Here is an 82,289-nt window from a genome sequence, read left to right on the forward strand (position 1 = left end):
AACTTGTTGTCGAAACGCCTGGGCTGACGTTGAAAGTGTTCTTTTGCTGAAAGAGGCGGAGGAGTCCGCCCCTTGTTCATTTTCTACAGGAGATAAAGCCATAATTTCTGACCTCCAAATAACACAATTGAATTACACAGATTGTGCAGAACTTTCAGGGGTAGAATCCTCGGCTGTCGATGTTGCCGTCAAATCGCCATCAACCAACAACTTACCTGGGTTCATTTGCTTATTCTGGTCAAAATACTCTGCAGCGTGACGAATCAAACCGGTCGACACTTCACCTTTCTCAATCGCCATATACGGGGCATGATCAAGACCCACGCCATGCTGGTGACTGATGGTGCCTCTGTTATTGACGATCAGCTCAGACGTAGAATATTTAAGCTTCTTCCAACGATTCAAAGTCTCTTCGTAGCTGTCGCCAGTACGATAAACGTAGGTTGTGTAGATACTACAGCCTTGGTTATAGAAATGAGACAAGTGAGTAAACACATGAACCTTCTCACCCTCATCGCCTAACGCAGATCTCAGGTTGTTCTCTATTTCACTCAATAAATAATCGACATTATCCCAATCGGTTGCAGTTTCAAGGGTATCGACTGCGTATCCACGCTCCCAAAGCGTTTCACGAAGATATGGGAATAAGAAACGTTTTTCCTTCCAACGACTTCCTAGCATGGTGCCTGTATACACACCATCAAAGCGGGAAATAATTTTCTTAACCTGAGACAAAGAAAGATTGTTCTGGGATTTATTGTGTGTCAGACCAAAGGTCAACATGCACTTCCCTTCACCAGCCCCACGGAATTTAAGGAATTTTTCAAGAAGCTTAATTTGCCCTTCATGGCCTGCTAACGCTAACTGAGTTTCAGTTTCTACGGCATTACTCAAGCGCATCATGGACATTGGAATGCCAGCCTGAACCATATTGCGAACACAGTTCAACGCATTTACCCAGCTCGGAAGGAAAGCCACAAAGAATTTTTCTTGCTCCGCGATGGGAGTCACACGAATCTTAGCTTCTGTAATGATGCCGAAACGACCTTCAGACCCCATGAACCACTCACGGATATCAGGACCGGCCGACGACGCTGGATACGTCGGAATATCAAAGGTTCCATCAAGAGTCTCAATCTTACCGCCAGCAAACATCTGTTCAATTCGGCCATATTTTAGTGACTGCTGACCGCTTGAACGGCTCGCGATCCAACCACCCAAGGTCGACAACTCAAAGGATTGAGGAAAATGGCCAAGGGTATACCCCTTGGCCTGAAGTTGCGATTCCAGTAACGGACCAGGGACACCCGCACCAAACGTCGCAATTCGGCTTTGTTCGTCTAAGTCCAATAGACGACACATCCGCCCCATATCTACCGTGATAATAGGACGTTCATCTTTTAATGGGTTGATATGCCCCACTACGCTGGTGCCACCACCGTAAGGGATCACCACCCAATTATTCGCTTTTGCCTGATCTAACAGACGGCGCACATCGTCGGTAGATTCCGGGTAACTAACCGCATCCGGGAAAACACCAATTTCGCCGCTCTTCATGGCAAGCCAGTCAGGAAGACTTTGTCCACGGGAATGCAAGATACGATCTTTTTTATCCGTGGTGTACAGATCAGATTCTTCCAAGCGAGAAGCAGGCACATTGGCTTCCACTTGTTCATAGCTAGCATTCTCCAGAGGAGAAGCAGAACCTACCTTCTCTTCAAGAAACGACTGGCCGTTATCCGGTAGTTCCAAATATGTAGCTTCATCACCCCAACCATTCCAACGACGCATAGTCACTTCTCCTGCTAGCTTATAACTTCCTGAGTTATTCTTTTGATAGAAACCAAAATATGATTTGGTTCAAAGTATGGTGGCACAGTCTAACCATGTTAAACTATTTTTAAACTGACCTATCTGGACAGGCTATATTCAAATTAGGTCACGATAAAATTACAAAAACTAAAATTGACAGACATCAATGCCCATCGACAAAGTTAGCGAACAAAACAAGCCAGAATCAGCGCCACATAATCTCGGAACTGCCTCTGTACCCCCTATTCTTCAATACCTAGACTGCTCCAAAGCAATGGGAATTGATATCAAATCTGCGTTAATTAACAGTCGTTTCCCGGCTCATTTACTGGAAGATGACACCGCTAGAATTCAGGGTACAGACTTCCAGGCACTGCTTCTTGAACTGATTCGAACCTGTAAATCTGAGAACTTCGGATTGAGCACATCCCAGTATGTTCAGCCTGCGTCCTACGTCGTGCTGGGTTATATTTCGATGAATTGCCGCACAGTTAAAGAAGCGCTGGAAAAGGCCATGCCTTACGAGAAGTTGGTCGGCGATATGGGCGTCACTGAATTCGAAGATATCGATATCGGCGGTAAAACCGGCATCAAGATGACCTGGAAATGCAACTACACACATCCGGAAGTCATCCCTCATATGGTTGATAATGTCCTGGCCTCATGGGTGACTTATTGTCGTTGGTTGAGTAATCGCCCCGAACAAGCTCCTGAAGAAATCTGGCTTACTCGTGAAAAGCCTTCAAATCAGGAAACCGAACAGCAGTACAGGGAGATATTCCGCTGCCCGATCAAATTTGGGCAACCGTCTAATTCCTTATTTATTTCCCAGCAACAGTTGGAAATGCCTTTACGGCGCGCAGACCCACTACTCTTGCAAACGCTTGAACAACATGCTCAGACACAACTGAATGAACTGACATCAGATCAGGACATTGTGATTAAAGCGACCCGCGCTCTTAAAGAGATCATGAAGTCAGAGCCCCCTAGAAAAGAGCGTTTAGCTGAAACACTCGGTATTTCAGGTCGAACCTTGCAGAGGAAGCTACAAGCGGCCGACAGCAGCTATCAAGAGCTATTGGATCAGGTAAGGAAGGAAAGCGCCGAATATTATCTGGCATATACCCAGCTCTCGATGGGAGACATCGCCTCTCATCTAGGCTTTTCAGACACTCGCTCATTCCACAGAAGTTTTAAATTGTGGTCGAACACCACGCCTGGTGAGTTCAGACAGTTAAAACAAGGAAGCTAGGATAAAAGGATACATATCTTTTTATCTGAAGAAGCTCAGACTTGATCCGTTAGCGACTTACTACATCAAACCATTTGGCAAAGGTTGGTGAGTCGAAAGGCCAGTCGATTTCTCTATCACTGGCCAGATGCTTAACCACAGGCAGTCGCGTTCCGTAGTCTTCAATCAGCTGATCAGCTTCGGGCTCTTCCGCAATATCCACAAGTTCCACATAGACCTGCTCCAGATCGATGGCATTAGCAATGACTTGCGATGCTATATCACATAAATGACAGCCGTCAGTCGTAAACAGGATTAAATCTGGTTCGTTATGATTCATTAAATTAGTCCGTTGTGCAGTTTGGCTAGTTTAAGCATTGGCAGGCATAAAAAAGAGCGCCGGAGCGCTCTTTTTCAATACAACACAGTTTATACATCGCCCACTAGATCTTCAACGGAGCTTCCTTGTTGAGGCTCTTCAGCAACGGGTTCATCGAAGCTCGAAGGTAAAATCTCTTCGAACAAGGACTTAGCAAACTCTTGAATACGTTCGCTTGGACTGGTGTCAGAGTTTTCTGCACGATCAGCAATGAACTGTTCTAGCAGATCTAACAAGCCAGTTGCTGAGTTTTGGAAAAGACTGGCTTTATCCACCACGCTTTTGACCTCATCCGCAAACTCTTTAAGCGGCTGAACGATGTTGGGAAGAGACGCCAAGCCGCGTGCACCCTCACCAAGGTCTTGTACATTTTGATAGGTTCGCGTACTTGCCTGGATTTCAGAATAAGCAAAGTCCAAAGAGAAGCTTGCCAATTCAGAGGTGTCATAGTCTAACGCCATCGCTTGCTCTAATGCGCTGTCTAAATCACCACTAAAGAAAGACTGGGCCAAACTATCAACCTGACCAAGAAAATCATTCAGAGCGTTTAACTCACCTTCATCCAACTCACCATCTACAGACACACTAAATTGTGAGCCAGAGTATGAGGTATAACCAAAGGAAGAGCTGTCCTGGCTTTGCTGATAGTAAGCACTAGAGTAATCAACACTCGCCAAACTGATGCTGATGGTGTCGCCATCATTGGTTTGAATTTCTACAACACCGGATTGTTCGCGATAGTTAAAGCCAGAGGCTGAAACCAGATTTTCCGGACGGAATAAATCAGTACGAGGGCCATCCGTTGTGGATGGTGCAGTAGCCTCTTCCTCATCGTCTTGAGGAGACACTACCTGATCAATTCGATCGTAAATCAGAGCTTCTGACGTATCGATATCTTCTGCCAGCTCGTCCGTCATGATACCCGCATCAGAAATAATATCCCGAGCTTCTCCAAAGCCTTGTTCAACGCCTTGGCGAGCCGCATTCGCCAATTCCTGAATACGTTCTTCAGAAGCGCCCGCTGCTCGTTCACGTTCAATGAAACCAGCAACAAATCCTGAGACGGTATCAACCACCTGATCGATATCGAAAAAGCCAGTAGCAGATTCTGTTTCTTGTGGTTTTTCAAACCCCACATTCGCCAGTTTATTACCAACGATTCGGCTTAATAAATCACCGGGGGACGTTAATGAAACCTTTTTAGGTTTATCAACTGCCTCACCGGCCTGCTCTGATGCCGTCTGAGGAAGTTTATCTGATTTTGCCTGCCCACCGAAAACTGACTGATAAGCATCTAATGCGCCTGTAAAATTAGTGCTAAAGCCGACCATTGTAAATTCCACCCAACCGTTTAAATTAGACCAACCTATCTCTGTTATCGGTCAAACCTTGAACAGCTTTAATTAAATTTTGTATTTATTTTGTACATCGGATGAATGGCAAATAAACCAGCATTGATGGATATTTTTACGGCGTTCAAAGTCTTTTGGAATGGTTCGTTGAGAAACATCTTTAATAGCAAAATCCGATAGCTCATCGCTCGCAAGTTTAAAGCTTCGTAAGTTGTTGGAGAAAATCAACACGCCTTCAGGGCTTAACAGTTTCATTGCGTGCTGAATCAATGAAACGTGATCCCTTTGAATGTCCAACACCCCTTCCATCTTCTTCGAATTAGAGAAACTCGGAGGGTCCATAAAGATAATATCAAACTGGCCTGTGGCGTTTTCCAACCACTCTACACAGTTGTCTCGGACAAACTGGTACTGATTGCCACGAAGTTCGTTCAACTGAAAATTATCTGACGCCCAATTTAGGTAAGTGGAAGACATATCAACACTGGTCACTGACGCAGCATTACCCAGTGCGGCTTGAACTGAGGCCACCCCCGTGTAACAGAATAAGTTCAGGACACGCTGACCATCAGCTTGTTTGGCAATCCACTTTCTGATTGGTCGGTGATCCAGGAACAAGCCGGTATCCAAGTAATCAGTAAGATTAACCTTAAGCTCCGCCTGATCTTCTTTTACGTTGAAATACCCGTCTTTGGTATCGAATCGCTCATATTGGTTTTTACCAGACTGCTTTGCTCGTTGTTTTAAGGCAATCGCTGAACGCTCAACCTCAAAGACCTCTTCAACAGCATCCAAAATTTCCGCTAAACGCTGCTGAGATTTATGAATCGGCACCGTTTTTGGTGGTGCATACTCCTGAACGTGAAGACGGCCTTCGTAATAGTCGATAGCCGCCGAGTATTCCGGTAAATCGGCATCATAGACGCGATAACAGGTGACATTGGATTGTTTAGCCCAGGACTTCAACTTTTTCAGATTTTTCCGAATACGGTTGGCCAGCATGGCAGCACCCTCGGTTAACTGCCCTTCTTCTTTGATGAGTCCCTTGATTGCGGATTCGCGAGTTAGCTTGAACAATAACAATCGAGTGTCGATAGTGCCGTTCTGCAATTTGTATTGTTTAAACGGTACCCAAGGTAAACCTTTTGCCAATTCCCAGTTACCGGCATAAATAGCCGCCTGATAGCCCTCAAAATGCTCCAGAAAGGCTTTACCCAACTCACGATAGATAATCGCTACATCGTGTTTCTCTTCTAGTCGCTCGCCATACGGTGGGTTGGTCACAACCAAACCCTTCTCACAAGGCACTGGAGACACTTCCTGGAAAGAACGCGCGGTAAATTGGATGTATTCACCAACACCAGCGCGTTGCGCATTTTCTTTCGCCTTATTAACCACCTTGGCATCCTGATCCGAACCAAAGTACATACGGCTTAAGGTTTTTGTTCCATCCGTTCTCAGTTGACGCGCTTCTGTCACCAGCTCTTGCCAAAGTTTCGTGTCATGGCCCTTCCAAAACTCAAAGCCGAAGCGTCTTCGCGTTAGCCCGGGCGCAATATTGGCTCTCATCATGGCCGCTTCAATAAGCAATGTGCCACTGCCACACATTGGATCAACCAGCTGATCGAAATCTGCATCCGGTTTATTCCAACCAGCACGCATCAATACCGCCGCCGCCAGGTTCTCTTTCATTGGTGCCATGCCTGCAGCCGGACGGTAACCCCGCATATGAAGACTTTCACCTGAAATATTGATAAATGCCTGGAAACGGCCTTTCTTAAAGAAGCCATAGACTCGAATATCAGGGGTTTCTTTATCTACCGAAGGACGCTGACCGCCAATCTCGGTAAAGGTATCGACAATTGCATCTTTGATCCGAAGGGCACCAAACTGAGAGTTCGTTATGGAACGATTCGTCCCCATGAAATCAATTCGGAAGGTATTGGATGCCGAAAAATGATCTTGCCAACGTACCGAACGGGCAATTTTATAAACATCATCACCGTCATTGGCTTCGCCTTCTGCTATTTCCAGCAAGACACGACTGGCCAGACGCGACCATAAACAAATCTTGTACGCTTGTTCTAAGGTAGCTTCCAGGAACACCGCTCTAGGCGATTCCTTAGCCTTCACTCCAATCAAAGCCTGTAATTCATCAATCAACAGACTTTCTACCCCTGGAGGGCAACTAACAACGAGTTTATACATGTGCATTGGAGAACCTTTCGGAAGAAACCTAGTAATAGAATAGATGCTTAGATCAAGCCGGTGCGAATGATACCTGAGCCTAAGGAGATTGAACAGCAAGCCAACACTGACACAAGCGCTATCCTTTGATTAGAAACAGATAACAGAGAGATTTGAGGGGTCTCAGGAATAACACGAGAATTATAGGGGCATAGATGCGTTTAGGAGCAACCATTAGCCAAACGCTGAATGACATAATGATTGCTTCCAAAAGAAATAGACTAGGCGTTAGTCAGCAAATCTAAACTGGCGATTTGGTTCGTTAGAGCCGTTTTGATCATTGTTTCCACGCTGGGAATTACGGTCAGGACGCTGACCTTTATTTCTGCGTTGAGGCTGATTGGCTTCCACTAATTTGTCATAGGCGTCCAGTTGCTCAGCGGTCAGGACAGAGCTCAGTTTGTCACGGGTTTCAGCCTGGTTCTTTTCCATGAATGCATGCACTTTTTCCATCTGAGCTCTCATGATGTCGTGGAAATCATTCCTTTGGGAGAAGCTCAAATCCAATGCTTGTTCAATGTCCTCCGGATGCAATCGATTATCCGGGCCCGATCTTTGTCCCTGAGGGCTGTTTCTATCAGCGTTTCTATCAGAATTAGGCGACGGAGGATTAGCACTTGCCAGACTGATGAAAGACAAGGCAAGGACGGTTATAAGAATTTGACGTATGTTCATAATCATTCCCGATAAGTTCTTTGGCTTAACGTGTTTTCTTGATTAGAGAAGCGTTAAAAAGCCTGTTAACAATACATTCCTTATACAGCCGGTGGCTCATATTTGTAGCCAGCGCCGTACACAGACTGAATAATTTCTTCGGTATCAAATGCCACAGAAATTTTCTTTCTAAGCTTCTTCACGTGACTGTCAATGGTTCTATCACTCACCACACGGTGGTCACTGTAGATGGTATCCATCAATTGCTGACGACTGAAGATTCGACCTGGCTCTTTAAACATGGAAAAGAACACCTGAAACTCTAATGTAGTCAGGTCAAGCTGCGTACCATTGATCACAACCTGCATTTTTTGCTCATCAACACTGACCTTTTCAGTGCCCGCAGGCGCAATAGGCGCATTCATCATCTCAACACGTCTGAAGATGGCCTTTACGCGAGCTACGATTTCCTTAGGACTGAACGGCTTACAAACATAGTCATCGGCACCAAGCTCTAATCCAAGCAGACGATCAACCTCCTCTACTTTGGCAGTAACCATGATGATAGGCACATTTGAGAAGAGTCTGGTTTCCCTAGCGATAGAGATACCATCCATCGAAGGTAACATTAAATCCAACAGAACCAAGTCAGGCGTATTTTGTTTAATGGCATTGAATGCCAATTGACCATCATGAAACGATTGTGTCAGGTAGCCCGCAGCGATGAGATAATCTTCCAGAAGACGAGCTAACTTAATTTCGTCTTCAACGATGTAAACGAGTTTCTTTTGTTCTGTCATATTTCTTCCATAAAGCGTTCGTAGTGCTGTGCAACCCCTTCTATTGAAGCACATTACCCACTAAAACGAACCTTAATCTTTAAAGGTTATGGTTACCTTTAAGCCGCCCAACGCTGAGTGGCTGCAACAAATTGTGCCGTCATGAGCTTCCACAATATTTTTACAAATCGCCATGCCCAAACCTGAACCACCGGTACTTCGACTACGGCTTTTATCGACACGATAGAGTCGCTCAAATAACAATGGCAATGATTCCGTCGGAACGCCTGGCGCACCATCTTCTACCGTAATCGTCTGTAAGTTGTTTTGAATGTCTAGACTGACCACCACTTCCGAAGGCGCATCGGTGTACTTCAAACTATTCGAAAGTAAGTTATTAATGAGCTGCTTTAACCGTGCTCGATCACCATGAACAGAGCGAGACTTCCCTCTTAACGTGTATTTAAGAGTCAACCCGGCTTTGCTAAATAGAGGCTCCATTGCAGATACGGTTTGGCGAAGAATCGAGCTAAGATCAACCGCTTCCATGTGATAATCCAAAGCCCCTGCATCCGACAGAGTCAACAATCTGAGATCGGCGATCATCTTCTCTAGCATATCGACTTCTTCTCTGAGGCTATCCACAGACTCCATAGACAATGGACGAACACCATCCACAATGGCTTCAATCTCACCCTTCAAAACCGCCACGGGCGTTCTCAATTCATGAGCGATGTCCGAGCTCCAATTGAGACGAGATTCTTCATTCTTTTCGAGGACTTTGGATAAATAGTTAAAGTCTTTTACAAGCCGACCTATTTCGTCTTTCAGTTTGGATTCTGAATTTGTAAGCTCAACGTTAATCCCATAGTTACCGGAAGACAGTTGTCGCGCCCCTTTAGCAACCAACATCACAGGATGAGAAATCCGGTTTGCGAGTTGCCAGGAGATGTATACACAAACCATTAGTGCAACCAGTGATATCAGAAGATAACCGATCACCTGATGTCGTATAAATTCTTCTTCCTGCTTTGCAAACACAGACTTAGCAGGTTTGTGAGCCACATACGCAGTTAGTTTGTCGCCTTTATAAATTGGATAGTAGTTAACGCCCTCTTCAGGGAGTATTTCCCCAAAGACAGGTACCTTATCTAAATCCGTAAGAGCAATATTTTTGGCTAACGCCGCTGGAGGTGGAGGTATTCTTGGTTGTCTCCCCGACGAGTCTTTGTAGTTTCGTTTTCTTTGCTCCTGACGCAAAATTTCATTTCGTTCATCTTCATCCCCCACTGACAACAATGAATCCTTTATTGCGTCATTCCAGTCTCGCGGAGAGATTCTTCGAAGTTTTATCTCTTCCTGAGTCACCCGTGTCGTCATCAGTTCAGCTACTTTCTTTACCGCAGTGATTTCCTTTTCCTTCACATATTCCAATAAGCCCTGGTAAAAGGAATAGACGTTAAAGGCCAGAATCACAGCAATCAAAATCACTGAGAATCCAGCAAAAACAACTAACAACCGTGATCGTAAAGTTTTGAAGTGATACATCGAAGAGAATAAATCCAGCCTGTTTTATTAGAACTTATCACAAAATGTGACTCAGGTTTGAATGTGAGCTGAAGTTCCTCAATCCTTGCATGTTTATTGATTAAATGTGCAAGAAATGAGGACACATTCATGATAGGAGCATTAGTGCTTTGCGTATTCGCGGTTTAAATAAGCAAGAATCTTTTTGGAATGGAACAGTTCCTGCCCTGTATTTGGATCAATAAGGAAAGGCACCATCACGTCATTGTACTTCGCAAGAAAGGCTTCACGTTTAGAGCCCTTAACAGGCACATAAGGGCCTGTATGCATACGGAAGCCGGCAGGCCCCATATCAGCTCGTTGTTGTTTACCAAGATTGACTAACTTGTAAGGTATTTCAAGCTCACAAAGACGCTCACGAACAGGTCTTGAGAAAGGGCTGGATTCAAAGCTGTACAATATCAGAGGTTGCTCAGGTAGATTTGAAAGCTTAGCTGATTTACCTTTCTTCAATCTTAATGCTTCGATTGAGAACTCAACTACAGGTTCAAGCAACCCATTAAAGCGTTGGCTTGTGTATTTCTCAGGAACCTCTTTTTGCCCGTATTCTTTAAACAGATATTCCAGAATAGCATCTTTCCCGACCAACTTTTGCCCTGAATTTTTATCAAAAAGGAACGGCAATTGAATAGAACCTGACAGTTCCTCAAGAAGAGACTTGAAGCGATCGCCCTCTTCTGGGCACGGGTACACCATAACATCCAGATTTAATTCCGTAACTGCCTGGCGTACAGTTCGACATTCAGGACATAGCTCACGGTCAAAAAGCACAATGTCATCGGCTGGCAGTTCAGTTTTTCGCGAGCCAGATGTCCCTTTCCAACCAGTTAATGTGGAGACCAGAGTGGACGTATAGATATCTACCAAATGTTCAAACATAGTTCCCTTTTGCTCCTATCCTATAATTTAGCGCCACAGTCGTAGCAATATCTTGCTCCTACTCTGTGATCTCGAAGACCACAACCAGAGCACTTTAATTCCAAAGCTTTTTCACCGCGTAACGTATTGGCAAGCTCCGCAGTGAAGATACCAGTAGGCACTGCGATAATACTGTACCCCATAATCATCACTACCGAAGCAATAGCCTGACCAATCGACGTGTGCGGAGAAATATCGCCATAGCCGACGGTAGTCATAGTCACGATTGCCCAGTAGATGCTTTTCGGAATGCTGGTAAAACCATTATCCGGCCCCTCAATCACATACATGACCGCACCAAAAATCGTCGCCAAAGTGAGAACAAAAAACAGAAAAACCGTGATTTTTTGTCGACTTGCATTCAGGGCAGATAACAAGAAATTAGCTTGATGAATATAGGTTGATAACCTGAGTACCCGAAAAATTCGCAACACCCGAAGTAATCGGATCACTAGAAACTCATTGGTTCCGGGTATCATCAAAGCCAAGTAAGTCGGAACAATAGAAAGCAGATCGACAAGACCATAAAAGCTGAAAATGTATTTAAATGGTCTAGGATTAACCCAGATTCTGGTAACGTACTCGATGGTAAACACAATGGTAAAAAACCACTCGACTCCAGTAAGCCAATAACCATGACGAACATTAATTCGCTCAATACTATCGAGCATTACCGCGCCAACACTGAGTAAAATCGATAAGATTAATAAAACATCGAATGCTTTGCCGGCTTTCGTATCTGTTTTGTAAATAATATCAAAGACTTGATCTCGCCAATCATTAAATCGAGTCATTGAAATCAGGCTCCTTTTTTCTTAGCCTTAGTGAAGTATTAACTGCTGTAATTTTTGAGGGTCTATCATGTCGAAAGGTTTAGATAAGCACAAGCACCGAAGTGAAAGTCTGTCGTATTTTGGTAAAGATTTGGTTCGACGTTCCGGCTCTCATTGTGAGCTTTGCAATGCAAGCGGCACAAAGTTGTCGATTTTCGAAGTGCCTCCCGTTCCAAAGGAACCGGACTTTGAACACTGCATTTTTATCTGCGACACCTGTAAAGAACAAATTGAAAAGCCAAAAACCTTAACTCTCGATCATTGGCGCTGCTTAAACACCTCGGCCTGGAGTACTGTGCCCGCAGTTCAAGTCATGTCGGTTCTGATGATTGATCAACTCATTAACTCTGTGAAAGAAAATGAGTGGCTGCAAGACTTAAAAGAGCAACTCTATTTAACGGAAGAAATTCAAGAGTGGGTAACCTCTGCTCAGAGCGCTAAATAGTACCTTTTAGAATGACCCCATCGAAATCAAAAGACAGATAATTTACGTTAAATAAATACCCTAACTAATTAATTTATAAAAAGATCTACAAATGGGTATAGAGATAGCCCTAACACAAAGAGCACAGCAAGAATTACAAGTGTGAACCTGACCGGCTTTTTCCAAAAGCTGGCCCATAGTGACGAAGCCAGGCTTTGTTGCATTAAGTGATGTTGTTCCTGGTTGAAACGTTGAAATCGCTCAGCCTGATAGTTTTGTAATAGCGCTTTCGCCTCTGAAGATTGTTCCTCATCAGGCAACCATATGCCCGGCATAGAAACACCCCAACGCCCAGCTGTGGTCTCGTAATAATGAATAGAGTGAGTATCCAGCAAGGCGCGTACTTCATCTGCCTCTTCTTCAGAGACACCGTTCAATCTAAATAGCAAAACAGGCATTAATGTGTTCCAACATCACGTTAGGGTCAGAGTAATCTAAAGGGATCGCATAATACTTGGAATCAGGATTGAAAACCAAGGAAGGAAAACCTGAGCTTGTAAGTTTTCGACTCATCGAAATTTCTTCCAACAACTTTACGTGTGTGGAATGATCTCGAAAGATCTCAACAAATAGCTTTATATACTCATCCGACAAGCCAAGTGTATGAATCAGCTCATCAAATAAAAGAACCAAGATAGAATTCTCGGATGGGTTTAGCGCCCTGAGGTAATAGCCTCGCTGAATTGAATCAATCATCCTATCTTCGAGGCTGGAAGCTAATCCGAGTGAATGACTGATTTGATATTTCTGATCAAGTAATCGAGCAGCTAACACCGCACGACATGCAGGATAAGTGGAACGTCGAGGCGTATTGATCAGCCAAAAATCGAAATTAAATTCCGTACCTAGTTGCTCGTTAATACGATACCAATGAGCCTGAATTTGCTGCTGTAATTCTATCGGCATCGGCTGATCCGTATCTGGTGCAAGGCCACCTAACAGGTTCACAGTAGTAATACCCTGTTCAGCCAGCAACACCTTAACCTTGTCCCATGTTGGTCGAAATCCCCAACACCAGGAACACATAGGGTCATGAATATAGTAAAGCCGCGCCGTCAATGTGGATGCTCCAAGCTCGCAGGTTGTATTCAGATCAATGAGAAACCCAATAGATGGGAATCCAGTGATTAACAGATCGATGCCATTTAACCAAATAAAGCGGCATCCATAAACAAGGTTATCGACTGTTCGAATTTGTGTTTGGCATAAAAAAGGCACCTACCAGGATTGGTAGGTGCCTTTTAAGATCTAACGATCTAAGAGGAAGTTAAGTCGAAACTTACGCTTCTTCTTTTTTACGAGTGCGGCGAGTTGTTTTCTTCGCTGCTGGCTTCTTTGCTTCTTCAGCTTCTTCTGTCGCTACCGCTTCTTTTACTTCTTCAGCGATTTCAGCCACAGTTTCTTTCGCTTCTTCAGCCGCTTCCTCAACCGCTTCTTTCACTTCTTCAACAACGTCATCAACGTCTTTTTGAAGTTTAGCCAAAAGCTTGTTTACGAACTCGCTAGCGCTCTTGTTTAGTTCGCGAACATTTTCAAATGCAGAAGCAACTTTTTCGTTATGCTTTACACGAACGTCATCAGTCGTAATTGACTTAGCTTTTTCTTCAAAAGTTTCAACAACGTCGAATGTCTTACCAGACACATTTGAGTAGTACTCTTCGATTTTGTTGATACCTTGTTCGATTGATGATTCAACTTTTGTTTGGATGTCTTTTAATTTGCTCATAGCTATTTCCACCTGGTTATTTCAACGAGAATTTAAAACTGATCTCACTGAGGGTATTCCGCGTTATACAACGCCCCTGAATCTCAATTGAAAATTAACAAGCGAAATTAGACTGCTCACCCTAATCTAAAAGAAATCAACGAATTAAAAATCTCAGGTCACAGAAATCAGATGTCAAAAGCACAAATCTAAGAATTTATTCCTAGATCAAACATTCATTGAGTCTGGATGCTTCATTACATCCTAAGAACCAATAAGAAGCGCGTGAAGGACGAATTGAACTATTAGTGGACGGAATGCAAAGAACAAAGAAATCAGTAGCAGAAAAAGGATGAGGAGCCTTCATCACACTGACAAAGGCTCCATCGCTGAAAATTACGGACGTTCCAGAATCGCTGTAACGCCTTGACCGCCAGCAGCACAAATGGAGATCAGTCCTCGACCAGAACCCTTCTCTTCCAACATTTTAGCCAAGGTAGCAATAATACGACCGCCAGTTGCCGCGAATGGGTGACCCACTGCAATTGAGCTACCCTTCACATTCAGTTTAGAACGATCAATGGTTCCATACTTCTTATCACGACCTAAACGCGTCTTACAGAATTCCTCGTCATCCAAAGCCGCAAGTGTCGTCAATACAACACCGGCGAATGCTTCATGAATTTCATAGAAATCAAAATCCTGAAGCGTTAGACCAGCACGATCCAGCATATTCGCAATGGCATAGGTAGGCGCCATCAACAGACCTTCTTTGTAATCATGGTCTTTGCCAATAAAGTCTACAGCCGCCGTTTCATAGAAGGTCAAATAGGCTTGAACAGGTAAACCACGTTCTTTCGCCCACTCTTCACTGGCAAGTAATACAGCTGACGCACCATCCGTCAGTGCCGAACTGTTTCCGGCAGTTAAAGTACCTTTTCCGCTTTTCTTATCAAAAGCAGGTTTAAGCGAACCCAGCTTTTCAAGAGAAACATCGGCACGCAACAAGTTGTCTTTCTCCAAACCTTTAAACGGAACGATCAGATCATTGAAGAAACCATCTTCATAAGCTTTGGCAAGGTTTTGATGAGAGTTAAAGGCAATCTCATCCTGTGCTTCTCTGCTTGTGCCCCACTCCTTCACAGTCACTTCGCAATGGTCACCCATAGACATCTTAGTGCGTGGTTCGCCATTTGCCGGAATAAGAGGCAATAGATGCTTCGGACGGATTCGAGATGCGACTTTCAGTTTGTCCATGTTGGTTTTAGCACGATTTAAATCTAATAAGATTTTACGTAACCCTTCAGACACCCCGATTGGAGCATCCGACGTGGTATCAGAACCACCTGCGATACCAGCGTCAATTTGCCCCAAAGCAATTTTGTTTGCCACTTGCATCATAGCCTGCAGACCAGTACCGCATGCTTGCTGAATATCTGTACAAGGCGTAGTTGCATCCAATGCAGTACTCAGTACCGATTCACGAGTAAGGTTAAAATCGCGGCTGTGCTTAACAACAGCGCCCGCAACGACCTCACCTAAACGCTCACCCTGAAGATTAAATTTATTCACCACACCATTTAAGGCCGCAGTCAACATTTCCTGATTACTTGCATGTGAATATGCGGTGTTCGAACGAGCAAAAGGAATACGTGCTCCGCCGATAATGGCAACTTTTTTAACTTGCTGTGTCATACGGTGTACCTTGTAAATAAATTCATGAAAACCAAGACCTTAACAGTAGAGCCACCTAACATTCTAAACATTAACAAATGTTATCTACTGATCAAAAGAGACAACTTTTCTGGGAAATTAAACCATCTCCAAGCACGCTGTACTATGGCCTATAGAGACATAAATGAGGCTTCAACAACCTCAAGATCAGCAAGTGTATGCATTTCAACCTCTAACTCATTGGCTGAAAAGACAAGCATTCGGTTCACAACAGTCAATCTATTTCCTTTAGCATCATGATCTAATTGATGATCTTAAGCTTTGGGTTGTTTTTCTGCTTTTATCTTCGCCAAAGCATAGTTATCCATTTGGAATAATTTTTTCATTTACAGTCACGTTAGGAAGATCTCATGGGCGACTTTTATCAAAAGATGCTTCAAAACGACGCAGGTCGAAAGCTGCTTAAAACAGTTGGCTTGCCAACACCTATTGAACTTAATCGTCATCACGGACAAGCCGTCTTCTTTAGCGGTCGATTATTGGCCGGAAGCGCGCCCAAAGGGCAAATGTTAGAGCAACTTGCCGAGTCCATCAGCAACGCCGACGCGCAGATCATGTTTCCGGCAAATGCAACAACTGCAAGCGACATCAAAAACACCTTTGAAGCGAAAGGAAATGCACTAACGCCTATTCAATGTGAAAAAGGTGCCGTATCCGAAACCTTTAAAGCGCTGGTCTTTGATGCAACAGGCTTAACCTCAACCAAAGAGTTAAAGCACTTGTATGCCTTCTTTAGCCCGGTTATTCGTAACCTGGAACAAAATGGCCGTATCTTAATCCTTGGCCGACCACACATGGCATCAGCATCTGGTGAACAAGCTGCTGCCATGCGCGCGTTGGAAGGCTTTAGCCGTTCCCTTTCCAAAGAAATCGGTAAGAAAGGGGCAACCTCTCAGGTAGTTTATGTCGATAAAGGTGCTGAACACCTTGCTAAACCAGCTATTGAATTTTTCTTGTCTGCTAAATCAGCCTATGTAAACGGCCAAACAGTGACTGTGTCAAAACCAGGGCCGGCAAAGAACGTAGTTGAACTACCAACGGTTGATTGGCGATTACCACTTGAGGGTAAAACTGTACTGGTTACGGGGGGTTCCCGAGGTATTGGTGAAGCAATTGCAGAAACCCTAGCCAGAGATGGCGCCAAAGTGTTTGTTTTGGATATCGACGCTGCACAAGCCGACTTGCAAGCGGTTGCGGACCGAATCGGTGGTGAGGCGATTGTGGCAGACATTACAGCCAAAGAAACACCACAACTTATCGCAGACGCAGTGAAAGAGTCAGGGCTCGACATCATCGTTCACAACGCAGGTGTAACCCGCGATAAAATGCTGGCAAACATGCCTGAGCATTTCTGGGACATGACACTGAATATCAACCTCACTGCAGAAGAAGAAATTAATGACTATCTTCTGGAACACAATGTCATTAATGAAGACGGCCGCATCATTTGTGTATCGTCAATGAACGGCATTGCCGGTCAGGTGGGTCAATCCAACTATGCAGCCTCTAAAGCCGGTGTTATTGGATATGTCGAATACATGGCAAAACCTTTGGCCAAGAAAAACATCACGATCAATGCCGTAGCACCAGGCTTCATTGAAACTGCGATGACAGACGCAATCCCATTCATGACACGAGAAATTGGTCGCCGCATGAATTCTTTGAGTCAGGGAGGAAAACCCGTCGATGTAGCAGAAACCATCAGTTTCTTCGCATCACCTGAGTCCAAAGGTATTTCAGGTAATATTTTGCGCGTTTGTGGTCAATGTTTGATCGGTGCTTAATAAGCGCTCTTAAACAAACACCAATAAGTCAGACACACAAAAAGCCGGAAGCGTTAATGACGTGTTCCGGCTTTTTGCTTTCTGTACTCAACTGGCGTTAAGCCTGTCCAGCGTTTGAAAGCACGATAAAATGTACTGGGTTCAGAAAAACCGGTCAGGTAAACGATCTCGTCGATAGACTCATCGGTACAGACCAACAAGCGTTTCGCGAAGCGACATCGATAATCCGCCAACAGTTGATTAAAGCTTGCATCCGCCTGAGATAAAGATGAACGTAGCTGTCTTGCGCTCAGCCCCATGCGCTCTGCCACTGACTCCAACGTTACCTGGCTGGTTTCTAGCGACTCACCAATGACTTTACGTACTTCATGAACCACATCCTGCTTTTCCAGCTTTGCGACGTGTTGATCCGCTAATTGTTCATGAAGCTGAAGTAATTCAGATTCAGCATGAAATGAAGGCAGTTCAAGGAGCTTGCGATCAAAATAAATGCGATTACTGCTCTGTCCAAAATCCACAGGACAATCAAAAATCCGTTGATATTCTGATATGTCGTCTGGCTCTGGAAAGCTAAAGCACAACTTACTTGGTCGAAATATTTCTTCGGTGACGTATCGGAAGAATTTAATTAACCCAACCGCAGTACAATCATTAAAGTGTCGTAATTGCCTGGTTGCTTGAAGCTGTGTATCAGTGATCAGGCACGCCAACTCATCTTCAGCACCATCTTCAATTTCTAACCGGGCTTGGGCAGCATCGGTCAAAAGGCGTTGATAATTAATGGCACGCTGTAAGCCTTCCCCGAAGGTTGGGCTACTAAGAAATAAATACTCCAGAACTTGCCCACGAAACACCGGCATATGTTCGCCAAAGTGTAACCCCACGTTAGGATCTTGAGTGACTTCTTCAGCAACATCCCAGAATATCAGGTTAGCTTGGTGAGGCGTTCGTAAGTCTTGATCTTGTAGAAGTTGAGGCTGAATACCACATCGACGATAAATGGCGTTTACATCAACGCTCATATTCAACATAGCCTTATTAATGAGTCGCATAAGAATACCTGCATCTCTCAATTCGGCCATAAACAACTTCCTGTTCCGTTAACGATGATCAAACACGATGACTTTGACTAGGGCTCTTAGCCTTGCGATCTTTAAGAGATAACAATCTTTAAAGAACAATAACTCTTGCGATGCAATTAGCCTTCACGTGAGCGAGGCTACAATTTAATGCTTCATTGGCAAGTCTACAAGTCTGTATTGACTGAGATGACAACCAGAACAAACTCAAAAGCCAATCAATCTGTCCTACACTCAAACTAAGATAAAGGGGTCATAAACGTTAAAAGTACTCGATATGTCACATACATACACTGCGAATGAATGCCATATTCACCACCTTACCAAGATGCCCTCCACGCTTACGCTTTATCGCTTGGCTGTCATGCCGAAAAAGCATCATGCAAAGAAAGCAGAAGAGATTCCACACATGGCGGTTGAAATAAACTCAATCAGTTTCAATGCCAAAAAGGTAGCTGATTATGCTGAGCTGTGTGGGTTCCAGTTTAACGGTAAGACAGTACCTATTACCTACCCTCACATTCTTGCTTTTAATCTGCACATGGAACTGATGGTGAACCCTTCTTTTCCTGTTCCTCTTCTGGGATTGGTTCACGTCCGGAATAGTATTCGCAGTTATCGAAGCATTGGTCTCAATGAGTCCATAGACATACACGTGTCGTTAAGCGAAGCACGTGATACCGATAAAGGTATAGAGTTTGACCTGACAACGCAGGTGTACAGTCAAGGCGAACGGGTTTGGGAGTCAGTCAGTACAAATCTATATCGCAAATCCCAGAAGGCCATCAAATCGCCTTATCAACCAAAAGCGCTTAAAGACTATCGATTTGCTGAATTCTGGACTTTGAAAGAAAATACGGGCCGAAAATACGCTAAGGTCTCTGGTGATTCGAATCCAATTCATCTGCATAAATGGACGGCAAAAGCCTTTGGCTTTAAACAAGCGATCATTCATGGCATGTGGACTAAGGCCAGGACTCTCGCTGCCTTACAGCCGCTTCTGAAAAGCGATGCGATTTGCATTGAAACAGAGTTCAAGCAACCTATCTTTCTCCCCAGTAAAGTGGGGCTACATTATGATGAAAACAGTGATGGAATAGCCTTTGAAGTCAGAAATAAAGGCAATGACAAGGTTCACATGAAAGGGCGTGTTAGCTGTATTAGTTCAATCTAAGCCTGGCAAACTCACACATCAACCCAACACTGAAAGATTATGTCATCTCATCTTGGTTTAACGCACTGAGATGAGATTGATACAGGTTCAAATCACTCTCTGAAAAACAACAGAAGATCACGTGTTCAAGATCGTGCACAGAAGACCCAAGAAAAGTACTGACGGTAGTAATTGCGATATCAACCGCTTGCTCTATTGGGTAGCCATAAACACCAGTACTGATCGATGGAAAGGCAAGGCGTTTAAACTTGTACTTGGCGGCCAGTTTAAGAGATTCCCGATAACAAGACGCTAATAGCTCAGCTTCATTATTTCCCCCGCCACGCCAAACAGGTCCTACCGTATGAATAATGAACTTAGCCGGAAGTTTGTAGCCTTGAGTTATTTTGGCTTGTCCTGTAGAGCAACCACTTAACGCCCTGCACTCCGACAATAAACCCGGGCCAGCAGCTCTGTGTATTGCGCCATCGACACCACCGCCACCCAGCAGACTTTCATTAGCAGCATTCACGATCGCATCAACTTCAAGTTTGGTGATATCACCCAACTCTGCAACCAGCCTTGTCATACTGCAAACCTCAATCAGTATTCTTTCGACGACAAAAACGTTTAGCGTCTACTTAGAGCTTATCGTAGTTCTGGTAGATTTCCATCAGGGCCTCTACTTGGGTCTGTAAAACGAGCTTTTCATCAATCGTGATGTCTTGCCAATGGATATTTCTCAACCCGGCCTCCATTGCATACAGAAAGTTCAGACTGATCCCTTTCTGATAATGGCGCTTGAGCAGTACATACGCCTCAACAGCCCCAACCTGCCTTAACTCTTCCGCAGACTTGATTCCAACCGTTAAAAGTTGTTCTGCAGATTTCTCTCCTAAATTTTTAAGCGATGAAATAGCGACCATGGTACGCTTGCTTATCCCTTTGTTACATTCCTAAACCGTCATTCACAGCAGAGATCAAACCTTCATGTTGTTGAATTGAATGTCTTGAATCGCTCTATGTTTAAGTTTAAATCGCTGCCAAACCTTAACGTTAAGAATGAGCAGAAAAGCACTGATAAGCAACAAAATAGCGCCGGCAATGCGAGAGACCATGGTTCCCAAAGGCGCAGATACCAAAACGGGTAACAGAACAAGATATCCGTAGAACAACAGGCGGCCCTGCTTGGCTGAGATAAATTCAGACATTGAAGGCATCATGCTGATGGTATCCATAGATTTCATCGCCAGTTGCTGCAAATTTAAAAATGCCAGGAACGGAACAATCTTCAATAACATTCCAAGAATAATCGATACCACAAAACCGAATACGAACATTAGCAAGGCTAAAATATGCATGTAAGGTTCAACACTGCTCTCCACCACAAAGGAAAGATCAAAGACCAGTATAGAGAGGAGCAACATAATCAAGCCTAAGCGCCAGAAATTAATGGTGGTATCCGCAACTTTTCTTCGACGTTGCGTTAATAAATACAACGCCGTACCGGCATACCCCACCAACGAAAGATGAAGGAAGAAAAATGCAGCCCAAATAAATGGTCGATGCTCATTAATCAGCCCTGCCGCCAACATAAGTAAGGCCAGAAAATGAAACATGGGAAGCCCACGCTTCAACCAATCAGGAAATTCTGGCGTAACATGAAACATCGGAATGACCTGAAAACTCACTCCGATAATGGTTAAAGAAACCCATCCCAACAAACCGAACACAAAGTGGATGTTTGTCAGTACTTTTCCAACCGATGATATTTCCAACCAATGATAACTGCCCAGTTGCCATAAGCCAGTGAGAACAGTCCCTACCAAACACAACCCGGCAAGCTTAATCGAAAATATCGACACATTAGACTTACTATTAAAGAAGACGGTCACAATGCCTGACACCATCAACAGCAATGGAATTGCAATCAGACAGGTCGTAAGTAAAACAATGACTTTGGATGGATACAGAAAGTTAATTGGGAAAAGAACTAGCCCGGTGGTGAGTAAGGCATGAAAAACAGTGGCCGAATGATCAACATAGGGAAACCCTCTACCACTTAACACCGGAAGCACCTGAGTAAGCGCCCCACACATAATCATCAAGATGAAGCCCAAGGTGAACACATGCGTAAGCGCGATAAGATCAGGCTGCCAACGACTTAACCAGATATTGGGAAGGCATAATACAATAGCGCCCAAAGTGCTAAACACGGGGGCGGTAATAAAAAATCGCATCGGCGTCTGGAACGAAGGAATATTGTCAAAAGACAATCCGGAAAGATTCATAATTTAAGAGCCCCTCACATTACTTGCTTGGTTCACGTTGTCTGGACTGCCAAATATGTATCTGGTATCGCGCCTCTGTTTGTTGAATGGTTTTGAAATCAAAGCCAAGAGAAGCCAATTTTTGATAGAGCGGAAATGGTTCCCGTCGATGATGAACACACAGCACTTCGCCTGGGCTTAGTTTTGGTAATGCCTCTAATATACAGACCATAGGTTCTGGCGGTTCAAGCTCACTCACATCCAGATGAATTGTTTTTAAACCACCAATATCCGTAGCTTGATCAAGCGTTAGATCATTACTAATAGCTGAATCAAGCACACGCAGCAGACTTCATATCTGCAATCACGGCTTCCGCCTGGATAAGAGCACGATCAACCATCGGATAAAGCATCTGCTCTTCTTTCATGTTGTGCTGCTGAATAAATACCATTAATGAATCCGACAGCCCAAGAAACGCCTCTTTATCTTCTGACATCAATGCAGATTCCAGATTTGAACAAATTGAGCGCATTTGTTGATGCTCCATTCTCATCACCATGGTCGGCCCTTGGGTCATCCCGGTCGCTTCTTCAAACTGAGGAAACAACACGTTTTCCTCCATAACCAAATGGTCTTCCAAATCTGCTTTAAATAGGTGCCATTTTTGTTTGGCGTCAGACCATTGCTCAGCCACCACCGAATTTTCAGCGTCTGAAAATAATTGATCGCACTCACGGTGTTTGTGAGTCATGAATTCACTGATGGACATATCGCTCTCCCTAAATTGGTTCTTAATAGGGTTTAATTTAGTCTCATATTGGTGAATAAACATTGACCAAGATTAATAAAATACGAGATAGCAAAATTCGCCAAAACGAGTTCGACTCGTTAGAATTTCTCCGAGATTCACAATTAACCGGATGCAGTATGAAGATAGGGATTGATTTAGGCGGTACTAAAATAGAATGCGTTGTTATTTCGCAGGACAATCACATCATCTTTCGGGAGCGATTACCTACACCCAAAGGGGATTATCTCGGCATTTTAGATAGCATAGAAAGTCTGGTTAATAAGACTCTTCCTTATGCCCCGCACAATACTCCTATCGGTATTGGCATTCCCGGCACCTTATCCTCAGATACCGGCACGATAAAAAATGCCAATACTACCTGTCTGATTGGTGAACCTCTGGATCAAGACCTGGCTGTCATGTTGAATAGACCGATCAAGCTTGCCAATGACGCTAATTGTTTTATTTGGTCTGAATTCTGTGACGGTGCGGCCAAGGGTAAAACGAATGCATTTGGTGTCATTATCGGCACCGGTGTTGGTGGTGGTTTGGTGGTAAACCATCAGTTGGTAAACGGCTTGAATGGCATTGCGGGAGAATGGGGGCACAACCCTCTCCCCCATTTCGGTTTAGAACAACGTCCTTGTTACTGCTCGAAAGAAGACTGTGTAGAGACCTACTTATCCGGCCCGGCGTTTGAAAAAAGCTTTTTAGATGCCTCTCCTCAAACCACAGCAACATCGGTAGGCTCTGAAGAAATCGTCAGTTTGGCACGGATTGGCGACCCATTAGCCAAACAACATCTCGATAATTACGCAAAAATGCTAGCAGCCAGCCTGACCAGCGTCATCAATATAGTAGACCCTGACATCATCGTGCTTGGTGGCGGCATGTCCAACATCGATGAACTCTATGAATTAGTACCTAAATACCTGCAGGAATATGTGTTCTCAGACACCATTCATACACCCATCGTTAAAGCCAAGCACGGAGACTCCAGCGGTGTTCGCGGTGCGGCATGGCTTTGGAACGAATAAGTTAATCTTTCTGGAAGACTAAGAGCCGGTTATTGGCAGGCATGGCGTGATCAGATCTACACGTCATGCCGACCTCACCAAAGGCTTCAGCCACATCACTGAACTGCCTTACCCCAGATTCTGGATTCCGGTTTTTTAACCACGCATCAAACTCTAAATTACTCACCACAGGCGGTTGGTCGTTATAAAAAAATGGACCATAGATCGCACAGACGCCCCCCTTACCTAACACTTCTGACACTAATTTCATAAAAGCCTGACAACCTTGCCAGCTCATGATATGGAGACTGTTCGAAGTGTATACACAATCAAAAGGAGACAATGTTTGAATCTCTGCCACATCACGACCATCCAGAACATCCAGGGTTTTGATGGGGGGAAACGTCACTGCACCTAATTCGTTGAGGTTGATTTGAAGGGCATTCCGTTCTGACGACATTTCCGTACACTGCCAGATCAACTCAGGATTTTGTTGAGTAAAATACAAGGCGTGTTGGCCAGAGCCAGAAGCAATCTCCAAAACCTTTTGATTTGAAGGCAGGTACGTTTTCAGTACCTGCCAAATTGGGCCTTTGTTCCTATCTGCCGCAGGCGCGTAATTCAGATAAGTTGTCTGATCATTGATAACGATAACCGTCTCCTAGTGACTTGGTACGAAACGGTGAGAAGAACAAATGAACCTCTTCAACCGGTGAATATACATCCAACGATTTGGCATCTGCGATCTTCACGAGTTCCCTGTCTTTTTTAGTTCTCACAATCATGCTGTTTCTTTCACGATTGGACTTATCCTGAATCTGTTCTAACGAATCAAAAAGTTCAACATCAAGGTTTTCAGAGGTAATAACAAAATCCAATAACAAAGACTTTCCGTTCTCAAACGTCGCCATAGCTGTAACCGGTTTGATTAACTTCTGTCCGTCCCAACGGCTCGGTTGCTCTGTCACCACGGAGGTTTCAGTAACCGAATTTCCCTTACCGACGATACCAAACAGCCAATCAAAGTTTTGCTGAATGACTTGATCAAAGGCTTTTTCGGTATTTACACGATGAAGCTGATCGTTATAGCGTTTCTCAGAGGTAGGTGTCCAAACGAGCGGTTTTTCAACAACAGGGTATGTCTTGTTTTTTATAAAGCCATCTTCCTGATGAGCATACCGAATGGCCTGAGCCAATTGTTTCGGAAGTTCCTTCGCTATACGTTGGGACTCGGAGTCGAAGTATACCTGTGCGGCCGATAAAAACGCCTGATTTGAATCATAAACTTGTTGATCATGAGAAAGATTACCAGCGACTGCTCTTGGGTTTTCGTATTGGTTTTCACCAAAAGCAGGTCGGCCTGTAATCACCGCGTATTGATCCATCGTTTTATCCCAAGCTGGGTCATCCGGCATCAGTTTGGTAACGGTAAGATTCCTTCGAGTTTGAGCAGGTAATGAGTTAACGTCTTTGACAATGCAAAGATCGATTTTCATTTTAGTCTTGTCAGTGACTCCGTTCGTTAATAATCCCCGTTTCATTACATAATCAGGCTGCCCCTCCAATGGCGCAAACGTATAGGAATAATTCCCATACTTACTGCCAAAGTAGTAAGTACCCGTTTCAATGGTTTTGGAATTGGTATACACGCCTGACGGTTTCAAACTACGAGGGTTTTTAAAATCGCCACAAACCACCCCATGAATGAAAATGGTTTGTTCTCGATCTAAAAAGTAATCAGGATAGCCCTCTACCGCTTGTGCAGTGGACACAACACAGGAGGCCGCCACACTACAAAAGGCTAAAACAGAAAGAGAAAAATACTTGGGTATTAAAGGCACAAAATATGTTTTGCGGATGGACACGGGAGCCTCCTTGATCCAACGGGTTTGCTTTTTATGATTATTCCTAAAAAGCTAATACAACACTGGAGAAATACAAGAAGACTCTGAAACTGATATTTCAAAAAATTAATTTACTCTCTTACACCCAGAATAACATTTTGAAGATCAGTGGTATCCTCACATAATTCACTTCCTGAATCAGTGCGCATAATAGATATCATAGTCGTGAATGCATCTCTTTGATCTTGTCTAGCCATTGAGGCCCCAAGTTTTTCAAAATTTGAGAATGCGGAAATGGCTTCTCTTGATCCGTAAAGGCAAATTCGTGACTTGGCATCGCCAGTTCTTGAAAACAACTCTTGCTGCTCTTTACTTCCTAATTTAGGTCTAAACTGTGCCTGCTCACAAACACACTTTAAATAATCCATATAAGCTTGAGAACGTAAATCACGAAGATGTCTTTGATTTTCTATATGCTTAGTAAAAAAATACTGTAGAGAAGCACCAATAACTACACCTAAGAATGAAATTAAAGCTGTTAACAAACTAATTACTCCTTTATCTGATATCTAGCTTTCCAACTCAGGGACGATTAAATCCAGTTTGCCATTTTCTACTTCAGGCACGGACTCATTCGGTTCTGGTAATGACTTGGAGACTTTGACAGAAAGGTCTTTAAACTTAGCGACTTTCGGATACAAGCCTTGCTGCCCCGCCATCGCAGTCACAGCGCCGTTATAGGCATTCGTTGCGGTTTTTAATCCATTACCGACTTTATTCAAACGATCCGCCATCACACATAACTGGTTATAAACATCCGCCGCCTGATCAGCAATCTGACGCGCTTGCTCATTGCTTCGTTCCATCACCCACAAATTCGCGACGGTGCGAACAATTGGCAATAAGGTTGTTGGCGTCACTAATACCACGTTTCGCTCAAAGCCATAATTAAACAAGGTTCTGTCATGCTCTACGGCGGCTAGAAAGGCAGGTTCAATCGGCATAAACATCAAGACAAAGTCCGGCGAGTTCATTCCGATCAAATTGGTGTAATCTTTTGACGACAAGCCATCAATGTGAGTTCTGATAGAAGCAACGTGGGCGTCTAAATACTGCTTCTTGCTGGCCTCATCTTCGGCTTCTACCGAATTAACATAGGCCACCAACGACACCTTACTATCAATAATGACAGACTTGTTGCCAGGCAACTTCACAATCAAATCCGGGCGTTTATTCTTACCCTCTTCATCTTTGAAGTTGGCTTCACGCTCAAATTCCTGACCTTTACTTAAGCCAGAGCTTTCCAGAATCATTTCTGCTTGAAGTTCGCCCCACGAACCTTGTTGCTTATTATCCCCTTTCAAAGCTTTTGTCAGATTGCTGGCTTCATCGGTAATCTGCTGATTCAGTTTACGAAGGTGCTCTAGCTCTTGTGACAGGCTGGCTTTGGCTTTGGTGTCTTCTGTATGAATGGCCTCAACACGCGCTTTAAAGTCTGACATCTGTTCTTTGAACGGCGTCAGCATCGCATCAATGGATTGTTTGCTGGTTTCGGTGAAACTCTTACCTTTTTCTTCGAAAATTTTATTGGCCAGATTCTCAAAATCTTTTGCCAACTGAGCGCGATTATCTTCTAAAAGCTGCAGTTGCTCTTTGTGCTTATTGTCGCGTTCATCTAAAGAGGTTTTTAATTCTGCATAATCTGCTTTGAGTTGAGATTGAGCTAAATGCAGCTGCTGAAGATCACTTTCCCTGTCTGCTAACTTGCCTTTGAGTTCATCTAACTGAGCCGTCAGCTGATTGGCTTGAGTAAGGTGTTTCGAGGCATCGGCTTTAACGTTTGAAAGCTCATTGGTTAAGTGATGTGACTTCTCTTGTTCTTTCTCAATCTGAACCTGTTTTGCTTCTTCCCGCTCTTTTGACTGAGTTAACTGTAATTGTTCAGATTCAAGCTGAGTGGACAGACGCCCGACTACTTGCTCAATTGAGTGCTTTGCTTCGTTAAGGTCTGAATACGCTACTACTTGCTGCTCAAGCTTTTGTTGACACTGTTCAAATTGAAGTTTGGTACTCGCCAGTAGTTGTTGAAGATTAATCGTCTCAGACTCTAAACGGGTTTTCTCCAAAACCTCTTGCTCTAATTGCTTTTTCATCTTTGAAACAGCCAAAAGATAGCTCGTTATTGAGGCGAGAATGATTCCGAGCACACCAAAAACAGCTACTAAAACAGTTTGATCCATGCGTAAAGTTACCTTTGAAAGACTGAGCAATTAAGAGAGAAGCTAAAGTACCACGGCTTTAAGGGCTCATAAAGAGAGAGCTGGTTCACACATCAAAAAATATGTAACTGGCGTAAGGGCAAATCAAACCCCACCTACCCGTTTGGATAGTGGGCATACATGCAGGCTTTGATGATGATGGTTTAACAACCTAGAAAACATTCGCTCTATAAAGATAAAAACAAGGAAAAGCGATGAATATCATAAAAGCACTAGCACTTGGTGGCTGTGTGGCTTTGACCACTGGCTGCGTTGACAAAACCTCTATCACTCATATCGGCGATGCCGAAAATATTCTGTTCACTACCGATGGACGCCTGATTGTTTCCGGTGGCGACAACATCTATCAAGTTACAGGCTCAAACGGCAACTACAGTAAACGTGCGCTGTATCTGAACAATGATGGCCATGAGATTGAATGTAACTTCACAGGCATCGCGCAAAAAGATAATTGGGTAATCAGCTCTTGCGTAGAAACCAAGTGGGTCATCTTTACAAACAATCATTTGGTAGCCGCTAATCTGGATGATCAAAACATCCAGTTCAAACGCATTACACCAAACACAAACGATCCATATGACTCATTATTCTTACCAAATGGTATTGCTTTCGGGCCTAGCGGTGACTTATTGGTCGCGGACTACAACATGTTCTCTGCTTCAGGTATTGCTAAGGTCGAACTGGATTTCTCTGGAGATCTACCAAACGTCGTTTCCGTTGAAAAAGACTTTGTTGGCATTAACCACGGCATTTCATCACCAAATGGCGTCAGAGTAGATGGTGATTATCTGTTTGTATCGGATGGAAACGCTGTAAAACGTTTCCAGTTTGACGAAGCCGGTAATGTTCCAACGCACATTGAAAAGAACGGTCTGACTGAAGCCAACGAAACGTTGGTATGGCAAGGCGGATTGGCAACGATAGTCGACGACATCATGCCGTACTGTGGCGGTGTTGCTTTGACCAGTTTTCTGGGCGGTAAAATCATTTATGTTGAGCGCGAAGTGGATTCGCAAGGCAATGAATCATTCCACGAACTAACAGACACTGGTGCTCTGGCTTTCAGCTCGCCTAGCTCCTTGGCGGTTGGTCAACCACCATTGTTCAGTGGCTATCAGGTATTGGTTACAGAAAAAGGGTTACTTCAAGAAACCGGTTCTGACTTCGGGAATCGCTTGTCAGCAATGGAAATGCCATTTGATCTAAACAGTGACAATGCCTGCAACATTGTTTCTTCTCTAGATGACTAAGAGTACACAAATTTAAAGCTCCATATCCTAATCTTTCCTTTAGGCAGTTTGCCGCATTACTACCTCACGTAATGCGGCCTTTTTTTATCTTACGTTGCTCTCCCTTCTTTCTACCCTCTCTTTCTGTCGAGAAAAACTAATTGACATCTCAAGTAATTCAATTGAAAGTTTGGAGCTAGACTAATAACTCTAAAAAGCCATCTGAATAAGGGAAGCAGTTCATGAGTGCACAAACCTATGACTTGATCGTCTTTGGCGCAACCAGCTTTGTGGGTGAGATTCTAACTCACTATCTTAACGATACGTTTAATGGTCCAGACCAGGAATCACTGAACTGGGCGATTGCAGGACGATCGAAATCCAAATTGGAATCCTTAAAGTCATCGTTGGGAAACAAAGCCTCTGAGCTTGCCATAGTCGTTGCCGATGCTGCTGATCAAGACCAACTTCATCAACTTTGCCAACAAACTCGCACCGTTGTTTCTACCGTCGGTCCCTATGCACTCTATGGTGAACCTTTAGTCAAAGTCTGTTGTGAAACAGGCACGGATTACTGTGATCTGACAGGTGAAGTTCAGTGGATCAACCGAATGATCCGAAAATACGAAGCCAAAGCCAAAGAAACGGGCGCACGTATTGTGCATTGCTGTGGATTTGATTCTATTCCGTCCGATATGGGCGTGTACTTCCTTCAGCAACAAGCAGAAGCAACACTGGGTTCAACGTGTAATAACATCAAGATGCGTGTCAAAGCCGCTAAAGGCGGGGCTTCCGGTGGTACGGTTGCCAGTATGGTGAACATCACCAAAGAAGCCACTGCCAATCCTCAACTTCGTAAAGAACTAGCAAACCCATATTCAATTTGCCCGGAAGGTCATCCGTTCAAAACTCGTCAACACAATGTAAACTCCGCCGAGTTCGATAACGACTTCAACAAATGGTCGGCACCTTTTGTGATGGCAGCGATTAATACACGAGTCGTACACCGATCAAATGGTTTGCTAGATGCCAAATATGGAGAGAACCTCAAATACGACGAAGCCATGCTGGTTGGCAATGGGCTGAAAGGTCGTCTCATGGCCAATGCCATTGTTGCCGGTCTTGCAGGTTTCTTGGTGGGTGCGGCACTTCCCCCTACCCGCTGGTTGCTTGAACGTTTTGTACTGCCTAAGCCAGGTGAAGGCCCTAGCCCGGAAGAACAAGTCAATGGCTATTTCGATCTCCGATTTGTTGGCAAGAATGACAACGGGCAAGAGATCAAAGTAAAAGTAACCGGCCAAGGTGATCCTGGCTATGGATCTACATCCAAAATGCTAGGTCAAGCCGCCGCGTGCCTATCTCTGGACATCAGCAAAGAAGACAAAGCCGGTGGTTTCTGGACACCTTCGACTATTCTGGGTGATAAACTGCTTACTCGCCTGACTGAAAAGTCTGATATGACATTCGAAGTAATTTAGTCTTTTAAATGGTTTCAATATGCGGTGGTTCAGGTCACCGCATTTTCTAATCCTGTCTATGAGAGGAAAGGTCAGAGAGATTTAAAAAGTTAAGAATATATAGAAGGAAATGTATTGGTTTTATTGGCTTTTTCTATCTCTTTTTGAAGTCTTGACCATAGAGGTTTCAGTTGTTTTCTAATTGCACTACTTCCCATAATCTTAGCAGCTCTATGTCCATACGTAATAAAGTTTCTGTTACTAAGATGGGAATAGCGTTTGTAAAGCTTTTTTCTATAAATATCTTGAATAGGAATTCCTTGTTCCAACCGTAACAGGTTTTCTTTATTTCTTTTCTTCATTGCTTGCCTTACACCAGATTTCATTTTTCCTGAGTATCTGGCTAGAGCAGCGGACCTTAAGAGCTTACTGCGCCCATCAAATGTAAAACCGAGGTATTGCAGAGGTTTATTACTGAACTGTGTTGTACCTTTTGTCCAAAATTTTCTAATTTCAGTTTTATCCGGATTGATTGATAATCGTAGGTCTTGGATTCTTAGACTCGCCCGAGATTCTATTTCTTTAGAGACCTCTTCAGGAACTATAAAAAGGATGTCATCACAGTAGCGATAGTAATGACCACTACATAGGTTTATGACTTCTTTTGCCCATTTATCAAATTCCAGCATGTATATATTCGATAGTAATGCACTTAGAGGGGAGCCTTGAGGTATACCCTTACTTTGAGAGTTTGTTTTGATTATTCCAGAGCCTCTAATTAGATTTCTAAATGTAGCTGCATCACATAATTTAAAACGCCCTTTTTTAGAATTATGTTTAGATATACCTAACTTACAGTACACTTCATCTAATGCAACCTCAGAAAATTCAGTAAGACTTTTAAATACATTAAAGTGGTCATCGGGTAAATAGCTGCAGTCAATAACATTTGCCCATGCTTGTTTCAAAATTAGATGATCTAAGTTGTCAAAGAAGCCAGTTACATCGAGGGCAACGGCGACACAGTTCATTTGCTTCTTAATATCTTCAAATGCTTGATTGGCAAACTCAATATTCCCCTTCCCCAGTGATCTAAACGCTAGAATACTTTCATTTAGGCCATATTCAGTGATTTTAGTTTCATAGCTCTTAGAGAGTTGATATGTGTAATAAGCATAAATGTGAGAGTCTATATGAGCAGCGTATTTGATAGGCCTGATCTTTGGCTTTTTTCGTATTGAACCTGTTTCATCTTTTGAAATTTTTACAGTTTCTATCTCGTAGCTAATTAAAGGATAAAAAGCATGCATGGATACACGCTTTTGACTCATAACGATGCTTTGTGCCTTGGAGTATCTGACAGGAGAGTCAAAGTGAAGGTATCGTCTGGTTTTAAACCATTTCGGGATGTTTTTAGGCATGAAAAATCCATTTCTGCAAAACCTGAAGAGTAAGGATTGTGGCCATCCAATTTCTCTTCAGGCTTAGTTAACGTATTACTACGTCATCAGATAACTAAGTTACCCAGCCACACTAAGTCAGATATGATTTATAATATCGTTATCACAGGAGTTACTAGTATGAGTCTGATAGACCTATACAGAACAATTATCTGTGTCTGTTCAAGTGTCAACCATTGGTTAATACTTGACAGCATGTGATACCCCTTGCTCCCCACTTCGAAACAAGCAATTTCAATCTAGCTTAAGAATATCACTATTTCAATACTCTTTTGACTTGATACTCTGCCATAAATAGCGGCGTCTCTTTAGGTGTTTAAGTTTATTGCAGTCTATCGATAGCTAAATAAGTTTTCGATAAGCCTTTCACTTACAGATATTTCCCCTAAAAGTTCGTGCTAAGCCGTTTGAATTCAGAACTCTTACAATTGTGATCTTTCCAAAAAACCAATAATAGCCATTACCTATCACTTCCATAACAACTATCAATTTTTAATATAACCCTGTTTGAACAACAATAGATTTGTCGATTCAAGAGATGGGCAACCAGCCCAAATCACACACAGATATATCCGAACAGAGGAAATTATTATGACTGCTAAAGTGAACTCAAAAATTCTTCCATTCAACGCAACTGCTTTCCGTCAAGGTGAATTCGTTGAAGTAAGCGAAGCTGATGTACTAGGTAAATGGGCTATTTTCTTCTTCTATCCTGCTGACTTCACTTTCGTATGTCCTACGGAACTAGGTGACTTGGCAGAACATTACGAAGAGCTTCAAAAGCTAGGTGTTGAAGTTTACTCAGTATCAACTGACACACACTTCACTCACAAAGCATGGCACGACAGCTCAGACACCATCGGCAAGATCAACTACTTCATGCTAGGTGACCAAACCGGAACCATCACCAACAACTTCGGTGTAATGCGTGAAGGTCAAGGTCTTGCAGATCGCGCAACCTTCTTGGTTGATCCTGAAGGTGTAATCCAGGCGATGGAAGTAACTGCAGAAGGCATCGGTCGTGATGCTGAAGATCTGCTTCGCAAAGTGAAAGCTGCTCAGTACGTTGCAGCGCACCCAGGTGAAGTTTGCCCTGCTAAGTGGAAAGAAGGTGAAGAAACATTGGCTCCTTCTCTGGATCTAGTAGGCAAAATCTAATTTGCCCTTGCTGATTAGATAAGAACATGTAGGAGTCTCATGACTCCTACATAACTTCCCCTTTCAACCGTAAGTACTTTCACCCGTTAGCACATGTGAAAAGTACAAACAAAGACAACAAATCAGCTCTCACAAGGAGCACACATAATTAATTGCGTTTCCACATTACGAGAAACGCCAAGCGAATAGAAAGGTATCACCATGTTAGATCAAGCAATGAAGCAACAGCTTAAAGCCTACTTAGAAAATTTGAAGAACGACATCCAATTGGTACTAAGCCTTGATGACAGTGATACTGCTCGAAAATTGAAAGGTTTAGCAGACGACATTGCCAGTTTGAACGCCAAAGTCAGTGTCGTGGATGATCCATCTGCCAGTGATCGTAAACCGATCATGCAAGTGATCAATCGAGAAAAGAACACCGCCATTGGTTTTGCAGGCTTACCAATGGGTCATGAATTCACCTCATTAGTGTTGGCTTTGTTGCACTCCGGCGGCCACCCAATGAAGTTAGATCAAGCGACCATTGATCAAATCGCGGGCCTTTGCCCAGAAGAAAGCGATCGTTTGAATGTTGAGATTTATATTTCGTTGTCTTGTCAGAACTGCCCGGACGTCGTTCAAGCATTCAACATGATGTCAGCCATCAACCCTCGCATCCGAGCAACCATGATTGATGGCGCGTCGTTCCAGGACGAAGTAAAAGAGCGAGAAATCATGGCCGTTCCTACCGTATTTGTTAACGGTGAAGTATTCAGTCAAGGTCGCAGCTCATTACAAGAGATTTTGAACAAACTAGATTCCGGTGCGGTAAAACGCCAAGCATCTGAAATCAACGAAAAAGCACCTTACGACATGCTAGTTGTAGGTGGAGGCCCTGCAGGTGCGGCAGCGTCTATCTACTCGGCACGTAAAGGCATTCGTACTGGCATCGTTGCAGAACGCTTCGGCGGCCAAGTGATGGACACCATAGCCATTGAGAACTTTATCTCAGTCAAAGCCACCGAAGGGCCAAAACTTGCTGCAAGCCTAGAGGAGCACGTTAAAGAATACGAAGTTGACTTAATGACTGAACAACGTGCCACTAAGTTGATCAGTGCAGATAAAACCGATGACGGTTTAGTCCATATCGAACTTGCCAGCGGAGCAACCGTTAAAAGTAAAAGCGTGGTATTAAGCACAGGTGCACGTTGGAGAGAAATGAATGTGCCAGGTGAACAAGAATATCGCAATAAAGGCGTCGCTTACTGTCCGCACTGTGATGGCCCCTTATTCAAAGGTAAGAAAACAGCCGTCATCGGCGGTGGTAACTCGGGTATAGAAGCCGCCATTGATTTGGCTGGTATCGTAGAACACGTCACGGTACTTGAGTTTGCTGATACCCTTAGAGCAGACCAGGTGTTGATCGATAAAGCAAACAGTTTGCCAAATATCGAGATCATCAAAATGGCTCAAACTACGGAAGTCATTGGCGATGGAACTCGTGTGACAGGCCTTAGATACAAAGACCGCAATACGGATGAGATCAAAGAGATTGAAGTCGCCGGCATTTTCGTTCAAATCGGTTTGGTGCCTAACACTGAGTGGCTTAAAGATTCAGACGTGGCCTTGAGTAAGCACGGTGAAATCGAAATAGGTTCTCACGGTGAGACCAATGTCAAAGGTGTATTCGCAGCTGGTGATGTAACAACAGTACCATTCAAACAAATCATCATTGCGATGGGTGAAGGTGCAAAAGCAAGCCTGGGGGCATTTGATTACTTGATCAGAAACGGTCAGTAAATTAATAACTTCAGGATCAAATCTAACTCAAAAAATTAAAGGGCCCCTGGTGGCCCTTTTCTTTTGTTGGACTATTTAGTCACTGGCAACTCAATTTCGTATAAGGCATCTTCAATGTTCAGGACATGCTGATCAATGATGGTTTTTGCATCCGCCAATCCCTTATTGAAAAAATACGGCCCGATTTCTTCTGCGAAGAAATCGAGTAAGAACTCCGCATCAAACTGACCGATCTCTTGATCCAATTCTTCTCTAAAGTACATTTTCACTTTCTGAATGATGATGTCTTTTTCTTGCCGGGTGAACTTAATTTCAGCCATGCCTAGGCACTTCTCCTACTTATCTTTTTAGTTTAACTATAAATACTAACTATCTAATTTCGTTAAATAATATCTTATTACTGAATGGATCAATGACAGTAAAATTCCGATCACCCCAAGGCGCAATATCAATACAAGGGCGATTGTAAGAATGATTTTTTTCATCCATCTCTGCATACAAAGCTTCAAGATCAGAGACATGGATAAACAATTTAGCACCCGGCGAACAATCACCATAATGCTGGGTTAAATGAAACACCAGAGGCCCTCTGGAAACTTGCATGTAGACAGGAGAGTGATCGTCAAACTTATGCTCCCAATCCAGGCTCATCCCAAGGTAATCAAGGTAGAATGCTTTGGCTTCTGCAATGTCGAAAATGCGTAATACTGGAATTGATTTAAAATCCATATCATCCTCCGTTGATCTAACGTATTAGCCTTTAAGCCAGGATTTGAACTCGGGATCAGAATCCTTCATATCTTCGTACAGCCATACCATACGATCCACAAACCAAGCTTTAGGCAACATCACCAGGGCGTTTCCAAGAAGAATCCAGCCTATTCCATTAATATAAAGCGCATAGATCAGAATTGGCATGCCAACAAACGTTAGAGCCAGTAGGACATTAGCCATTCTGAGATGATGATCAGGAAGCTTTAGTTGCTTCTTACGCAGATAAATACGCTCTCCAAAGGTCCCTTTTGATGCCCAATTGTTCGTAGTTTTAGGCGCTTTGAACGCTCTTGGGTTATACCAAATCCAAAACACCACTAACGACATCGGGATTAAAGCCCCCCATCCTAACCATTCACGCGAGTAAAGCGCAAAAGACAGCAGCGGAAGAATAGTAAAACGAGAATAGACACTCCATGGGTTTGCATGTCGCGCCCATGTTGCTTCATCCATCGTCATCAACTTTTGAGAAAACTCTAATAAAGCCATAAAAAACCAAACTATATCATTTACTATCAAATAGTTAGATAAAATACTTAATGTGTAATCAAACTTGTTTCCGATATTGAGAGGGCGTACAACCTACCTGTTTTCTGAACGCCGTATTAAACGTAGATTTTGAATTGAAGCCTACGTCATAACATATTTTTCCGACAGGTTCGGTCGTGTTTTTCAGTGCGTCTTTCGCGGCTTCAACTCTAAAAGAATTAATCCACTCATAAAAATTGCACTGGGCACAATAGTTAATCGCTTCGGACGCTTGATGTGTACTCAACTCTGCCCGTTGTGATAACACAGTCAGTGAGATGTCATTTTCCTGATAAGCGCCGTCCTCTATAAGAGACTTTAATCGATCGAAATAGTGCCAACGAATGTCATTTGCATCCAATTCCTCATTGAATAGTCGCTCTTCAGAGGGGCTATTTTGTAACGCCTCCTCTTCCTCCTTAATTCTTCTAGGAGCAGCTTTTCGAACCGTTTGAGGAATGTGACTATTACTCAAAAAAAGATACACAAGGTAAGCAGATACTGGCGCCATAAAAAACACCGCAGAGAAATACCAGCCGAAGACTTCACTCAACAAGATCCTAATGAACAGCAACACAGCAACGGCCAGCTGCACCATCTGTAATTGGTCAATCCATTGGTTTAATTTACCTTTTCGATTTGGATACCCAAGTCTACGTTGATACCACCAATAAAATAATCCAAGCGTCGCAATGATGGCCAAATATACATTTCCAAAAGGAGCGTAGGATCGCCACAAAGTTTCGTTCTCATAAATAACGGAAGCCATCATTTCTATCTTTTCTTCAGACGGCAAACTCCAATAACTGACATCTAAAAGCGCAACAACTATTGCAGGAGAAAAGTGCTTTAACAGATCTAGCTTACTAGCAATGATATTTTTTCCTGATAACGCCTGAATGTACCCATACAGACAAAACGGCATCAGAATAACCAGAGGGTCAACCAGTTTAAGAAAAAACGGCCAGCGGTAATGAAGGTCGTTCGCGTGATAGAGATACTCTAACGACTGAAGCACCACAAGCGACGCCAACCCCACTAGCCAGGCAGTTGTTAATCGGGTATGTGTATGTGTAACCAACCAATTCAATGCTGCCAACCACAGAATACCGCTTAGGCAAAGAGCCACCAGGGCTGTTGTACCAACTCCGTAATACATTAAAACCTCGTAAAAACTTCAATCTCGATGAAAAAAGTTCGACTCGATCGAATCAAACCTTTAACTACTTGATAAATAATTACTTTTTAAACTTTATCGGTTCCATCGAAACAGACGACTCAACCGTTATTTCCTCGTTTAATAGTTCACGCTAACAAACAAAAATAAGAAGGAAATAATACAATGCGCACACGTACAGTTATGTGCTTGCTCGGTTACAGTCTGTTATTAGGTTGCAGCAACGACGATGGGGATGCAACTACAGATTACCAAGCCACGATTCGATACACAGATCACAATGTGCCCCATATCACCGCCAAAGATTACAAAGGATTGGGCTACGGAATTGGATACGCTCAAGCTGAAGACAATCTCTGTACTCTCTCTGAACAGATCTTGAAATTAAAGGGGGAAAAATCAAAATATCTGGGTGCTGGTGATCAACAATCTAATCTTTTGACCGACTTAGGTTATAAGGGGCTCGATTATCTATCACAAGCCGAAACCCTCTACTCAGGGCTTAAAGATACCACCAGAGAAGTGATTGAAGGTTATGTCGCAGGTTTCAACCGTTCGTTAACGGAACGAGCATCGCCAACAGACTACCCTAGCCCTTGTCGTGATGCAGAATGGGTTCAACCCATCACAACAACTGAACTGCTTGCCTATCATCTGGATCTTGCCGGTTTAGCCAGTGCACGAAACTTTCTGAAGGCCATGCCTGCAGCGCAACCTCCACAAGCAGTGGCCGCATCATCAAACAATCTAAGTCAAAAAGTCGCGCCAGCTCTACAACTGTCAGTTCAATTGGATGCTCAAGAAACCTTTACCTCTGAAGGCATCGGCAGTAACGGCTGGGCGCTTGGACAAGATAAAGTGGAGTCAGGTGCAAGCGCACTATTAGCTAATCCGCACTTTCCTTGGGACGGCGAGCTGAGATTCTATGAACAACATCTGACGATTCCTGGTGAGCTGGATGTAACCGGTGTGGGAATGATCGGTTTACCAGCTGTAGTCATCGGCTTCAATAAACACTTGGGTTGGACTCACACAGTTTCCCAATCCAAACGCTTCACCTTATATCAGCTGGAATTAGATCCTACGAACCCTCTTCGTTATCGCTACGGTTCTGAATACAGGGACATGACCACGAAAACCGTCAGTGTCGATGTGAAACAAGCCGATGGCAGCGTTCAAGCCATGCCGTATAGCCTTTACTTCAGCCATTACGGGCCAATCGTTAATCTCTCTTCACTATCACCGGCACTTGGTTGGAACACGCAAACAGCCATCACGTATCGTGATGCTAACGCAGGCAACACTCGCATGTTGGCGCAGTGGATGGCAATGGGGAAAGCTGAATCTCGTGATGAATTCTTCGAAGCCTTTAACACGCATCAAGGCATCCCTTGGGTGAATACCCTAATGATTGATGAAGATGGCGGTGCCTCTTATCTCGATGGTACTCAGGTTCCTCAACTATCGCCACAAGCAGAGGCCTATTGGGCAGCAGCCTCACAATCTCCGCAGTTAGCCCCGATCTGGCAAGACGGTGCAGGCAGTGTACTCCTTCCTGGCATTGAAGAAGTGTATGAGTGGGTGGATACCAATAATGCAGGCGCACCTGGTTTAGTGCCGTTCAAGAACGCGCCACAAATGACGACCAACGATTACGCCTTTAATGCCAACAGCAGTCATTGGCTCACCAACTTAGCCACTCCGCTTGAAGGCTATAGCATGATGTACGGCCCGGAACATACCATTCGCAGCACGCGCACACGTTATAACGCGCAACTGATCACCGGCAATGAAATCTCTGGCGATGATGGCAAGTTCAGTACCCAAGAACTAAAGAACGTGTTTACTCATAACGGTTCTCTATTTAGTCAGAGCTTCCGAAACGATTTGGTTGCTCGTTGCACTCAATACCCAACGGTAAATTTGGACGGAGCGCCTTATGGACTTTCAGAAGCCTGTAACGCACTCAGAAGCTGGGATGGCAGTTATAACCTGGACAGTCGTGGCGCCCATCTAATGCGTGAATTTCTCGCTAACTTCCGAGTTTCTGCACACAGAAGCCTTTCAGACAGTTTGTTTGAAGTGCCATTTGATCCAGAAAATGCCGCAACGACTCCGTCAGGGTTGGCAAGTATTGATACCAATCAGCCAGAGGAAGATCCTATTTTACAAGCTCTGGCAAAAGCAGCGTCATTGCTAACAGAATCTGGCATTGCATTAGATGCACCACTACAAGATGTTCAGTACACCATAAAAGCAGAAGGCTTAGAGCCAATTCCTGTGCCTGGTGGTTATTCCTATGAAGGTATGTTCAACATGTCTGAAACAAAAGTACCTTCCAGAAGTACTTCAAACTTTGCCAACGCTCTTACAGGCGCGTTCATAGAAGAGAACTCCCCTCTGCTTGCATTGGATGAAGATAATGACGGGAACGATGAATATGCTTACCGAATCAATTACGGTTCAAGCATTATTATGGCACTGAGATTTGATGAAGAAGGCCCACACGCGGAAATGTTCCTAACGTATGGACAGTCGCATGATCCAGAGTCAGAATATTTTATCAACCAAACGAAGAATTACAGTGAATTATCATGGCGACCTATGATGTTCGATGACTCATCAATTAAAGAACGGACTACTCGAACACAGGTTATTACGGACAGATAACAGAACCTTCTACTATGGCAGGGCACCCTTATTGAGGGCGCCCTTCAAATTAACCTCATTGATGTGCAATCCACTTTTCTCAGAAGACATTAATTCGCAGAGTCAGACTGAGTTGGTGACTCCTTTACTTCAACAGGTACCGGTTCAGTAGGTTTATTTGACAGCTTTACAACTGCTTTTTGAAGAATCAAGGAGTTCGGATAAGTAATCAAATCCTCCCCTCTTCGAATTAACACATGAAAGAGCGCAATCTCTTCAACTGTACCACTGATGTCATCGTCTTTATCAATAATCTTAATTCGATCTCCGACACGGTAAGGAAACCCGAAGAAAATAATCAGACTGGCCGTAATATTGCTCAGGATGGACCACTGAGCAAAGAGAGCCACACCTAACACCGCAAAGATAGACGACAAAAAGATAGTGACCTGAGAATACTCGATTCCCAAGACGGTAAAACCTAAGACCGCATAAAAAACAATAAGCACTAACGTCAGGGTTTTATTGATGTACTTTGTTCGATAGCTACTGACCGACTTAGATTGACCAAGACTAATGACGGCTTTATTCAAAAACCGAATCGTTAGAACAGCCGCAACGAGTATTAGCGAAAGAAGTAAAAGCTTCATTTGTCTTTCAGAGCCTCATCAATCATATTTAACTTATCGTGAAGCCGCATGATCTCTAGTTCGAGCTTCAGGTTGATTTCATACGTGGCTTCTTGTTTGACCCGATCTTTTGCCGCCTGCCGATTCTGCGACATCATGATAATAGGTGCTTGAAACGCAGCAAGCGTCGACAAGCCCAAATTCAGAAGAATAAATGGGTAAGGATCAAAGGGCGTTTCAGAGACCAGAAACAACGTATTAATAAGAATCCAGACAAGAATAAATCCGAAAAACAAGCCAATAAAAGCCCAGGACCCACCAAACTTTGCAACCTTATCTGCGACCCTCTGCCCGAACGTCAGGCTCTCACGAAATGTTTCGTTTGTATTTTCAGAGACCGTTGTATGCTCTGCAATACTTCCAATAACACGCTTCTCAGCCTCGTCCAAATCTTTAAAAGATTGACCAAGCAAGGCTTTGGCTAGGTTTTCAAAATATTTCTTCACAGATATCTCCATTGCATACTGACAATCATAAACGGCAGTCTATCCCACTCATCCTAAGTGTAAACCTTACTGTTTGTTCCACCTGTATTCCTGATAACACCTCTTAACTGAATTCAGGCACTCACTATTTTGAATTAACTCTAAACCGTTCACCTAGCAACTTAATCAGCATCACGGTTCATTTAATCTCTACTAATCAGCGCCTGATTTTTTAATTCTAAATCATTAGGAACAACCTGACTCATTGCTAAAACATCTCAGAAGTATTAATTCTGAACCAAGTAATCAAACTTTAATAATCACTATTGATCATAATCTCAAAAAACAATATTTCTCATCCCAAAACGCACCACCTAGGTGCAACACACAGTTGCAATTAATAATTATTTACACAAAAATGTCGCCTTAGGATATTTTCATATAAGGATATAACAAAAATGAAATTCACTTTTATCTCGCACGTACTTTCACCAGCGCTACTGGGAAGTCTTATTCTGACTGGATGCGGAGGCGGTGGTGGCAGTTCTTCCAGTTCACCCAACCCTACCCCAGCAGAACCTGACACCTTTCTCTCATCAATAACCCCTAACGGCAATGCAACGGGTGTAGCACTCGGCGCAACAGTCAAAGCAGAGTTTTCTAAATCACTACTTGCAAGCTCTATCAATCAACAAAGCTTGACCTTACGGTTAAATGATCAACTTTTGACCACAAATCTAACAATTGATGCAACTGGTAAAGCGATTGAGGCAGAGAGCCTTACCGAGATGGGACTACTCTGCGAATACACTGCAACCATCAGTGGGAACGTCAGTGATCAGGAAGGTAACACATTAGGAAATGATTTTACCTGGCGCTTCACAACACGGGATGGTCAATGGCAAACAGCTCAAACCCTGGATGACCAAGATAATGTATTTCAGACCTATCTAAATCAGCTAGACCTTTATGATAACGGTGAAGCCTTTGCTCTATGGTCTAACGAAGTTGGTGTATTACAAGGAAATGCCTACTTCAAGCGCTACGAGAATGGACAATGGCAAGAAAATCCTCAACAGATCAACACCCCGGGAACTGACTTAAATGGGGGTGAAGTTGCCTCGAACAGCCAGGGAGATATCATCATTGTTTGGCGAGAACAGAATAATTCGGAGTATCAAATTTACGCCCGATATTATGATGCCACCAATGACCAATGGAGCACCGTGGATCAACTACCAAGCAGTAATAATGATGTGGATTCACGCTTTGACGTGGCTATTTCAGAAGACGGCATCGCTTATGCCGCCTGGTCACAAGAGAAAACTAACGGCGATTTCGATCTATATGTTTCGAAGTATCTTCCGGGACTGGGCTGGCAAGCACCAGATATTGCTCTGACAGAGGCAGAAAATGATGACTATGCCCCTCGCATCGCCATTGATCAAAACAATGATCTTTTATTAATCTGGATGAACATATCCCCTGACGACCCAACACAAGCCGATATTTATGCTCGTCGCTTTCTTAACGAAACTGGTGACTGGCAAGATGTCGTAGCGTTTGACGTTGATGCTTCAAATAATGTCTCTCATTCTCTAACGATGAACGCGAATGGCCAAGCTATTGTTACCTGGAATCAGGTGGATGACGTGCAATTCTCCGACAGCCTTTATGCCAGATATTTTAATCCGGACGTAGCTGAAAATAGTGGCTGGGGAACAATTCAAACAGTCGAAAAAGAATCGGGTAAACCAGGCCGTGCCTTTGTGACTCTGGACGACGATGGGAATGCCCTTTTAACCTGGCAACAAGAAAGCGATTCTAATGAAACTGCATCGACCGAGCTGTTTGCCAACTTCTACAATGTAGCCACATCTACATGGCTTACCACCCCCGTCGAACTTGGTACAGTAACTAACATCAGAGACAGATATATCACGAACAGCTATCTCTCAAGAAACGCTAACGGCAATGCCATAGCAACCTGGTCCACTCCAGAAAATGACACATATATACTTCACAGCAAATATTTTAATGCCACAACGAAACAGTGGGAACAAACCCAAACAATTGAAACCACAGGCTACAAGTTGGGTACAGTTAAAGCAGTTGTAGACCATCAAAATCATGCGCTCGCTGTTTGGACACAACGAGTCAATGACATGGATAACGTATATGCCAGCCGATTCAATGTTTATACAAAAGCCTGGACAGACTCAACCTTACTGAGCCAAAGTCCTCCGGTGATTCGTGACTCCGCAATTACCCTAAACAACAAAGGGGAAGGCATGTTGCTTTGGGAGCAAGGATCAGGATCTGAAAGTACAATTATGGCAAGAAGCTTCCAATAAGCTTATTGGTATAAAACGTTATGAAGAACTAAGTTATACCTACAGCGACCCTGACAAGTTTGGGGTCGCGTCTTATCTAAGCCGCAAAAACTTCGCCCTCATTTCTACCCTAAAATAACGAAAACATACTGTTTTCCAACTTGAGCAGCTTCTGTTTAAGGGGAATCCCACCACCATAACCTATAAGCTCTCCGTTGCTGCCAATTATTCGATGACACGGGATGATTAACGCAATGGCATTAGCACCATTGGCACTGGCAACTGCCCTCACAGCGTTTTCCTTACCGATTCTTCTGGCCAACTCCAAATAAGTAGATGTTTCTCCATAAGGAACTTCCCGTAGAGCATCCCAAACACGCTCTTGGAATTCAGAGCCTACAGTCAGTAAAGGCAAATCAAACTCAGTTCGCTGCCCCAAAAGATACTCATCTATTTGGCTTCTGGTTTCTGCTAACAAAAGATCATCTTGCTCTACAAACTTTGCCTTCAAGCCCCGCTGTACACGCACATCCACAACGCTTCTCATCTTTCGATATCTAAAATCCAAAAGACAAAGGCGCTCACTGTAAGAACCCAAAATAAACTCTGCTTGAGGTGTCTTGTAGTATTGGATATTGATGGTACTCAACGCTTAAATCCCTTAAACCGTGGTACGTAAGAAAAGGTTACTATTGGATATGAAAGCAACTACGTGCTTTCGTTTTAGATCTGAATTGCTTCAAGATAGCAATATAATGCGCCCAAACATAAATTACAGGCATAAAAAAAGGCAAGCTTAATGCCTGCCTCTTTTTTTATCGTAGACTTTAAGAATTAAAGTACAACGATGTCCTCTGCTTGAGGACCTTTCTGGCCTTGAGTTACTTTGAACTCAACAGCTTGGCCTTCAGCCAAAGTTTTGAAGCCAGAACCAGTGATTGCGCTGAAGTGAGCGAATACGTCTGGACCAGACTCTTGAGCGATAAAACCGAAGCCTTTAGTTTCGTTGAACCACTTAACGGTTCCTTTAACTGTATTAGACATAATAAACATCCTGAATTTTGATAAGTTTCACCAATAAAATTGGCATTTGTTTGAAATTGACACCTAGAAACTGCAGGACGATGTGTTACGAAGAATACAGCGAAATGTAGATTTTTACTTAGGGTACTTTATTTCACAGAACTGAACTATACAGAGCTGAATTCCGTACGTCTACCTTTTTGCCAAAATATTTTTAATTAATTTTAAAAGCCATAAACCGGATTACAAAACGCCCCCTACTGTTCGCAACATAATTACAACCAATTCAATAAGTTATAACATTTACAACTACCTTAACCAGAGCACCCTACACATGAAATAAAATAGAAAACACAAGACAAAAGCGACTTAATACCACATCAATGACGATAAATAATTGGTTGATTTAGTCATCTAAACCCCAGTCACAATAAACCCATCCGGTTTGCTCGCCATCTGTCAGAACATCACGTAAAGGGCCCTGACAATCTCTATATCCACTTTGAATTCCGAACAGGCCAAACCATTTTTTTCGCGACAGTCTTACGATTCACATCGATCAATTCCCAGGCATTAATCTCGTCTAATTTATCCAACAGCGCATCACTTGGTACATACAACCTGGGAAGCAACATACCTATGCTATGAACTCTTACAACTGATTAACTTCCCAATATTTTCATGGGCAAACCAAGAATAGGACTTTGTGAGTCAGCAAAGCTATAGATCACTAAAATGTGTCCTGCCGAAACAAGAAAATACCAAACCGCCGAGAATAACTGTCCATAGGTATCAAGTGGAACCAAGTGCGAATACTGTCGTTGCCGCCATTCAAAGACAATTTCCAGCGACCCCACAATCAAGAAGAAGACCAACAGAGCTAATCCAAAAGTGTAGGACAACCATAACCCCAGCCCAATGCCCGCCATACATACAGAAAGACCTACCCACGAGCGCATGGAAAAACTGATACTTTTTAATATGTGTCCACCATCCAGGGGCAAAATTGGCAATAAGTTAAATAGATTTAACAACGAACCAAGCACTGCAGCACCCGCAAACAATTCAAGGCCGGTAATAGCGAATAACAACCAACAACCCAGTGACATAAATAAGCCAAAACATGGGCCCATGATAGATATCACTACATCCTGCCATCGGGTATTTATTTTATCGTCAGAAACCGCCAAACCACCCACAAAAGGTATCAAATAAATGCCTTTCGTCTTTATGCCAAAGTATTTCATGGCTCTAACATGGCCGTATTCGTGGGCGACTAAACAAGCGATCAGCACCAGCGCAAACTCAATAGAGAATAACCACGCATAACCCGCAACCGAAGCCCCAGCCAACGCTGCTTTGACCACTTTCGCACTTTTTAATAATTTAAACGCCAGTGCTGCCAGCCCGATGAGACTGGTGTGCTTTTTCTCTTTTACCAAATGTCCATCGCTGGGCAACGGGCACTGACCACTTTCTTGTTGTCGTTCCCCTACCCATAACTGATAGCAGAGTGTGTTGTCTTGTGCTTGTAAATTCAAGCTGATAGATACGGTTGAATCAGGCTGGCCTTCAGGTTTAACCTGCAATTGAAAACGGTGCACAATTTCATTGATTTGTACGTTTGCCAGTTCTGCGCAGCTCACCTGTTGCTCGCCCCAATATAGGCGTTGAACTGCTTCATTGTCAGTGGTCAATCGTAATGGTTTGCCCATTAACTCCAGCTTTAATAGCTCTGCTGCTTCTGGGGTGGGTAAATCGGTTCGGCTTTCTTCTAAGTTAGACAAGTGAAATAACTCTCGGTGAAAATAATCAAGCAAGTGTACTGAAATTCATCATCGATTTTAAACGTCTAAGTGGATTCGCTCTGATCCTATGAAGATATAACTCTTTGCTTCAATCACATCTAAACCTCAGTCACAATAAAACTGTCTGGTTCGCTGATCATCTGTCGGAACATAACGTAAAGCACTGCCAAAAATATAAGACTGAATAGGACAAAGCCAATAATCATAAAGATATGAATGGTAGGGATAATTACCGCACTTTCAGGATCATCAGGGTCATAGTGTACTGGAATAACTTTCGTGCTCGGAAACTCTGCCACTAAGGCTTGCGCTTCTTCCTCGGAGTAACCAGGGATGGCACCGGTAATGTCTCGTTTATTTTTTTTGTGATAAAAGTCATCACCCACGGCATAGACGTACTCTATCCCTACTTCGTAATGAGGATCAGCACTGCTTCCTTGAGTATAAATTTCTTCAATCCAGGTTTTAACAACCATGCCCTTGGTAGTAGGCCAATCAAAGGACGCATGGGCCTGCCACAACACATAACCGGACACCAACACACTGAGTAAAAACAGAGAGAACATGAACCAAATAAAGTACGAAACTTGCGAGATTTTAAAGGATTTCATAACCACCTTATTATTGAAAATAACTAGCTATACAGGAGAGAACCTACGCTTAAAAGAAAGTCAACACGATAACCGCCGCACTACATATCAGACCTTCATTAACGTATCGCCAAAACAGCCAAGATACATTTTGGGGCGGATCTTTACGAACATACTTAAGACGATCTTGTAAGGTTCCAGAACGCCAGATACTGAAACCTATCACCAATGCAAGCATCACGAGAGATGCAAAAAAACCTGACCACGACCGAGTACAAAAATAATAGAAAGATCTAATCGCAAAAAGGCTAGCCATGATTAGAGTTTTAGAATGAACCAATGGCACTGCAAAAGCCCTACCGTTGCTTCATAAACGCGACAGCCAAGCCGGAAGAAACAAACGTCACCCCTGCTCCAACATTTAAGCCAGACACAAGCTTAGGTCGGTTTCTCAACCAGTCTGATAGTTGAAATGAAAATACCCCCATCAAGCTGAAACCGATGGCCGTTAATAGCGCAAACCATACACCATAGCCAATCATCTGACCTGTCACGGAACCTAAACTCGGATCAACAAATTGAGGAACAAAGGCGAGCACGAACATCCCTGGTTTTGGGTTCAGTGCAGCCGAAAGAAAGCCTGTTGAGAAGATAGTTTTCAACGGCTGTTTTTTCGCAGGCTCCAATGAGAACAAGTTCTTCGAGCGAAGGACTTTAACACCCAACCAGATCAGATACGCAGCGCCAATAATCTTCACCACGTAAAAGGCTATTTCAGACGTTTGGATCAACAGAGTTAGTCCAAAGGTGGCTGCCATCACGTGAAACAGAATGCCAGCACCTGACGAAAGGCCAGAAACGGTCGCAGCCAATCGACCTTGGCTTAACCCTCGCCCTACCGCAAGTAAGTTGTCCGGCCCTGGTGAAATAACTAACAGTAAACAGGCAAGCGTGTAGGTGATGAATACTTCAAGCGGGAACATAAAAAACCTCCTTGTTATGTTGGCTTGGCAGTTATGCTTAAACGCAGTTCCATTGCTGCCTGCAGACACTTATAAAGAAAGGAAGTAATTAGAACACAAGGCAATACCTAGACGCATTCAATATTTAACTAGAAGGACAAGAAATAACTTCTTACTTCACCTGCCAAGAGTAATCTCCATTAGGTTCTATCAAATAAGCTTGGATTACGAAATCTATCACAAATATGCTTTTTAACCTCCACCGGCTCCCCCCAAATGTCATTTAGAGAAAATAACCGTTCAAATATAGTGATCCCCAAACCTTCTGCAGTACATTCACCTTTATTTTCTGGAGAAGTTATCACAGCAAGCGTCATTCCACTTAAGTAGCCTGATGGAAGATTCCAATGATCATTACCAATCGACATACCACCATTCTGATTGAAGGTTAGTCGTGGATCTAATTCACCTTCATGCGCTATAGGTGTTCGCCCAAATTTATAAAGCGCCTCTTCAAATGTCATACCATCAAATTTGCACCCTTTAAAAACGTTCCCAGTTCCTACAGCCGAAATCAAAACCTCTTCATCTTTCAGAAAACTCTTGATTCTCTGCCCGACACCAGCTTTTGGCCGTCGTTTTTTAGCAGTTCTATCAATTGCAGGAAATAGATTTATCAATGCTCCTTCATAGTCATTTTCTTGCAGATGTTTTATGCACTGCTCAATTCTTCGGCTTATACCTGTGGGTTGGCTCATAAATTAACCTAACAGCAAACTTGGCGTACAAAACGCATCTCAATTAAAGTATCTTCTGATCGATTAGTTCATTGGATACCACTGAATCAATAACATTAAGTATCTTAGTGCAGACTTAGAGTTTTGCCAGTCAGAGTCGGGATTTTGCTTCTTTAAATGTGTTCTCAAAGACTCATGAAATAGTTTTCTGGACTTAGGAAAGGACGACCTATCCCAGAAAACTTGAAGAGAAAAGAAGAAAGGTAAAACCTACAGAACCCTACACCACCGCCATGCCCGCAATCCTGTTCCAGTACCCATTACAGTGTTGTTCTTTGAGCGGCAGCACTTGGTTCTCCCCTGCTTCCATAGCCTGTTTTAAGTCCGCGACTATCTCCAACACTTGGTCATGTTCCGGCACGATTCTGAGATGGGTTGCGCCTTTGGCGACAAGGTCTTGCCATTGGTTGAGCAGGTTCAGGCATTTGCCCGATTGAGTTTGGATGCCATTAAGAGTGAAGATTTCCAGCCCATCCTGACTTTTAGCTTTGATTCCTTGCGGGTGTTCGAGGCAGATGAATTTACATTGGTCTTTCGGGTAATCGTAGTGGCGTGCAGTGTAGCATCGCGCTGAGTACGCAAGAGTCATGTGGCCGTAGGCCATGATTTCTGTTTCGATGGTCTTTAATTGCGATGCTTTATAATCTGCCACAATAGCAGCAACCTGATCACCGGCCATTTCCAGTTGTGGCAACCAACGAATCGCGCCGGATTCCGCCAGCACGGCAAGCGAGTCAGCGTTGTAGATGTTCATCGCAGGGCCGATCACGAAGAACGCATTGAGATCAGAAAGATACTTCACCGCAGCCATGTCATTGGCTTCCACCAAATAGCCGTCTTCTGCCGCACGCGTACAGAGTTGTTTGAGAGAATGCAGTTCGGATTCAGCTTCAATCAAGGCCAAGGTGGATAACACCACTTCTTTGCCATGTTCGACAAGGTGTCCAGCGATTTCAAACCAGTCGTCCAATCTTAGTTCACGGCGTTTGGAGCAGACGGTTTCGCCAAGATAGACCACATCCACATCCGATTTTGCTACTTCTTGATAGAATGCAAGAACACGATCTTTTGGCCAGAAATACGGTAAAGGAGCAAGAGAGATTTTTGTTGGTTGAGCTTGAGTCATAATCAATTCCCTCTCTATTGCCACGGACGTGAGTAGGCGCCAAGCGTAGTTTGCGCGCCTTCGGATAAGGTTTGTAAAGTGCTGAACCACTGGGCTTCGGTTTTAAAATCCGCCGGGTTTGCCATCAATCGATCAATGGCTTCTCGCCAAATGCCGACTACCTGCCCCACATAGGCAGGGCTTCGCTGACGCCCTTCAATTTTAATGGCCTTAACCCCGGCCTTATGAAGCTCAGGAAGGATGTTTAATGTGTTCAAACTGGTAGGCTCTTCCAATACATGATAGGTCTTGCCTTCAGCCTCAAAACGGCCTTTGCACAGGGTTGGATAACCTGCCTTCTCACCTGGTCCGTAACGGTCGATGACCACATCATTTAAGCGAGATTCCAACACATCGCCCTGTTCTTTCCATTCCACATATTTGGCAGGCGAACACACGCCTTGAGTATTTGGAGATTCCCCTGTCATGTAGGAAGACAGATAACACCGCCCTTCCGCCATGATGCATAAGCTACCAAAGCCAAAGACTTCTACATCCACTTTGTTGGATTCAGCCACCTGTTTCACTTGTTTCAGCGATAACACGCGAGGAAGAACGGCCCGACGAATATTGAAACGATCCACATAGAATTCCAATGCCGCATAGTTAGTGGCTGAACCTTGTACGGACAAGTGAATTGGAATGTTCGGGTACTTAGAGGTGGCGTAATCCATGACACTAAGATCCGCAGCGATCAGAGCATCAGCGCCAATATCCGCGACACGGTCAACGGCCGTTCGCCATTGTTGGATATTGTCTTGCTGCGCATAGGTGTTAATCGCAACAAAGAGCTTGGTGCCGTTGTCTTGAGCGTATTTAATCGCTCTCAGAGCTTTCTTGTCATTAAAATTCAACCCAGAAAAATGTCGGGCGTTGGTATTGTCTTTAAAGCCTATATAAACGGCGTCCGCCCCTTTATCGACGGCAAGCTGAAAGGTGGGTAAATTCCCGGCGGGACACACTAATTCCATGGAAGCTGAGTCCATATATTCTACTCCTCAAGGCACTGTTGATTTACTCAAAACCCAGCACCCAATCCTGACTAATTTAATCGGATAACAGGCGCACTCTACTCTGCACAGCGAATTTGGCCTTGATGTATATCAACACAGACAAAGAACAGATGCGTTCTAATAGTCACGTTTTATCAGGAACCTTACAGGAGTTTTAAACGATGCTTCCGGTCAAAACGTCACTTGCTAAAAGCCTGATCAGTCGTCTTCCGACGCCGTTGGACATCGTCCGTCGCCCTGCGTATTACGCGGCATTGCCGGTTCGTAGAAGCCCCGAACTAATTCAACAGAAAATCATTCAGAAACTAATGAGTGACGCACTGAAAACCCCCATTGAAGACGGAGACTTTGATTGCCTGATTGATCGGAAGGTAAAAATCAATGTTGTGGATGCGGATTATCAATTTTGTATTGGTTTGAATGCCGGTAAGGAACTCCAGGTCACAACCAACCAGTTATCAAATCTGGAACCTGATACCGAAATTAAGCTGGACAGCGATGCCATCATTAAAATTCTGACCAAGCAAGTGGACCCCGACACCCTCTTCTTCCAAAGACGGTTATTGATTCTCGGGGATATGGATTTAGGCCATGAAGTGAAGAACACACTGGATGCTATTGAGCATGAATCACTGCCCAAATTGGCTCAATGGATCATGAATAATTTAATGCCGAGAGTGGCGCAAGTGAAAACCTGGGGACAGGATTTGGCGGAAGCCATTCAGTATCGGGAGTCGCTGCAAGGAAATCGCTAACCAAGCATAGTTGAGTGTATGAACGCACTAGTAAGAAATAACTGGGGAGAAATCAATCTCCCCCGCCGCCATCACCACCGTCGCCGCCACCAAAATCATCACCACCCCAATAGCCACCGTCACTTGATCCACCACTTCCGCCAGGGCCGTTGCCACCGATCATCTTCACTAACCCAATCAATACAAACAGTGTACAGGCGATTGGGGATACCAAATTAAAAAAGACCTGTTCAGAGTCTAAGTCTGTTAGCATCGCAAAACCTATGACGCCCGCTACAATAACAAACCAGGGCATAGCCACCTCCTAATCTCTCATTATCAATGCGACTCACTCGCTATCGCGAACGTACTTACTATCATGTACCTACTTATTATCATGTACCTATTTGCTATCGATATTTCGTGATAACACGATATTTAGCCACCAAATAAAGCATCCCCCAACAAAATACATTCACGTAAATAACGCAACCCTAATAACCAACTGTTTTAGTCAGGTATGGCACAGTTTCTGCCTCAACTCTCAGTACAACAACCTATGAAACACAACGATCTATTAAGCACAGTATTAACTAAGCATAGTAGAGACTAGGACTTAAATGGATTTAGAGGTACCAGCCATGACAATAAACACTGCATCCATCGATTCGTATGTAGATGCCCCACCAACACAGCCCACGTTTGATCCAAAACGCATTCCGGGAAACCCGGCAATTTGGGTCGGTATCTTTTCCGAACTCAGTGAGTTCGCCATTTTCTTCGTCATCTATTTCATTGCCCGAGCGCATTATCCAGAGGAGTTTCTTCAGGGGCCTTCAGAGCTTCATACCACCGCAGGCACTATCAATACATTAGTGTTGATCAGCAGCAGTTATTTTGTGGTGAAAGGTATTTTTGCACTAAGGAATAGCCAGCCCGAATCTGCAATCCGTTGGCTTTGGATGACGGTCGGGTGTGGGCTCATATATCTGGCGTTGAAGTACTGGGAATATCAATGGAATCTGGATCGAGGCATTGAAACTAACACCAACAACTTTTTTGCGATTTATTACTACACCACCTTCAATCACATGCTGCATGTTGGCTGGGGAAGCGGCGGTATTATCTGGGCGATCTTTAGAATTAAATCCGGCGCATTTGACGCAGATAATCATGGTGGATTGATTGCAGCTGCCTGTTACTGGCACATGATTGATCTGGCCTGGATTCTGATTTTTCCGCTTCTATACGTTCTACGTTAGACCCAGAATCAAAAAAGGAAACTTAACGAGGTACTTATGAATACACCTACTCGGCCAGTCCTTTCCAGCAAACATCTGGATCGCCTTTGGTTAGCCATGATCGCTATGACTTTATTAAATGCTTTCATTGCAGAAAAAGCCGAACCAAGTGCGCTGATCGCTGTTGTTATCTGCAGCATGATTGTTATCAAAGCGCGCCTGGTGATCGACTATTTCATGGAATTAAAAGAGGCGTCCCCTTACATCTACTACTTAATGAACGCCTACTTTTATATCTTTCCCTTTATTGCACTTCTGGTCTGGCTGTATCCGGAACCGCTTGCGGAATTAACGCGCCTCAGCCGATTTTAAATATCAACCAGGACATTAAAGCCACCAAAAATCATCCGCTGCCCATCGAACGGCAGTGGATTTTCTTCCATGTTACAAATCGGATCTTTCATAAATTTAGCCATGCCCTCATCTCGCACTTCCTTTGACGGCCAGATTATCCATGAAAGCACTACTGTCTCATTCTCCTTACACTTAACCGCCATAGGAAACGACGTTAATTTTCCCTCAGGAATGTCATCCCCCCATGCGTCAACGACACGTTCGGCGCCAAACGATTTAAAAACCTGAGCGGCTTTCTCAGCATGAATACGATATGCCTCACGACTATCATTCGGTACAGCACACACAAAACTGTCCAGATACCCCATGATTATTCTCCTATGCCACTTTAACCCCGATGAACAGGCGCTTAATAACCTATATTATTTTCGTCCTGAAGCTCACGAACCGGCCGAATCTCAATGCAGCCAAAACGTGCGGGTGGAATTTTGCTGGCTGCCTGAATGGCCTCGTTCAAGTCACGAACGTCCAATAGATAGAAGCCCGCTAATTGCTCTTTGGTCTCCGCAAATGGGCCGTCGGTAATGTCTACCTTGCCATTGCGAACACGAAGCGTTGTCGCTGTTTCTGTTGAGAGTAACGGTTCGCCGCCAATCATATGGTTTTGAGCTCGCAAAGACTCTCCGCAATCAATGCATTCACGATTCAAGGCATCCCATTCGACCTGGCTCAGTTCTTTCATTTTTGATTCGTCGTAGTACACCAATGCAATATATTTCATTTTCTAACCTCATCCCTTACCTTTTTTACTCGACTGCTGGTGGCAACATCACCATCCAACCCATACCAAATTTATCAGTAACCTGTCCGTAAAGAGGTGACCAGAACGTTTTCTCTAGTGGCATACGTACCGAACCGCCGTCGGCCAAAGCAGAGAAAACTCGCTGCGCTTCATCTTCTGAAGATAAGGTCAAAGCCAGATTAAAACCGCTGAATGAATCCGCATCGTTACAGCCATCAGAAGCAAGAATTCTCATATCACCAATGGAAAATTCACAGTGCATTACCTTGTCTTCAAAGCCTGCCTGCAATAATTCTTCAGGCAGCGGATCAGGGCTTTCATTGAAGCGCATCAACAGTTCCACATTGGCTCCTAGATGCTTCTGATAATACTCAAGCGCCTCATCACAACGCCCAGAGAAGAATAGATAGGTGTTTATTTTGGCTTTTTGCATGGAAAGGTTTTGTCGAAGCGCGCCTTCCTGCTCTTTAACCTTGCCGTCTGTGTCTACGTCTTCAAAATCTGCCATTTCAAATAACGGACGAATTTCAATATCAGAATCGTCTTCCATTGGGTTCGGGCACTGTTTAACCCACTCAACGGCTTCATCCAACGACTGCACATTCCATATCCAATACCCCGCCACTAACTCGTTGGTCTCCGCAAATGGGCCTTTGGTAATAGAGCGATCCTTACCACTGAACCGAATTCGGACACCATTACTGCTCGGTTTTAACCCTTCGCCCAGCTCCATAATACCTGCGTCAACCAGTCGCTCATTGAATTCACCCATCGCCATCAGTAATTCCTGACTCGGCATTTTCCCTGCTTCTGAGCTTTCCGTTGCTTTCACCATAACCATGACTTTCATTGTCTTTCTCCTTGCTATTGTTAGATCGAAAACTGATAGATAAAAACTACTAAATTAAAAAAGAGCACTGAACTTGTGTTCTCTACAAGGTAGTCGAATGAGCTTTCAATAAATCGACAATCCGTGAAAAAAATTTTTTATTTTTTTAATAATTTTCAATAAAGGGACAAGATCACGAGCACAGATGTTCTATTTTTCGTCGAAGAATTCGTTGTTCCGGTGTTTGTTTAGCAAGATGTAACGCCTGCTCAAAGGCACCGACCGCCTCGGTTTTTCGCCCTGCCCGTTGAAGAAACTCACCATAAGTAGCATAGGTCAGATGGTAGTTGCTCAAGACCGGGTTAGATAACAAACCTTCAACCAGTTCAATACCGGCCTCCGGGCCATCCCGCATTCCCACAGCAACGGCCCGGTTTAATTCGATCACAGGAGACGGTGCGACTTGCAACAACAAAGAATAGAGAGAGACGATCTGATGCCAATCAGTTTCGGAGGCATCTTTAGCTTCTGCATGAACAGCAGCAATAGCCGCTTGCAAGGTGTAGAAACCAATATCGCGGGTCGCAATAGCCTCTTGAACCAAGAGCGAGCCTTCTTTGATCAGTTCATCATCCCACAGCCTGCGGTCCTGATCTTCCAGCAAGATAATGTCGCCCTGATCATCGGTTCTGGCTATACGCCGGGATTCGTTCAATAGCATCAATGCGAGCAGACCCGTGACCTCCGAATCAGGCAGTAACGACCGAACTAAGCACGCTAAACGAATGGCCTCGAGGGTTAACTCAGATCGGATTAGTACATCACCAGAGGACGCAGAATACCCCTCGTTATACACCAGGTAGATCACTGACAGAACCGACTCTAAACGGTCAGAGAGCTGATCCGACTCCGGCAGTTCAAAGGGTACCTTTGCGTCTCGAATTTTGCTCTTACCTCGCACAATGCGCTGAGCCATTGTCGATGGCGAAACCAGAAAGGCGCTGGCCACTTCTTCCGTAGTAAGACCGCACACTTCCCTCAAGGTCAGCGCCACTTGCACCTTCTGATCGATGGAGGGATGGCAACAGGTGAAAATCAACCGAAGCTGATCGTCCTCTAACACATCCTCTTCAATCAAGGATGTCAGCTCTGGAGACGCCATCGGTTCTTCCTGCACGGAAGACGCCAACATCTCAGAGACAATTTCCCCATGACGTTGTTGACGACGAATTTGATCAATGGCTTTGAAACGCCCAGTAGATACTAACCAAGCTCTCGGGTTATCAGGAATGCCGTCGTTCTGCCATTGAGTTAAGGCAGAACTGAACGCTTCGTGCATTGCCTCCTCAGCGAGATTGAAGTCCCCTAACAGTCGGATCAAGGTTGCATAAATCCGGCGCGCTTCGGTTCGATACAGTTCATCCAGTGTCGATTGAATCAATGCATGAGTTGGCATGGGAAGGCACACGTTTAGGTTTGGTCAACTAGACTAACCTAGCTTAAAGCGCGTGTGCAATCCGTGAATCACTTGGCGAGTTAAACGCTGTTAAGACAGAGCTGATCATCACCGAATACGGTCCTTAATAACCCCTGCATAGACAGAAATCGGATACGAGTAATGAACTACACCATTTTCCGTTCTGTAGGGTCTGAAGCCTGATTGATTTACATCGACATCAGAAATCAATAACTCCCTGATCTTGTCATCATCACCAGGCTCAGGGAAAGACACCGCCAGTTGCTTTTCCAATTCGACGACAACCCGATAGCTATACTGTTTAACCTCACTAAACACCGATTGACCAAACATGCGCTGATAGTCTGCATGTTCCATTGCTCGTGTATGAGATGGGTCCCGCAAACGCTCGATCCGATTGTATAACTCGCTTTGATCCGGGTGAATTTCCACATCAGCGACAACAACGGTGCCTCCCGGCTTACAAACCCGAACCATTTCAGACAGCACCTGATCGGGCTGTTCAAAGTGGTGAAAGCTGTAGCGGGTCACCACCACATCAAAACTGGCGTCGTCATAAGGCAGGTGATTTGCATCGCCCTGACGAAACGTAGCATTGCTTAAACCATGCTGTTTTACCTGTTTTTCGGCCTGTTCCAACATAGCCGGGGTAAGATCAATGCCTTCCACTTGCTGAGCAACGGCAGCAAATGCAGTTACGACCAATCCGGGGCCACAAGCTACATCAAGCACACGGCTCGATGACGTCGCACCTGAGATACGTACAAGGTCTTCAATAGCATCTGAATGCCCAGGCAATTTGGTAAACGGCACCGCCTGCTTACTGAACTGGGCAATAATCTGTTGTTCATGATCGGAAGGGGTCGCTTCCTGATGGCTTGGTGTTTGAGATCCGGTCATTGTTTTAATCCTTGCTTGATCTGTAATTGACCCTCCCATTATGATGCTCAGAACCCTGTCTTTCTTAATACAAACTGACAATGAATATCGACAAACTGACACAGATACCCGTTGCAAAAGTAGGTCACTTAAACGATGTGACAAAACCCGTATTACCCTATTGGAACGAAGTGAAAGACGCCATGTGCTCTGAGCCCCACAGCCATCCCCGTGGTCAGTTGGTGTATTCCATCAAAGGGGTTACACGCGTCATCACTAATGAGGGAATACACTTAATCCCCAGTTCCCAAGCCTTTTGGTGTCCCCCCCATCATCAACACACTTTGATGTTTCCCGGTGCAGTGGAAGTGGCTAATCTCTTTATCGATGAAAAATGGGCGAAAGAATTACCAAACACCCAACAAGTGTTGAATGTCTCTTTATTGATGAAAGGATTGATTGGAAAAGCATTGGAAATTGAGCACGACTATCAAGAAGGTACAACAGAACATCGTCTAATGGTGGTGATCATTGATCAGCTAAAAGAGCTATCCCCTGCACCACTTACCTTGCCTTGGTCGAATAATAAGAAACTAGAGACGATTATGAAGGCACTCATTGCTGACCCTGCTAATACAGAGTCCATCGATCATTGGGCAGAACAGGTGCATTGCACACCCAGAACACTGGCCCGATTGTTCAACAAGGAAGTCAACATGACATTTACTCAATGGCGAATGCAGGCCAAGTTTTTCCATGCGATTGAGCAACTGAATCAAAAGCACTCGGTCACCGCAATCGCGTTGGACTTAGGCTACAGCTCACCCAGTGCATTCATTAGCGCATTCCGAAAAACACTGGGCAAAACACCTACTGAGTACGTAGAAGCACTTTTCTAAAAAACCTGCTGAACAATCTCTTGAACAACGGGAATCACAGACACCACCAGAAGTAACGACATGGTGTAATTAAACCATTTGCGGTGCGCATCGGATTTCAGCACTTTCTTGAGGATCGAACCAAACATCAGCCAGACACCCACACATGGGAAAGACACCACCAAGAAAGTCAACGCAATGGTTAAGTTCTGACTGTAGTAACTGGCACCCAAGGTTGTGAACGCAGCAATCGCGCCGGTTGCTACCACCCAGGCTTTGGCATTAACCCATTGAAACAAAGCCCCCTTCATAAAGCCCAAAGGTTCGCCCTGCTCGTCTCCTTGAGAAATTTCACCGGAACGGGCAATCAACCAGGCAAGGTACAGCAAGTACGCGGTACCTAAGCATTTAATGAATAAGTGAAGAGAAGGAAAAAGCTCAAAAAGCTGGCCGAAACCAAGGCCCACTAGTAACAACATTAATGCAAAACCGACACAAATACCGGTTAGAAGAGGAACGCTTTTCTTAACACCAAAGTTAACCCCAGAGGTCATCACCATAATGTTATTAGGACCAGGCGTAACTGAGGAAGATATGGCGAAGAGTATCACCGCATACATGTAGTCCATTTGAGCATCCCTACTGTTGCCAATTTAATTGAATTCGAACTCAATTAAATTGGGTCAACAGCAGGGATTTCAAGAGAAATAACTAACCATTTGATTAGTTTTAAAGCATTGCCTCTAATTCACTCTCGCGTTCATTATCCTTATGCATGGTCTTCTTACCTGGGTAGCTGGTGTAGAAATCCATATGAGCCGCTTTCGAGAAAGTATCCTGTCGTTGCTCATAGTCTTTGATCCACGCCAGCAACATACTCAGATTCGCATCCTGCGCTTCTTTCGATTCGTATTTGTGAGGTTCCCACGGTCTCTTCTTAGCATTCTCAATGCAGAGTTCCACAGGCAGATTGAGATATATGATTTCTTCTGAAAGCGGCGCGGCTATCTCCATCAAGTCGATGTAACAACCTTCAATCACCCAACCATTATTGGTCGCTGCAAACGCTTGAATGGCCGTTCCCGATTCTTCCAATGGAGCACGTTCAGGAGGGGAAGTTTGCATCCAGGCCAGCTCATCCAAATCCAGATGAGATAAGTTGTGTTCGGCACACAACTCTTTCGCCAATGTACTCTTACCTGAGCCAGAATTACCAAAAATTATTATTTTTCTCATGTAATCTCTCCATAATACTAAAGGTTGTCATCCGTTCTCTGTGATGATCGTCAAAACCGAGCTCTTTAAGTCAGTTCAAAGCTAGAAGTTCCTGGCCATCCAATGATTCATCCTCAGCAATCATAAGAAGAAAACGCTCAGACAAATCCAAAAACCTGAGCAATGTTCTACATATAAACTTTAATCAATATGCAACTAGCATTGGCTGATTTCACTGTCATTTGGGGTCATAAAAGCACGAGCTATTCTGCTTTGTCTTCCTTAGCCTAGCGTCCCTGTCAAACTACCCAGACAAATTAGCTTATTTTAATGAATAGGTATTAGTGAATAGCGCTATAGCAGAGAGAGTGCATACTTATCGCACCAGCCACTTATGAACACCTTCAGAAATTAGGATACCAACACAAGCAGCTATCAGTGCGGCAATGACACCAAAAACGAAACTTGAGTATTCGAGTTGCACGAACAACCCTGCAACAACGCCAAACAGAACGGCCAGGGAATATTCAAGCCAGGGATGAATAGGAACATCCCGAAGATATCTATCTCGCCAAACTAAAAGAAGACTAATCATTAAATACGTACTTATCGCACCAATGGTCTCAATCATGTTGCTTTACCGACGACTGATACTTCCTTGCATTAATTAAAGAGAAACGAGTAATCACAGGTCCGAACAATTCAAAAATAACTGTGGTTCCCACTAATAAGGATAGAATCTCTGAGGAATATTCGGGATATTTTTCTGTAGCCATAAGCGCCAAGCCCAAGGCAACACCTGCTTGTGGCAATAAACACCACCCAATGTACTTCTTAACGACAGGATCAGCGCCACCAAGGTTAGCACCAATATAACCACCCATGATTAAGCCAAATGAACGAGCCAAAATATAAGCTCCGCCAATGAAGCCAATAGTATGGAGTTGAGTGATGTCAAACTGGAAGCCAGCCATCAAGAAGAAAATAATCAATAGCGGCGTACTGATGCCTTCAATGGCATGGAACGGACGTTGATGGTGGGACGCAAAATTTGCCACCATTGCCCCTAACACGATGCTCGCAAGAAGATATGAAGAACCAGAGAGCTCGGCAATGCCTCCGGTCAGAAGCACAAAGCCCAAAGCTTCAATCAACAAGGGTTCCCCTTTAGACAAACGCCCCGTTAATTTTGCCATTGGCCAACCAATCACACAGCCGATCAGCACTGCCCCGCCGATCTCCCAGAAAGAGTGAAGTAACTCGTCGTAGAAGTTTGACGTTCCACCCAGAAACTCAACGATAGAAATGCATAAAGCAAAGATCAGAATCCCAAAGAAATCATCAATGGCAACCACCCGCAGTAACACCTTTGGCAGATCACCCGAGACGTGGGTTTCTTTTACCACATCAATGGTCGCAGCAGGCGCACTGGCCGGTGCAATTCCAGCCAGAAGAATGGCTACAACAATAGGAACATCCAATAGATAGAGCACCGTAAAAACAACCAGTGCCGCCCCAAGTGATTCAGACACAGTAATAGCCCAAACCACCTTGCCAGACTTCATCAAGGTTCTATATACGAACTGCTCTCCCAGTAAAAAACCGACCATGCACAAGGCAATTTGGCTCACAAACGGGAACCAGCTGTGCATGATTGGTGGAACAAGATCCAGGGCATTAGGGCTTGCCAGAGCCCCTGTTAACAACAGAATGGTGACTCTGGGAATACCCGTCCGTTTACCCAGTTCATGAGCAACTAAGCCAACCAAAAAGATCGCGCCAAGCGTGAACAGTATTACACCGCCCAAACTGATGTTATTAGAAAATTCCTGAATATGATCCATAAGGTGACTACATATACCTTAACAACTACGTTTCACTTAATGATGATTTAGCATTGATCTATTAATTGATCTGTTAAACGGTTACTCAATTCCAGAGCGTTCAAGAATCTCGGTATCAAAGCCATCAATACTCTTTTGATTCTTCTTAACCCAATACTGCTCTATTCCATCTTTGCCCTGACGCTCAGACCACTTGGTTAACTCATCCCTATCCCCCTGATAATCGAAATACGGCACAGCCATTCCGCAAGACGCTTGAACAAGGTTGATATCCAATACAAAGATCTGGCGATTCGCATCACTCTGAGGAAAGAGTTTTGAATAGTCTTCCCATTCGCTGTTTCCCCGATGCAACACGCTTGCAGAACCATAAGTTCTAAGAATTAACGGGCTTCCCTCAAAGGCGCAAAACATAAGAGTCATTCGAGGATTCTGTAACACATGGGAAGCGGATTCATTGCCACTGCCAGTTAAATTCAACCACGCAATTTTCTTAGAGTTAATGACTCTGAGAGAGTCACCGCCTTTAGGCGATAAGTTGACGGAGCCTGTTTCTGCTGCCGTCCCGACGAAATAGATTTTTTGCTCTTTTATAAAGTCGATGTGCTTATCCGAAAGCACTTCATATTGTGTTCCCATTGCACCAGTCCTTTTTATGCCGAGTTAAGCAAACAAAATAGCGATTAAAGCTCATTAAAGAAGGTAGAGATAGAAGTACCCAAGGTTTCAAGACATTGAGTTGACGCATCAACCTCAGCTCGTTTTCTTGTCTCTGAGATATCAGTATCTTTATCAGATAGCTCGATTAGAAGCTTCTTAGTCACCACATCCGTAAAAGGAAATATGCCTGTTTTAGTATCCAGCACAGCCGCCTCACATGTAGAGAACGCTTTGACCTGATCTTTACTAAACAAACGATACTCTTGAAAAATATCACTGTGAATATTGTAGATAACAAGCAGATGAGCCTGCATTCTGACCGCTGCTTCTCTCATCTGAGAAAGATTTAATTTTTCACTGGCGATGAAAGAAGGCAGTGCTACAACATTGTTTACTTGTTTGGCTGATAACAAGTTTTTAGTTAGCACATCCACGTACTGTTGCTGTAAATCGAAATAGCCTTCTGACCGCCAATAATTATAGCCGTAGTATCTGACTCCAAGGCTGGATGACCGAAGTTTGAGTAATGCCGCCCTCGCGTTTAAAGGTATTTCGAGTTTACCGTTTAAAATGGTATCCGCCGCTTCATTAGAAATATTCGCGCTGTCATTTTCAAACAGAGACGCTTTGATGGTTTCTCGTTCTTGATAGGCAGGCTCCGCGTAATAGTTTGGTTGTGAAACATCACGGCGAGCAACGGGTACAGCACAACCGGTTAAATAGCTAACAATGATTAAAGAAATAAAAATCCTCAAGACAAACTCCTTTTCCAACAGATAATGTTTAAGACAATCAACAACTAAAGGTTACCGACAGTGACGATGACCGGCAACAAATCCTATACCTCAACTTTGTACCCCAAAACCAGTTCATCACCCGGTAGCCCTCGAATTCCCCAGTTCTCTTTAGGGGTTTCAAATAGGGTTATTTCTAGATCCTGATGGCTGATTCCGGTGGCGTCGTTTATGTTTTTGAACAGCTCTCTAATCAAAGATTTCTTGGCATCCGTTGAACGCCCTTCAAACATAGAAATCTCAATGATCAGATAGTGCTCGGATCGATCATCCGGATAGATAAAAGAGTCTGTATCAAGGGAGATAAAGCGATGAAATTTCTTTTCTTTGGGATAATCGAGCGAAGACATTACAGCGCTATGAATGGCGTTAGAGATCGCCTCACGGTTTTGCTCAAGGTTAGCCTGTAATCCATATATTTTGATCTGAGCCATACAATCCATTGTTCCTAATAGTTTTTATAGCTAGTCCACCATACCAGCCTGTACTCTCTCTTCCTATATCTCAGACTGAAAATTGTCATTCATACATATAAAAAAATCCGGAGCCAAAACCTTAGCACCGGATTCTTCAACACGTTAATTCATTGTGCAATCAACGCATTAATTCATCAATCATCCATTACTCTAGCGAAGCATCCAGAACTTGCGCCATGCTCTTGCTCGATGCGTTTTGAATGTAAATGTACTTGTTCAGGAAGATATCCCAGTAATTTACTTTCTCAAAGTCGATATCCAGGTCATCCACAAAATTACCGTTATCTGCCAGCGGCGTCATGTAGTTACCAGTGTCATCCCACTGATGACCATTGTGGCGAAGGCTTTCGCTTTGAATGAATGGATAATGGTGGTTGTAATAAGAAGACGGCGCATCTGCAAACCAGGTAGTTTCGCCATCAATTTTTCTGTTCCAAACACATGAGTCATAGCTTTGAGGCTCAGATGAACCACACGAACTATGTAGAGGCACTACACTGTCGTCGTGACCTTTGATAAACAGATGAGTGATAAAGCCATACGGTTCATCACCTGCAGACGCAACTCGTAAATGAGGTATACCATCAGGGTTGCCCAAACCAGTGTTTCGAGCCTGATCAGGCTGCAAGTTATAAAGCACACCGGATTGGAAATGCTTCCCTGGCGCAAAGTATTCAACATCTTCTGTTCCCAGGAAGAAGTTAATCCAGCCATTAGCGTCATCCACTTCGTCTTGTTTTTCAGAAGAAAGCACAGTGTTTGATGCCAAATCATCCAGGAAGTTTGCCAAGTGATATAGCAAGCCCGCACCTTCAGTACCGCCTCGTGCACCCGCCAAATCCACATACGCTGTTACATCAAATGCACTTCTAGTGTTTGCATCCAACAATGAGTATTTGTTTTCTTCAACGTACTGCATCACCAGATCACCCGTTGAATGGGTAATCACCAAGCAGCCGTTGGTGCGAGAACAAAACGTTGGATCTTCTGCAAACAAATCCGAGATTTGTTGAGCGATGGTTGCCCCAATGCCTTCACCGTTAGCTTCTTCCAAGCGATAGGTTGAATCGAAATGCAAGATTTTTGCATTGTCATCGGAGTAATAAACCGCTTCTTTCGACGTGTCGTAGATATTGAAGGTATCTCCGTTCGCGTCCTTCAGCATAGGTAGGTTTTGGTCAAGCAACGTAATGCCCGTTGGATTACCTACGCTCACAGCTCCATTGCCATTATTGTAAAGATCAAAGCGATTCCAGTAGTTATAGCCAAAGCGTTTACCATCATCTTCTGTGCGTGAGACAAACACGTGTTGTAACTGGAAGCCCTGAACCAGAATGATATTTTTACCAGCTAACTGATTAGCTGAGGCATGAGTTGCACCTGCCATCAAGGCAGACAGAGCAAGTGATTTCCAAAGTTTCACGATATTCTCCTGTTTCTTTTTTGCTTATTTTTATCGTTTAGAACAAGAACTGCTTACGACCCTAATCGTCGTAACTCGTTAGCGATGCGTTGAGCCTTTTCATTAACGTAAGGCTTATCGAGGTATTCAGAAAAGTTGTAGCCTTCAACGTCATAGGCGTCTTGGTCAACTCTTCCAAATTCGGTGATGAAATCCGGTTTTGAAGGCAGTCGTTGCAGTGAAATATCCTTCAGTTCATAAGGGCCTTCAGAACCAGCTTCCTTGAGTGCCGCGATGTGCGCTTTCAGTATCAGCACACCACTACGCCCATTAACTTGTTCTTCTGCTCTTAAATTCACCAAAGGCCGACCGGTTTCGGACTCATATAAATTGGCTCTCAAACGGTGATAGCCAGGCTTTTCCGTAGAGATATAAACAGGAATGTGCAGGTATTCATCGTGTATTTCAGAAGGCGCTACCTGCTCAACTTGTGCAACGGTTGCAAGGTACTCAATACTGGTACCTCTTTGATAAGTCTCACCCAAAAATTGAAACTCTGTATCAATAGTTAATTCACGCTTCCATTCCACATCGTCAAATCTCAGTTCACTGAAATCCAACTGGTACTGATGTGCGCCATCTTCTTTCGCAATCACTGTGGCGTGTGCCAACGTTTCTCCATTACTAACTAAGCGAGCTGAAACCGCACTGTTTTCGTCCTCGGATAGCCCAGAAATCTCAGCGTCTACAACCAAATGATCGCCGTAGAAAAAGCGAAGCTGATTAGGTTTGATCGACAAAGTTGGGCTGTTCGGGTCTGTCAGTTTGGCAGGTAATTCATTCGCAATTGGGATATCCGGGAGATACTTACTGGCTAATTCGTCAGGATTAATCGGTGTAGAGAAACTTGGGTACTGAGCTTGTGCATCATACGCTTCGCTTATTTTTTGCAGCTTCATTTTCATTTCATCATCAAACTTGAAGCCTTCTTCCGTTTTTTCAACACCAGGCAACAGCTGAGGAGACGTTGTTTGAGCACTGGCAGTTTCCTGCAATTGCTTAGGTTGAGTTTGTTCTACAAGAACCTCTTCAGCCAAGGGCACGGTGTGATTTTCATTAATGACAAATGAACTGATAATTCCTATGCCACAAATACCCAGCACAGAAATCGCGCCTAACTTAATCGGATTAAGCGAATTACTCATGAGCGACCTTTTTATTGTTATTTTTATAAAAGAATAAGTGATCTGAGAGATGGGTCTACTCCCCAAATGGGGGAGGTAAGTTGTTCAAGCAAGGAAAACGAGGAAGATAAGAAAACAAAAAAGCTATTAAGAAGAGATCTGTTTTTGACTCTGAAAACGGCCCAGGATAACCATTAAAATCCCCCCCAGAACCATCAGTGTAGCGATCACAAACCGAAGCGTTATCTCTTCACCAGAGAAGACAAAACCTCCGATTGTGGCAATGATAGGCACCAATAATTGTAGGACGGCCGCTTGAATAGCAGATAGCCCTTCTAATGCCATATACCAGATGGTGTAGCCAATGCCTGACGCGAGCCCACCCGACAACATTGCCAGTACAATGCCATATAAGGTCATCTGGCTGTTCGAGATGGTTAATACGATTAAAAGCACGACGAGAGGTAAAGTGCGTACAAAATTAAAGGCAGTATCGGATAACGGATGTCTGGACCCTTTGCCTGCCAGGGTATAAAAACCCCATGCGACACCTGCAGCAGCCATAAACACAAAGCCCAATAGAGATGGAGCTTCTACCCCTGGCAACATCAAATAGGTAAACCCGGCAAAGGCAAGCAAGACACCTAACCACTCAATGACAGTAAGCCTATTACCCGTGACCAGGCCAACCGCAATCATAGTAATTTGAACCGCGCCAAACAAAATCAACGCACCGGTTCCGGTTTCCAAAGACACATAAGCATAAGAAAAGCCGATGGCATAAATGAACAACATTAAAGCGGCCCGCCAACTCCCTCGGGTCGGTTGAGTCTGGTGTTCGTCAGCCCCCTGTACCTGGCCGTTTCGTACTTTCACTCTGTATGGAGACAATGCCAATACAGCCAAAAGCACAGCAATGCCTGTCAGTAACCGAATAGAGGTAAAACTCGCTGCATCAATTCTCTCCTCACCTAAAGCCAGTCGGCAAAAAATGGAGTTACCAGCGAAAGCAATTAAGGCAACGCTGGTGAGAAGAAAAACCTTCATTGATTTGTTTAGATGCATCGAATCTATTTCACCCAATGGTTATTGCCAAACCTTTGTGTACACATTCTATACCCGCTCACACTATAGAAATTCACCACCGCATCTGTCTCCAGACAAGCGCAGTTAACAAGAAGCGTTAACAAGCGCCATGAACAAAAACAATGAACACGAGCGATGAATATAACCGCAGTATAGAACTTGAATCTCTGTAAGAGTGTTATAAGAACCAAAGGTTCGGCAAACTAATTAGATGACGTTGAGTCAATGACACATAACCCTTGGTTTGTATTGGCATTTTTACTATCACAGCGAACCAATACCTGCCCGCCTTCATTCAACACTTCACCCTGCCATTGTCCTTGCTCTTTCAGCGACATCAGCAGATAACCAAACTCATCCAACTGATTTACCTGCGCGGCCTTACCATCGATGGTGCCTTGATAATTCCCTGTTGTAGATTTATTCAAGCTAACACCGCTGTTGCCTATGACAATCTGCGGTGGTCTGGTACTGCCAGGAAAACTGATGTCTTGATACAAATGCATATGACCTGAAAGCAGCAACTGTACTTGTGACGCAAAGGCTGCCCCTTCACTCTGTTTAAGAGCTGTCTGCAGCATCACATTCAGACTACTCACCGCAGTAGGAGTTGATTGAGAGGTATCAATCTCAGCCCCCCAAGTTGGCCGATGGGTTAACATCCAAACAGGCTTATCGTTAGAAGGTAACTGGGCTTGTAACTGCTCAAACTGCTGAGTGAATTCAGAGGTTAACGGGTTATCTGAGCTTGCATCACAGGCGTTGGCACTGTCCATGACCCACAAATCAAGCGGCTCCAAAGACACCACATAAGGTTGAATCATATTGATCGAATTCACTGCGTTATAGGCTGGCCGTGCAATCGATCCTTGATTAGGACAAACCAATTGCGAAATCCCCCCTTCTAGCGAAGACCCCGGACCGAAGAAATAAAACCAGCCTACGCCTGCACGACTGCAAAGCTCGTGATTGCCTCGGGCAAATACCCAAGGTGCAGTGGTCAATAATTCCTGAGCTGGCAGGAAGAAATCTTCATACCAGTACTGCCATTGATCCGGCTTAGAGCTATCGCTGGCGTTCTGACTGTAATACGGGGTGCCAACATAGCCACAAGATGCGCCATCGTAACCACCATCCCCAGCATCATACGCATAGATTTTCTCCGGTTTCTTTTTCAGGCTGCCGGACGTCCCACGGTAGTTGTAATCGCCCATATGCAGGATCAATTCTGCACCACGCGTTGCCCCCGCCTTGGCAAGCTTAGAAAACGGGCTGGCCGCCTCCCCCGGTTTACAAACAGATGCTTTGCACCCCGTATCCCCATAGACCAACACTTCAGAAGGAGCCAAAGTCGCAGCCGCAAGCTCAAACTCACTATTAGATACTCGATAGCTAACACCGACAGAAATCATGGCTTCGCAGACAGTAACGGGGAAGTTCGTCCGGTCAGGATGAAACCCTCGCTCCGACATCTTCACCGTCGATTGATCACTGCCCGTTAAGATCGGGCAAGCTGCGCCTAGGGAATTCAAAACCGCCCTGGCATACAACACAGGTTCACCGTTTTCATTGCCGCCATTACTGGCCGGAGCAAACAAGCTATATACGGCAACGACATCAGCGGGTTGTTTTGTTTTATTCCACAAACCACATGCCGATAAACACACAGAAATAATAAGAAAAATCGAGATTTTTAATGCATTAGAGAGCTGAATGGACAAGCGCCCATCCCATGACGAAATATTCATAGTCCTTTCCACCTATCCTTGGTTTAACGAAGTGAGAACACAATCGACTGTTACATAGCCGACATCATTTCAGCCATTTAGAACAGATGTGTTTGATGTTTGGTTCACTAGTGCGTTCAATGAGTATAGACAGGCGTTTAAAAACGCCAATGAAAGAATGGCATTTGCTTTAGCTTTTTTAGTGCAACCAAGAGAACAACCTTAGTTACGCTTTTGTGTTAAAGGACTGGTGATACTCAACCTCTCCCTGAGGGAAGTCCCCTTGAAACAAGATCGCCTGAAAGTACTCTGGCGGAACATTCGGAAGTATCAGCCCATCAACAGGACAAAAGCCAAACCTGCTGTAGTATTCTGGATCACCCAGCAAAACACAGCCATTGGCCTGCATCTCTTTCAGTTCGTCCAAAGCGGCATTCATCAATAGAGAACCAATGCCTTTGCCTTGTTGACCCGGCTCGACAGATATAGGCCCCAAGCCATACCAACTGTCAGCGCCGTTGGATACCGAAACAGGTGAAACGGCCACATGCCCAACCACCTTGCCTTCCGTCTCCGCCACCAATGAAATACTTAATACGCCAGACTCTCGCAGTGCCTTAACGATAAACTGCTCGGTATGATCGGTATGCGGTGCATTAAGAAACGCAGCAACGGTGACCTCATGGATCTGATCAACATCACTGGGGGTTTCTTTTCGAATGGTGATGCTCAAGTTTGCTCTCCTAGCAGCTTTCGAAGCTGGTTAATCTCAAAAGTTTAAAACAATAATGACTCAATGCGTATCTTCTAGCACAGTAAAAATCGCCTTACCTATGCGTGTAATCGCTTGGTTACGATCATCAAACGATGCCTCTGTTTGAGCAATATAAATGCTAATAATTAGCGGAGCCCGATTTTCACTCCACACAACAGCCGTAATGCTTCTGGAGCCATAACCACCTGCGCCTGAGCGGTCCCCTATTTTCCAGCCTTGAGGTAACACAGGGCGTAACAAATTGCCGGTAACTTGGTTATCAACCATCCATTCCATGAGTTGAGCTCGGCTCTCTTCAGAAAGCACTGAGCCAAACAACAAGGACTTCAAGGTGTGAGACATGGTATTAGGCGTGGTTGTATCACGTAAGTCACCCGGTTTTCCTTCATTCAATTCCGTTTCGAATCGATCTAACCGAGTAATGTCATCCCCTACTTCGCCAACGAACTTCGTCACTTCCGAAGGCCCGCCGATTACCTCTAACACCTTATTTGCAGCGGTGTTGTCACTTGTCAGCATGGTGGCAGAACACGCCTCATAGAGCGTCATCGTTTTGCCAACGTATTTTTCTGTCACAGGAGAATAAGTCACCAAGTCGTTCTCAACTATAACCACCGAATTGGAAGGTAGAATACGTTCCTGATCTACGTCGAAGAGAAGCTTGGCACACGCCAGTGTTTTGAAAGTGCTTGTCAGCGGGACACGTTCATCCCCTTTATAGTCCCACTGCTGATTGGTTGCTGTATCCAGAATGGAAACACCAATGTATGCCGATAAGTGTTTCTCAGCCAGTGAGATTACTTGTTCCACTGAGCTAAAATTTACCTCCTCAGACTGAACTGAAAGCGGCATGAGAAGAGTAATGAACGTAAATACAAGAACACGAGATTTCGATATTTTCATAAGATCTGAATGAGAAATTTAGCAGCAATCCCAGTAGAACCAAGCGTTTTCAAACTTTCTTGCTTCCAAGTCTCCGAGCCTAATGAACAAGTGACCGACACTACTATCTCCAAACATAATATAATCATCAACATCTATTTGAAGGAGTTGAATGTCATTCTTTTGATTAGGTCGATAGTCACGAGGATCACTTTGAGTAAAGTCGCCGTAACCACCAATTTTATGGCCTGTACTTGAAAAATACTCATCAAATTCCTTTTGTTCCTCCTCGTTAAGATCATCTTCAAAATCCCAATAATCCTTTGTGCCGAACATAATTGAAAACTGGGAATCCTCGCTACAACCAGTATCGATTGCTTTCTTAAAGCTTAACTTATGTATGCTTGAAACTGGGAGTTCATCATATAGCCCGGCATCAATGAATGAAAAATCAAAAATCGGCGTCTTTTTTAAATCTTCTTCACTATGATATATGACCTTCTCGCTCCCCATATCCCACCACTCATCAGCAGGAAAGAAGAGTTGAAGAACACCGCCAGATGGAAAGAAAGGCAACCCTAGAAATTTACTCTGTGTTAGCTTTAATGGATCATCGGTACGTTTACAATCCAACGGTTCTGCTTCGATGGATACATATTCTCGTTGAGCTTCAACTAACTCAGCTTCAAAAGCTTTTAATACGTTAGGAACAGCAACCTGCTCTTTCCTTGATTTCATTTAGTTTTCCTTAATTATCCAGAGGTCGCATACGTTTCAAGCTGCGGAGTGCTGCATCAGTAACCTTGACTAATTAAGGCTGCACTTTGTTCAGCCAAATTGTCATTTCTTCCTTCACGGCATCATCAAAATACCTTGTAGTACCATCAACCAACTCTACTTCAAGAACTGATACATCAAAATCACGACTAAATGCTGAGGAAAAGGACGGATCGACCATCAAATCGCTTCAGCCGCCAAAATCAGTTCACTTTCAATCTGATCCCAGTTCATGGGTTCCGAGGTAATAACCTCTATCCGGCTGTCATGGCTTACATTGGTTTCTTTGAGGGTGACCATACCTTGCTCTGAGTTGATGATCAGGGATTGATTCTCGGAAATCTTGAATACCCCTTTCACGCGGTCTACTTGCAAACCGAAAAACAAAGCTTGCAGTTTCATGGCATCAAAGGTTAGTTCCTGCCGAAAGATCCAACCACAGCTCACATGCCCACTGCCGGTATTTTCTTTTCTGATAAAGAGTTGATCGTCCGGAACCGCCAGCGATGCATTATCCAGCACATGTCCGTGATCGTGATCGTGATCGTGATCGTGATCGTGATCGTGATCGTGATCGTGATGATCAGACTGATCTGCGGATGAATGGCCATCAAGCCATTCCAGGTCAATCCGCCCGAAGCTGGTCCATTTCGTTTGGCAATCTGGTCGAATTCGCCCTTGGTGTTTTAATTCCCTAACCCACTCATCAAAGTCCGTTTGATATGGGCCGTCGTATAAATCGCCTTTGGTCGCAACGAGGTAATCCGCCACCGCCAGTTGGGTACGATAAATATCGTGTGTTTGATACTTTTCAATACGGATCTTGCTTGGATCAACCAGGGTGATGGTGTTTTGAAGTTCAACCACCGTTTTGTAATTATCACCGGTCAACATCTGGATGATTTCATTTGGATGCCCTAGCCCTGTGGGTTCAATCAACAGTCGGTCCGGATTTTGGGCAAGTAACGCATTCAGCCCAACCTGAGTAGGTAACCCATTGACACAACACATGCAGCCGCCGGGAATTTCTTTGATTAGAAGATCTGAGTTGCCTTCTGATGTCTGGCGATCAGCTTGTTGTGCTTTGAGAATGGCACCGTCGATTCCTACCTCACCAAATTCGTTCACCAACACCGCCCAACGTTCATTGGCGGGTTTATGTTTCAGAAGATGAAGAATCGCCGTGGTTTTCCCGACACCGAGAAAGCCGGTAATGATGTTAACAGGAATGGCGTGTATGTGTGGCGAGGAAGGCATGATTCAGAGCACCCAAAAAGGCTAAGGGTACTCTGTCTCAGGAGGAAATGAAAAGGGCTTATTTAAAACGGCCAAGCGCTTCCATTTTATCAGCAACCGCTTTGAACTCTGGTTTGTTTTCCAGAATCTCTTCTTTGGTTAGGCCTTCTAATTCGTGCGGGAACACCAACCACTCATTGGTTTCATGAACATAGAAGTCAGGGGTGTTTTCTGTCTTGTTGTTCGCAGGCTTGAAGTAAGGCGTTGCAATACGGATCTCAGGTGTATTCTTCTTACAGGCTTTCTTAATATCATATACAGTTTGCTGGATGCTCAACCCTGAATCATGAACATCATCGACGATCAGTAATGAATCTTCTGATTCCAGACGTTTGATCAAATAGGTCAGACCATGTACTTTCACATGACGGCTTCGCTCACCAATGCCCGTATAAGATGACGTACGAATTGCAATGTGGTCACAGTCCACGCCTAGACAATCCATCACTTCCTGAACGGCAATCCCGACCGGGGCACCACCACGCCAAACGCCCACAATGTAATTTGGACGAAAACCACTCTCGTATATCTGCAAAGCCATTTGCGTAGAATCTTCAAGAAGCTGCTGTGCACTGATATAAACTTTATCCATGAAAAACCTCTAATTTAAAAGGTGGTCTCACCTTATCAAATGCCCACTGAACATGCTGCATGGAGCTATCCAAAGCCCTAGAAGATTCTAGCAGCAATTAAAGGCGCGACAATGACTCAGGGCAGTAAATGGATTCTGACATTGAAGAATGCCAAACATTCCAAAAATCTGTGCGCCCCAGTTATTCTCTTTTCAAACACAGTCAAACCTATACGACAGGTCACCGAAACGCTCAATCGCATAGCGACGAACATAAATATCAAACGACCGTTTAAAAAGAAGGCCGGCGATTATATGTTGATCAAACGGTCAAATAAAGTGTTTTTGCCCAGAAGCTGACAACTAGCCGTATTTATTCTCTGAAAAAGTGGCTTGAATTAGCTCAATTTCGGGCATGTGAGACTTGAAGGCGTCCACGCAATCCCGATCGAACTTGGTGCCGGAAAACTCTTCCAACAATGCGAGTGCACGCTCGTTAGTCCAAGCTTGTTTATAGGGGCGACTGCTGGTCAAGGCGTCAAACACATCCGCCACGGCAACGATTCTCGCTTCAAGAGGGATCTCTGTCCCCTTCAAACCACAAGGATACCCAGACCCATCCACCGCTTCATGATGATAAAGCGCAATGTTCCTGAGCATGTCGATGTTTTCGAAGCGTTCAAAACCATGATTGTGAATCAGCTTATCAATCAGGTATTTGCCGTCTTCAGGGTGATGACGCATGACTTCCTGTTCTTCCTTATTGAGCGGGCCTTTCTTTAGTAATACCCGATCTGGAACTTTAATTTTGCCCACATCATGCAATGGCGCAAACTGAAAAAGCTGCTCAATATAGCGATCATTCAAATCGTACTTCTCAGCTAACGCACGAGCAATTTCACGCGCATAACGAGACATTCGTTCTAAATGCCCTCCCGTTTCAGGGTCTCGTGAATGCGTCATGTCTAGAACGGTTCGAATGGTTGCGACCAGTGTTTGAATGCTACTGAGTTCACTGAAGACCATCAGCGCAATCATTTGCCCAACCATATCCAGTTCAGTGACAAGAAACTCATCAAATTGTAAGGGCCGCTTGGAATTAAAAAAGATAAACCCAAGGAAGTGATCATCGTAAACCATCGGGTAGGTATAACTGGACCGGAACCCCGCTTTCAGAAGCGCTTGAATGTGCTCTTTCTGAACCTGCTCTAACTGTGAAAGATCAGGAATTATTCGAGGCACATGCGTTTGTGCGATCTCGCTAAGCGATTGAGACTTGGATAAGGGGTATTGGTATTGTTCCAGCGGCGTCTCTTCATCACTGCTGTAGATGAAGGTTTTCAGTAAATCGGTGTGCGTGTCGTATAAGGCAACGGCGATGCGATCAATATACGCATGGTGTTGATTGATTAACTTTCTGACCCAACACAGCTTTTCAGCAAGCGGCTGACCATCCTGTATCGGGTTAGTATGTGGAGTTGTCATAATTCAGGTCGTCTTGAAATTCCTTTTCATTACAGTTTAGTCGGTTTCCCCCTTCCCACCATGCGCATTCATTAATCCATGTCAGCACAAGGCTCTATAACGCAGGATTCTTTAACTTCCCAAGCCAATAAGGCAGATTTCCTATCCAGCCCCCAACGATAACCACCCAGCTCACCCGTACCACGCAACACGCGATGACAAGGAATCAGATAAGCCAACGGGTTCGCACCAATGGCCGAAGCCACAGCCCTCACCGCTTTGGGTTTACCGATGGCATCGGCAATGCGTTGGTAACTGGTTACGGCGCCGTATGGCAAATTGAGCAGGGCCTTCCATACCTGAATTTGAAAGTTCGTGCCTTTGGCCAACAACACCATTTGAATGGGCGAGGTACCTTGTGCGGCTGTTGATGGCTCAAATAAGGCATCAGCAGTAAAGCGGGTTTTCGGTTCGTCATGAATCAAACGCGCCTTTGCCCAGTTGCTTTCCAACTGAAGAAGCCCAGTGCCATCCTGTTCATCTTCCAGAAACGTTAATTGGCAAATCCCTCGCTCTGTCTGAGCGACAAAGACAAAGCCGAAGGCTGTAGGATGAACACCGTAATAGATCTCCAACCCCTCACCCAATTGAGCGTATTGTCCTGGCGTCACTGCTTCCATCGTAATGAACAAATCATGTAAACGGCCGGAGCCCGACAAGCCAACATCCAGTGCGGTATCAATCAGCGATTTGTTATCAGCCAGATGTTGCTTTGCAGATTCCAACGTCAGGTGTTTGCTGAATTGCTTTGGCGTCACCCCAGCCCACTCCTTAAACATCTTTTGGAAATGGTATTCACTGAGGTGAACGTGTGCAGCCACCTCTTCCAAACTGGGTTGAGCAGAGACATTAGCTTTAAGATAAGCGATGGCTTTCTCAACGCGTTGATAGTTTTTAGCACGGGATAGTCTGTTATTTTCAATTAATTGGAATTCAGCAATCATAAGCTCAGTCTAACGTCAGTATTATGATCAATCGGTAGTAATAGGATCAGTCACAGGTTATAAGATGAGTCTAACCGTTCTGAGCCAGTAAGCGACCCGATTCTTGCGCTCTTGTACCAGATCGTCAAAGCAAAAAACAAACGGATCGAATGAAGCGAATGCGCTAACGCATTAGAGCAACCGTTTTTGATATTGCAACGGAGTCTCATCAAACCATTGCTTGAAAGCCCGACTAAATGCGCTCTGTTCCGAATAACCAAGCATCAACGCAACCTCCGGCAAGGTTAACTTCCTGTCTTTGAGATATTGTTTTGCCAGCAACATCCGGGTGTCTTTCAGTAATTCACGGAACACCACTCCTTCTTCATGAAGACGACGATGTAAGCTGCGAGTAGACAAGTGAAACTGCTCAGCCACAGCTTCTACCGTAGGCTCCCCTTCCTGCAATGCACGCACTAACACCTTTCTGACCTTGATTAAGAAATTGTCTTTGTCGTCATCGGCATTGGGGGCTTTTTCAAGCAAATTCTCCGCTTGCATGCTCATCAGCTGATGTAGCTGTTGATCGCTGCCCTGAATAGGCAAAGAGAAATAAGACGCAGGAAAGGTGACACTCAAATTGGGTTGCCCAAAGTTCACCTCACAATCAAAATAGTCGCGATAGATGACTTCATTGTCAGTCGCGACTTTGTTCGTGAAGTTAATGCTAATCGGCTTGATGGAATCGTCCGCCAGCATTTCTCTCGCCAGACTCACCAAGGCTGAGATCAAAAGTTCGTCGGAAAGCTGATTTGAATAACCGTAATCTGCCTCCCAAATCAGCTTAGCCAAAAAGCGCCCTTGGGAATCACTTTCAAAAGTCAGCGCCGCGCGATTACCATCGTATAGTAAGCGTTGGAAACGTTCGAAACAGCGAAGAGCCTGTTCCAAATCCTGACTGGTTTTAAGCAAATAGCCCAAGCACCCGAAGTACTCAACCTTAACGAACTCCCCTATCTTCAGCCCAAGTGCTGGCTGCCCTAATGCGTGCTGCAAGCTTTCCAACAAAGTCCACCACTGTTCGAATGAAAGATGCTGAACGTTTGATACCAACGCCAATTGCTCTTTGAGCGCTTCCGGTGGATTACTCAAAATATCCGGACTCAGTTCCGTCATGTAGTGCTTAACGAAGTCGGATATCAGATTGGATACGTCAGACGTAATAAACAGGTTGTTGAGCATGACTAAGTATTCGTATTAACCATCAAAGATCTAATTAAAATGCATATTGGCTCAGATTGTCAAAAACAAGACTCAGTTAGTCAATAATGTCTTGCGTTTCAATTCTACTATTTAAGCCTGAGAGAACAGTTAACGCATGAGTCGTTCAACACAACTATAACTACAAAGATCGCTTAACAGATCGACAAAATTAGTGAGGCGTAGAATGCAAGATTTACTGCATGCAATTGGCTTTATCATCACCTTCGGGGTGTTTTTTGTGGGGATTATCATTGCGGAAGCCTACTACTGGCACCGTAAAGGCCGCACCGACATTTATGATTTTAAAGAAACCATCGCCAGCATCACCACGGGTGCCATGTATAAAATCACCGACGGTATATTGATTGCCGTTGTTATTACAGGGCTGTACGACTACATCTATCAATTTGGCCTACAGTACATTCCAAACGACGGCATCTGGAGCGTATTACTGATCTTCTTCGCAGTAGACTTCGTGTTCTACTGGTATCACAGAGCCATGCATAACATTCGCTGGTTATGGACAGGCCACGTAACGCACCACTCCTCTACACGCATGAATTTCTCAACAGCGCTACGCCAGAACTTTTTGTATGACCTGAACTTCGGCTGGCTTATCTGGTGGCTTCCTATTGCCCTCATCGGTTTTGACAAAGACTGGGCCATCATCGCCATTGAATTAAACCTTGCGTATCAGTTCTTCATTCATACTGAAATGGTGAACAAGCTTGGTTGGTGGGAGAAATTCTTCAACACGCCATCACACCACCGCGTACATCACGGCAGCAACCCGGAGCAAATCGACACCAACTTCGGTGGTGTACTGATCATCTGGGACAAAATCTTCGGCACCTTTGTCGATGAAAAAGACGCTGGAATCATCAAATACGGGTTAACCACACGTCAACCAACGACCTTAAATCCGATTCGTCTATGTACCGATGAATTCGTATGCATGGTGAAAGACATTCTTCGCCACAAAGATCCACGCATACTTTGGAAAGGCCCGAACTGGGTAGAGAAAACCTATGGGCGAGAGGAAGAACAAACGGCTTCAACTGCTTCGTCAAATACGGTGAGTAATTGATGGTGGGCTCCGAAAGGAGCCCTTTTACTTTTGGTTATGAACCTACTCACCAACCAACTTTGTGCTTTGACAAGTGCCATTAACTTTAGAAAAATAATACATCAGCAAACCGTACTCACTATTTTCTGATCCTGGACTCCAAATTAAATAGCTATTACTTTCCTCGAATACCGAAAACTTGTAAGGCTTGCCCCAAGCATCAACCAAAGCAGACTTATCTTTACAAAAAAAGAAATTCCTATCCTACACTTTCTAAGATGCGTACCACCTTCAAGGTACTTATGATTCGAAATAAGAATCACTCATTAACATCAGACTTGGGAGAATCATATCAGTCAGGAAGCCCCAGCATAGGGTCAAAATTTTCATGGAAGGATTTGAATTAGAGTGGAATTACTGAAAAAAGTAATGTACGTGATTACACAAACTACGACCAAAGTGTCTGCATGAGAATTATATCGTTATTCATATCTTTAATATTTTTAAATATACCCACTGCTTACTCCCAGATTGTGTCCGTGGCCGGAGTGCCCGAAACCAAAATCGCTTATGAATCCATGCTGGCGCAAAAAGGTAAAAATCCACTGGCAATAAACGACTACCGCTCTGAGTATTCCAGCAGGCCAGTGATATCCTTGATTATCATCCAACAGGCTCTACATGCATGAGGCATAAACGCCACAATCGACTTTGTACCCTTCCCAAATCTCGCAAAAAGCATCAGAGAAGTAAAAAACGGAAGAGTTACCATTTTAGCTTCAGACATGTGGGAATCTGATTTCGATGAATCTGTCTACAAATCAGCTCCCTTTATTCGAAAGGGAGAGTTTGAAAAGGGAATATACACCACTGCCGACTCAGATCTGCATAAGGGAACATGCGATCTTGCAATACTACAAAAATTAGCGCCTTTAACGGAAAACTCCTGGGGAACCGATATAGAGGTCCTCAATCATATGCAGTTCAAGACCATTCATACAGCTTCGCGATATAACCTTCTTTTCAAAATGTTGAATAAAAAACGAGCTGACTTCATTTTGCTGGAATTCAGCAGTGAGTCCACTACTCTCGCCCATCGAGATCCGTCAGGAGATCTTTACCCTGTTGAAGGGATAAAGGTAGTTTTTCCTTTCAGCAGGCATTTCATGGTTTCAAAAAAGCATTCTCACGGCCAAAGAATTTATAATGCTTTGCAAAAGGGTCTGAAAATCCTACGTAAAAACGGAACCATTGAAAAAGCGCTCTATCAATCAAAATTAAAGCTGGAAAGGGTTAAAGACTGGAAAGTCATTTACCCTCAGCAGGACAACTAGTTAATTGAGGGTAAAAGCAAGGACCTCCAACAAGATCCAAGTCAACAGCCACTAAAAAGCCAGTTTTTATTAGCCCTGACCCAATTGACTCTAACAACACCATACCTTGGGATAATCTAAACATCTGCAGCAAAACAGCGAAAAACGCCTTCTTCATGTATAAGTCGTTCGATCTTCATCTTAAACCGCTTTGACGAACTGCTGCTGAAAAATCAACCAAAAATGAAGTGATTGATGACTCAATCTCGGGCACACGCAGTAACTCTCCGATTTCATTTGGAGACTTTCCAATGAGTGGTACACGCAAAAATAGGTGCTCAAGAAAATTTGAGCTCACCGTCGAAAGTACTAACCTTAGCGAAAGTAGCATATCTTCGCCCCGATGAGATGCATGGACTAAAGCTATGGGCTTGTCGATAATTTCATCACGAGAAACCATCCAATCGATGGCATTTTTTAGACCACCGGGTATGGCTCTAACATATTCAGGACTTGAGATTATAATCCCATCAGTATTAGAAACCGCTTTCATAAATTCACGTACTTCGGCCGGAGTAGCATCGCCCTCTAAGTCTGGAGAAAAAACGGGAAGCATATTGAGACTTTGAAAGACCGACAGCTCAATACCAGCTGGAGCAAGATCTTTCATGCCTACCAATAAAGCAGTATTCGTAGACTCTTTTCGTGCACTACCGGAGATGGCTAGTAATTTCATACCGTCCTTGTTTTGGCTTAAAGCCCGCATAATAGGCGGGAATGCATGGCTACAGCTAAAATTAGCGAGGAACGATCGCCAGCCGAGCTTCATACGTCCATTCATTAATTCGTTTGTTATGTTTTTAAACCACGTTCTATTGCGGATACCTAATGCAAAATACCTAACACGAAGATCGTTTGTTGAATGGTTACGAACTCACGGCTGGTTACTACTAAAACCTAGCACCATCACAATAAACGAATACTTGATCAGTGATTTTCTTAAAATGACTACCGCTTTCAGGTTTATTTCTTATATTTAATGGCCCAGGATGATTAACCTTAATAACTACGCTATCACGCCCTCGCCCATATTCGATAGTTTCAATATTTTCGGTAGACAATAGCTCTTCGTATTTTCCAGCTACTTTAACCAAACGAAGATGAGCATGCTTTGGATCAAGTCCAACTGTCTCCCAATCTGGGGATGAAATATAGGAGATCTCACCATTAAATATGGCAACAGTATGTTGATCATTGCTCCATACTTTTTGATATTTATTGGCTAAAGCTACATCATTAACCCAATGCTTGATATATTCGATATTACTTTCGTTTTCTGCCGTAGAGGCCAAGTACTCACATTGTTCCTTTAAAAAGCTGTCAGTACGCCAACCGACATAAGCGAACCCACCAACCAGAAATATCAAGATAATTCCAAATATTTTAAACAGTGTGCGCATATGTATATGTGCTCGCTAAGAGTTGAAATCAATTGAATATTAGTAACTGTATTCAAGAACAAACCCTGTATCGCTCATACCCATTTTCATAAGAAGATCTTTCAACTCTTTCGCGAATATAATTTTCACACTTTCATCTAAACTAGACACATCGAGATTATGTTCTTTCTTACATTTAGTGACGATTACATACTTGTCTATTAAAACCAGGCCTTCATTTTTCCAATATTCATCTGCCTTCGATATCTGCTCAACAGCATATCCAGACATATAACCAGAGTAGTCTTTAACCTGTATAGCTATTGCATACTGGAAATCAACTAATCCCGGAAACTTGATTAAAATATCAGTCCCATGTTGTTTTTCTAAAACACCACTTGTTCGTTCTACAACAATAGGAGACGGATATATTTTTTTGAAGCCTTCGACTAAAGCGTACTCCCACTCTTCATTTGATAAGTTCTCGTTTAAACGGTCATATAGCTCATTAGAGAATTTTTCTGTATCAAAGCTACGATTAAGGCTATCACTAAGTATATTGTGAAACCTATTTGTAAAGCTGAGTTCACTTCTTAACTCTTTATCTTCCTGCTGAATTATTTTCTCAATAGCATTACTGCAATGACCAATACTCCAGAATCTAGATATGTTCTTTAGAGTCGACCGTATATCTCCTGTTACTGACTTATTTCTTCTAACAAATTGTTTCACTAATTTTGCGGGGAAAATATGGCCATAATCACCAAGAGCTGGCTCTATTTCAAATTTGTAGCCTGTATCGAAATCTTCGGTCGCTTCAACTACAGCAACTTCATCCCAAGTAGGAAGACGAGGAATAAGTAAAATATCGCCTTTCTTTACTTTATTAAAGATAGGTAGGTTTCGCTTGGCACCACTATCCATAGTCAAGTTAGTTAAGCATTGTTTCTCATCCCAGCCCCAACCTTGACGCAGGCGCCCTTGCTCTAACTCTGAGCGAAAAAAGTCAATCTTGTTCTTGTTTATTCGATAACCCCAATAATTCCTAGTCATTTTATCTATCCATTAAAACAGAGTATTAAGAATCGAGCTCTGACCTTGGAGGGGCCTTCAGGTTTTTGCGCCTTGACAATCCCCGGTCATATAGATGTTAGCCATATTTATGCGATTTGTTCAATTCTGCATTTTTGGCACAGAGGATAGTTATTCACTAACTCCGATATCTGTGATTTCATTTGAGCAAAGGAAGTACCGTACAAATAAAAAGCCGTTTCGGTTGGGCCTTGCCAGTAACTGTAAACTTTGCCATTACCTTGCGTAAGCCGATCAAGCTCACTGTAGACATGGTTGGAGTCACTTCTTGCATATACCTCGGAGTCCAAATCGGTACCATTTAAGTAAATTGCTAACCCTTCTAAAGTGCCAAACTCAATTTCGGAATCAGTGGCTTCTACTTTGATTTTTGACCCTTTTGGCACACCTATTTGTTCAAGTGATGATCTGATTAAATCGACAGTATCATTGCTTGAATTGCCAACTTGAATTTCTACATCACAATATTCGATTTCACCAGATTGGGATTGAAGAGTGCCACCACCTGATACTTCACCGATTGAGTTTTTCGAAAGAATTTCATCGAGAGGATCTTCGTATATTTCGCCTCTGTGCATAGGCTGAATACGAGCATTAATCGTGACCACAATAAATTCTGGTTCAATTTCTACCTTATTTTCCTTTTTCTTGAATAATCCGAACAATGTTCGATCTCCTTTTTTGTGGCTAACGAACCTGTAGAAAAACCTTCTACAGTCCTTGTTTTTGTTATCGAACATCCTACCCGACTCACTGTTTTTATTGAATATTGTTTATTCGCATTAGGCCCACATAACTTCTTATTCTGCGCTTAACAGGACTATTTCTTAGCCAAC

Annotated in this window: 85 protein-coding genes (1 of these 85 only partly in view); 17 read left to right on the forward strand and 68 right to left on the reverse strand. The window is 43.9% G+C overall.

From position 1 onward, the window contains the following. Positions 1-102: the beginning of a glycerol-3-phosphate dehydrogenase/oxidase gene (locus QQL66_RS12150; protein WP_284381711.1), read on the reverse strand. The gene continues 1,641 nt to the left of window position 1, outside the view; only the first 102 of its 1,743 coding nucleotides appear in the window; it begins with the start codon at positions 100-102; the stop codon falls past the left edge of the window. 30 nt (positions 103-132) lie between these two features. Continuing rightward, positions 133-1,791: an FAD-binding oxidoreductase gene (locus tag QQL66_RS12155; RefSeq protein ID WP_284381713.1), complete on the reverse strand. Its 1,659-nt coding sequence runs from the start codon at positions 1,789-1,791 to the stop codon at positions 133-135. Positions 1,792-1,978: 187 nt separating this feature from the next. Here QQL66_RS12155 and QQL66_RS12160 point away from each other — a divergent pair, with 187 nt between their 5' ends. After that, positions 1,979-3,064 carry an AraC family transcriptional regulator gene (locus tag QQL66_RS12160; RefSeq protein WP_284381714.1) on the forward strand — a complete coding sequence of 362 codons (1,086 nt, stop codon included), beginning with the start codon at positions 1,979-1,981 and terminating at the stop codon, positions 3,062-3,064. A gap of 49 nt (positions 3,065-3,113) precedes the next feature. Here the strand turns inward: QQL66_RS12160 and QQL66_RS12165 are convergent, their stop codons facing one another. From QQL66_RS12165 to QQL66_RS12200, 8 genes are all read right to left on the reverse strand, one after another. Continuing rightward, entirely contained in the window at positions 3,114-3,383 is a 270-nt protein-coding gene (locus tag QQL66_RS12165) for a glutaredoxin family protein (protein ID WP_284381715.1), read from the reverse strand. An 89-nt stretch (positions 3,384-3,472) separates the two neighbouring features. Continuing rightward, entirely contained in the window at positions 3,473-4,753 is a 1,281-nt protein-coding gene (locus tag QQL66_RS12170) for a DUF5610 domain-containing protein (protein WP_284381716.1), read from the reverse strand. 72 nt (positions 4,754-4,825) lie between these two features. Beyond that, entirely contained in the window at positions 4,826-6,982 is a 2,157-nt protein-coding gene (rlmKL, locus tag QQL66_RS12175; protein ID WP_284381717.1) for a bifunctional 23S rRNA (guanine(2069)-N(7))-methyltransferase RlmK/23S rRNA (guanine(2445)-N(2))-methyltransferase RlmL, read from the reverse strand. Positions 6,983-7,249: 267 nt separating this feature from the next. Continuing rightward, complete coding sequence (locus tag QQL66_RS12180; protein WP_284381719.1) at positions 7,250-7,696, reverse strand: hypothetical protein; 447 nt, start codon at positions 7,694-7,696, stop codon at positions 7,250-7,252. 80 nt (positions 7,697-7,776) lie between these two features. Next, positions 7,777-8,475 carry a response regulator gene (locus tag QQL66_RS12185; protein WP_284381720.1) on the reverse strand — a complete coding sequence of 233 codons (699 nt, stop codon included), beginning with the start codon at positions 8,473-8,475 and terminating at the stop codon, positions 7,777-7,779. 72 nt (positions 8,476-8,547) lie between these two features. Continuing rightward, positions 8,548-10,002, reverse strand: coding sequence for an ATP-binding protein (locus tag QQL66_RS12190; RefSeq protein WP_489146133.1), 1,455 nt, complete (start codon positions 10,000-10,002; stop codon positions 8,548-8,550). Positions 10,003-10,143: 141 nt separating this feature from the next. Then, entirely contained in the window at positions 10,144-10,920 is a 777-nt protein-coding gene (locus QQL66_RS12195) for a glutathione S-transferase N-terminal domain-containing protein (protein WP_284381722.1), read from the reverse strand. A gap of 20 nt (positions 10,921-10,940) precedes the next feature. Continuing rightward, positions 10,941-11,753: an ion transporter gene (locus QQL66_RS12200; RefSeq protein ID WP_284381723.1), complete on the reverse strand. Its 813-nt coding sequence runs from the start codon at positions 11,751-11,753 to the stop codon at positions 10,941-10,943. A gap of 67 nt (positions 11,754-11,820) precedes the next feature. Here QQL66_RS12200 and QQL66_RS12205 point away from each other — a divergent pair, with 67 nt between their 5' ends. Then, positions 11,821-12,237 carry a phnA protein gene (locus QQL66_RS12205; RefSeq protein ID WP_284381724.1) on the forward strand — a complete coding sequence of 139 codons (417 nt, stop codon included), beginning with the start codon at positions 11,821-11,823 and terminating at the stop codon, positions 12,235-12,237. Positions 12,238-12,305: 68 nt separating this feature from the next. Here the strand turns inward: QQL66_RS12205 and QQL66_RS12210 are convergent, their stop codons facing one another. The 4 genes from QQL66_RS12210 to QQL66_RS12225 form a co-directional block, all read right to left on the reverse strand. Continuing rightward, on the reverse strand, positions 12,306-12,674 hold the full coding sequence (locus tag QQL66_RS12210) for a DUF6164 family protein (protein WP_284381725.1): 369 nt from the start codon (positions 12,672-12,674) through the stop codon (positions 12,306-12,308). Beyond that, positions 12,655-13,254, reverse strand: a complete 600-nt coding sequence (locus tag QQL66_RS12215) for a DsbA family protein (protein ID WP_284381726.1) — start codon at positions 13,252-13,254, stop codon at positions 12,655-12,657. Before QQL66_RS12215 ends, QQL66_RS12210 begins: the two co-directional genes overlap by 20 nt. Positions 13,255-13,555: 301 nt before the next feature. Beyond that, positions 13,556-14,002: a hypothetical protein gene (locus tag QQL66_RS12220; protein WP_284381728.1), complete on the reverse strand. Its 447-nt coding sequence runs from the start codon at positions 14,000-14,002 to the stop codon at positions 13,556-13,558. A gap of 375 nt (positions 14,003-14,377) precedes the next feature. After that, positions 14,378-15,676 (reverse strand): acetyl-CoA C-acetyltransferase, encoded by a 1,299-nt coding sequence (locus QQL66_RS12225; protein WP_284381729.1) that lies wholly within the window; start codon positions 15,674-15,676, stop codon positions 14,378-14,380. Between the two features lie 389 nt (positions 15,677-16,065). Here QQL66_RS12225 and QQL66_RS12230 point away from each other — a divergent pair, with 389 nt between their 5' ends. Next, positions 16,066-17,499 carry a 3-oxoacyl-ACP reductase gene (locus tag QQL66_RS12230; protein ID WP_284381730.1) on the forward strand — a complete coding sequence of 478 codons (1,434 nt, stop codon included), beginning with the start codon at positions 16,066-16,068 and terminating at the stop codon, positions 17,497-17,499. Between the two features lie 53 nt (positions 17,500-17,552). Here the strand turns inward: QQL66_RS12230 and QQL66_RS12235 are convergent, their stop codons facing one another. Next, complete coding sequence (locus tag QQL66_RS12235; protein WP_284381732.1) at positions 17,553-18,581, reverse strand: AraC family transcriptional regulator; 1,029 nt, start codon at positions 18,579-18,581, stop codon at positions 17,553-17,555. Between the two features lie 274 nt (positions 18,582-18,855). Between QQL66_RS12235 and QQL66_RS12240 the strand changes: the two genes are divergently transcribed. After that, positions 18,856-19,752, forward strand: a complete 897-nt coding sequence (locus QQL66_RS12240) for a MaoC family dehydratase (RefSeq protein ID WP_284381733.1) — start codon at positions 18,856-18,858, stop codon at positions 19,750-19,752. A gap of 37 nt (positions 19,753-19,789) precedes the next feature. Here QQL66_RS12240 and QQL66_RS12245 read toward each other — a convergent pair whose 3' ends face one another. Genes QQL66_RS12245 through QQL66_RS12265 form a run of 5 tightly spaced genes read right to left on the reverse strand, consistent with a single transcriptional unit; the run spans position 19,790 to position 22,771 of the window. Next, complete coding sequence (locus tag QQL66_RS12245; protein ID WP_284381734.1) at positions 19,790-20,320, reverse strand: O-acetyl-ADP-ribose deacetylase; 531 nt, start codon at positions 20,318-20,320, stop codon at positions 19,790-19,792. 52 nt (positions 20,321-20,372) lie between these two features. Next, positions 20,373-20,657, reverse strand: a complete 285-nt coding sequence (locus QQL66_RS12250; RefSeq protein WP_284381735.1) for a TfoX/Sxy family DNA transformation protein — start codon at positions 20,655-20,657, stop codon at positions 20,373-20,375. A gap of 54 nt (positions 20,658-20,711) precedes the next feature. Then, on the reverse strand, positions 20,712-22,022 hold the full coding sequence (locus tag QQL66_RS12255; RefSeq protein ID WP_284381736.1) for a hypothetical protein: 1,311 nt from the start codon (positions 22,020-22,022) through the stop codon (positions 20,712-20,714). A gap of 19 nt (positions 22,023-22,041) precedes the next feature. After that, complete coding sequence (locus tag QQL66_RS12260) at positions 22,042-22,341, reverse strand: DUF2249 domain-containing protein (RefSeq protein WP_284381737.1); 300 nt, start codon at positions 22,339-22,341, stop codon at positions 22,042-22,044. Beyond that, positions 22,334-22,771 carry a hemerythrin domain-containing protein gene (locus QQL66_RS12265; protein ID WP_284381738.1) on the reverse strand — a complete coding sequence of 146 codons (438 nt, stop codon included), beginning with the start codon at positions 22,769-22,771 and terminating at the stop codon, positions 22,334-22,336. The genes QQL66_RS12260 and QQL66_RS12265 overlap by 8 nt, the downstream gene beginning before the upstream one ends. A gap of 158 nt (positions 22,772-22,929) precedes the next feature. Here QQL66_RS12265 and QQL66_RS12270 point away from each other — a divergent pair, with 158 nt between their 5' ends. Continuing rightward, positions 22,930-23,829 carry an ROK family protein gene (locus QQL66_RS12270; protein WP_284381739.1) on the forward strand — a complete coding sequence of 300 codons (900 nt, stop codon included), beginning with the start codon at positions 22,930-22,932 and terminating at the stop codon, positions 23,827-23,829. Position 23,830: 1 nt separating this feature from the next. Here QQL66_RS12270 and QQL66_RS12275 read toward each other — a convergent pair whose 3' ends face one another. From QQL66_RS12275 to QQL66_RS12290, 4 genes are all read right to left on the reverse strand, one after another. Further along, complete coding sequence (locus tag QQL66_RS12275; protein ID WP_348524843.1) at positions 23,831-24,460, reverse strand: DUF938 domain-containing protein; 630 nt, start codon at positions 24,458-24,460, stop codon at positions 23,831-23,833. Next, positions 24,447-25,673: a hypothetical protein gene (locus QQL66_RS12280; RefSeq protein ID WP_284381740.1), complete on the reverse strand. Its 1,227-nt coding sequence runs from the start codon at positions 25,671-25,673 to the stop codon at positions 24,447-24,449. Before QQL66_RS12280 ends, QQL66_RS12275 begins: the two co-directional genes overlap by 14 nt. Positions 25,674-25,783: 110 nt before the next feature. Further along, entirely contained in the window at positions 25,784-26,197 is a 414-nt protein-coding gene (locus QQL66_RS12285; RefSeq protein WP_284381741.1) for a hypothetical protein, read from the reverse strand. Between the two features lie 24 nt (positions 26,198-26,221). Next, entirely contained in the window at positions 26,222-27,892 is a 1,671-nt protein-coding gene (locus QQL66_RS12290; protein ID WP_284381742.1) for a DNA recombination protein RmuC, read from the reverse strand. A gap of 233 nt (positions 27,893-28,125) precedes the next feature. Here QQL66_RS12290 and QQL66_RS12295 point away from each other — a divergent pair, with 233 nt between their 5' ends. Beyond that, entirely contained in the window at positions 28,126-29,181 is a 1,056-nt protein-coding gene (locus QQL66_RS12295) for an NHL repeat-containing protein (protein ID WP_284381743.1), read from the forward strand. Positions 29,182-29,402: 221 nt separating this feature from the next. Continuing rightward, positions 29,403-30,638: a saccharopine dehydrogenase family protein gene (locus QQL66_RS12300; protein WP_284381745.1), complete on the forward strand. Its 1,236-nt coding sequence runs from the start codon at positions 29,403-29,405 to the stop codon at positions 30,636-30,638. Positions 30,639-30,727: 89 nt separating this feature from the next. Here the strand turns inward: QQL66_RS12300 and drt2 are convergent, their stop codons facing one another. After that, the gene (gene drt2, locus QQL66_RS12305) at positions 30,728-32,038 is read right to left on the reverse strand and encodes an antiviral reverse transcriptase Drt2 (RefSeq protein WP_284381748.1); all 1,311 of its coding nucleotides are present in this window, start codon (positions 32,036-32,038) and stop codon (positions 30,728-30,730) included. A gap of 630 nt (positions 32,039-32,668) precedes the next feature. On the opposite strand from drt2, the gene ahpC reads away from it, so the two are divergent. Both ahpC and ahpF read left to right on the forward strand, forming a co-directional pair. Beyond that, a complete protein-coding gene (gene ahpC, locus QQL66_RS12310; RefSeq protein ID WP_284381750.1) occupies positions 32,669-33,235 on the forward strand; it encodes an alkyl hydroperoxide reductase subunit C in 567 nt (188 codons plus the stop codon). 201 nt (positions 33,236-33,436) lie between these two features. Beyond that, entirely contained in the window at positions 33,437-35,017 is a 1,581-nt protein-coding gene (gene ahpF, locus QQL66_RS12315; RefSeq protein WP_284381752.1) for an alkyl hydroperoxide reductase subunit F, read from the forward strand. Between the two features lie 71 nt (positions 35,018-35,088). Here the strand turns inward: ahpF and QQL66_RS12320 are convergent, their stop codons facing one another. From QQL66_RS12320 to QQL66_RS12335, 4 genes are all read right to left on the reverse strand, one after another. After that, positions 35,089-35,337 carry a DUF2164 domain-containing protein gene (locus QQL66_RS12320; RefSeq protein WP_284381753.1) on the reverse strand — a complete coding sequence of 83 codons (249 nt, stop codon included), beginning with the start codon at positions 35,335-35,337 and terminating at the stop codon, positions 35,089-35,091. A 49-nt stretch (positions 35,338-35,386) separates the two neighbouring features. Next, positions 35,387-35,746, reverse strand: coding sequence for a glyoxalase superfamily protein (locus QQL66_RS12325; protein WP_284381754.1), 360 nt, complete (start codon positions 35,744-35,746; stop codon positions 35,387-35,389). 24 nt (positions 35,747-35,770) lie between these two features. Beyond that, on the reverse strand, positions 35,771-36,244 hold the full coding sequence (locus QQL66_RS12330; protein WP_284381755.1) for a DUF6653 family protein: 474 nt from the start codon (positions 36,242-36,244) through the stop codon (positions 35,771-35,773). Positions 36,245-36,338: 94 nt separating this feature from the next. Next, positions 36,339-37,478: a helix-turn-helix domain-containing protein gene (locus QQL66_RS12335; RefSeq protein ID WP_284381756.1), complete on the reverse strand. Its 1,140-nt coding sequence runs from the start codon at positions 37,476-37,478 to the stop codon at positions 36,339-36,341. 183 nt (positions 37,479-37,661) lie between these two features. Here QQL66_RS12335 and QQL66_RS12340 point away from each other — a divergent pair, with 183 nt between their 5' ends. Next, positions 37,662-40,166 carry a penicillin acylase family protein gene (locus tag QQL66_RS12340; protein ID WP_284381757.1) on the forward strand — a complete coding sequence of 835 codons (2,505 nt, stop codon included), beginning with the start codon at positions 37,662-37,664 and terminating at the stop codon, positions 40,164-40,166. A gap of 89 nt (positions 40,167-40,255) precedes the next feature. On the opposite strand, the gene QQL66_RS12345 is transcribed toward QQL66_RS12340, so the two are convergent. Next, positions 40,256-40,795 (reverse strand): mechanosensitive ion channel domain-containing protein, encoded by a 540-nt coding sequence (locus QQL66_RS12345; RefSeq protein WP_284381758.1) that lies wholly within the window; start codon positions 40,793-40,795, stop codon positions 40,256-40,258. Then, positions 40,792-41,280, reverse strand: coding sequence for a DUF1003 domain-containing protein (locus tag QQL66_RS12350; protein WP_284381759.1), 489 nt, complete (start codon positions 41,278-41,280; stop codon positions 40,792-40,794). Before QQL66_RS12350 ends, QQL66_RS12345 begins: the two co-directional genes overlap by 4 nt. Before the next feature lie 437 nt (positions 41,281-41,717). On the opposite strand from QQL66_RS12350, the gene QQL66_RS12355 reads away from it, so the two are divergent. Beyond that, entirely contained in the window at positions 41,718-43,613 is a 1,896-nt protein-coding gene (locus QQL66_RS12355) for an Ig-like domain-containing domain (RefSeq protein ID WP_284381760.1), read from the forward strand. A gap of 109 nt (positions 43,614-43,722) precedes the next feature. Here the strand turns inward: QQL66_RS12355 and QQL66_RS12360 are convergent, their stop codons facing one another. The 8 genes from QQL66_RS12360 to ubiU form a co-directional block, all read right to left on the reverse strand. Then, positions 43,723-44,241: a methylated-DNA--[protein]-cysteine S-methyltransferase gene (locus QQL66_RS12360; RefSeq protein WP_284381761.1), complete on the reverse strand. Its 519-nt coding sequence runs from the start codon at positions 44,239-44,241 to the stop codon at positions 43,723-43,725. A gap of 185 nt (positions 44,242-44,426) precedes the next feature. Next, a complete protein-coding gene (locus QQL66_RS12365; RefSeq protein ID WP_284381762.1) occupies positions 44,427-44,636 on the reverse strand; it encodes a cold-shock protein in 210 nt (69 codons plus the stop codon). 641 nt (positions 44,637-45,277) lie between these two features. Continuing rightward, complete coding sequence (locus QQL66_RS12370; RefSeq protein WP_284381763.1) at positions 45,278-46,402, reverse strand: site-2 protease family protein; 1,125 nt, start codon at positions 46,400-46,402, stop codon at positions 45,278-45,280. Between the two features lie 119 nt (positions 46,403-46,521). Next, a complete protein-coding gene (locus QQL66_RS12375) occupies positions 46,522-47,034 on the reverse strand; it encodes a DUF3592 domain-containing protein (RefSeq protein ID WP_284381764.1) in 513 nt (170 codons plus the stop codon). Between the two features lie 335 nt (positions 47,035-47,369). Next, positions 47,370-47,996, reverse strand: a complete 627-nt coding sequence (locus QQL66_RS12380) for a LysE family translocator (protein ID WP_284381765.1) — start codon at positions 47,994-47,996, stop codon at positions 47,370-47,372. 179 nt (positions 47,997-48,175) lie between these two features. Further along, positions 48,176-48,733: a hypothetical protein gene (locus tag QQL66_RS12385; protein WP_284381767.1), complete on the reverse strand. Its 558-nt coding sequence runs from the start codon at positions 48,731-48,733 to the stop codon at positions 48,176-48,178. A 259-nt stretch (positions 48,734-48,992) separates the two neighbouring features. Beyond that, a complete protein-coding gene (locus QQL66_RS12390) occupies positions 48,993-49,898 on the reverse strand; it encodes a U32 family peptidase (protein ID WP_284381769.1) in 906 nt (301 codons plus the stop codon). Between the two features lie 14 nt (positions 49,899-49,912). Continuing rightward, positions 49,913-50,908, reverse strand: a complete 996-nt coding sequence (gene ubiU, locus QQL66_RS12395; protein WP_284381832.1) for a ubiquinone anaerobic biosynthesis protein UbiU — start codon at positions 50,906-50,908, stop codon at positions 49,913-49,915. A gap of 203 nt (positions 50,909-51,111) precedes the next feature. On the opposite strand from ubiU, the gene ubiT reads away from it, so the two are divergent. Beyond that, positions 51,112-51,705, forward strand: a complete 594-nt coding sequence (ubiT, locus tag QQL66_RS12400; protein ID WP_284381771.1) for a ubiquinone anaerobic biosynthesis accessory factor UbiT — start codon at positions 51,112-51,114, stop codon at positions 51,703-51,705. 52 nt (positions 51,706-51,757) lie between these two features. Here ubiT and QQL66_RS12405 read toward each other — a convergent pair whose 3' ends face one another. Continuing rightward, positions 51,758-52,000: a hypothetical protein gene (locus QQL66_RS12405; protein ID WP_284381773.1), complete on the reverse strand. Its 243-nt coding sequence runs from the start codon at positions 51,998-52,000 to the stop codon at positions 51,758-51,760. Between the two features lie 325 nt (positions 52,001-52,325). Here QQL66_RS12405 and QQL66_RS12410 point away from each other — a divergent pair, with 325 nt between their 5' ends. Next, a complete protein-coding gene (locus tag QQL66_RS12410) occupies positions 52,326-52,946 on the forward strand; it encodes a cytochrome c oxidase subunit 3 family protein (protein WP_284381775.1) in 621 nt (206 codons plus the stop codon). A 36-nt stretch (positions 52,947-52,982) separates the two neighbouring features. Continuing rightward, a complete protein-coding gene (locus tag QQL66_RS12415; protein WP_284381777.1) occupies positions 52,983-53,297 on the forward strand; it encodes a cytochrome C oxidase subunit IV family protein in 315 nt (104 codons plus the stop codon). On the opposite strand, the gene QQL66_RS12420 is transcribed toward QQL66_RS12415, so the two are convergent. The 5 genes from QQL66_RS12420 to QQL66_RS12440 form a co-directional block, all read right to left on the reverse strand. Further along, positions 53,294-53,647: a DUF1428 domain-containing protein gene (locus QQL66_RS12420; RefSeq protein WP_284381779.1), complete on the reverse strand. Its 354-nt coding sequence runs from the start codon at positions 53,645-53,647 to the stop codon at positions 53,294-53,296. The two genes, QQL66_RS12415 and QQL66_RS12420, sit on opposite strands and share 4 nt — an antisense overlap. Before the next feature lie 41 nt (positions 53,648-53,688). After that, entirely contained in the window at positions 53,689-54,060 is a 372-nt protein-coding gene (locus QQL66_RS12425; RefSeq protein WP_284381781.1) for a YciI family protein, read from the reverse strand. A 25-nt stretch (positions 54,061-54,085) separates the two neighbouring features. Next, positions 54,086-54,931, reverse strand: coding sequence for a YciI family protein (locus tag QQL66_RS12430; RefSeq protein ID WP_284381783.1), 846 nt, complete (start codon positions 54,929-54,931; stop codon positions 54,086-54,088). A gap of 172 nt (positions 54,932-55,103) precedes the next feature. Then, positions 55,104-56,366 carry an RNA polymerase sigma factor gene (locus QQL66_RS12435; protein WP_284381785.1) on the reverse strand — a complete coding sequence of 421 codons (1,263 nt, stop codon included), beginning with the start codon at positions 56,364-56,366 and terminating at the stop codon, positions 55,104-55,106. 108 nt (positions 56,367-56,474) lie between these two features. Then, positions 56,475-57,287, reverse strand: a complete 813-nt coding sequence (locus QQL66_RS12440) for a class I SAM-dependent methyltransferase (RefSeq protein WP_284381787.1) — start codon at positions 57,285-57,287, stop codon at positions 56,475-56,477. A gap of 80 nt (positions 57,288-57,367) precedes the next feature. On the opposite strand from QQL66_RS12440, the gene QQL66_RS12445 reads away from it, so the two are divergent. After that, a complete protein-coding gene (locus QQL66_RS12445; RefSeq protein WP_284381789.1) occupies positions 57,368-58,165 on the forward strand; it encodes a helix-turn-helix domain-containing protein in 798 nt (265 codons plus the stop codon). Here QQL66_RS12445 and QQL66_RS12450 read toward each other — a convergent pair. The 19 genes from QQL66_RS12450 to QQL66_RS12540 form a co-directional block, all read right to left on the reverse strand. Further along, positions 58,162-58,773 carry a LysE family translocator gene (locus tag QQL66_RS12450; protein ID WP_284381791.1) on the reverse strand — a complete coding sequence of 204 codons (612 nt, stop codon included), beginning with the start codon at positions 58,771-58,773 and terminating at the stop codon, positions 58,162-58,164. The two genes, QQL66_RS12445 and QQL66_RS12450, sit on opposite strands and share 4 nt — an antisense overlap. Positions 58,774-58,873: 100 nt before the next feature. Next, positions 58,874-59,380 (reverse strand): AAA family ATPase, encoded by a 507-nt coding sequence (locus tag QQL66_RS12455; RefSeq protein ID WP_284381793.1) that lies wholly within the window; start codon positions 59,378-59,380, stop codon positions 58,874-58,876. A 355-nt stretch (positions 59,381-59,735) separates the two neighbouring features. Continuing rightward, complete coding sequence (locus QQL66_RS12460; RefSeq protein ID WP_284381795.1) at positions 59,736-59,990, reverse strand: hypothetical protein; 255 nt, start codon at positions 59,988-59,990, stop codon at positions 59,736-59,738. Beyond that, on the reverse strand, positions 59,983-61,203 hold the full coding sequence (locus QQL66_RS12465; protein WP_284381796.1) for a cation:proton antiporter: 1,221 nt from the start codon (positions 61,201-61,203) through the stop codon (positions 59,983-59,985). The genes QQL66_RS12460 and QQL66_RS12465 overlap by 8 nt, the downstream gene beginning before the upstream one ends. Before the next feature lie 81 nt (positions 61,204-61,284). Next, entirely contained in the window at positions 61,285-61,842 is a 558-nt protein-coding gene (locus tag QQL66_RS12470; protein ID WP_284381798.1) for a pyridoxamine 5'-phosphate oxidase family protein, read from the reverse strand. Between the two features lie 44 nt (positions 61,843-61,886). Next, the gene (locus tag QQL66_RS12475; RefSeq protein WP_284381800.1) at positions 61,887-62,618 is read right to left on the reverse strand and encodes a hypothetical protein; all 732 of its coding nucleotides are present in this window, start codon (positions 62,616-62,618) and stop codon (positions 61,887-61,889) included. A gap of 83 nt (positions 62,619-62,701) precedes the next feature. Next, positions 62,702-63,091: a tautomerase family protein gene (locus QQL66_RS12480; protein ID WP_284381802.1), complete on the reverse strand. Its 390-nt coding sequence runs from the start codon at positions 63,089-63,091 to the stop codon at positions 62,702-62,704. A gap of 187 nt (positions 63,092-63,278) precedes the next feature. Continuing rightward, positions 63,279-64,556 carry a hypothetical protein gene (locus QQL66_RS12485; protein ID WP_284381803.1) on the reverse strand — a complete coding sequence of 426 codons (1,278 nt, stop codon included), beginning with the start codon at positions 64,554-64,556 and terminating at the stop codon, positions 63,279-63,281. 53 nt (positions 64,557-64,609) lie between these two features. Further along, on the reverse strand, positions 64,610-65,740 hold the full coding sequence (locus QQL66_RS12490; RefSeq protein WP_284381805.1) for a hypothetical protein: 1,131 nt from the start codon (positions 65,738-65,740) through the stop codon (positions 64,610-64,612). Between the two features lie 126 nt (positions 65,741-65,866). Further along, positions 65,867-66,766, reverse strand: coding sequence for a DMT family transporter (locus tag QQL66_RS12495; RefSeq protein WP_284381808.1), 900 nt, complete (start codon positions 66,764-66,766; stop codon positions 65,867-65,869). A gap of 242 nt (positions 66,767-67,008) precedes the next feature. Next, positions 67,009-68,553, reverse strand: coding sequence for a metallophosphoesterase (locus QQL66_RS12500; RefSeq protein ID WP_284381809.1), 1,545 nt, complete (start codon positions 68,551-68,553; stop codon positions 67,009-67,011). A gap of 205 nt (positions 68,554-68,758) precedes the next feature. After that, positions 68,759-69,265 (reverse strand): GNAT family N-acetyltransferase, encoded by a 507-nt coding sequence (locus tag QQL66_RS12505; protein WP_284381810.1) that lies wholly within the window; start codon positions 69,263-69,265, stop codon positions 68,759-68,761. Positions 69,266-69,325: 60 nt separating this feature from the next. Then, complete coding sequence (gene bla / locus QQL66_RS12510; RefSeq protein ID WP_284381811.1) at positions 69,326-70,210, reverse strand: class A beta-lactamase; 885 nt, start codon at positions 70,208-70,210, stop codon at positions 69,326-69,328. Positions 70,211-70,228: 18 nt separating this feature from the next. After that, entirely contained in the window at positions 70,229-70,927 is a 699-nt protein-coding gene (locus QQL66_RS12515) for a DUF1963 domain-containing protein (RefSeq protein WP_284381812.1), read from the reverse strand. A 219-nt stretch (positions 70,928-71,146) separates the two neighbouring features. After that, positions 71,147-72,223 (reverse strand): CobW family GTP-binding protein, encoded by a 1,077-nt coding sequence (locus tag QQL66_RS12520; RefSeq protein ID WP_284381813.1) that lies wholly within the window; start codon positions 72,221-72,223, stop codon positions 71,147-71,149. A 58-nt stretch (positions 72,224-72,281) separates the two neighbouring features. After that, positions 72,282-72,854: a phosphoribosyltransferase gene (locus QQL66_RS12525; protein WP_284381814.1), complete on the reverse strand. Its 573-nt coding sequence runs from the start codon at positions 72,852-72,854 to the stop codon at positions 72,282-72,284. Positions 72,855-73,196: 342 nt separating this feature from the next. After that, positions 73,197-74,318 carry an HD-GYP domain-containing protein gene (locus QQL66_RS12530; RefSeq protein ID WP_284381815.1) on the reverse strand — a complete coding sequence of 374 codons (1,122 nt, stop codon included), beginning with the start codon at positions 74,316-74,318 and terminating at the stop codon, positions 73,197-73,199. 71 nt (positions 74,319-74,389) lie between these two features. Further along, the gene (locus tag QQL66_RS12535; RefSeq protein WP_284381816.1) at positions 74,390-75,301 is read right to left on the reverse strand and encodes a bifunctional transcriptional activator/DNA repair enzyme AdaA; all 912 of its coding nucleotides are present in this window, start codon (positions 75,299-75,301) and stop codon (positions 74,390-74,392) included. A gap of 171 nt (positions 75,302-75,472) precedes the next feature. Beyond that, positions 75,473-76,522: an AraC family transcriptional regulator gene (locus QQL66_RS12540; RefSeq protein ID WP_284381817.1), complete on the reverse strand. Its 1,050-nt coding sequence runs from the start codon at positions 76,520-76,522 to the stop codon at positions 75,473-75,475. Between the two features lie 205 nt (positions 76,523-76,727). Between QQL66_RS12540 and QQL66_RS12545 the strand changes: the two genes are divergently transcribed. Then, entirely contained in the window at positions 76,728-77,630 is a 903-nt protein-coding gene (locus tag QQL66_RS12545; protein WP_284381818.1) for a sterol desaturase family protein, read from the forward strand. A gap of 764 nt (positions 77,631-78,394) precedes the next feature. Further along, entirely contained in the window at positions 78,395-78,943 is a 549-nt protein-coding gene (locus QQL66_RS12550) for a type 2 periplasmic-binding domain-containing protein (RefSeq protein ID WP_284381819.1), read from the forward strand. Positions 78,944-79,118: 175 nt separating this feature from the next. On the opposite strand, the gene QQL66_RS12555 is transcribed toward QQL66_RS12550, so the two are convergent. The 4 genes from QQL66_RS12555 to QQL66_RS12570 all read right to left on the reverse strand — a co-directional run bounded on the left by QQL66_RS12555 (position 79,119) and on the right by QQL66_RS12570 (position 82,118). Then, the gene (locus QQL66_RS12555) at positions 79,119-79,751 is read right to left on the reverse strand and encodes an NADPH-dependent FMN reductase (protein ID WP_284381820.1); all 633 of its coding nucleotides are present in this window, start codon (positions 79,749-79,751) and stop codon (positions 79,119-79,121) included. A gap of 121 nt (positions 79,752-79,872) precedes the next feature. Continuing rightward, positions 79,873-80,382, reverse strand: coding sequence for a hypothetical protein (locus QQL66_RS12560; RefSeq protein ID WP_284381821.1), 510 nt, complete (start codon positions 80,380-80,382; stop codon positions 79,873-79,875). Between the two features lie 39 nt (positions 80,383-80,421). Next, a complete protein-coding gene (locus QQL66_RS12565; protein ID WP_284381822.1) occupies positions 80,422-81,414 on the reverse strand; it encodes a hypothetical protein in 993 nt (330 codons plus the stop codon). Between the two features lie 107 nt (positions 81,415-81,521). Continuing rightward, a complete protein-coding gene (locus QQL66_RS12570; protein ID WP_284381823.1) occupies positions 81,522-82,118 on the reverse strand; it encodes a hypothetical protein in 597 nt (198 codons plus the stop codon). Positions 82,119-82,289 lie beyond the last annotated feature (171 nt).

This window comes from Litoribrevibacter albus (genome assembly GCF_030159995.1).
Taxonomy (GTDB): Bacteria; Pseudomonadota; Gammaproteobacteria; order Pseudomonadales; family Litoribrevibacteraceae; genus Litoribrevibacter; species Litoribrevibacter albus.

Coding starts and splice junctions, on each gene's coding strand:
- QQL66_RS12435 (WP_284381785.1), bottom strand. CDS start 56,366: ATGCCAACTCATGCATTGATTCAATCGACACTGGATGAACTGTATCGA.
- QQL66_RS12560 (WP_284381821.1), bottom strand. CDS start 80,382: ATGCGCACACTGTTTAAAATATTTGGAATTATCTTGATATTTCTGGTT.
- QQL66_RS12525 (WP_284381814.1), bottom strand. CDS start 72,854: ATGGATAAAGTTTATATCAGTGCACAGCAGCTTCTTGAAGATTCTACG.
- QQL66_RS12545 (WP_284381818.1), top strand. CDS start 76,728: ATGCAAGATTTACTGCATGCAATTGGCTTTATCATCACCTTCGGGGTG.
- QQL66_RS12340 (WP_284381757.1), top strand. CDS start 37,662: ATGCGCACACGTACAGTTATGTGCTTGCTCGGTTACAGTCTGTTATTA.
- QQL66_RS12380 (WP_284381765.1), bottom strand. CDS start 47,996: ATGTTCCCGCTTGAAGTATTCATCACCTACACGCTTGCCTGTTTACTG.
- QQL66_RS12270 (WP_284381739.1), top strand. CDS start 22,930: ATGAAGATAGGGATTGATTTAGGCGGTACTAAAATAGAATGCGTTGTT.
- QQL66_RS12365 (WP_284381762.1), bottom strand. CDS start 44,636: ATGTCTAATACAGTTAAAGGAACCGTTAAGTGGTTCAACGAAACTAAA.
- QQL66_RS12165 (WP_284381715.1), bottom strand. CDS start 3,383: ATGAATCATAACGAACCAGATTTAATCCTGTTTACGACTGACGGCTGT.
- QQL66_RS12230 (WP_284381730.1), top strand. CDS start 16,066: ATGGGCGACTTTTATCAAAAGATGCTTCAAAACGACGCAGGTCGAAAG.
- QQL66_RS12520 (WP_284381813.1), bottom strand. CDS start 72,223: ATGCCTTCCTCGCCACACATACACGCCATTCCTGTTAACATCATTACC.
- QQL66_RS12220 (WP_284381728.1), bottom strand. CDS start 14,002: ATGAGCAAATTAAAAGACATCCAAACAAAAGTTGAATCATCAATCGAA.
- QQL66_RS12225 (WP_284381729.1), bottom strand. CDS start 15,676: ATGACACAGCAAGTTAAAAAAGTTGCCATTATCGGCGGAGCACGTATT.
- QQL66_RS12180 (WP_284381719.1), bottom strand. CDS start 7,696: ATGAACATACGTCAAATTCTTATAACCGTCCTTGCCTTGTCTTTCATC.
- QQL66_RS12210 (WP_284381725.1), bottom strand. CDS start 12,674: ATGCCTGTTTTGCTATTTAGATTGAACGGTGTCTCTGAAGAAGAGGCA.
- QQL66_RS12185 (WP_284381720.1), bottom strand. CDS start 8,475: ATGACAGAACAAAAGAAACTCGTTTACATCGTTGAAGACGAAATTAAG.
- QQL66_RS12420 (WP_284381779.1), bottom strand. CDS start 53,647: ATGGGGTATCTGGACAGTTTTGTGTGTGCTGTACCGAATGATAGTCGT.
- bla (WP_284381811.1), bottom strand. CDS start 70,210: ATGAAAATATCGAAATCTCGTGTTCTTGTATTTACGTTCATTACTCTT.
- QQL66_RS12430 (WP_284381783.1), bottom strand. CDS start 54,931: ATGAAAGTCATGGTTATGGTGAAAGCAACGGAAAGCTCAGAAGCAGGG.
- QQL66_RS12155 (WP_284381713.1), bottom strand. CDS start 1,791: ATGCGTCGTTGGAATGGTTGGGGTGATGAAGCTACATATTTGGAACTA.
- QQL66_RS12330 (WP_284381755.1), bottom strand. CDS start 36,244: ATGGATGAAGCAACATGGGCGCGACATGCAAACCCATGGAGTGTCTAT.
- QQL66_RS12265 (WP_284381738.1), bottom strand. CDS start 22,771: ATGTCCATCAGTGAATTCATGACTCACAAACACCGTGAGTGCGATCAA.
- QQL66_RS12355 (WP_284381760.1), top strand. CDS start 41,718: ATGAAATTCACTTTTATCTCGCACGTACTTTCACCAGCGCTACTGGGA.
- QQL66_RS12550 (WP_284381819.1), top strand. CDS start 78,395: ATGTGGGAATCTGATTTCGATGAATCTGTCTACAAATCAGCTCCCTTT.
- ahpC (WP_284381750.1), top strand. CDS start 32,669: ATGACTGCTAAAGTGAACTCAAAAATTCTTCCATTCAACGCAACTGCT.
- QQL66_RS12445 (WP_284381789.1), top strand. CDS start 57,368: ATGAATATCGACAAACTGACACAGATACCCGTTGCAAAAGTAGGTCAC.
- QQL66_RS12530 (WP_284381815.1), bottom strand. CDS start 74,318: ATGACAACTCCACATACTAACCCGATACAGGATGGTCAGCCGCTTGCT.
- QQL66_RS12375 (WP_284381764.1), bottom strand. CDS start 47,034: ATGAAATCCTTTAAAATCTCGCAAGTTTCGTACTTTATTTGGTTCATG.
- QQL66_RS12235 (WP_284381732.1), bottom strand. CDS start 18,581: ATGGCCGAATTGAGAGATGCAGGTATTCTTATGCGACTCATTAATAAG.
- QQL66_RS12170 (WP_284381716.1), bottom strand. CDS start 4,753: ATGGTCGGCTTTAGCACTAATTTTACAGGCGCATTAGATGCTTATCAG.
- QQL66_RS12405 (WP_284381773.1), bottom strand. CDS start 52,000: ATGCCCTGGTTTGTTATTGTAGCGGGCGTCATAGGTTTTGCGATGCTA.
- QQL66_RS12410 (WP_284381775.1), top strand. CDS start 52,326: ATGACAATAAACACTGCATCCATCGATTCGTATGTAGATGCCCCACCA.
- QQL66_RS12425 (WP_284381781.1), bottom strand. CDS start 54,060: ATGAAATATATTGCATTGGTGTACTACGACGAATCAAAAATGAAAGAA.
- rlmKL (WP_284381717.1), bottom strand. CDS start 6,982: ATGTATAAACTCGTTGTTAGTTGCCCTCCAGGGGTAGAAAGTCTGTTG.
- QQL66_RS12290 (WP_284381742.1), bottom strand. CDS start 27,892: ATGGATCAAACTGTTTTAGTAGCTGTTTTTGGTGTGCTCGGAATCATT.
- QQL66_RS12255 (WP_284381736.1), bottom strand. CDS start 22,022: ATGAATCTTTCCGGATTGTCTTTTGACAATATTCCTTCGTTCCAGACG.
- QQL66_RS12535 (WP_284381816.1), bottom strand. CDS start 75,301: ATGATTGCTGAATTCCAATTAATTGAAAATAACAGACTATCCCGTGCT.
- ubiT (WP_284381771.1), top strand. CDS start 51,112: ATGCTTCCGGTCAAAACGTCACTTGCTAAAAGCCTGATCAGTCGTCTT.
- QQL66_RS12450 (WP_284381791.1), bottom strand. CDS start 58,773: ATGGACTACATGTATGCGGTGATACTCTTCGCCATATCTTCCTCAGTT.
- QQL66_RS12190 (WP_489146133.1), bottom strand. CDS start 10,002: ATGTATCACTTCAAAACTTTACGATCACGGTTGTTAGTTGTTTTTGCT.
- QQL66_RS12540 (WP_284381817.1), bottom strand. CDS start 76,522: ATGCTCAACAACCTGTTTATTACGTCTGACGTATCCAATCTGATATCC.
- QQL66_RS12440 (WP_284381787.1), bottom strand. CDS start 57,287: ATGACCGGATCTCAAACACCAAGCCATCAGGAAGCGACCCCTTCCGAT.
- drt2 (WP_284381748.1), bottom strand. CDS start 32,038: ATGCCTAAAAACATCCCGAAATGGTTTAAAACCAGACGATACCTTCAC.
- QQL66_RS12480 (WP_284381802.1), bottom strand. CDS start 63,091: ATGGCTCAGATCAAAATATATGGATTACAGGCTAACCTTGAGCAAAAC.
- QQL66_RS12495 (WP_284381808.1), bottom strand. CDS start 66,766: ATGAAGGTTTTTCTTCTCACCAGCGTTGCCTTAATTGCTTTCGCTGGT.
- QQL66_RS12245 (WP_284381734.1), bottom strand. CDS start 20,320: ATGACAAGGCTGGTTGCAGAGTTGGGTGATATCACCAAACTTGAAGTT.
- QQL66_RS12160 (WP_284381714.1), top strand. CDS start 1,979: ATGCCCATCGACAAAGTTAGCGAACAAAACAAGCCAGAATCAGCGCCA.
- QQL66_RS12240 (WP_284381733.1), top strand. CDS start 18,856: ATGTCACATACATACACTGCGAATGAATGCCATATTCACCACCTTACC.
- QQL66_RS12455 (WP_284381793.1), bottom strand. CDS start 59,380: ATGAGAAAAATAATAATTTTTGGTAATTCTGGCTCAGGTAAGAGTACA.
- QQL66_RS12345 (WP_284381758.1), bottom strand. CDS start 40,795: ATGAAGCTTTTACTTCTTTCGCTAATACTCGTTGCGGCTGTTCTAACG.
- QQL66_RS12295 (WP_284381743.1), top strand. CDS start 28,126: ATGAATATCATAAAAGCACTAGCACTTGGTGGCTGTGTGGCTTTGACC.
- QQL66_RS12565 (WP_284381822.1), bottom strand. CDS start 81,414: ATGACTAGGAATTATTGGGGTTATCGAATAAACAAGAACAAGATTGAC.
- QQL66_RS12390 (WP_284381769.1), bottom strand. CDS start 49,898: ATGACTCAAGCTCAACCAACAAAAATCTCTCTTGCTCCTTTACCGTAT.
- ahpF (WP_284381752.1), top strand. CDS start 33,437: ATGTTAGATCAAGCAATGAAGCAACAGCTTAAAGCCTACTTAGAAAAT.
- QQL66_RS12325 (WP_284381754.1), bottom strand. CDS start 35,746: ATGGATTTTAAATCAATTCCAGTATTACGCATTTTCGACATTGCAGAA.
- QQL66_RS12465 (WP_284381796.1), bottom strand. CDS start 61,203: ATGGATCATATTCAGGAATTTTCTAATAACATCAGTTTGGGCGGTGTA.
- QQL66_RS12385 (WP_284381767.1), bottom strand. CDS start 48,733: ATGAGCCAACCCACAGGTATAAGCCGAAGAATTGAGCAGTGCATAAAA.
- QQL66_RS12320 (WP_284381753.1), bottom strand. CDS start 35,337: ATGGCTGAAATTAAGTTCACCCGGCAAGAAAAAGACATCATCATTCAG.
- QQL66_RS12195 (WP_284381722.1), bottom strand. CDS start 10,920: ATGTTTGAACATTTGGTAGATATCTATACGTCCACTCTGGTCTCCACA.
- QQL66_RS12470 (WP_284381798.1), bottom strand. CDS start 61,842: ATGGGAACACAATATGAAGTGCTTTCGGATAAGCACATCGACTTTATA.
- QQL66_RS12415 (WP_284381777.1), top strand. CDS start 52,983: ATGAATACACCTACTCGGCCAGTCCTTTCCAGCAAACATCTGGATCGC.
- QQL66_RS12490 (WP_284381805.1), bottom strand. CDS start 65,740: ATGAGTAATTCGCTTAATCCGATTAAGTTAGGCGCGATTTCTGTGCTG.
- ubiU (WP_284381832.1), bottom strand. CDS start 50,908: ATGGAATTAGTGTGTCCCGCCGGGAATTTACCCACCTTTCAGCTTGCC.
- QQL66_RS12500 (WP_284381809.1), bottom strand. CDS start 68,553: ATGAATATTTCGTCATGGGATGGGCGCTTGTCCATTCAGCTCTCTAAT.
- QQL66_RS12335 (WP_284381756.1), bottom strand. CDS start 37,478: ATGTATTACGGAGTTGGTACAACAGCCCTGGTGGCTCTTTGCCTAAGC.
- QQL66_RS12205 (WP_284381724.1), top strand. CDS start 11,821: ATGTCGAAAGGTTTAGATAAGCACAAGCACCGAAGTGAAAGTCTGTCG.
- QQL66_RS12555 (WP_284381820.1), bottom strand. CDS start 79,751: ATGAAGCTCGGCTGGCGATCGTTCCTCGCTAATTTTAGCTGTAGCCAT.
- QQL66_RS12460 (WP_284381795.1), bottom strand. CDS start 59,990: ATGATTGAGACCATTGGTGCGATAAGTACGTATTTAATGATTAGTCTT.
- QQL66_RS12250 (WP_284381735.1), bottom strand. CDS start 20,657: ATGGTCGCTATTTCATCGCTTAAAAATTTAGGAGAGAAATCTGCAGAA.
- QQL66_RS12300 (WP_284381745.1), top strand. CDS start 29,403: ATGAGTGCACAAACCTATGACTTGATCGTCTTTGGCGCAACCAGCTTT.
- QQL66_RS12200 (WP_284381723.1), bottom strand. CDS start 11,753: ATGACTCGATTTAATGATTGGCGAGATCAAGTCTTTGATATTATTTAC.
- QQL66_RS12515 (WP_284381812.1), bottom strand. CDS start 70,927: ATGAAATCAAGGAAAGAGCAGGTTGCTGTTCCTAACGTATTAAAAGCT.